The sequence below is a fragment of the Campylobacter hominis ATCC BAA-381 genome (assembly GCF_000017585.1).
In the GTDB taxonomy this organism is placed as follows: Bacteria; Campylobacterota; Campylobacteria; order Campylobacterales; family Campylobacteraceae; genus Campylobacter_B; species Campylobacter_B hominis.
This window is the reverse complement of the sequence record NC_009714.1, coordinates 1-115,343: the sequence shown is the minus strand read 5'-3', so window position 1 is coordinate 115,343 and position 115,343 is coordinate 1. Positions and strand designations below refer to the sequence as shown.

118 protein-coding genes, 2 tRNA genes, 3 rRNA genes, 1 other RNA gene and 2 pseudogenes (1 of these 126 running past the window's edge) are annotated in these 115,343 nt (G+C 32.8%); 31 read left to right on the top strand and 95 right to left on the bottom strand.

Annotation, left to right across the window (positions count from 1 at the left end; genetic code table 11):
* The 5 genes from recJ to CHAB381_RS00645 all read left to right on the top strand — a co-directional run.
* A protein-coding gene (gene recJ, locus CHAB381_RS00665) for a single-stranded-DNA-specific exonuclease RecJ (protein ID WP_011991593.1) crosses the window boundary here: on the top strand, positions 1 to 1,369 show its 3' portion. It extends 206 nt beyond the left edge of the window; only the last 1,369 of its 1,575 coding nucleotides appear in the window; the start codon falls outside the window, past its left edge; its stop codon occupies positions 1,367 to 1,369.
* Between the two features lie 49 nt (positions 1,370 to 1,418).
* Positions 1,419 to 1,985, top strand: coding sequence for an elongation factor P (gene efp / locus CHAB381_RS00660; RefSeq protein ID WP_011991592.1), 567 nt, complete (start codon positions 1,419 to 1,421; stop codon positions 1,983 to 1,985).
* 83 nt (positions 1,986 to 2,068) lie between these two features.
* Positions 2,069 to 3,157, top strand: a complete 1,089-nt coding sequence (ribD, locus tag CHAB381_RS00655; RefSeq protein WP_011991591.1) for a bifunctional diaminohydroxyphosphoribosylaminopyrimidine deaminase/5-amino-6-(5-phosphoribosylamino)uracil reductase RibD — start codon at positions 2,069 to 2,071, stop codon at positions 3,155 to 3,157.
* A 129-nt stretch (positions 3,158 to 3,286) separates the two neighbouring features.
* Positions 3,287 to 3,829: a cytochrome c nitrite reductase small subunit gene (gene nrfH, locus CHAB381_RS00650; protein WP_011991590.1), complete on the top strand. Its 543-nt coding sequence runs from the start codon at positions 3,287 to 3,289 to the stop codon at positions 3,827 to 3,829.
* 17 nt (positions 3,830 to 3,846) lie between these two features.
* Positions 3,847 to 5,520 (top strand): ammonia-forming cytochrome c nitrite reductase subunit c552, encoded by a 1,674-nt coding sequence (locus CHAB381_RS00645; RefSeq protein WP_011991589.1) that lies wholly within the window; start codon positions 3,847 to 3,849, stop codon positions 5,518 to 5,520.
* A 919-nt stretch (positions 5,521 to 6,439) separates the two neighbouring features.
* On the opposite strand, the gene CHAB381_RS00635 is transcribed toward CHAB381_RS00645, so the two are convergent.
* Genes CHAB381_RS00635 through leuC form a run of 3 tightly spaced genes read right to left on the bottom strand, consistent with a single transcriptional unit; the run spans position 6,440 to position 9,221 of the window.
* Positions 6,440 to 7,408, bottom strand: a complete 969-nt coding sequence (locus CHAB381_RS00635; protein WP_011991586.1) for a phospholipase A — start codon at positions 7,406 to 7,408, stop codon at positions 6,440 to 6,442.
* Positions 7,405 to 7,959 (bottom strand): molybdenum cofactor guanylyltransferase, encoded by a 555-nt coding sequence (locus CHAB381_RS00630; protein ID WP_011991585.1) that lies wholly within the window; start codon positions 7,957 to 7,959, stop codon positions 7,405 to 7,407. The genes CHAB381_RS00635 and CHAB381_RS00630 overlap by 4 nt, the downstream gene beginning before the upstream one ends.
* Before the next feature lie 2 nt (positions 7,960 to 7,961).
* A complete protein-coding gene (gene leuC, locus CHAB381_RS00625; RefSeq protein ID WP_011991584.1) occupies positions 7,962 to 9,221 on the bottom strand; it encodes a 3-isopropylmalate dehydratase large subunit in 1,260 nt (419 codons plus the stop codon).
* Positions 9,222 to 9,278: 57 nt separating this feature from the next.
* Here leuC and CHAB381_RS00620 point away from each other — a divergent pair, with 57 nt between their 5' ends.
* The 4 genes from CHAB381_RS00620 to tsaD are packed head-to-tail and all read left to right on the top strand — an operon-like array spanning position 9,279 to position 13,463.
* The gene (locus CHAB381_RS00620; protein ID WP_011991583.1) at positions 9,279 to 10,592 is read left to right on the top strand and encodes an NFACT RNA binding domain-containing protein; all 1,314 of its coding nucleotides are present in this window, start codon (positions 9,279 to 9,281) and stop codon (positions 10,590 to 10,592) included.
* 41 nt (positions 10,593 to 10,633) lie between these two features.
* The gene (locus tag CHAB381_RS00615; protein WP_011991582.1) at positions 10,634 to 11,395 is read left to right on the top strand and encodes a phosphatidate cytidylyltransferase; all 762 of its coding nucleotides are present in this window, start codon (positions 10,634 to 10,636) and stop codon (positions 11,393 to 11,395) included.
* The gene (dxr, locus tag CHAB381_RS00610) at positions 11,389 to 12,468 is read left to right on the top strand and encodes a 1-deoxy-D-xylulose-5-phosphate reductoisomerase (protein WP_011991581.1); all 1,080 of its coding nucleotides are present in this window, start codon (positions 11,389 to 11,391) and stop codon (positions 12,466 to 12,468) included. Before CHAB381_RS00615 ends, dxr begins: the two co-directional genes overlap by 7 nt.
* Complete coding sequence (gene tsaD / locus CHAB381_RS00605) at positions 12,465 to 13,463, top strand: tRNA (adenosine(37)-N6)-threonylcarbamoyltransferase complex transferase subunit TsaD (RefSeq protein WP_011991580.1); 999 nt, start codon at positions 12,465 to 12,467, stop codon at positions 13,461 to 13,463. The genes dxr and tsaD overlap by 4 nt, the downstream gene beginning before the upstream one ends.
* 564 nt (positions 13,464 to 14,027) lie before the next feature.
* On the opposite strand, the gene nspC is transcribed toward tsaD, so the two are convergent.
* Positions 14,028 to 15,254, bottom strand: a complete 1,227-nt coding sequence (nspC, locus tag CHAB381_RS00595; protein WP_011991578.1) for a carboxynorspermidine decarboxylase — start codon at positions 15,252 to 15,254, stop codon at positions 14,028 to 14,030.
* A gap of 72 nt (positions 15,255 to 15,326) precedes the next feature.
* On the opposite strand from nspC, the gene CHAB381_RS00590 reads away from it, so the two are divergent.
* The gene (locus CHAB381_RS00590; protein WP_011991577.1) at positions 15,327 to 15,548 is read left to right on the top strand and encodes a MoaD/ThiS family protein; all 222 of its coding nucleotides are present in this window, start codon (positions 15,327 to 15,329) and stop codon (positions 15,546 to 15,548) included.
* A 1-nt stretch (position 15,549) separates the two neighbouring features.
* Positions 15,550 to 15,984, top strand: a complete 435-nt coding sequence (locus CHAB381_RS00585) for a molybdopterin synthase catalytic subunit (RefSeq protein ID WP_011991576.1) — start codon at positions 15,550 to 15,552, stop codon at positions 15,982 to 15,984.
* A gap of 34 nt (positions 15,985 to 16,018) precedes the next feature.
* On the opposite strand, the gene CHAB381_RS08935 is transcribed toward CHAB381_RS00585, so the two are convergent.
* The 5 genes from CHAB381_RS08935 to gltX form a co-directional block, all read right to left on the bottom strand.
* Positions 16,019 to 16,426, bottom strand: coding sequence for a type II secretion system protein (locus tag CHAB381_RS08935; protein WP_011991575.1), 408 nt, complete (start codon positions 16,424 to 16,426; stop codon positions 16,019 to 16,021).
* Positions 16,427 to 16,490: 64 nt separating this feature from the next.
* On the bottom strand, positions 16,491 to 17,591 hold the full coding sequence (gene aroC / locus CHAB381_RS00575; protein WP_011991574.1) for a chorismate synthase: 1,101 nt from the start codon (positions 17,589 to 17,591) through the stop codon (positions 16,491 to 16,493).
* A 287-nt stretch (positions 17,592 to 17,878) separates the two neighbouring features.
* Positions 17,879 to 19,309, bottom strand: coding sequence for a nicotinate phosphoribosyltransferase (locus tag CHAB381_RS00570; protein ID WP_011991573.1), 1,431 nt, complete (start codon positions 19,307 to 19,309; stop codon positions 17,879 to 17,881).
* Complete coding sequence (locus CHAB381_RS00565) at positions 19,306 to 20,553, bottom strand: malic enzyme-like NAD(P)-binding protein (protein ID WP_011991572.1); 1,248 nt, start codon at positions 20,551 to 20,553, stop codon at positions 19,306 to 19,308. Before CHAB381_RS00565 ends, CHAB381_RS00570 begins: the two co-directional genes overlap by 4 nt.
* The gene (gltX, locus tag CHAB381_RS00560) at positions 20,550 to 21,938 is read right to left on the bottom strand and encodes a glutamate--tRNA ligase (protein ID WP_011991571.1); all 1,389 of its coding nucleotides are present in this window, start codon (positions 21,936 to 21,938) and stop codon (positions 20,550 to 20,552) included. The genes CHAB381_RS00565 and gltX overlap by 4 nt, the downstream gene beginning before the upstream one ends.
* Before the next feature lie 84 nt (positions 21,939 to 22,022).
* Here gltX and CHAB381_RS00555 point away from each other — a divergent pair, with 84 nt between their 5' ends.
* A complete protein-coding gene (locus CHAB381_RS00555; RefSeq protein WP_011991570.1) occupies positions 22,023 to 22,850 on the top strand; it encodes a peptidyl-prolyl cis-trans isomerase in 828 nt (275 codons plus the stop codon).
* A 56-nt stretch (positions 22,851 to 22,906) separates the two neighbouring features.
* On the opposite strand, the gene purM is transcribed toward CHAB381_RS00555, so the two are convergent.
* Positions 22,907 to 23,890, bottom strand: coding sequence for a phosphoribosylformylglycinamidine cyclo-ligase (purM, locus tag CHAB381_RS00550; RefSeq protein ID WP_011991569.1), 984 nt, complete (start codon positions 23,888 to 23,890; stop codon positions 22,907 to 22,909).
* A 73-nt stretch (positions 23,891 to 23,963) separates the two neighbouring features.
* On the opposite strand from purM, the gene coaE reads away from it, so the two are divergent.
* Together coaE and dapF are read left to right on the top strand one after the other, a co-directional pair.
* Positions 23,964 to 24,569 carry a dephospho-CoA kinase gene (gene coaE, locus CHAB381_RS00545; protein ID WP_011991568.1) on the top strand — a complete coding sequence of 202 codons (606 nt, stop codon included), beginning with the start codon at positions 23,964 to 23,966 and terminating at the stop codon, positions 24,567 to 24,569.
* Positions 24,550 to 25,362 carry a diaminopimelate epimerase gene (dapF, locus tag CHAB381_RS00540; RefSeq protein WP_041570554.1) on the top strand — a complete coding sequence of 271 codons (813 nt, stop codon included), beginning with the start codon at positions 24,550 to 24,552 and terminating at the stop codon, positions 25,360 to 25,362. Before coaE ends, dapF begins: the two co-directional genes overlap by 20 nt.
* Before the next feature lie 460 nt (positions 25,363 to 25,822).
* Here dapF and CHAB381_RS00535 read toward each other — a convergent pair whose 3' ends face one another.
* The 25 genes and pseudogenes from CHAB381_RS00535 to CHAB381_RS00415 form a co-directional block, all read right to left on the bottom strand.
* Entirely contained in the window at positions 25,823 to 26,440 is a 618-nt protein-coding gene (locus tag CHAB381_RS00535) for a class I SAM-dependent methyltransferase (protein ID WP_011991566.1), read from the bottom strand.
* 26 nt (positions 26,441 to 26,466) lie between these two features.
* Complete coding sequence (gene ybaK / locus CHAB381_RS00530; RefSeq protein WP_011991565.1) at positions 26,467 to 26,940, bottom strand: Cys-tRNA(Pro) deacylase; 474 nt, start codon at positions 26,938 to 26,940, stop codon at positions 26,467 to 26,469.
* On the bottom strand, positions 26,937 to 27,695 hold the full coding sequence (gene map / locus CHAB381_RS00525) for a type I methionyl aminopeptidase (protein WP_011991564.1): 759 nt from the start codon (positions 27,693 to 27,695) through the stop codon (positions 26,937 to 26,939). The genes ybaK and map overlap by 4 nt, the downstream gene beginning before the upstream one ends.
* Positions 27,695 to 28,960, bottom strand: coding sequence for a preprotein translocase subunit SecY (gene secY / locus CHAB381_RS00520; RefSeq protein WP_011991563.1), 1,266 nt, complete (start codon positions 28,958 to 28,960; stop codon positions 27,695 to 27,697). Before secY ends, map begins: the two co-directional genes overlap by 1 nt.
* Positions 28,960 to 29,361, bottom strand: a complete 402-nt coding sequence (gene rplO, locus CHAB381_RS00515) for a 50S ribosomal protein L15 (protein WP_011991562.1) — start codon at positions 29,359 to 29,361, stop codon at positions 28,960 to 28,962. The genes secY and rplO overlap by 1 nt, the downstream gene beginning before the upstream one ends.
* 10 nt (positions 29,362 to 29,371) lie before the next feature.
* On the bottom strand, positions 29,372 to 29,812 hold the full coding sequence (gene rpsE, locus CHAB381_RS00510) for a 30S ribosomal protein S5 (protein WP_011991561.1): 441 nt from the start codon (positions 29,810 to 29,812) through the stop codon (positions 29,372 to 29,374).
* 9 nt (positions 29,813 to 29,821) lie between these two features.
* Entirely contained in the window at positions 29,822 to 30,178 is a 357-nt protein-coding gene (rplR, locus tag CHAB381_RS00505) for a 50S ribosomal protein L18 (RefSeq protein ID WP_011991560.1), read from the bottom strand.
* Positions 30,179 to 30,187: 9 nt separating this feature from the next.
* Positions 30,188 to 30,724 (bottom strand): 50S ribosomal protein L6, encoded by a 537-nt coding sequence (gene rplF, locus CHAB381_RS00500; RefSeq protein WP_011991559.1) that lies wholly within the window; start codon positions 30,722 to 30,724, stop codon positions 30,188 to 30,190.
* A 75-nt stretch (positions 30,725 to 30,799) separates the two neighbouring features.
* Positions 30,800 to 31,195, bottom strand: a complete 396-nt coding sequence (gene rpsH, locus CHAB381_RS00495) for a 30S ribosomal protein S8 (protein WP_011991558.1) — start codon at positions 31,193 to 31,195, stop codon at positions 30,800 to 30,802.
* Positions 31,196 to 31,204: 9 nt separating this feature from the next.
* Positions 31,205 to 31,390: a type Z 30S ribosomal protein S14 gene (locus CHAB381_RS00490; RefSeq protein WP_011991557.1), complete on the bottom strand. Its 186-nt coding sequence runs from the start codon at positions 31,388 to 31,390 to the stop codon at positions 31,205 to 31,207.
* Between the two features lies 1 nt (position 31,391).
* Complete coding sequence (gene rplE, locus CHAB381_RS00485) at positions 31,392 to 31,937, bottom strand: 50S ribosomal protein L5 (RefSeq protein WP_011991556.1); 546 nt, start codon at positions 31,935 to 31,937, stop codon at positions 31,392 to 31,394.
* Positions 31,938 to 31,940: 3 nt separating this feature from the next.
* Complete coding sequence (gene rplX / locus CHAB381_RS00480; RefSeq protein ID WP_172462807.1) at positions 31,941 to 32,174, bottom strand: 50S ribosomal protein L24; 234 nt, start codon at positions 32,172 to 32,174, stop codon at positions 31,941 to 31,943.
* Positions 32,171 to 32,539, bottom strand: a complete 369-nt coding sequence (gene rplN / locus CHAB381_RS00475) for a 50S ribosomal protein L14 (RefSeq protein ID WP_011991554.1) — start codon at positions 32,537 to 32,539, stop codon at positions 32,171 to 32,173. Before rplN ends, rplX begins: the two co-directional genes overlap by 4 nt.
* Positions 32,539 to 32,790, bottom strand: a complete 252-nt coding sequence (gene rpsQ / locus CHAB381_RS00470) for a 30S ribosomal protein S17 (RefSeq protein WP_011991553.1) — start codon at positions 32,788 to 32,790, stop codon at positions 32,539 to 32,541. The genes rplN and rpsQ overlap by 1 nt, the downstream gene beginning before the upstream one ends.
* A gap of 10 nt (positions 32,791 to 32,800) precedes the next feature.
* Entirely contained in the window at positions 32,801 to 32,986 is a 186-nt protein-coding gene (gene rpmC / locus CHAB381_RS00465; protein WP_011991552.1) for a 50S ribosomal protein L29, read from the bottom strand.
* Positions 32,973 to 33,398, bottom strand: coding sequence for a 50S ribosomal protein L16 (gene rplP / locus CHAB381_RS00460; RefSeq protein WP_011991551.1), 426 nt, complete (start codon positions 33,396 to 33,398; stop codon positions 32,973 to 32,975). Before rplP ends, rpmC begins: the two co-directional genes overlap by 14 nt.
* 2 nt (positions 33,399 to 33,400) lie before the next feature.
* Positions 33,401 to 34,096 (bottom strand): 30S ribosomal protein S3, encoded by a 696-nt coding sequence (rpsC, locus tag CHAB381_RS00455; protein WP_011991550.1) that lies wholly within the window; start codon positions 34,094 to 34,096, stop codon positions 33,401 to 33,403.
* 20 nt (positions 34,097 to 34,116) lie between these two features.
* Positions 34,117 to 34,428 (bottom strand): annotated as a pseudogene (gene rplV, locus CHAB381_RS00450) (50S ribosomal protein L22); the annotation flags it as partial.
* 9 nt (positions 34,429 to 34,437) lie between these two features.
* On the bottom strand, positions 34,438 to 34,719 hold the full coding sequence (rpsS, locus tag CHAB381_RS00445; RefSeq protein WP_011991548.1) for a 30S ribosomal protein S19: 282 nt from the start codon (positions 34,717 to 34,719) through the stop codon (positions 34,438 to 34,440).
* Positions 34,719 to 35,549: a 50S ribosomal protein L2 gene (rplB, locus tag CHAB381_RS00440; protein ID WP_011991547.1), complete on the bottom strand. Its 831-nt coding sequence runs from the start codon at positions 35,547 to 35,549 to the stop codon at positions 34,719 to 34,721. The genes rpsS and rplB overlap by 1 nt, the downstream gene beginning before the upstream one ends.
* A 1-nt stretch (position 35,550) precedes the next feature.
* Positions 35,551 to 35,832, bottom strand: coding sequence for a 50S ribosomal protein L23 (locus tag CHAB381_RS00435; RefSeq protein ID WP_011991546.1), 282 nt, complete (start codon positions 35,830 to 35,832; stop codon positions 35,551 to 35,553).
* Between the two features lies 1 nt (position 35,833).
* Positions 35,834 to 36,448: a 50S ribosomal protein L4 gene (gene rplD / locus CHAB381_RS00430; RefSeq protein ID WP_011991545.1), complete on the bottom strand. Its 615-nt coding sequence runs from the start codon at positions 36,446 to 36,448 to the stop codon at positions 35,834 to 35,836.
* The gene (gene rplC / locus CHAB381_RS00425; RefSeq protein WP_011991544.1) at positions 36,445 to 37,020 is read right to left on the bottom strand and encodes a 50S ribosomal protein L3; all 576 of its coding nucleotides are present in this window, start codon (positions 37,018 to 37,020) and stop codon (positions 36,445 to 36,447) included. The genes rplD and rplC overlap by 4 nt, the downstream gene beginning before the upstream one ends.
* 10 nt (positions 37,021 to 37,030) lie before the next feature.
* Positions 37,031 to 37,342 (bottom strand): 30S ribosomal protein S10, encoded by a 312-nt coding sequence (gene rpsJ / locus CHAB381_RS00420; RefSeq protein WP_011991543.1) that lies wholly within the window; start codon positions 37,340 to 37,342, stop codon positions 37,031 to 37,033.
* Between the two features lie 319 nt (positions 37,343 to 37,661).
* Positions 37,662 to 38,585, bottom strand: a complete 924-nt coding sequence (locus CHAB381_RS00415; protein ID WP_011991541.1) for a DUF234 domain-containing protein — start codon at positions 38,583 to 38,585, stop codon at positions 37,662 to 37,664.
* A gap of 11 nt (positions 38,586 to 38,596) precedes the next feature.
* Between CHAB381_RS00415 and CHAB381_RS00410 the strand changes: the two genes are divergently transcribed.
* Positions 38,597 to 39,898 (top strand): aminotransferase class V-fold PLP-dependent enzyme, encoded by a 1,302-nt coding sequence (locus CHAB381_RS00410; protein WP_011991540.1) that lies wholly within the window; start codon positions 38,597 to 38,599, stop codon positions 39,896 to 39,898.
* Positions 39,899 to 41,032: 1,134 nt separating this feature from the next.
* Here CHAB381_RS00410 and CHAB381_RS00400 read toward each other — a convergent pair.
* From CHAB381_RS00400 to CHAB381_RS00375, 6 genes are all read right to left on the bottom strand, one after another.
* A tRNA-Ile gene (locus CHAB381_RS00400) sits at positions 41,033 to 41,109 on the bottom strand.
* Positions 41,110 to 41,194: 85 nt separating this feature from the next.
* Positions 41,195 to 41,270 (bottom strand) — tRNA-Ala (locus tag CHAB381_RS00395).
* A 302-nt stretch (positions 41,271 to 41,572) separates the two neighbouring features.
* Positions 41,573 to 43,083: ribosomal RNA gene (locus tag CHAB381_RS00390) — 16S ribosomal RNA — on the bottom strand.
* 923 nt (positions 43,084 to 44,006) lie between these two features.
* Positions 44,007 to 44,645: an SDR family oxidoreductase gene (locus CHAB381_RS00385; protein WP_011991537.1), complete on the bottom strand. Its 639-nt coding sequence runs from the start codon at positions 44,643 to 44,645 to the stop codon at positions 44,007 to 44,009.
* Between the two features lies 1 nt (position 44,646).
* Positions 44,647 to 45,807, bottom strand: coding sequence for an SPL family radical SAM protein (locus CHAB381_RS00380; protein WP_011991536.1), 1,161 nt, complete (start codon positions 45,805 to 45,807; stop codon positions 44,647 to 44,649).
* The gene (locus CHAB381_RS00375; RefSeq protein ID WP_011991535.1) at positions 45,795 to 46,295 is read right to left on the bottom strand and encodes a nucleoside phosphorylase-I family protein; all 501 of its coding nucleotides are present in this window, start codon (positions 46,293 to 46,295) and stop codon (positions 45,795 to 45,797) included. Before CHAB381_RS00375 ends, CHAB381_RS00380 begins: the two co-directional genes overlap by 13 nt.
* 184 nt (positions 46,296 to 46,479) lie before the next feature.
* On the opposite strand from CHAB381_RS00375, the gene uvrA reads away from it, so the two are divergent.
* Both uvrA and CHAB381_RS00365 read left to right on the top strand, forming a co-directional pair.
* Complete coding sequence (gene uvrA / locus CHAB381_RS00370) at positions 46,480 to 49,290, top strand: excinuclease ABC subunit UvrA (protein ID WP_041570552.1); 2,811 nt, start codon at positions 46,480 to 46,482, stop codon at positions 49,288 to 49,290.
* A 160-nt stretch (positions 49,291 to 49,450) separates the two neighbouring features.
* Positions 49,451 to 49,672 (top strand): hypothetical protein, encoded by a 222-nt coding sequence (locus tag CHAB381_RS00365; RefSeq protein ID WP_370445521.1) that lies wholly within the window; start codon positions 49,451 to 49,453, stop codon positions 49,670 to 49,672.
* A 217-nt stretch (positions 49,673 to 49,889) separates the two neighbouring features.
* Here CHAB381_RS00365 and CHAB381_RS00360 read toward each other — a convergent pair whose 3' ends face one another.
* From CHAB381_RS00360 to CHAB381_RS00345, 5 genes are all read right to left on the bottom strand, one after another.
* Positions 49,890 to 50,141, bottom strand: coding sequence for a ComEA family DNA-binding protein (locus tag CHAB381_RS00360; RefSeq protein ID WP_041570433.1), 252 nt, complete (start codon positions 50,139 to 50,141; stop codon positions 49,890 to 49,892).
* A gap of 324 nt (positions 50,142 to 50,465) precedes the next feature.
* The gene (locus tag CHAB381_RS00355; RefSeq protein WP_041570432.1) at positions 50,466 to 50,726 is read right to left on the bottom strand and encodes a hypothetical protein; all 261 of its coding nucleotides are present in this window, start codon (positions 50,724 to 50,726) and stop codon (positions 50,466 to 50,468) included.
* Positions 50,723 to 51,394 (bottom strand): hypothetical protein, encoded by a 672-nt coding sequence (locus CHAB381_RS00350; RefSeq protein WP_011991530.1) that lies wholly within the window; start codon positions 51,392 to 51,394, stop codon positions 50,723 to 50,725. The genes CHAB381_RS00355 and CHAB381_RS00350 overlap by 4 nt, the downstream gene beginning before the upstream one ends.
* Positions 51,378 to 51,500, bottom strand: a complete 123-nt coding sequence (locus CHAB381_RS09175) for an LPD23 domain-containing protein (RefSeq protein ID WP_172462805.1) — start codon at positions 51,498 to 51,500, stop codon at positions 51,378 to 51,380. The genes CHAB381_RS00350 and CHAB381_RS09175 overlap by 17 nt, the downstream gene beginning before the upstream one ends.
* Positions 51,501 to 51,502: 2 nt before the next feature.
* On the bottom strand, positions 51,503 to 52,138 hold the full coding sequence (locus tag CHAB381_RS00345) for a hypothetical protein (protein WP_011991529.1): 636 nt from the start codon (positions 52,136 to 52,138) through the stop codon (positions 51,503 to 51,505).
* A gap of 516 nt (positions 52,139 to 52,654) precedes the next feature.
* Between CHAB381_RS00345 and CHAB381_RS00335 the strand changes: the two genes are divergently transcribed.
* Genes CHAB381_RS00335 through CHAB381_RS00325 form a run of 3 tightly spaced genes read left to right on the top strand, consistent with a single transcriptional unit; the run spans position 52,655 to position 55,909 of the window.
* Positions 52,655 to 53,749, top strand: coding sequence for an adenine-specific methyltransferase EcoRI family protein (locus CHAB381_RS00335; RefSeq protein WP_011991528.1), 1,095 nt, complete (start codon positions 52,655 to 52,657; stop codon positions 53,747 to 53,749).
* Between the two features lie 10 nt (positions 53,750 to 53,759).
* Entirely contained in the window at positions 53,760 to 54,815 is a 1,056-nt protein-coding gene (locus tag CHAB381_RS00330) for an adenine-specific methyltransferase EcoRI family protein (protein ID WP_011991527.1), read from the top strand.
* Between the two features lie 2 nt (positions 54,816 to 54,817).
* Positions 54,818 to 55,909 carry an HNH endonuclease family protein gene (locus CHAB381_RS00325; RefSeq protein ID WP_011991526.1) on the top strand — a complete coding sequence of 364 codons (1,092 nt, stop codon included), beginning with the start codon at positions 54,818 to 54,820 and terminating at the stop codon, positions 55,907 to 55,909.
* A 681-nt stretch (positions 55,910 to 56,590) separates the two neighbouring features.
* Here the strand turns inward: CHAB381_RS00325 and rrf are convergent.
* Together rrf and CHAB381_RS00315 are read right to left on the bottom strand one after the other, a co-directional pair.
* A 5S ribosomal RNA gene (gene rrf / locus CHAB381_RS00320) occupies positions 56,591 to 56,707 on the bottom strand.
* 190 nt (positions 56,708 to 56,897) lie between these two features.
* A 23S ribosomal RNA gene (locus CHAB381_RS00315) occupies positions 56,898 to 59,807 on the bottom strand.
* Between the two features lie 510 nt (positions 59,808 to 60,317).
* Here CHAB381_RS00315 and CHAB381_RS00310 point away from each other — a divergent pair.
* On the top strand, positions 60,318 to 61,529 hold the full coding sequence (locus CHAB381_RS00310; RefSeq protein WP_011991525.1) for a saccharopine dehydrogenase family protein: 1,212 nt from the start codon (positions 60,318 to 60,320) through the stop codon (positions 61,527 to 61,529).
* Between the two features lie 474 nt (positions 61,530 to 62,003).
* Here the strand turns inward: CHAB381_RS00310 and CHAB381_RS08820 are convergent, their stop codons facing one another.
* The 7 genes from CHAB381_RS08820 to CHAB381_RS00280 form a co-directional block, all read right to left on the bottom strand.
* Positions 62,004 to 62,273, bottom strand: a complete 270-nt coding sequence (locus tag CHAB381_RS08820; protein ID WP_198002592.1) for a very short patch repair endonuclease — start codon at positions 62,271 to 62,273, stop codon at positions 62,004 to 62,006.
* Positions 62,270 to 62,734 (bottom strand): HpaII family restriction endonuclease, encoded by a 465-nt coding sequence (locus CHAB381_RS09075; RefSeq protein ID WP_198002591.1) that lies wholly within the window; start codon positions 62,732 to 62,734, stop codon positions 62,270 to 62,272. Before CHAB381_RS09075 ends, CHAB381_RS08820 begins: the two co-directional genes overlap by 4 nt.
* A 16-nt stretch (positions 62,735 to 62,750) precedes the next feature.
* On the bottom strand, positions 62,751 to 63,197 hold the full coding sequence (locus CHAB381_RS09070; protein WP_408610326.1) for an HpaII family restriction endonuclease: 447 nt from the start codon (positions 63,195 to 63,197) through the stop codon (positions 62,751 to 62,753).
* A 102-nt stretch (positions 63,198 to 63,299) separates the two neighbouring features.
* Positions 63,300 to 64,061, bottom strand: coding sequence for an HNH endonuclease (locus CHAB381_RS00295; RefSeq protein ID WP_041570431.1), 762 nt, complete (start codon positions 64,059 to 64,061; stop codon positions 63,300 to 63,302).
* Between the two features lie 24 nt (positions 64,062 to 64,085).
* Complete coding sequence (locus CHAB381_RS00290; RefSeq protein WP_011991524.1) at positions 64,086 to 64,352, bottom strand: DNA cytosine methyltransferase; 267 nt, start codon at positions 64,350 to 64,352, stop codon at positions 64,086 to 64,088.
* Positions 64,353 to 64,486: 134 nt separating this feature from the next.
* On the bottom strand, positions 64,487 to 65,302 hold the full coding sequence (gene kdsA / locus CHAB381_RS00285) for a 3-deoxy-8-phosphooctulonate synthase (protein ID WP_011991523.1): 816 nt from the start codon (positions 65,300 to 65,302) through the stop codon (positions 64,487 to 64,489).
* A gap of 9 nt (positions 65,303 to 65,311) precedes the next feature.
* Complete coding sequence (locus CHAB381_RS00280; protein ID WP_011991522.1) at positions 65,312 to 66,205, bottom strand: DMT family transporter; 894 nt, start codon at positions 66,203 to 66,205, stop codon at positions 65,312 to 65,314.
* Positions 66,206 to 66,304: 99 nt separating this feature from the next.
* Between CHAB381_RS00280 and der the strand changes: the two genes are divergently transcribed.
* Genes der through trpS form a run of 4 tightly spaced genes read left to right on the top strand, consistent with a single transcriptional unit; the run spans position 66,305 to position 69,685 of the window.
* Complete coding sequence (der, locus tag CHAB381_RS00275) at positions 66,305 to 67,687, top strand: ribosome biogenesis GTPase Der (protein WP_011991521.1); 1,383 nt, start codon at positions 66,305 to 66,307, stop codon at positions 67,685 to 67,687.
* Positions 67,677 to 68,189: a shikimate kinase gene (locus tag CHAB381_RS00270; RefSeq protein ID WP_011991520.1), complete on the top strand. Its 513-nt coding sequence runs from the start codon at positions 67,677 to 67,679 to the stop codon at positions 68,187 to 68,189. The genes der and CHAB381_RS00270 overlap by 11 nt, the downstream gene beginning before the upstream one ends.
* Positions 68,190 to 68,192: 3 nt before the next feature.
* Positions 68,193 to 68,696 (top strand): hypothetical protein, encoded by a 504-nt coding sequence (locus CHAB381_RS00265; RefSeq protein WP_011991519.1) that lies wholly within the window; start codon positions 68,193 to 68,195, stop codon positions 68,694 to 68,696.
* A gap of 11 nt (positions 68,697 to 68,707) precedes the next feature.
* Positions 68,708 to 69,685, top strand: coding sequence for a tryptophan--tRNA ligase (gene trpS / locus CHAB381_RS00260; RefSeq protein WP_011991518.1), 978 nt, complete (start codon positions 68,708 to 68,710; stop codon positions 69,683 to 69,685).
* A gap of 1,077 nt (positions 69,686 to 70,762) precedes the next feature.
* On the opposite strand, the gene CHAB381_RS00250 is transcribed toward trpS, so the two are convergent.
* From CHAB381_RS00250 to moaC, 11 genes and pseudogenes are all read right to left on the bottom strand, one after another.
* Positions 70,763 to 72,037, bottom strand: a complete 1,275-nt coding sequence (locus CHAB381_RS00250) for a coproporphyrinogen III oxidase family protein (protein WP_011991515.1) — start codon at positions 72,035 to 72,037, stop codon at positions 70,763 to 70,765.
* A 5-nt stretch (positions 72,038 to 72,042) separates the two neighbouring features.
* Positions 72,043 to 72,541, bottom strand: a pseudogene (locus CHAB381_RS00245) (YajQ family cyclic di-GMP-binding protein).
* Positions 72,531 to 73,463, bottom strand: a complete 933-nt coding sequence (locus CHAB381_RS00240) for a D-2-hydroxyacid dehydrogenase (protein ID WP_011991514.1) — start codon at positions 73,461 to 73,463, stop codon at positions 72,531 to 72,533. Before CHAB381_RS00240 ends, CHAB381_RS00245 begins: the two are co-directional and overlap by 11 nt.
* Positions 73,464 to 74,704: 1,241 nt before the next feature.
* On the bottom strand, positions 74,705 to 75,697 hold the full coding sequence (locus CHAB381_RS00235) for an iron-sulfur cluster assembly scaffold protein NifU (protein WP_011991512.1): 993 nt from the start codon (positions 75,695 to 75,697) through the stop codon (positions 74,705 to 74,707).
* A gap of 13 nt (positions 75,698 to 75,710) precedes the next feature.
* Positions 75,711 to 76,901, bottom strand: a complete 1,191-nt coding sequence (locus CHAB381_RS00230) for a NifS family cysteine desulfurase (RefSeq protein ID WP_011991511.1) — start codon at positions 76,899 to 76,901, stop codon at positions 75,711 to 75,713.
* A gap of 71 nt (positions 76,902 to 76,972) precedes the next feature.
* Complete coding sequence (gene folE / locus CHAB381_RS00225; RefSeq protein ID WP_408610325.1) at positions 76,973 to 77,521, bottom strand: GTP cyclohydrolase I FolE; 549 nt, start codon at positions 77,519 to 77,521, stop codon at positions 76,973 to 76,975.
* A 352-nt stretch (positions 77,522 to 77,873) separates the two neighbouring features.
* Positions 77,874 to 78,497, bottom strand: coding sequence for a helix-turn-helix domain-containing protein (locus tag CHAB381_RS00220; RefSeq protein ID WP_011991509.1), 624 nt, complete (start codon positions 78,495 to 78,497; stop codon positions 77,874 to 77,876).
* A gap of 94 nt (positions 78,498 to 78,591) precedes the next feature.
* The gene (gene rpsU / locus CHAB381_RS00215; RefSeq protein ID WP_011991508.1) at positions 78,592 to 78,804 is read right to left on the bottom strand and encodes a 30S ribosomal protein S21; all 213 of its coding nucleotides are present in this window, start codon (positions 78,802 to 78,804) and stop codon (positions 78,592 to 78,594) included.
* 64 nt (positions 78,805 to 78,868) lie between these two features.
* Positions 78,869 to 80,080 (bottom strand): hypothetical protein, encoded by a 1,212-nt coding sequence (locus tag CHAB381_RS00210; RefSeq protein WP_011991507.1) that lies wholly within the window; start codon positions 80,078 to 80,080, stop codon positions 78,869 to 78,871.
* 9 nt (positions 80,081 to 80,089) lie between these two features.
* A complete protein-coding gene (locus CHAB381_RS00205; protein ID WP_011991506.1) occupies positions 80,090 to 80,356 on the bottom strand; it encodes an HP0495 family protein in 267 nt (88 codons plus the stop codon).
* Positions 80,334 to 80,804, bottom strand: a complete 471-nt coding sequence (gene moaC / locus CHAB381_RS00200) for a cyclic pyranopterin monophosphate synthase MoaC (RefSeq protein WP_011991505.1) — start codon at positions 80,802 to 80,804, stop codon at positions 80,334 to 80,336. Before moaC ends, CHAB381_RS00205 begins: the two co-directional genes overlap by 23 nt.
* A gap of 320 nt (positions 80,805 to 81,124) precedes the next feature.
* Between moaC and CHAB381_RS00195 the strand changes: the two genes are divergently transcribed.
* From CHAB381_RS00195 to CHAB381_RS00180, 4 genes are all read left to right on the top strand, one after another.
* Complete coding sequence (locus CHAB381_RS00195) at positions 81,125 to 81,538, top strand: hypothetical protein (RefSeq protein ID WP_011991504.1); 414 nt, start codon at positions 81,125 to 81,127, stop codon at positions 81,536 to 81,538.
* Positions 81,531 to 82,505 (top strand): putative transporter, encoded by a 975-nt coding sequence (locus CHAB381_RS00190; RefSeq protein WP_011991503.1) that lies wholly within the window; start codon positions 81,531 to 81,533, stop codon positions 82,503 to 82,505. The genes CHAB381_RS00195 and CHAB381_RS00190 overlap by 8 nt, the downstream gene beginning before the upstream one ends.
* Positions 82,506 to 82,771: 266 nt before the next feature.
* Positions 82,772 to 83,692 carry an AEC family transporter gene (locus CHAB381_RS00185; protein WP_011991502.1) on the top strand — a complete coding sequence of 307 codons (921 nt, stop codon included), beginning with the start codon at positions 82,772 to 82,774 and terminating at the stop codon, positions 83,690 to 83,692.
* A 315-nt stretch (positions 83,693 to 84,007) separates the two neighbouring features.
* Complete coding sequence (locus CHAB381_RS00180; RefSeq protein WP_011991501.1) at positions 84,008 to 84,820, top strand: M48 family metallopeptidase; 813 nt, start codon at positions 84,008 to 84,010, stop codon at positions 84,818 to 84,820.
* 142 nt (positions 84,821 to 84,962) lie between these two features.
* Here CHAB381_RS00180 and pyrF read toward each other — a convergent pair whose 3' ends face one another.
* The 21 genes from pyrF to CHAB381_RS00075 all read right to left on the bottom strand — a co-directional run bounded on the left by pyrF (position 84,963) and on the right by CHAB381_RS00075 (position 106,035).
* On the bottom strand, positions 84,963 to 85,646 hold the full coding sequence (gene pyrF, locus CHAB381_RS00175) for an orotidine-5'-phosphate decarboxylase (RefSeq protein ID WP_011991500.1): 684 nt from the start codon (positions 85,644 to 85,646) through the stop codon (positions 84,963 to 84,965).
* Complete coding sequence (gene nusB / locus CHAB381_RS00170; RefSeq protein WP_011991499.1) at positions 85,643 to 86,038, bottom strand: transcription antitermination factor NusB; 396 nt, start codon at positions 86,036 to 86,038, stop codon at positions 85,643 to 85,645. Before nusB ends, pyrF begins: the two co-directional genes overlap by 4 nt.
* A 1-nt stretch (position 86,039) precedes the next feature.
* Positions 86,040 to 86,510 (bottom strand): 6,7-dimethyl-8-ribityllumazine synthase, encoded by a 471-nt coding sequence (ribH, locus tag CHAB381_RS00165; RefSeq protein WP_011991498.1) that lies wholly within the window; start codon positions 86,508 to 86,510, stop codon positions 86,040 to 86,042.
* Positions 86,497 to 87,687 carry a Na+/H+ antiporter NhaA gene (nhaA, locus tag CHAB381_RS00160; RefSeq protein WP_011991497.1) on the bottom strand — a complete coding sequence of 397 codons (1,191 nt, stop codon included), beginning with the start codon at positions 87,685 to 87,687 and terminating at the stop codon, positions 86,497 to 86,499. Before nhaA ends, ribH begins: the two co-directional genes overlap by 14 nt.
* Positions 87,688 to 87,770: 83 nt before the next feature.
* Positions 87,771 to 88,214, bottom strand: a complete 444-nt coding sequence (hemJ, locus tag CHAB381_RS00155) for a protoporphyrinogen oxidase HemJ (protein ID WP_011991496.1) — start codon at positions 88,212 to 88,214, stop codon at positions 87,771 to 87,773.
* 32 nt (positions 88,215 to 88,246) lie between these two features.
* Positions 88,247 to 88,963, bottom strand: a complete 717-nt coding sequence (locus CHAB381_RS00150) for a TerC family protein (protein ID WP_011991495.1) — start codon at positions 88,961 to 88,963, stop codon at positions 88,247 to 88,249.
* 618 nt (positions 88,964 to 89,581) lie between these two features.
* The gene (locus CHAB381_RS00145) at positions 89,582 to 90,142 is read right to left on the bottom strand and encodes a Fe-S-containing hydro-lyase (protein ID WP_011991493.1); all 561 of its coding nucleotides are present in this window, start codon (positions 90,140 to 90,142) and stop codon (positions 89,582 to 89,584) included.
* 10 nt (positions 90,143 to 90,152) lie between these two features.
* Positions 90,153 to 90,998, bottom strand: a complete 846-nt coding sequence (locus CHAB381_RS00140; RefSeq protein WP_011991492.1) for a fumarate hydratase — start codon at positions 90,996 to 90,998, stop codon at positions 90,153 to 90,155.
* A 27-nt stretch (positions 90,999 to 91,025) separates the two neighbouring features.
* Positions 91,026 to 92,330: a hemolysin family protein gene (locus tag CHAB381_RS00135; protein WP_041570430.1), complete on the bottom strand. Its 1,305-nt coding sequence runs from the start codon at positions 92,328 to 92,330 to the stop codon at positions 91,026 to 91,028.
* A gap of 282 nt (positions 92,331 to 92,612) precedes the next feature.
* Positions 92,613 to 93,191 (bottom strand): phosphoribosylglycinamide formyltransferase, encoded by a 579-nt coding sequence (purN, locus tag CHAB381_RS00130; RefSeq protein ID WP_011991490.1) that lies wholly within the window; start codon positions 93,189 to 93,191, stop codon positions 92,613 to 92,615.
* On the bottom strand, positions 93,173 to 94,645 hold the full coding sequence (locus tag CHAB381_RS00125) for a bifunctional ADP-dependent NAD(P)H-hydrate dehydratase/NAD(P)H-hydrate epimerase (protein WP_011991489.1): 1,473 nt from the start codon (positions 94,643 to 94,645) through the stop codon (positions 93,173 to 93,175). The genes purN and CHAB381_RS00125 overlap by 19 nt, the downstream gene beginning before the upstream one ends.
* Positions 94,642 to 96,159, bottom strand: coding sequence for a YifB family Mg chelatase-like AAA ATPase (locus tag CHAB381_RS00120; RefSeq protein WP_011991488.1), 1,518 nt, complete (start codon positions 96,157 to 96,159; stop codon positions 94,642 to 94,644). Before CHAB381_RS00120 ends, CHAB381_RS00125 begins: the two co-directional genes overlap by 4 nt.
* On the bottom strand, positions 96,156 to 96,671 hold the full coding sequence (def, locus tag CHAB381_RS00115) for a peptide deformylase (protein WP_011991487.1): 516 nt from the start codon (positions 96,669 to 96,671) through the stop codon (positions 96,156 to 96,158). Before def ends, CHAB381_RS00120 begins: the two co-directional genes overlap by 4 nt.
* The gene (gene clpP, locus CHAB381_RS00110; RefSeq protein ID WP_011991486.1) at positions 96,668 to 97,255 is read right to left on the bottom strand and encodes an ATP-dependent Clp endopeptidase proteolytic subunit ClpP; all 588 of its coding nucleotides are present in this window, start codon (positions 97,253 to 97,255) and stop codon (positions 96,668 to 96,670) included. Before clpP ends, def begins: the two co-directional genes overlap by 4 nt.
* On the bottom strand, positions 97,255 to 98,568 hold the full coding sequence (gene tig / locus CHAB381_RS00105) for a trigger factor (protein ID WP_011991485.1): 1,314 nt from the start codon (positions 98,566 to 98,568) through the stop codon (positions 97,255 to 97,257). Before tig ends, clpP begins: the two co-directional genes overlap by 1 nt.
* A gap of 93 nt (positions 98,569 to 98,661) precedes the next feature.
* Positions 98,662 to 100,455 carry a 5-methylcytosine-specific restriction endonuclease subunit McrB gene (locus tag CHAB381_RS00100; protein WP_011991484.1) on the bottom strand — a complete coding sequence of 598 codons (1,794 nt, stop codon included), beginning with the start codon at positions 100,453 to 100,455 and terminating at the stop codon, positions 98,662 to 98,664.
* A gap of 214 nt (positions 100,456 to 100,669) precedes the next feature.
* Positions 100,670 to 100,861: a hypothetical protein gene (locus CHAB381_RS00095; RefSeq protein WP_011991483.1), complete on the bottom strand. Its 192-nt coding sequence runs from the start codon at positions 100,859 to 100,861 to the stop codon at positions 100,670 to 100,672.
* Positions 100,848 to 102,896, bottom strand: coding sequence for a mechanosensitive ion channel family protein (locus CHAB381_RS00090; RefSeq protein WP_011991482.1), 2,049 nt, complete (start codon positions 102,894 to 102,896; stop codon positions 100,848 to 100,850). Before CHAB381_RS00090 ends, CHAB381_RS00095 begins: the two co-directional genes overlap by 14 nt.
* Positions 102,893 to 103,525, bottom strand: coding sequence for a carbonic anhydrase (locus CHAB381_RS00085; RefSeq protein ID WP_011991481.1), 633 nt, complete (start codon positions 103,523 to 103,525; stop codon positions 102,893 to 102,895). Before CHAB381_RS00085 ends, CHAB381_RS00090 begins: the two co-directional genes overlap by 4 nt.
* Before the next feature lie 9 nt (positions 103,526 to 103,534).
* Positions 103,535 to 104,746 (bottom strand): molybdopterin molybdotransferase MoeA, encoded by a 1,212-nt coding sequence (locus CHAB381_RS00080; protein ID WP_011991480.1) that lies wholly within the window; start codon positions 104,744 to 104,746, stop codon positions 103,535 to 103,537.
* A complete protein-coding gene (locus CHAB381_RS00075) occupies positions 104,743 to 106,035 on the bottom strand; it encodes an MFS transporter (protein WP_011991479.1) in 1,293 nt (430 codons plus the stop codon). Before CHAB381_RS00075 ends, CHAB381_RS00080 begins: the two co-directional genes overlap by 4 nt.
* 78 nt (positions 106,036 to 106,113) lie before the next feature.
* Between CHAB381_RS00075 and rdgB the strand changes: the two genes are divergently transcribed.
* Complete coding sequence (gene rdgB, locus CHAB381_RS00070) at positions 106,114 to 106,734, top strand: RdgB/HAM1 family non-canonical purine NTP pyrophosphatase (protein ID WP_011991478.1); 621 nt, start codon at positions 106,114 to 106,116, stop codon at positions 106,732 to 106,734.
* A gap of 43 nt (positions 106,735 to 106,777) precedes the next feature.
* Here rdgB and CHAB381_RS00065 read toward each other — a convergent pair whose 3' ends face one another.
* Entirely contained in the window at positions 106,778 to 107,197 is a 420-nt protein-coding gene (locus CHAB381_RS00065) for a hypothetical protein (protein WP_011991477.1), read from the bottom strand.
* 50 nt (positions 107,198 to 107,247) lie between these two features.
* Here CHAB381_RS00065 and ffs point away from each other — a divergent pair.
* An RNA gene (gene ffs, locus CHAB381_RS08555) (signal recognition particle sRNA small type) lies at positions 107,248 to 107,345 on the top strand.
* Positions 107,346 to 107,348: 3 nt separating this feature from the next.
* On the opposite strand, the gene CHAB381_RS00060 is transcribed toward ffs, so the two are convergent.
* The 7 genes from CHAB381_RS00060 to dnaA are packed head-to-tail and all read right to left on the bottom strand — an operon-like array spanning position 107,349 to position 115,343.
* Positions 107,349 to 108,566, bottom strand: coding sequence for an HD domain-containing protein (locus CHAB381_RS00060; protein WP_011991476.1), 1,218 nt, complete (start codon positions 108,564 to 108,566; stop codon positions 107,349 to 107,351).
* Positions 108,563 to 109,117, bottom strand: coding sequence for a preQ(1) synthase (gene queF / locus CHAB381_RS00055; RefSeq protein WP_011991475.1), 555 nt, complete (start codon positions 109,115 to 109,117; stop codon positions 108,563 to 108,565). Before queF ends, CHAB381_RS00060 begins: the two co-directional genes overlap by 4 nt.
* A 1-nt stretch (position 109,118) precedes the next feature.
* Positions 109,119 to 110,510 carry an EAL domain-containing protein gene (locus CHAB381_RS00050; RefSeq protein ID WP_011991474.1) on the bottom strand — a complete coding sequence of 464 codons (1,392 nt, stop codon included), beginning with the start codon at positions 110,508 to 110,510 and terminating at the stop codon, positions 109,119 to 109,121.
* Complete coding sequence (gene gyrB, locus CHAB381_RS00045; RefSeq protein WP_011991473.1) at positions 110,510 to 112,816, bottom strand: DNA topoisomerase (ATP-hydrolyzing) subunit B; 2,307 nt, start codon at positions 112,814 to 112,816, stop codon at positions 110,510 to 110,512. The genes CHAB381_RS00050 and gyrB overlap by 1 nt, the downstream gene beginning before the upstream one ends.
* A gap of 10 nt (positions 112,817 to 112,826) precedes the next feature.
* On the bottom strand, positions 112,827 to 113,897 hold the full coding sequence (gene dnaN, locus CHAB381_RS00040; RefSeq protein WP_011991472.1) for a DNA polymerase III subunit beta: 1,071 nt from the start codon (positions 113,895 to 113,897) through the stop codon (positions 112,827 to 112,829).
* A 13-nt stretch (positions 113,898 to 113,910) separates the two neighbouring features.
* A complete protein-coding gene (locus CHAB381_RS09065; protein WP_011991471.1) occupies positions 113,911 to 114,033 on the bottom strand; it encodes a hypothetical protein in 123 nt (40 codons plus the stop codon).
* Positions 114,030 to 115,343: a chromosomal replication initiator protein DnaA gene (gene dnaA, locus CHAB381_RS00035; protein ID WP_011991470.1), complete on the bottom strand. Its 1,314-nt coding sequence runs from the start codon at positions 115,341 to 115,343 to the stop codon at positions 114,030 to 114,032. The genes CHAB381_RS09065 and dnaA overlap by 4 nt, the downstream gene beginning before the upstream one ends.

Here is a 115,343-nt window from a genome sequence, read left to right as displayed (position 1 = left end):
GAATGATTTTTTAAGCGAGCTCGGTGCAAATTTCATAGTTAAAATTCCGAATCGCTTTACTGATGGATACGGTCTTAATCCGCAAATGCTTAATGAGCTTGACGGAATAAATCTTATTATCACGGTGGATAATGGAATTTCGGCAAACGATGCAGCTGAAATCTGCTACAAAAAAAGAATAGATCTTATAATCACGGATCACCATATGCCGCCGCCGACTCTTCCAAAAGCTTATGCGATAATAAATCCCAAACAAAATGACTGCACATTTCCGAATGTAGAAATTTGCGGGGCACAGGTAGCGTGGTATTTAATCGGTGCTTTAAAAGAAATTTGCAATGTAAATTATGATATGTCAGAGCTCCTGGATCTTTTAATAATTGCTATAATTGCTGATATGATGGAACTTCGAGATTTAAATCGCGCACTTTTAAAATTCGGCATAAAAAAGCTTAACAACTCGAAGCGCGCCTGCTTTAAAGCCATAAGAGAGCATTATTTTAAGAAAAAATTTGAGTTTGACGACATAAGTTACACAATAGCTCCACTTATAAACTCTACAGGCAGAATGGACGATGCAAGTTTGTCTTATAAATTTTTGTGCTCGAAAAATATAAAAGAAGCGAATTACTATCTTGATCAAATTACAAAAATAAACAGATCGCGCAAAGAAGAAGAACACATCCTTTATAAACAAAGCTTGCAAAATGTGGATGAAAACGACCATATATTAGTAACTTGGGGCGAAAATTGGCATGAAGGCGTAATAGGAATAGTTGCCAGCAGACTTACAAAAAATTATAAAAAACCGGCAATTGTGTTTAGTATCGATAAGGACGCAAATCGTGCAAAAGGAAGCGCCAGAAGCATAGGAAAGTTCGATATTTTAGAACTTATAGCTTCACAAAAAGAACTTTTGGAAGGTTTTGGCGGGCATAAAGGCGCGGCAGGACTTGTGATAAATCCACAAAATTTAAGTGAGTTTAAAAGGAAAATAAACAATGCCTGCTTCAATGTAAATCATGGAAATTTTACATTTTCCGATGAAATTTTGGGCGAGCTCAATTTAAGCGAACTTGATAACGAAATGCTTAAAATTTTGGAATTTTACGAACCATACGGACAAAAAAATCCGCGTCCGCTTTTTAAATTGGAAAATGCAATTGTAAAAAACATAAAAATCATCGGAAAAGAGAAAAATCACGCTAAAATCGCAATCGAAAAAAATAACGCAATAAGAGAAGGACTGTTTTTTAATTTCAACTTTTTACCACAAGTTGGAGATAGTTTTTCATTTATCGCATCAATCGGCAAAAATTCGTTTCGCGGAGAAATTTCACCCGAACTGATTATAAAAGAAATTTTGTGATTAAAGTTTTTTTTGATATAATCAGCTCTTTATTTTTTAAGGAGAAACAATGTCTTACTCAATGGGAGATCTTAAAAAAGGTCTAAAAATCGAAATAGATGGCATTCCATATAAAATCGTTGAATACCAACACGTAAAACCGGGTAAAGGTCCCGCTTTTGTGCGCGTAAAAATAAAATCTTTTATAGACGGTAAAGTCTTGGAAAAAACTTTCCACGCAGGCGATAAATGCGAAACGCCTAATTTAGAAGAAAAAGAGATGCAATATCTTTATGATGACGGCGAATTCTGTCAATTTATGGATACCGAAACTTATGAACAAATCGCAATCAGTGATGAAGAAGTAGGCGATAATAAAAAATGGATGCTTGATGGAACGATGGTTAATGTGCTTTTCCACAACGGAAGAGCGATTGGAATTGAAATTCCGCAAGTAGTAGAACTCAAAATCATAGAAACTGCTCCTGATTTTCGCGGCGATACACAAGGAAGCAACAAAAAACCGGCTACTCTTGAAACAGGCGCCGTTGTGCAAATTCCATTTCATATACTTGAAGGTGAAGTTATACGCGTAGATACAGTTCGTGGTGAATACATAGAAAAAGCAAATAAATAAACTCGGCGAAGTAATCTGAAAATTTAATTTTAATTGATTGCTTCGCAATAATTTAATTTCTCGCAATTACCGAATTTACTGAAATGCAAGATGAATTTTATATGAATCTAGCTTTACAAAAAGCGTGGAAAAATCAACTTTTAACATATCCTAATCCGGCAGTAGGCGCAGTTGTACTTGATAATGCCGGAAAAATTTTAAGCATTGAAGCGCATGAAAAAGCCGGTTTTGCTCATGCTGAAGTTTTAGCTGTTTTTAGAGCGCTTGAAAATTCGGACCGAAATTTCACTTTAAAATTTTTAAACTCTTATAATAAAAATTTTAACTCAAATTTTAAAGATACAAAAAATTTAGCCACAGAATTTAACGCAAATTTCATATATGATTTCATCATTAAAAATCACGCCGACAAATTAAAAGGCGGTAAAATTTTTGTTACATTGGAGCCTTGTTCTCATTTAGGAAAAACTCCGCCTTGCGCAAATCTGATAAGCGCTTTAAAATTTAAAGATTGTGTAATAGGCGCAAAAGACGAAAACAAAATCGCATCCGGCGGGGCTTATATTTTGAATAAAAATGGCGTAAATGTAAAATTAGGTGTTTGCAAAAATGAAGCCGAAATTTTAATTTCACCTTTTAAAAAGTGGCAAAAAAACGGTAAATTCGTATTTTTTAAACTGGCACTTTCTGCAAACGGCGTAGCCTGCGGCGGAATTATTTCAAATGAAAAAAGCCGTATTTTCTCTCACAAACTTAGGGCAATAAGTGATTTACTGATAATAGGTGGAAACACTGTCAGGACGGATCGCCCGAAACTTGATACCCGTCTAATAAGCAGCACAAAAAATCCGAATATTTTTATTTTTTCTCACTTGCAAAATTTTGATAAAACAATACCGCTTTTCAGCGTGCCGAATAGAAACGTTGAAATCGGTGAAAACATATACGAAAAGCTTAAAAATGGACTTATAATGATTGAAGGTGGTGAAAATTTTCTGCGCGAAATAAAACAGAACGGCAAAATTTGCAGACAGATTGATTATTTTTTATTTTTTCACTCAAATAAGTTTAAAAACGCACAAAATTTAAAAATCGATATGAAATTTAACCAAATTTTCAGCTCGCAAAATAATGATGAAAATTACGGCTGGTATGAAATTTCCAAATTTTAATAAAAATTAAATCAATTTTGACCTAAATCAACAAAAAATTATCTGTGTTTTGATAAAATGTGACATTTTTTTGAGATAAATCCAAAATTTTATCAGAAAATTAAAAATTTTAAAATTTAGGAGGTTTTTTTGGAAAATAAAAACGGCTCGCAAACAGAGCAAAAGACCAAAAAACGCTCTTTTTCCATAGCTTTATTTATTATAATCATCAGTTTTGGCGTGATTATAGGTCATGGACTTTATACTTTTGTCTATGCCGAAGGTTTTTCATATTTCAGCGACGATCCCGCTGCTTGCAAAAACTGTCACGTGATGAATCAGGTATATGAAAGCTGGCAAAGAGGCGGACACCAAAATGCGGCTACCTGTAATCAATGTCACGTTCCGCATGAGTTTTTTTCAAAATGGATAATGAAAGCAAAAAGCGGACTTCATCACGGATATGCTTTTACTTTCAAAGATAATCCTGTTGCATTTTCAGCGACACAAGAGAGCAAACAGATTGTACAACAAAACTGTATCTCTTGCCACAAAGACGTATCGGCAAATTCAATTTGCGGTGCAAATGTCGCTACAGTAGGAAATGACGGCAGATTAAAATTACCTGCCAAAAATGAAGAATTAAGTTGCGTTAGCTGCCATAAGCAAGCAGGCCACGCACATAATTATTAAAATCAAGGAGTTAATAGATGAAAAAATTTATATATCTAGTCAGCTTTTTAATAGCTGTAGTTTTAGGTGCAGGTATATTTGCGCTTTTTGCGGATATCAGCAACAAAAAAATTGAAGAAAAATCTTATCCGCTGATGTTAAATAAAGTTAGCGATACAAATCCTGATATACAGGAATGGGGTAAAAATTTCCCTTCGCAATACAACGGACTTGCTGCGATGAAAGATATCACTTTCCAAACAAATTTTGCAGGAAGTTTGCCATACAGCAAATTGATTCGTTGGCCTGCAGCTACGAAATTGTGGAACGGCTACGCATTTGCGGTTGATTATTCAAGACCTAGACTTCATTTTTATTCACAAATAGATCAAATCGAAACAATGAGAAACAATAAAGAGTATTTAAACGCACATGGGCTTCCTAAATTTAAAGGACAACCGGGAGCCTGTGTAAATTGTCATACCGGACACTTGACCGCTTTAATGGTTGATAAAGACTACAAACTTAGCGAAAATCCTGTGGAAGCGGCAAATAAACCGATGGGATTTTTTGACGTAGATAAAGAAAACGGCGCAGCAAAAAAAGCGGCATGGACAAAAATGAATTCAATACCTTATTTTGATGTAATGAAACTAATAAAAGAAAAACACGGCGATGATGCGTATAAAGGCTCACATTTAGGAAGTAGCTGCGCAGATTGCCATAATCCTGATGATATGAGCTTACGAGTAACAAGACCGGCTTTTGTAAATGCGATGGTGGAGCGCGGATACGAAGCTGACGCAAAAAGCGGCATAAAAGGCACAAGAGCGGAAATGAGAAATTACGTCTGTATGCAATGCCACGTAGAATACTATTTCCAAGGCAAAGACAACACATTGACATTTCCTTGGGCAAAATGGGGCAAAGATAAACCTTTCAAAATTGAAATGTTTGATGAGTATTATGATGAAAAATTAGCCGACGGAAGCTTTAAATTCGACTTTATTCACAAAGATACCGGTGCACAAATCATAAAAATGCAACACTCGGAAGCTGAGCTAAGTAGTGCCGGAATTCACGCTAGAAGCGGCGTAAGTTGTGTTGATTGCCATATGCCTTATAAAAGAGAAGGAAGTATAAAAATCACAAATCACACAATTCAAACTCCACTGGCGGATATAACTGCAAGCTGCAAAACTTGCCATATGCAAAATGAAAACGAATTGAAAAACCGCGTAAGTTTTATACAAAACCGCCACGCTTATGAACTTAGAGGTTGCGAAAACGCTCTGCTTTCTTTGATAAAAGACATATCTTATGCAAGAGGCGAACTTGCAAAATTAGATGAGTTTGCAGCACTTTCTGCAGACGAACAAAAAGCAAAAATCAGTGAAGTTTTGGCTGAACCATTAAAATTCCATAGAAAAGCGCATTTACGATGGGATTTTGCATTTAGTGAAAACAGCTACGGATTTCACGCGCCGCAAGAAGCTATGAGAATTACAGGTCAATGCAAAGAAAACTCACGCCTTGGTCAAATAGCGCTCGTAAATGTAATGTCAAAATACGGAATAAAAATGCAAATCAGCGAAACTGCCGAAATTCCTGAAGCTCCTGAAGTTATTACAGAACACAAATATCCGGTAGCAAGCAAGCCGAGCGATGAACTTTTAAAACTTGATGAAGATATTAAAAATCTGAAATTTTAAAAAACCTCATCTTTTTAAAAACGAAATTCCCGTCATTTGACGGGAATTTCAACTCAATCATGCTCTTTTTAAAAAACAACTAAAAATTAAAAATAAAATTCTATTATTCAAAAATTTCTTTTATATCAGCACCGAGACTTTTGTAAATTTTATAAATATATTCCAAATTAAAACGTTATTTAATGCAAATATTACCATTTAACAATATCACAATTCTTAAAAAATCCGTCACTAATCCATCCGACATTAAATTATCACATGATAACCTTTTCATTTTATAACACAAACAAAAGTGAAGTTATATAAATATAAAAATCACAAAAAGCTTGAATTTTCTAAATTGTTTTGCGCGCGTTTTTAATGTTGAGTGCAATTGAAAGAGAAGATGACAATATTAACAGGCAGTTTCAAAAAAACGCTCTTTTATTTATTCGTTTGGAAATATCAGGAAAAATCAATTTGTGTGGATAAAAAAATTATGTTAAAAAACTTTAAAAAACTTGCCGGACATTTTAATCACATTCGTTGCACTATAATAAAAATTCGAAATAATAGGCTAAAAAACGTATCAATTTTTTTAAAATCAGTCAAATATAAAAATTCTCGTTAAAATTAGAAAATCTTTTTTTTAAATATTTTCCCATTTTATACAAAATTTTATAGTTGAATAAAGAGCAACGGATTTTATTCAATTTAAAAGAATAGTTCAAGTTGATAAATTTCATGTTTTTAATACAATAAACTTTGATATTTTTTATTTTAGCATCACTAAAATTTATAAGTTTTTACAAACAAATAGAATCACAAATTGATAATTTTCGAAAAATTAAATTTAAGACAGTTTATAAAAATTCATTAAATCGCGGATAAAATAAATTTATAAGTTTAAATTTACATATTTGACAATAGATGAAATTTACTATTTATATGCAAAACCAAAACTTATTTTATCTACACTTTTTGAATAATCGACTAAGCTTTCGCCATATCCTGAAAAGTACTGCACGTATCCTTTGAAATTTCCATAAAGCGGAAAAAACCATCCAAGCTCGATTGCGCCGCGATTTTCATCAAATTTTAAATTATTTCGCCATTTTGCATGAAGTTCGTGTTCACCAATTTCATAGTTGAAATTAAACTCGCCATAGCCCATATAATCGCTTATATCGTTGTTGTCATCCGTTAAAAATGCCCGCCAAACTCTCGGCGTAAATGTAAAATTTGACATTTTAAATGCGGCTTGAGCATATAATTTATTCCAACTACGGCTAAGTTCTCCATCTTTTCCGTTTGATTCGTGCAAAGCGCCTAATTGCACGTATTTTATACTATTTTCAAAAGGAATTTGTATAAAAATTTCAGGTTGATAATTTGTCTCACGAAACGGCGCACTATCAAGATCGACTTGCCACCACGCCCTTTGCGTGTAAGCAAATGCGATTTTTTCATTAAGCCCGAATAAATCATAAACAATCGGCATTTCCAAACCGAAACCGAACTTAACTTCGCCGTTTTTACGCCCATCTTTATCGCTGAAATCATAGCTTCCCAAAAAATAAAAAGGTTCGTAAACGCTTATATCAAATAATTTATCATCTTGTGCATATTTTGATTCGCTTTTGTGCTCCACATCGTCTTTGCTTAGAATTTTGTATGAATTTTGAGGCAAAGCTTTATCGACTGAAATTTTACTATCATTGGAAATTTGCGTAGAAATTTCGACATTTTTCGGTTTTTGAAATCTATTTTGTGCGATTTGCTTATACAATTTCATCGCATTTTCATAATCACCTTTATTTTCATAATCTTGCGCTTTTTGATAAATTTCAGTTTCATCGAAAGCAAAAATTCCGGCGCAAAAAATAGCCAAGATAAAAATTTTTCTCATATTTTGACCTTCAACAAATCGGATTGATAATTTATGTTTAAAAATTGCCCGCTATTTTGAAATTCCACGCTTTTAAATCCTGCTTTTTTGCATAAATTTTCAATTTTATGCTCATTTTTTTTAGCAAGCGAATATGCTAAATCGGCAATTTCACTACTGAAAAATCCGCATAAAAAATGTGTTCGCTTGCTTTCTTTTGCAACGCAAATTTTTTCATTTGCGCTATTTTCATAAAGCGAGTAGATTGTAGAAAATTCCACAAGCGGCATATCGGCAGGCACTATAAAAACTTTTTCGTTTTTAAAATTTTCTAAAATACTGAAAAGTGCATTCATCGGTGAAAATTCCGAACTTTTATCAAGTAAAAGCCTAAATTTTCCACCGAATTTATCATTTTTTGCGCTTACAAATATTTTTTCAAAAATTTCGCCGTATCGCTTCACGCAAAACTCCGTTAAAGTATCACATTCATTAAATTTTACAAGAGTTTTATCGTAACCGAAACGAGAACTTTTCCCGCCACTTAAAATCACGCAAACCGGAAGTTTCAAAACTATCTTCTAGGATCTGTTATTTTGCCTGTAATTGCCGAAGCTGCGACTACAGCCGAGTTTGCAAGATAAACTTCGCTGGTTCTATCTCCCATTCTACCTACAAAATTTCTATTTGTAGTGCTGACACAACGTTCATTTGCTCCTAGAATTCCCATATATCCGCCAAGACAAGCCCCACAAGTAGGATTTGATACGACAGCTCCCGCATCTATAAAAATATCGATTAATCCCTCGTGTTCGGCAGCTTTATATATTTTTTGCGTCGCAGGAGTTATTATCAGACGGGTTTTTTTCGCAACTTTTTTGCCTTTTAAAATTTCAGCAGCAATTCTTAAATCACTCAAACGCCCATTTGTACAGCTTCCGATAAATGCCTGGTCTATTTTTAATTCATCGGCAACAGCCTGAGTTATTGTTTTTCCATTACTTGGTAAAAACGGATACGCAACCATAGGCTCAAGCGCGCTCATATCAATTTCAACCGTGCGCTCATAAAAAGCGTCCTCATCGCTATAAAAATATTTCGGTTCGGCTCTTAAATTTTTATCTTTAAAAAATTGTTTTGTTATCTCATCGGCTGCGATTATTCCACTTTTCGCGCCGGCTTCAATCGCCATATTGCACATTGAAAAACGGCTGTCCATATCGATATTCTGAATATCTCCGCAAAATTCAAGCGCCTTATAAAGCGCACCATCAACACCAATCATTGAAATTAGTTTTAAAATAAGATCTTTTCCGTAAATATGTTCGCCTAATCGTCCTTTTAACACGACTTTTATTGATTTCGGTACTTTAAACCAATTTTTACCGGTTATCATCGCATATGCTATATCGGTGCTTCCCATACCTGTGCTGAATGCCCCTAAAGCGCCGTGCGTGCAAGTATGAGAATCTGCTCCTATTATTACATCGCCTGATACCACAAGCCCTTTTTCAGGTATAAGAGCGTGCTCAATTCCAATATCCTTTTCATCGAAAAAATTTTTCAAATTATGCTTATATGCAAATTCGCGTGAAATTTTAGCCTGATTTGCACTTGCAATATCTTTAGTCGGAATATAATGGTCCATTACGATTGCAAAGCCGTCAGGATTAGCCAAATGCGCTGCGCCGGATTTTTCAAATTGGCGAATTGAAATCGGCGTAGTGATATCGTTTCCTATCACCATATCGATTTTACTTTCTACAATCTCTCCTGCGTAAACCTGCGCGCCAACATGGTCGCTAAAAATTTTTTCCGTAATCGTCTGTTTCATTTTTATTCCTTATTAAAATTTTGTATGATTTTAGCAAAATTTCGCTAAAATCTCATTATGAAATATCAAAATTTATTGCAAATAGCGGAATTTTTACAAAAATTCCATAAAATTTCAAACATAAAACGAGTCGGAGATAATCTTTTTTACATAGTTTTTGATGATTATGAGCTGTTTTTCGATCTTGGAAAAACTCACTCAAATATACATAAAAACGAGAATTTCACGCCGAATAAAATTTACAAAGCCCCGTTTGATCTGATTTTGGAAAAACGTTTTGTTTCGGCTAAAATTTCAGCCGTTGAAGTTCCAAAAAACAATCGCATACTTCATATTTGCGCCACTTTAAACGGAAGCTATAAAAAAATTATTTCACATATTTATTTTGAATTTACGGGGCGATTTACAAATGTAATAATAACAGATGAAAATAACATTATTTTGGAAGCTTTAAGGCATTTTGAAAATGAGTTCAGAAATATAAAAGTCGGTGTGAAACTGAAATTTTTACCAGGTATAGAAATTCGAGAAAAAACGGTAGAAAAAATAGAAAATTTTGATATTTTTTTTAAAAATGAGTTTAATAATATAAAAAATTTGCAATTTGAAAATTTACGCACCGCCAAAATTTTATCGGTAGATAAAAAAATAGAAAATTTTTCGCAAAATTTATGCGAACTTCCAAAGGAGGAGGAGCTTTTAAAAAATGCCGCGGATTTTAAACTTAAAGGTGAAATTTTAATTGAAAATCTTTACAAATTAAAAGATTTTGATAGAAAAATTTCAATTTATAAGAATGACAAAAAAATTGAGTTTTCTTTTGAAAAACCGCCGAAAATTTCGGCAAACGATTTTTTCACGACTTCTAAAAAACTTCGCCAAAAAGCAGCGAATTTATATATCCAAAGGCAAAATTTAGACGAACAGCTAAAATTTTGGCAAAACTTAAAAACATTGATTTTAAACGCAAAAAACGGACAGGAGCTTGAAATTTTACTTCCAAAACACGAAATAACCGCACAAAAAAAAGAAAAAAACAACCAAAACGTGCAAAACTTTTATATAGGAGAATTTAAAATAAGTGTCGGTAAAAACAAAATCGGCAACGAATGGCTACTTAAAAACTCGGCTAAAAACGATTTCTGGTTCCATATAAAAGATATACCGGGGGCCCACGTCATTGTAAAAACTGCAAAACAAAACTTAACGCCGGAAATCATAGAAATGGCAGCAAAAATTTGCGTAAATTTCAGCGTAAATACACCTGGAAATTTCAATGTGGATTACACAAAAAGAGGCTTTGTACGTGTAGTTGAAAGTGCGTTTGTAAATTACAATAACTTTAAAACAATAAAAATTTTAAAGCCATAATAAGCGAAAATTTTATATAATTATCGGCTTAGGAGTTTTTTATGAGAGAGAAAATTTTAACAGGCTTAGTACTATTTGTAGCCTTTACGGTTCTTGCGTGGCTTGACATTTATGCCCTGAACTTCGTACTTTTTGTCGTAATACTTGCGGTCGCTTATTCTGAAAGCGCAAAACTTTTCGGTGTCAGCGATGAAAGTAAATATTTTGTTTTAATTGCAATCGCATTTTTTGTGGCATTGCCGTTTGTTACACTTGAAGCGCCGTTTTCAGCAGCCGTGAAACTCTCATTTTTTATGTTAATTTTTGTAGCTTCAATTCAAGCTTATTTTAAAATTTCAAACTTAAAAATCATTTTGCCTTTTATATATCCGGTTGTACCGATTTTTATTATGTTTTCACTTTATAGCGATCTTGGAATTGCGATGTTTGTATGGATGATTCTAATCGTAATCTGCTCTGATTCCGGAGCTTATTTCGTAGGAAAAGCCATAGGCAAAATTCATTTTAGCCCAAGTTCGCCTAATAAAACACTTGAAGGCGTTATCGGCGGATTTATTTTCGCGGTTATAATCAGCTTTTTATACGCTAAAATTTTTACAAATGCGGATTTTAAAGAAATTGTTTATACAACACTTGTTGTGAGCGTATTCGGGGTTTTCGGTGATCTTTTTGAAAGCTACTTAAAACGTCTTGCAAACGTAAAAGATAGCGGCGAAATTTTACCTGGGCATGGCGGAATTTTAGATAGAATAGACGGTTATCTTTTTGGCGCCATAGCGATGCTTTTGGTCTATGCATGGTAGTTTTAGGATCCACCGGAAGTATAGGCACAAACTCCCTTGAAATAGCACGAAAATTTAACATTGAAGTAGAAGCTTTAGCGTGCGCTGAAAATGTAAAAAAATTAAACGCGCAAATTGCGGAATTTCATCCGAAATTTGTCTACATAAAAGATGAAAAATTAAAATCAAAAGTAGCACACAATAAAATTTTTAGCGGCGAAAACGGCATTTGCGAAATGCTGAATCGCTGCGAAAGTAAAACCGTAATAAATGCATTAGTCGGCTTTGCAGGACTTATCCCGAGTCTGAAAATTCAAAATTCAGGCAAAATTTTATGCCTTTCAAATAAAGAAAGTTTGGTAGTGGGCGGAAAATTTTTGGATACTTCTAAAATTCGTGCAATAGACAGCGAACATTTCGGTCTTAAATTTTTACTTGAAAATAGCGCAAAACCCGCTAAAATGATAATTACAGCAAGCGGAGGCGCGTTTTATAAAACGCCGATTAAAGATTTAAGCTCAAAAAAAGCCGCTGACGCTCTAAAACATCCGAACTGGAATATGGGCGCAAAAATCACAATCGATAGCGCTACAATGGCAAACAAACTTTTTGAAATGCTGGAAGCTTTTTGGCTTTACGGCTGCAAAAATCTGGACGCTTTAATTGAACCAAGCTCAAGCGTACATGCTTTGATAGAATTTATTGACGGCTCGACAGCCGCTCATTTAAGCCGCACGGATATGAAACTGGCAATCGCTCATGCGATTTTGCCTAATTTAAAAAGCGAAATTTTAAAACCTGTCGATTTGTTAAGTTTAAATTTGAAATTTGAAAAGATAGATATTAAAAAATATCCTATTTTCGAACTTAAAGATGAAGTTTTGTCAAATCCTGATTTGGGCGTTATAATAAATGCGGCAAACGAAATTGCAGTTTTTGCGTTTTTGCAAGGAAAGTGCGGATTTTTAGATATTTCATCTACAATTTTTAAAGCCGTAGAAAAATTTAACGATTTGACGCCGGAAAATGCGGAAGATCTTATAAAAATAGATAAAATTGTGCGAAATTTCGCAAGAAGCGAGCTTAGATTATGATTTTAGGAATAGAAAGCAGTTGTGATGACAGCTCAATCGCTTTGATGGACGAAAACAGTTTAAAACTTAACTATTTCAGTAAAATTTCACAAGAGATAAAACATGCTAAATTTGGCGGAGTTGTACCTGAACTTGCCGCAAGACTTCACACCAAAGCACTTCCTGAAATGATAGAAAAAATAAAGCCATATTTTAGCGAAATTTCAGCAATTGCCGTCACAAACGAGCCTGGACTTAGTGTAAGTCTAATAGGCGGCGTAAGCATGGCGAAAGCTCTATCAATATCACTGAATAAACCGCTAATTGCCGTAAATCATCTTGTAGGACATATTTTTTCAGTTTTTTTAGATAAAAAAGAAATTTTTCCGCTTGGTGTTCTGCTAGTCAGCGGAGGGCATACTTTGGTTTTAGATATTAGCGCAAACGGCAAAATATCTGTATTAGCTAAAACCGGCGACGACAGTTTCGGCGAAAGCTTTGATAAAGTCGCAAAAATGCTTGGACTTGATTATCCTGGCGGTGCGCTTATAGAAAATTTAGCGAAAAACTGCGATGGAAATCTAAATTTTACCATTCCGCTTTTACATGACAAACGCCTTGAATACAGCTTTTCCGGATTAAAAAATCAAGTTAGAATGGAAATCGAAAAAGCAGGTGAAATTTCACAAAGCGTTCAGGAAAATATAGCTGCAAGTTTCCAAAAAACGGCTATTGCTCATATAATGGATAAATTAAGCAAAATTTACGAAATGAAAAAATGGCAAAATTTTGCGGTCGTCGGCGGTGCAAGTGCCAATTCGGCTCTTAGAACAAAGCTTGAAAATTTGGCAAACAAATACGGCTCGACCTTGCATCTGGCGCCGCTTAAATTTTGCTCGGATAATGCCGCTATGATAGCACGCGCAGGAGTTTATAAGTATAATAAAAAAGAGTTTATAAACTATAAAAATTTAGATATAGTTCCGCATTTAAATTACGAAAATTTTAAAATTTAAACTTTTTACGCACTTATTTTTTTAACTTCATTTATCTTTTTACTGATTTTTTGATACGAAAATATTTTGCACAATCAGTTTTTATAAAATTTGCGAATTAAATGTCATAAAAAATTTTATACTTCGGCGCAAAAAAATATTTTGCTTTTTTACAGCGTGTTTTAAAAAAATAAAACTTTATATCAAAATTTATCATAAGCGATTTTTATATGATGTCTAATTTCGCAGTTTTTCATATCCGCTTTAAAAAGAGGCAATATAAAAGCCGTTTTTTTCTTGCAAAAGATTTTACCGTTTTTAAAATATGAAATCAAAAATATTAAAATTATAAAATTTGCCGTGTCGACAAAGTAAAAATAACCGAAATGCGCCGTCATACAAGTTATAAATTTAAAATCATAAACTTGCATAAAAAATAAATTTAGTGTCTTAATGCGCGCTAATTGGATATTTAAAAATACGTATAAAATTAGGAGAGTAAAAAAGTCTTGAATTTTAAAATAAAATATTTTAAAAACGCGCATAAATTTACATTTAAGATTAAAAATTTAAGGCCAAACTGCACTAATTTCGCCTTTTGTATTCATCATAACCAAAAATTTTGCTGTCTAAAATTTCGCCGTTTTTATCTATGAGATACAAATCCGGTAATTTTATACCGTTAAATGTCGTATTTTTTACAATTGTATAGTGTATCTGATCTTCAAAAATAATGCGATCACCGATTTTTAAAGGTTTTTCAAAACAATAAAGCGGCTCGCCACTTTCAAGTCCTATTATGTCGCCAGCAAGACAGGTATTTCCACCAAAACGATATGAAAAAATTTCGCCGTTTTTAAGTTTTTTATCACAAGACGAAATTTCGTCGCGCACAGCCGGACGATACGGCATAAGAACGGTATCCGGCATATGCGCTTCGGCTGAAGTGTCCAAAATCGCGATTTTTACGCCATTTTCCACTATATCAAGCACACTTGCAACCAAATATCCGCACTGCCAACCAACTGCTTCTCCAGGTTCTATATAAACTTCCACGCCCCATTTTTGACTGAAATCTTTTAAAATTTTAACCAAAAGCTCTACATTGTAACCTTTTTTTGTGATATGGTGTCCGCCGCCAAAATTTATCCATTTCATACGCGGTATAAACTCGCCGAACTGCATTTCAAACTCACGCACAACAGTTTGCAGATGTTCGCTGCTTTCCTCGCAAAGCGCGTGCAAATGAAGTCCTGAAATACCATCAAGCAAAGAATTCTCAACATTTAAAGCATTTTTAAAATTTTCAATCGTAATTCCAAGACGACTGAATTTTCCGCAAGGATTGTAATTTTCAACAGGCGAAAAAGATGTTTGCGGATTTACACGAAGACCGCATTTTACGCCACTTATAATAGCTTTTTGACGAAATTTCTTCCACTGAGAAAAAGAGTTAAAAACTACATGATTTGAAATTTGCAAAATTTCATCCATATCATCATCTTTAAAAGCCGGGCTGTAAGTGTGGATTTCTATATTTTTATAATTTTTATTGCCCATTTTTTGCATATTTTCAGATAAACCGCCTTTTATCAAATCGTTTGCATATTTCGCTTCAAAAAGCCCGCTGCACGTTGCTCCCCGTAAAAATTCCCCGATATAAGGCATAGCAAGACTGAAAGCGAAACCTTTTAGCGCACATAAAACTTTTGCACCACTTTCTTCGCCAACACTTTTCAAAAGCTCTAAATTTCGTAAAAGCGCATCTTTTTCACAAACATAAGCAGGTGTTTTTATTTCATTTATATTCATTTTTTTCCTTAAAATTTTTTTGGTTATTATATAAAATTTTGTTAAAATACCAAAAAATTTGAGGAAAGAATAATGGTAAAAGTAGAATTTTTAGGTCCTATAAATAAAGAACCGATTGAACTTGAAATATCAAATTTATCACAGTTAAGAGAAATTTTACAAAAAGATGAAAACGTAAAGCCTTGGCTTGAAACCTCAGCCATAGCTGTAAATGACAAAATAGTTTTTTCTAAAAATTTCAAACTTGAAAATGGAGACAAAATAGCTATTTTACCGCCTGTTTGTGGAGGTTGATATGGAAATTTACGAAGGAAAACTAAATGTGAATGAAATTTTAACTCGTTGGTATAATGAGTTAAAAAATCGCAACTGCGGCGCTTTTATAAATTTTGTAGGTATCGTGCGAGCTGAAAATAATATAAGTGCACTTAGTTTTGACATCTATGAACCGCTTCTTAAAAATTGGCTTGATAATTGGCAGGAAAAAGCCGCAAAAATTGACGCTTTTATAAAATTTGCTCATTCAAGAGGCGATGTAAGCGTGCATGAAAGTTCATTTGTATGCGCTATAATAAGTCCGAAACGAAAAACAGCACTTACTCTGATAAATGATTTTGTTGAAGATTTTAAAGCAAACGCGCCGATTTGGAAATACGATGTGATAGACGGTAAAAGAATTTATGCGAAAGATAGATCCAGCGCAATAAATGGTGCAGGAATATTAAAATAATTTTAGGCACAAAAAAAGTGCCTAAAAAACGGATTTACTTGTTATCTATAATGATAATAGCATCAGAAAACGGCGTATCTTTTATAGCAGCCAAAGATCCCGTACTCCAAACGTTTGCACAAAGCCCGTCGGTACTTTTTATAAGTTTTGTTTCGTTGTTGTCGGTAACTTTAAAAGTAGCACAGGCATTTCCGCGAAGCATAACAGGATTTTCGATATTACTCATCGGTGATATATCGGTATCTCCTTTAGGACCTTTTACAAAATTACCTTGTGAAATGTAAAAACTTGCTATCTCACTCATACCGTTAACTATCGTTTGAGATTTTGCTACGATTTCAGCATCATCTCTGGTAGCAGCCAGTCTAGGAATAGCAACAGCAGCCAAAATTCCCAAAATAACAATCACAAAGATCAATTCAATCATTGTAAAAGCTTTCATTATATCTCCTTTCACTATCTTTGCCTTTGCAAAAAATAGTGTTCAGATTATAGCTAAATTTTGGTTAAAGATAAAATTTTTTAAGTGATGTTAAAGTTGAACCGAGATTTAAAAGCATCATATCGGCTACAATAAGTCTCATCATCGCGGTTGCCACCACACTTCCCCTTACAGCGATACAAGGATCGTGCCTGCCTTTTAAACTGAGCGTTTTGACAGCTCCACTTTCATCTATAGTATTTTGCGCTAAAAAAATAGACGGTGTCGGTTTAAAATGGCTTTTTACAATAATTTCATCGCCATTTGTAATGCCGCCCAAAATTCCGCCACTATGATTTGTTTTAAATTTTCCAAACGGCAAAATTTCATCGTTATTTTCACTTCCAATCATCTCGCTTGCTTTTACGCCGGCTCCGATTTCTACGGCTTTTACGCCATTTATTCCCATTAGTGCATAAGCAATTTTCGCATCAATTTTATCATAAAGAACTTCTCCAAGCCCTGCAGGCACATTTTTTACGCGTGTTACTACATTTCCGCCTACGCTGTCGTGGGCATTTTTAGCATTTAAAATTTCATTTTTCATTTCATTTTCAAACTCTTTAAAAAGCGAGAAAATTTCACTGGTTTGCGCATAATCAAAATCCATTTTTAAATTTTTTGCATTTGAAATTTCACCGCCTTTATTTATAGAACCTATGCTGAAAATTCCACTTTGCACACAAATATCAAACTCATTAAGCAAAATCTGTGCAAAAGCGCCCGCTGCCACGCGAACGGCGGTTTCGCGAGCGCTACTTCTTCCACCACCCCTGTAATCTCTAATTACGAATTTCTTAAAATATCCGAAATCAGCATGTCCTGGACGAAAAAGATTTTTTATATTTTCATAATCTTTACTTTTTTGATTTTCATTAAAAATTATAAAGCCGATCGGCGTACCGATGCTTACGCCTTCAAAAATTCCACTAAAAATTTGCACTTTATCATTTTCTTTTCTGGCGGTAGCAAATTTTCCACCCGGTTTTCTTTTATCAAGTTCGGCTTGAATAAATTTTTCATCTATTTTAACGCCTGACGGAAATCCGTCAATCACGCCGCCGATTGCATTGCCGTGGCTTTCTCCAAAAGTAGTAAGCCTAAGCTTTCGACCAAAAGTATTCATACTTCGTCCTTTGAAATTTTTTGTAAAATTTAATTATATTTTTGTAACAAACAATTATATTTAAATTTTCTAACAATCTTTTTTTAAAGTATTATATAATATTTTTCCACATTTTTTAAACCGAAAATCGTATAAACACAATCAATTTTAAATCCGGTTTATTTAAATAAAAAGCCGAATATCTGTTATAAAGTAATTTTTTTGATTATAAAATATGGTACAAAATTAAAAAATTTTATAGGACATTAAAAATTTAACGTCCTATTTTTAGATGGATTAGTGGAATTTTAATTAAAATTTTTATGTGAATTGATTAATTTTTCGCGCAAATTCCAAAGTTTGTTTGACATATCGACCTTATAAACTTGCGGATTGATGTTTCTTAGATATTCATCCCAAATAAGCGCCTTTTGCTCTTTGCTATATTTTGCGATTTCCATTACGCTTCGTTTGTTTCCTACAAATTTGCCGTCTATAAAAAGTGGTTTCAGTAAAGGTTCAGCCGTAAAATTTTCAACTTTCTTTCGGCGATACGTATAAAGCGGATGGAAGATTTCAAGCGATTTGCTTTCATCTATTTTTTCATCGGCAAGCGTAATCAAATCTGCAACCGCTTTGCCATTATCCTTATCATAAAGTCTATAAACTTGTTTGTATCCAGGGTTATTTATCTTGCGCGGATCATTTGAAATTTTAATTTTCGGTTCAAAATTTCCGTTTCGTTCGATGCCTGAAAGTTTATAAACACCACCTAAACTTGGACTGTCATGTGATGTGATAAGTCTGGTGCCGACTCCCCAAGAATCTATCTTAGCACCGAAAAGTTTAAGTTGTTCGATAGAATATTCGTCCAAATCGCTTGAAGCTGTAATTTTTGCATTTTTAAAACCGGCTTCGTCAAGCATTTTACGCGCTATTTTCGTCAAGTATTCCAAATCGCCCGAATCAATACGAATTCCAAGCGGTTCGTGTCCGTTTGCGCGAAGTTCTTTAAAAACTTTAATGGCGTTTGGAATGCCGCTTTTTAGCGTATCATATGTATCGACGAGCAAAAGTGCGGTATTCGGATACATTTTAGCATAAGCTCTAAACGCATCTATTTCATTGTCAAAACTTTGAATCCACGAGTGAGAGTGTGTTCCAAGCGGTTTTATGTCAAACATTTTTGCCGCCAAAACATTTGCCGTTCCGCCGCAACCGCCTATGACAGCCGCTTTAGCGCCATAAATTCCGGCGCTCCTGTCTTGAGCTCTTCTAAGTCCGAATTCCATAACCAAATCGTTGTTTGCGGCTTTGCAAATACGTGAGCTTTTTGTTGCGATTAGCGTCTGAAAATTTAAAATGTTTAAAATTGCGGTCTCAATCAGTTGGGCTTCCATAATATTTGCTTTTACGCGTAATAACGGTTCGTGCGGAAAAACTATATTTCCTTCTTCAACGGCATAAATTTCGCCGTTAAACTTAAAAGTTTTTAAATAATTTAAAAATTCGTCTTTAAAAGTCCCTAAACTTTTTAAATACTTAATATCATCATCGCTAAATCTTAAATTTTTAATATAATCAACTACTTCATTGACACCGCAAAATATCGCATATCCACCATTTGATGGATTTTTACGATAAAACATATCAAAAACCGCAACATCATCTTTTTTTTCAAAAAAATAACCTTGCATCATTGTAAGTTGATAAAAATCGGTAAGCAGCGCTTCGCTCATTTTTCCGCCTCTAATCTCTCTTTGTATTTTTTTAGATCAAAGTCTTTAATCAAAGCAACTCCATCCTCAATCGCTGCTTTTGCTACAGCTAATGCAACCCTTGAAAAAACTCTTTCATCAAAAGGATTTGGTATCACATAATTTATACCGAATTCTAATTTGTCATTACCGACAATCTTTTTAACTTTATCACTGACAGGCTCTCTTGCAAGCTCTGCTAAGGCTTTTGCCGCAGCCATTTTCATATTTTCAGTTATATTTGTAGATTTTACATCAAGCGCGCCCCTGAAAATATAAGGAAATCCTAAAATATTGTTGATTTGGTTTGGATAGTCACTTCTTCCTGTTCCTATAATAGCGTCGTCTCTTGTATCTTTTACATCTTTTGGGCTGATTTCAGGATCCGGATTTGCAAGAGCAAAAACTATAGGATTTTTTGCCATACTTTTTACCATATCTTTGCTTACGATACCTGCTTTGCTAAGTCCTAAAAACATATCGGCATTTTTCATCGCATCGCTTAAGGTTCTTGCGTCCGTTTTTATTGCAAATTCCATTTTTTCAGGGCTTAAATTTTCTCTTCCTTCATAAATTACGCCTTTAGAATCAACCATAATTACATTTTTCGCACCAAGAGTCTTATACATTCTTGCGCAAGCAATTCCTGCAGCCCCGCTTCCGCTTACTACTATCTTGACATCTTCTATTTTTTTGCCGCTTATTTTAACGGCATTTAAAAGTCCGGCTGATGTTATGATAGCCGTTCCATGCTGATCGTCATGCATAACCGGAATTTTGGTCTCAGCTTTCAATCTTTTTTCTATATAAAAACACTCCGGCGCTTTTATATCTTCAAGGTTTATACCGCCGAATGTCGGCGCAATCGCTTTGCAGATTTCTATAAATTTATCAGGATCCGTTTCATCTATTTCTATATCAAAAGCATCTATTTTCCCAAATTTTTTAAATAATACCGCTTTACCTTCCATAACAGGTTTGCCGGCTTGCGCTCCGATATTACCAAGTCCTAAAACGGCGGTTCCATTACTGATAACAGCTACCAAATTTGATTTATTTGTGTATTTATAAGCAAGTTCGCTGTTTTTATGAATCTCTTTGCAAGGTTCGGCAACACCAGGACTGTAAGCCAATGAAAGTTCTTCCACACTTTCGCAAGGCTTTGTGATTTGTATGGCAGTTTTGCCTCCTATGTGATATTCAAGTGCTTTTTCTTTGTTTATCATAAACTTTCCTTGTTTTTTATTAAATTTTCTATTCTTAATTTTATCTCATTTACACCTAAAATTTCAATTACCTCAAAAATAGAAGGGCTTACGCTTGTGCCAGTAATCGCAACCCTTAAAGGTTGGGCTAAATTTTTAAGTTTTTCTCCCTCTTTTTCCAAAAATTGCATGGTTTTTTCTTCAATTTCCTTTGCTTTTAAATTTTGCGCGTCTAAAATTTCGCTGAATTTTTGAAGCAAGTTTTTTGAGTTTTCATTTATAAATTTATTAAAGGCTTTTTGCTCGTAAGTTTTTGGACGTGACAAAAGCGAATCTATCCCTTTCGCCATATCCGCCAACGTTTTGGCGCGCTCTTTAAAAGAATCTATTAAAAGCTCTTTTTTAGGGTGATTTTCAATGTTGATATTAAAATTCTTAAGCTCTTTTATTAGCCTTTTATTTGATGAGTTTTTTATGTAATAAGCATTTAGCCACTCAAGTTTGCTTTGATTGAAAGTGCTTGAGCTTTTGCTGATATGGTTAGGATCAAAGTATTTTTTCATATCATCAAGGCTGAAAATTTCATCATCGCCGTGGCTCCAGCCAAGTCGTACTAAAAAATTCAAAAGCGCTTCCGGCAAATATCCCATACGTTTATATTCCATAACATCCGTTGCGCCGTGTCTTTTTGAGAGTTTCCGCCCGTCGCTTCCGTTTATCATCGCAACATGGTAAAATTTAGGTATTTTAAATCCCAAAGCATTGTATAAAACAATTTGTTTTGGAGTATTTGAAAGGTGATCATCACCGCGAATAACATCTGTAATTCCCATAAGCGCGTCATCGATGACAACGGTAAAATTATAAGTCGGTGTTCCGTCGCTTCTTGCGATTATAAAATCATCCAAAATATCATTAGCGTTAAATTTCATACTGCCTTTTATACCGTCGTCAAACTCAATTGTGCCGGAAAGTGGTGCTTTTATACGAATAACAGGATCAATTCCTTTTGGCGGAATGCCATTAAAATCTCTATATCTACCGTCATATTTAGGACGTTCTTTACGCGCTTCCTGCTCGGCTCTTAGAGTATCCAGTTCGGCTTTACTCATATAACATTTATAAGCTTTATTTTCATCAAGCAGCTTTTGAATATATTTTTTGTATAAATCAAAACGGCTGCTTTGATAAACGATTTCGCCGTCATAATCAAGCCCGCACCACTTAAAAGCCTCCACAATAGCGTTTGCAGCTTCAACCGAATTGCGTTTTAAATCAGTATCTTCAATGCGAAGTACAAATTTTCCGCCGTTAGCGCGTGCATAAAGATAATTAAAAAGTGCCGTCCTAAGTCCTCCGATATGTAAATATCCTGTCGGACTCGGTGCAAATCTGGTACAAATCATATAAAATTCCTTTAAATTTACTAAAAAAAGCTATAATTTCAATTTTGGTATTATATTATCAAAGAGCTTAAATAAAGGTTGGAAATGAAAAAAAAGTTTGTTTTTCTATCATTAATTTTTGGTTTTTGCCTTGCCAATGCCGATGTCATAAACGGCGTTGTAGCGGTAGTGGAAAATGAGCCTATCACACATTACGAATTAAACAAAATGATAAAAACGCGCGGACTAAATCCGAATGATGCCTTAGAAGTACTGATAAAAAATAAACTTCAAGTAGCTGAAATTAAAAGACTTGGAATTATCACAAGCGACTACGAAACAAATGAGCGTATAAAAGCAATAGCCGCACAAAATAAAATTTCAGTAGATACAATGCAGGCTTCAATAAAAAAACAAGGCGGAACATGGAGCGAATTTAAAGAAAACGTAAGAAATTCTTTACAAGAAGAAAAACTTTACGCGGCAATTTTTAAAGAAGTCGCAAAAAGCGTTACTCCTGAAAATGTAGAAAAATTTTACAACGAAAATCCGTCTCTTTTTACAACATATGACAGCGTAAATTTAATACGTTATATATCAAAAAATGCAAATGCCCTATCGGCTATAAAAGCCGGTAAAAATGCAGACGGGGTACAAAAAATTAGCGGTGTGTTAAAAAACAGTCAAATGAATGAAAGTCTTAGATATGTCGTATCAAATGTAGGGCCTGATGGCTTTTCACCGATAATTCCAACAAAACTGGGTTATGAAATGTTTAAGGTGAATTCTAAAAACGGCGTTAATAAAATAAGTTTTGAAGAAGCGCAACAAAAAGCAATAGAAGCTTATACGATAAGCGAGCGTAAAAAGGCAATCGAAAATTTCAATCAAAAACTCCGCTCAAATGCAATAATTAAAATAATTAAACACTAAAATTTAGGATAACGTTTAAGTTATCCTAAATTTACAGACTTAAAAAAATGAAAAAGTTATAAAATCTTTACACCTTCTCCTTTGCAAACTTCACCGATTATATAAGCATCCGAGTTTGAAAGAATAAAATCCGCTTCATCTTTACCTGCAACGATGACAAGTCCTACGCCGTTATTGAAAGTTCTTTGCATTTCATGTGAATCTACCATTTTTGCGATAATTTTAAAAATTTCAGGTGTTCTAATTGCTGATTTTTCTATTTTAGCGCCAAGACCCGCTCTGAAAACACGCGGTAAATTTTCTATCAAGCCGCCGCCTGTAATATGCGCAAGCGCGTGAATATGACTTTTTAATTTTAAGAAATCTTTTACATAAATTCTTGTCGGTTCCAAAAGTGTATCAATTAAACTTTTTTCACCGATTTTTTCATCAAATTTAAGCCCCAAATCATTTACAACTTTTCTTGCCAAAGAAAAACCGTTTGAGTGGAGTCCTGTGCTTGGAAGCGCTAAAAGAACATCATCTTCTTTTACAAATTTTGTGCGATCAATTTCATCAATTTCAGCAATTCCTACGGCAAATCCGGCCAAATCAAAATCTTTCCCTTCATACATAGAAGGCATTTCAGCTGTTTCTCCTCCGATTAAAGCGCAATTTGCCATTTTGCAACCTTTTGCAATTCCTGCTACTACGCGTTTCGCGGTTTCTATTTCAAGCTTTGCGGTAGCATAATAATCCAAAAAGAAAATCGGCTCGGCAAAATTGCAAATTAAATCATTTACACACATTGCAACTAAATCTTGTCCTACAAAATCAACTTTGCCGGCATCAATCGCAAGTCTAAGTTTTGTACCGACACCGTCCGTTGCACCTAAAATTGCAGGATTTTTATATCCGACAGGCAAACGCACAGCTCCGCTGAAAGAACCGATTCCACCAAGAACCAAAGGCGTAAAAGTATCTTTTACAAACGGTTTTATTTCATTAACAAAACTGTTTCCCGCGTCGATATCGACACCGGCTTCTTTGTAGCTTATCATTTTTAATCCTTTAATCAAATAAAAGCCAATTTTAGCTAAAATTGTATAAAATAAAAATGAAATTGGGGTTTTTATGTATCAAAATGCGTTTGTGCTGACAGGAACGATAGGTTCAGGAAAAAGCACGGTGGCAAATTTTTTGAAACTTTACGGTTTTCACGTAATCGATGCCGATAAAATTACGCACGAAATTTTAGAAAAAAATACAGACAAAATAACTGAAATTTTTGGAAAGCAAATTTTGGAAAACGGTAAAATTTCGCGCCAAAAGCTTGGAAATTTAGTTTTTAAAGATAAAAATAAACTTGAAATGTTAGAAAATTTTTTGCATCCGAAAATCAGAGATAAAATTTATAAAAATTGCGAATTACCTGAAATTTCGGGATTTCCTTATTTTGTGGATATTCCACTGTTTTATGAAAAAAACAATTACAAAAATTTTAAAAAAGTCGTAGTGGTTTACGCAAAAAATGAAATTTTAAAAGAGCGTATAAAAAAAAGAAATCATTTAAATGATGAAGAAGCAAAAAATAGAATAAATTTACAAATGAATATAGAAAAAAAACGTGAAATGGCAAATTTTGTCATTGATAACAGCGGCGATTTAAAACATTTGGAAAGCGAAATTTTAAAATTTATAAAAGGTCTTAAAAATGAGTATAAAAATCTCAAAATATAACGCAAGCGGAAATGATTTTGTAATTTTTGAAAGCGACTCCTTTCACAATTATTCAAATTTGGCTCGCAAAATTTGCAACCGTCATAAAGGAATCGGAGCGGATGGTTTAATAGTAATCATTAAAAATAAATCTGAAATTTCAAACAAAATATCAAGTCTGATTTTAGATTTAAATAATGACAAAATAGATTTTGCATGGGATTTTTATAATTCAGATGGAAGCAAAGCTGATATGTGCGGAAACGGTTCAAGAGCAGCTGCGCTTTTTGCTTATGAAAATAAAATAGCAAATAAAAATATGAAATTTTTAACCGGTGCCGGTATTATAAATGCTGAAATTTGCGAAATAAATAAACATCTGGCAATAGTTGAAAGTGAATTGACAAAACCTGTTAAAAAAGCTGAAAATTTCAGTGAAAACGGTTTTTTATGGAGTTTTTACGATACCGGTGTTCCTCACTTGGTTACTTTTGTAAAAGATCTGAATGATTTTAATATAGAAGTTGCAAGAAATTTACGTAAAAAATATAATGCAAATGTAAATTTTGCAAGCTTTAAAGATGAAATTTTAAGAGTTAGAACTTATGAACGCGGAGTGGAAGATGAGACATTGGCTTGCGGAACAGGAATGGCTGCATGCTTTATAACAGGAGTTATAAATTTTAATCTACAAAACGTTGTAAAAGTAATGCCAAAAAGCGGTGAAATTTTATATTTAAGAAAGAACGATGATAAAGTCTTTTTTAAAGGAGCTGTGTCTCATAGTTTTGATGCTTTGTTTTATGATGAATGAGATATAAAACGGTTTGTAAAATTTGAGAAGGGTATTTTTAAATTTTACCTTCGCATAAATTTATAGATTAAAAATGACAAAAAAATTTTATGCGTTTTAGTCTGAAATTTAATGTTGTTTTTGACATTATCATTTTTACTGAATTACAAGTTACTTGCAGAAATTCTACATTTTTTATCTATAAAATCCCATAATAAAGCATATAGCGCCAAAATTCCGAATAATAATATATTTAAAAAATGTCAAAATAAAACCGGGTAACATAATGGCGCTCGCACAAATCACAAAATATCCAGATATCTTTAAAATTTAGCACACAATTGCAAATAAATATATGATTATCAAATATTGTAAATTTTAGATTGGTAAGTGATAAATTTAATATATTTATTATTACGGTTTTTAAAATCTAATTTTATTTATTTAAAAACATTTATAACTATTTCAAAATTTTGATTTTTTACTTTTTATAAGCAAAAAAACATGATTTTTCGCTATTTTCCAATGTGAAAAATTCCACATCTTTAAAGTCGTTTCTTTGTAAAATTTCGACTAATTCGTTGCAAGTAAGCATATTTGCAAGTTCTACGCTTTTATTCCATTCATTTAGCGTTTCTTTTGTGGTGCCTTCTAAAAATATAAAAAACAGGCCGTTTAACTTTAAAATACGTTTTATTTCAGCAAAACACGCATCCAAATTTTTCCAAAAATACAGCGTTTCAAATGCGCTCACAATATCAAACTCTCGCTCTTTAAAATTTGTTTTATGAATATCGCAAAGCTCTAATTTTAGACGATTTTCACCAATTAAATTTTTACAGTTTTTGGCGCAGAATTTAATACTTGTAGGCGAATAATCGATACCGAAAAGCTTAGCGTTCGGAAACTTCTCCGCGAAATTTAACAAATTTTGACCGCCGCCGCAACCAACGTCTAAAATTTTGATATTTTCATTGTTCGTTTTTATCTTATCAATAGCCCATAATGAGCCGATATTGTGCATTTTGTTCATTCTTTGAAGTGTTAAAATTCCACTTTTTCCGCTAGGAAATCTTGCGTTATCATTTGATTTTTTCATAAATTTTACCTTTAAAATAGCGAAATTTATGCTTGAGAAATATCACAGAAAAGTGCGTCTGTAGCTTTTGCTAAATCCTTTGAAGATAAAAAAATTTGAAGACCGCGAATTCCTGCGCTTATATAAATTTTATCATTTAAAAGCGCTTTATTGTCGATAAATGTTCTAAATTTTCGCTTCATGGCAAGCGGAGAGCAGCCGCCTCTGATGTATCCCGTGATTTTTGGCAAATCCTTAATGGCGATTAATTCGCAACGTTTTGCGCCTGCAATTTTAGCAAGTTCTTTCAGATTCAGGCTTAAATCACCTTGTAAACAAGCAACTACAAATTCATTGTCAGCTTTGCAAACTATCGTTTTATAAACTTGCGTAATATCAAGTCCTGCATCTTCTGCGATATGCACGGCATCAATGCGTTCCGGATCAACTTTATAACTTTTCAGTTCATAATTGATTCCAAGTTCATCCAAAAAGCGTGCGGCATTTGTTTTGTGGCTCATGCTTGACTTAAAATTTCTACTTTATTATTAAAAACCGCTATACAATGTTCATAATGGCTGGTTCTAAGTCCATCTCTACTTGTAACTGCCCAATTGTCCGCGGCAACGACAGGATATCCATCTTTTTGGCAAATCATAGGCTCAATACAAAATACCATTCCATTTTTAATCTTCGGACCGACTTTAGCATTTTTGCCTTCCAAATAATTTAAAATTTCAGGCTCTTCATGCGGTCTTTTGCCGATTCCATGCCCACAATATCCCATTAATGGTACAAAACCGCGATCAAGAATAAATTTTTCGATTTTTGCGCTTAACTCTTTAAAATACATTCCGACTTTTATGTTTTTTATAGCAAAATATAATGCATCTTTGCTGCACGCAATTACATCCTCATCTTGTTTTGAAATTTTGCCAATAGGAAATGTGCGCGCGCTATCGCCAAAATATCCACCTATTTTAGTACCTATATCGACACCTAAAATATCACCCTCTTTTAAAATTCTCTCATCCGGAATTCCATGAATTACAACTTCATTTAAAGATAAACAAGATGCATTTGGAAAGCCGTAAAGACCTTTAAAGGCTGGTTCGGCACCATGTTGACGTATAAAATCGTCTATTTTTTTATCAACTTCAAGCAAACTCATACCGTTGCTCAAAAAATCACCTACATAATCTAAGGTTTGAGCGACAATTTTATTTGCCACTCTCAAACCTTCAATATCTTTTTGTGTTTTAAAAAAAATTGCCATTATAAACCAATCGCACTCAAAGTTTTATATTTGTTCATATAAATTTGAGCTTCAATTCGTCTCATCGTATCAAGTGCAACAGAAACAACGATAAGAACAGATGTGCCACCGAAATAAAAAGGCACGCCTAAAAATTTTGTAAGTAGCCAAGGAACAACGGTAACCATACCTAAATAGATTGAGCCCCAAAATGTTAAACGACTTGCAACATCATTTAAAAATGTAGACGTATGTTCGCCTGGACGAACTCCTGGAATAAATCCACCTTGCTTTTTAAGATTTTCACTTATATCTTTGCTGTTGAATGCGATTGAAGCATAAAAATACGCAAAAAATACAACTAATAAAAATTGTATAAAATTGAAAAAATATCCTTGTGGACTTAAAAAATCATTTATTTTTTGAATAAACGGATTTGTGCTGGTTTGTAGGATAGTTCCTGGAAACATCAAAATCGCACTTGCAAAAATAGGCGGAATAACACCGCTAAGATTGATTTTGATAGGAATGTAGTTCATTATTCTTTTGTTTTGATTTTGCATAATAATCTTGCGGGAATATGAAATAGGCACACGACGTTCAGCCATTTCCACATAAATAATAACACCGATTGTCACTAAAATTATAAGTATAACAAAAGCTAAAACTATAAAATTCATTTCGCTGGTATTTAATAAATTTACGGTTCCGCCGATTGCACTTGGAATTCCGCTTACAATACCTGCAAAAATTATTAAACTTATACCTTGCCCTATTCCTCTTTGAGTGATTTGCTCGCCGATCCACATTAAAAGCATTGTTCCTACAAGCATAGAAATACATGAAATGAATATAAACTCATTTGTATTTTCCGTCATAATAGCAGAAGCACCAGTTCTACCTGTTAATCCTTGTAAACCAATGCTTACACCGATTGCTTGAACAACTGTAATTCCAATAGTTGTGTAACGAATTATTTGCATATATTTTTGCATACCGTCACGCTCTTTTTTCAGTTTACCTAAATTTGGAAAAGTTGCCGCCAAAAGTTCCATAATAATCGAAGCGGTAATATAAGGCATAATGCCAAGCGAAATTACACTAAGTCGCTCGGCAGCCTTTCCGCTAAACATATTAAACATTCCAAGTGCATTTCCTGCATTAGAATCAAAAAATTCTTTGATTACATCTACATTGACACCTGGAACAGGAACATAAGCAAGCAATCTATAAGCGAACAAAAATCCCAAAGTAATTAGAATTTTTGTCATCAATGTTTTATTCATTATTTTAATCCGCTTGTTTTTATATTCTCATCTTTGATTTTAGAAGCAAGTTCTTTCGCGCCTGCGCCTATTAGTTTAATTTTTTTTGTGCTGCTTGGAAATTTATGCACTGATAAAATGCTTTCGAATGTGATTTCAGATAAATCTTTAATAGCTGAAATTTTCTCTACATTTATAGCATAAGGTTTTTCAAATTTTGAATTAAATCCAACTTTTGGCAAGCGTCTTTGAAGCGGTTGTTGTCCGCCTTCGAATCCGCGCTTTTCATTATAACCTTTTCTTGCTGTTTGACCTTTGCCACCTTTTGTAGCTGTTTTGCCCCAACCGCTACCTTGACCGCGACCAATTCTTTTGGTTTTACTGGTTGAGCCCGGTGCTTTTTGTAAATTTTCTAATCCCATCATTTGCTCCTTAATTTTTTAACATACTAAGAGCTTTAATTGTAGCTCTTACAACGTTTGATGAGTTATTTGAACCAAGAGATTTTGTTAGAATGTCTTTTATTCCGACAAGCTCTAAAACAGGACGAACAGAACCGCCCGCTATAACGCCCGTTCCTTCGCTGGCAGGTTTTAATAAAATTTTACTTGCATTATATTTTACTTCAATATCATGTGCAATTGTAGAACCATTTAATTTTACATCAATAATATTTTTAAAAGCATCATCTACAGCTTTTTTAATTGCATCAGGAACCTCTTTTGATTTTCCAAAACCATAGCCTACAAGACCTTTTCTGTTTCCTACAACTACCAAAGCGGTAAATCTGAATTTTCTACCACCTTTTACGACTTTAGTAACTCTACCGATATTAACGATTACTTCTTCAAATTCTTCTCTATTATATTTCATATCCGATCCTTATAATTTTATACCGTTTTTTCTTAGCGCGTCAGCAAAAGCTGCAACTACACCATGATATAAATAACCGTTTCTATCAAAAATTGCTTCTGAAATTTTAGCCGCTTTTAGTTTTTCGGCAAAATCTTTTGCTAAAATTGCGGCACCATCTTTATTTGCTTTTATTTTCAAAGCTGTTCCGCTGCTTGCACATAAAGTTTTGCTGTTTGTATCATCAATTGCTTGAGCATAGATTGTTCTATTTGATTTAAAAATAGAAATGCGTGGGCAAACAGCAGAACCTGAGATATTTGCTCTAATTTTTCTTTTTCTTTTAATTCTTAAAGAAATTTTTCTTTTTAATGTATTTGCTGTCATGACCTACCCTTATTTCTTAGCTGTTTTTCCGGCTTTGCGGATAATATGCTCTTCAAGATATTTTACGCCTTTGCCTTTATATGGTTCAGGTGCTCTGAAATCTCTAATAATTGCCGCTACTTGACCTACTTGTTGTTTATCTGTACCTTTAATTGTGATAACATTTTTATCAACTGAAATTTCTATTCCATCAGGAACTTCATAATTTACAAGATGAGAATATCCAAGTGTAAGCTCTAGAATTTTACCTTTCATTGCAGCTTTATAACCGACACCGTTTATTTCAAGTTGTTTGCTAAAACCATCTGTTAAGCCCACCACAATATTATGTGCTAAAGCTCTATAAGTTCCCCAAAAAGCCATGCTTTGTCTATCTTCACCTTTTGGTGAAAATTCAACTTTGCCATCTTCAACTTTTACATCTACATGATTTTTAGTATCAAGCTCTTTTTGTGCGTTACCTTTTTTAAATTTTAGCACATTACCATCAACTTTAACCTCAATGCCGCTTGGAATAGCGACAGGTTTTTTTCCTATTCTTGACATTTTTTTCCTTTTTATTTGTCTAGGGTATGACTACTTTTTGCGAATGAATACCACAATGCCATAAAAAGTAGAAACTTACCAAACGGTGCAAAGCACTTCGCCGCCAACACCGGCTTTGCTTGCTTCTATACCGCTCATAACACCTTTGCTTGTAGAAACAATGACTGTTCCGTAGCCGTTTTTAAATCTTTTTATTTCATCTTTAGTTTGATAAATTCTTCTTCCAGGTTTTGAAATTTTTGTTATTTCATTTATCGCACTTTTGCCGTGTTCATTATATTTTAGAACTACGTTGATGAATTTTTTATTGTCCTCTTCTATAAGATTATAACTTTCTATATAACCTTTTTCAGCTAAAATTTTAAGAACTGACTCAACTACATTTGAATGAAGTAGTTTAGTAGTGTCAAGTCTTCTCATAGAAGCGTTTCTTATACGAGTTAGTCCATCCGAAATTAAATCATTTAACATTTAAACTCCTTACCAACTTGCTTTTTTTAGCCCTGGAATAAGTCCTTCGTTAGCCAATTTTCGAAGACATACACGACAAATTCCAAAATCTCTATAAACAGAGTGCGGACGACCGCAAATTTTACATCTTGTATATGCGCGTGAGCTAAATTTTGCAGGGCGATTAGCTTTAGCTATCATTGATTTTTTTGCCATTTTACTTTCCTTTTGCAAAAGGCACGCCAAAAAGTTCCAACAATTTGAATGCCTCTTTATCACTATTTGCAGTTGTTACAATAGTAATATTCATACCATGAGTTTTTAAAATTTTATCATACTCAACTTCAGGAAACATCAATTGTTCATCAAGACCAAAATTATAGTTTCCTCTTCCATCAAATCCGTCTCTACTTAAACCGCGAAAATCTTTCACTCTTGGAAGCGCTATAGAAACAAGTTTGTCTAAAAATACAAACATATTATCTTTTCTCAGCGTTACTTTTATACCTACAGGAAAACCTTCACGCACTTTAAAACCGGCGATTGATTTTTTAGCATTAGTAATAACTGCTTTTTGTCCTGCTATCAACGAAATGGTGTCAGCCATATTTTGTAATATTTTTTCATCTTTACTTGATTCACCGACACCAACACTGATAACAATCTTATCAAGTTTTGGTATAAGCATAGAATTTTTTATATCAAATTCCTTTACAATAGCAGGTTTAATGCTGTTTTCATACAATTGTTTTAATCTATTCATCTATTAACCCTCAACTAATGCGACATTTGATATATCCATAGGCATCTCTTTATTTATAAAACCGCCCTTTGGATTTTTTTCACTAGGCTTTATAGCTTTTTTAGCTATTTTACAACCCTCGACTATAACTTGTGATTTTTTAGGTAAAACAGACAAAACTTTTCCTATCTTGCCTTTATCATCTCCTGTGATAATTTTTACATCATCACCTTTTTTTATCTTAAATTTTGCCATTATAAAACCTCCGGTGCCAAAGATACAATCTTCATAAATCCGTTGTATCTTACTTCACGACCAACTGGACCAAAAATACGAGTACCAATAAGTTCTTTTTTGCTATCCAAAACAACAGCCGCGTTTTCATCAAATCTAATAAGCGAACCGTTGCCTCTATGAAGCTCTTTTTTAGTGCGGACAACTACCGCTTTTACTACTTGACCTCTTTTTATTTTACCGTTTGGAAGTGCCTTTTTGACGGAACAAACGATAATATCGCCTACCGTTGCATATCTTCTTTTGCTGCCACCAAGAATTTTGATGCACATAAGCTCTTTTGCGCCACTATTATCAGCGACTGCAAGTCTTGTAAAACTTTGTATCATTATTCAACTCCCGCTTTTAAAACTGCTTTTAGGCGAAATGATTTTTTAGCACTTAGCGGTCTACACTCGACAGCTGAAATTGTATCGCCTATTTTTACTGCATTTTTTTCATCATGAACAAGATATTTTTTAAATTTTTTAACAAATTTGCGATATCTTGGGTGCATAACGCGTCTTTCTACTAAAATCGTTGCGGTTTTATCACCTGCTTTTTTTACAACTAATCCGTGAATTTCTCTTTTAAATGCCATATCTTACCCCTTATTTAGTTGCATTTATAGCGGTATTGATTTTCGCAATATCTTTTTTTACTATGCTGATCTCTTTTGGATTTGTCAATTGCATAGTTTTCAACTTTTGTTTAAGATTAAACAAAAGCAACTTTTTTTCTTTCAATAAACTATTAAGCTCTTCTACGCTTTTGCCATTTAACTCAGTATATTTCATTTTCGCTTTCCCTTGTTACGATTTTTGTTTTAAATGGTAATTTATGCATAGAGAGTTCAAGCGCTCTGCGAGCTACATCTTCGTTGACGCCTGTCAATTCAAAAATGATTCTGCCCGGTTTTATATTCATTACCCACTCTTCTACGCCTGTTTTACCTTTACCCATACGAGTTTGAAGAGGCTTTTTAGTAAGCGGTTTATCAGGAAATACATTTATCCAAACCTTTGCTTCCCTATTTACATAACGAGTCATTGCAATACGAGCAGCTTCAATTTGGTTTGAATTTATACGTCCGGCTTCAACGGCTTTAATACCGTAATCACCGAAATTTAATTTTATTCCTCTTACTGCATAGCCGCGATTGCGACCTTTCATCATTTTACTATATTTTGTTTTCTTTGGCATTAACATAGTTATCTACCCCTTCTTGATCTGCGTGATTTTTTAGGCGCTTCGTCTGTTTTTTCGGCTTGAATACCTTTTTGTAAAACTTCGCCTTTGAAAATCCATACTTTTACACCGATATTACCGTAAGTAGTATGAGCTTCCGCAAATCCGTAATCAATTTTTGCTCTTAAAGTATGAAGTGGAACACGACCTTCCAAATACCATTCTGTTCTTGCCATTTCAGCTCCGCCGAGTCTGCCTGCAACTGAAATTTTAATACCTTTTGCACCTGCTTTTTGCGCACTTTGAATTACTTTTTTCATAGCGCGTCTGAAAGCTACACGTTTTTCAAGTTGCATAGCAACATTTTCGGCTGCAAGTTGAGCTGAACTTCCAGGTCTTCTTTCTTCTTTTATATTTATAGTTACATCTTTTTTTAATAGAGCAACAACTTCATTTTTTAGGTTTTCTATTTCGCTACCTTTTTTACCGATAATTACACCAGGTCTTGCAGCAACTATTGTTACACGAAGTTTTTTTGCAGTTCTTTCAATCAAAATTTGATTGATTCCGGCATAATAAAGTTTTGCTTTTAAAAATTTGCGAATTTTATAATCTTCGCTTATATTTTCAGGAATAGCTGATTTTACAGGAAACCATCTTGATTCCCAGTTTCTATTTATACCTAATCTTAGGCCGATTGGATTAACTTTTTGTCCCATAATTACGCTTCCTTACTTGGTTTTGAAACTTCAACCATAATATGTGAGGTTGGTTTTCTTATTCTGCTTGCAGTACCTCTTGCACGCGGTCTAAATCTTTTTAATACAGGACCCGCGTCAACTCGGCAACTTTTTACAATAACTTCATTTGGTTCAAAACCGCCATTTGCAACTGCACTTAAAATTGCATTTGCTATATATTTTGCACCGCGATTCGGTGTAAATTCCAAAGTAGCAAGTGCAAATTCAGCATTCATTCCTTGAATTTCTTTTGCAATAAGCCTTGTTTTTGTCGGTGAAAGACGGACAAATTTTATAGTTGATTTACTCATATTTTATCCTTATTTACCGATTTTCTTTTGAACAGAGCCACGGTGGCCTTTAAAAGTTCTTGTTGGAGCAAACTCACCTAATTTATAACCTATATGATGTTCTGTCACATAGACAGGAATAAAACTTTTTCCATTATGAACATTAAATGTCAAACCTATCATTTCAGGAGTTATGGTACTTCTTCTTGACCAAGTCTTAATAGGCTTATTGTCTTTTGCTTTTTTAGCGGCAATGACTTTTTTTATTATATATTCATCTACAAATGGACCTTTTTTAAGAGACCTTGCCATTATTTACCTTTCTTTCTTGAAATTATAAGCTTATCACTTGCCTTTTTATGACGAGTTTTTAAGCCTTTTGTCGGTTGACCCCATGGAGTTACAGGTTGTCTTCCAGGACCAGTTTTACCTTCACCACCACCGTGTGGGTGATCTACAGGGTTCATAGCACTTCCTCTGGTTTGCGGACGAACACCTAAATATCTATTGCGTCCTGCTTTGCCAAGCGAGATATTAGCCCACTCTTCATTTCCGACAACGCCTATTGTAGCCATACATTCACCAAGCACTTTTCTCATCTCTCCGCTTGGTAAACGCAAAATGACATATTTTTCTTCTCTACCCATAAGTTGAGCATAACCACCTGCTGATCTTGCTAATTGTGCACCTTTTCCTGGTTTTAGCTCAATTGCGTGAATAATTGTTCCAACAGGAATGTTTTTAATTTTCATTGCATTGCCCGGTTTTATATCAAGTCCGCTTTCGGCAGAACTGATTACATCGCCTACATTTAACTCATTTGGTTGTATGATATATCTTTTCTCGCCGTCAGCATAATTTAAAAGTGCAATTCTGCAATTTCTATTCGGATCATATTCTATTGCTTCTACTTTTGCGGGAATTCCAAATTTTGTGCGTTTAAAATCTATAATTCTGTATAGTTTTTTTGCACCGGCTTCTTTATGTCTACTTGTGATTCTACCATTATTATTTCTACCCAAACTAGCAGGAATTTTAACAAGAAGCGATTTTACACTTGCTTTTGCAGTAATATCATCACTGCTTAATCCTGTCATATATCTTCTGCTTTTAGTGTAAGGTTTATATGATTTTATTGCCATCTTATGCCCCCACGTTTTCTAGGCTGACGCCTTCAGGAAGCTTAACATAAAATTTCTTGAAATTATCTCTAACGCCAAGTCTTCCTCTAAATCTTTTTACTTTACCGTCAATTCTTAACGAATTTATTTTTAACGGAGTAAAACCGAAATACTCTTTTAAAACAGCTTTTAGGCTTGTCTTTGTCATTTTTGGGCTAGTTTGGATGACGACCATACCGCCTTCTTGTAAATTAAGAGTTTTTTCCGTATAAAGAATTGTTTTGATATCAGTTATATCTGCCATTTTAGCCCTCTTTCACTATTGATTGTAGTGCCGATGTTTCGATGATAACAGCACTATAAACTGCAACCAAATATGCATTTAGCTCATTTATATCTATAACATAGCAGTTGTTTAGATTTCTATAAGCAAGAAGTGTTGCACTATCCAGCTCGTTTTTAACTATCAAAGCATCTCTAACACCCAAATTTTTTATAAATTTTGCAGCATCTTTTGTTTTTCCGCTTGAAATTTCAAGACTGTCAACTGCAAAAATTTTATCGTTTTGCGCTTTTTCATTTAACGCAAATTCCAATGCTAGACGTTTTTGTTTTTTATTTACTTTTTGAAAATAATTTCTATTATTTGTAGGTCCAAAAGCAACAGCACCGCCAACCCAAACGTTTGTTCTGGTTGAACCTGCTCTAGCTCCGCCTCTACCTTTTTGACGCCATGGTTTTTTGCCGCCACCGCTTACCTCAGATCTTCCTTTTGTATTTGCAGTATTTGCACGAAGCGAAGCAAGATAAGATTTGACATACAAATATAAATTATGCGGATTTACATCGGCAAAATTTGCAGGAAGTTCAAGCTCGCTTGCTTTTTCTAATTTTTCATTAAGCACTTTTACTTTACTCATTTTACTATCCTTATTCTTCCCATTGCTCCATTAAATCCGGCAACTGCGCCTTTTAAAACCAAAATTCTATTTTCGGCATCAAATTTCACAATTTCATTTTTTACGGTAACTTTTACATTTCCCATATGTCCTGCCATTCTCATACCAGGTTGCACGCGTCCAGGCCATTCGCAATTACCGATTGAACCATGTCTTCTGTGAAATCTTGAACCGTGAGATTTTGGACCGCCTGCAAAACCGTGTCGTTTCATAACGCCTTGATAGCCTCTACCTTTTGAAGTAAAACTGCTCTTTACAAATTTTGCGTTATTAAAAATTTCTATACTTTGATCACCGACTTCTGCGTTTTCTACGCATAAAGTTGCGAATTTATTAAATTCTTTGCTTAGGTTATATTTTTTTTGAATTCCGGCAATAGCTTTATTGAAAGCTTTTCCGTTTGCATAAGCTACAACCGCTTTTCCATCATTTACCTCACAAATTTTTGCATTTACAACGCGCAAAAGTGTAACAGGAATGCTTGGATTATCAATGGTTCTGCTCATGCCGATTTTTTCTACGATATATTCCATAACTCACCCCTTATTTGCCCATCGCACGAACTTCGACATTAACCTCTGGTGCTAAGTCAAGTTTTGTTAGCGAATCAACTGTTTCAGGTGTTGCCGCTACGATATCAAGCATTCTGCCATGGATTTTCATCTCAAATTGTTCTCTTGAGTCTTTATTTATGTGTGGAGATTTTAAGACTGTGTAGCGCTTAACCTTCGTAGGCATCGGAACCGGACCTCTCACATCGGCACCCGTTCTTTTGACAGCTTCTACAATTGCTGCAACTGTGCGATCTAAAACTCTGTGGTCATAAGCTTTCAGCTTCAACCTAATTTTTTGCATCTTTTTTCCTTTAAAAAAGAACTTGTCGCAAACGTGCGACCTTTTATCAAAATAAAAGACTGCAATTATATAAAAACGGTGTTTCTTTGTCAAGAAATTTGCGAAAATTTTACACTTTATTTCCTTTTTATAAGGAAATATTTAAATTTTTGAAATTATATTTTAATCAAAAAAAATATTTTAAATAACATAAAAATTTTGCAAAATATATAACGCATAAAAAATATTTTTTTAAATATCAAATTAAAAAATACGTTTAAAATTCTTCAAAATTTGATTATTTTTTTATAAAATTTAAAATATACAACTAAAAATTTAACTAATCAAGTAAAACTTTAAAATCTTTTGCATCAAAAAGCAGCAGTTTGGGATCTTTTATATTTAAAAGCTCTTCACTAAATCCGCTGTAACTAAAAAGCACGCGAAAATTCGGTGAAATTCCTGCTCTTTGGCATTTAAAATCAAGCAAATTCAAAACATTTTTACAAATTTTGCGGTTTTTATATTTACACTCGCCCACCACACAAAAATTTTCAACTCTAGCATAAATATCAATTTCGATTTCTTTATTCCAAAAGCTTGAAACAACGTTATTAGAGAGATTAAAATATTTTGCAATCAATTCGCGCGACAGTATTTCAAAACCGAAACTCGCATAATTTTCAAAGTCATTTTTTATCTTTTCAAGCACAACCGAAAATTTGCCGTTTTTCAAAAGCGTAATATCTGGTTCAATGAATCTAAACCAAAAACGCGCAAAATTACTCTTAAATTTCACTTTATCACTTATTTTATATCTACGAAGTTCACGCGGAAGTTTTTCGTTTTTTCGTGTTTTTTTTAGCGGTTTTTCGTGGCTTGGCTCGATTTTAAGAAACTGCGCTTTTATAAGCTCGTCCAAAACTATTTTGGCTTTAAATCTTGGTAAAATTTTAGTAATTCCTATTTTTTTACGATCACTTTTTGCAAATTTCATAAGTGCTTTTTTTATTTCAATTTGATACAAACTATTAAAATTAAACATTCTTTCAAAATGTTCGAATTTTAATAAAATTTCAAATTTTATAGCTTCAAAAATATCATCATAATGGGAATTTATTGGAATTTCATCAAATACAAAATGAAATTTTAAAAGTTCGGAAATATCCAAATACTCAAAACTTTTCGCTGTATCCTTTAAAACAAAAATTTCACGCCTCCAAAAATTTAATCTAATTTTACCAAAACGGGCTATAATTTGCAAAGGAGCGCGATATGGAAATAGAAAAAATCAGACAGAATATAATTTTAAAAGAGGGTATAAAATATTTTGATTGGACAGCTAGCGGACTTGGTTTTTATGAGATTGAAGATGAAATTTTAAGAATAATGAAAACCTATTCGAACACGCATTCGTTGGTTAGCTCAAATTCCATAAAAACAACAGATTACTATGAGAATGCCGTAAAAAAAATGAAAGAAATTTTAGGCGTAAATAAGGATTTTTCACTTATTGCATGCGGCTTTGGCGCTACATGGGCAATAAAAAGATTTGAAGAAATTTTAGGACTTTATATACCGCCTGCGACTCGAGCAAGGCTTGATTTGCGAAATTTTAAAAACTTGCCGCTTGTAATAATTTCGCCTTTTGAGCACCATTCTGTAGAAGTCAGCTTGAGACTTGGACTTTGTGAAGTCGTGCGAATTCCGCTAAACAAAAATGGGCTTTTTGATTTTGATTTTTTTGAAAAAGTCCTTGAAAATGCGCGCGGACGCGAAATTATCGGTATTTTTAACGTGGCTTCAAATATCAGCGGAATCATAAACGACTATCAAAAAATATATTTGATGATAAAAATGTACGGTGGAATCGTGGCATTGGACGGCTCAACTTACATCACTCACGGAAAAATTGATGCAAATTTTTATGACGCACTTTTTATCTCCACACATAAATTTCTTGGCGGAATTGGAGCTCCAGGAATTTTAATAATTAAGAATTCACTCTTCAAAAGCAATCTGCCTACATTTGCAGGCGGTGGAAATGTAAATTATGTAAGTAGAACGTCGCAAGATTTCAAGGTGCAGAAAGAAGAGCTTGAAACACCTGGAACCCCTGCAATTTTAGGCGTTATGAAAGCTTATTTAGCACTTAAACTTTGGCACGATGTCGGAGAGAATTTTATCCAAGAAACAGAAAACGAATTGGCGGAACATTTTTTAAACGAAGTAAGTAAGATAAAAGAGCTTAAAATTTACGGAAATTTAAATGTTAAACGCGCGCCGATTTTTTCATTTAACGTAAACGGTTTTAATCCTTATGATTTCGCTTCAATTTTAAGTCATAATTTTGAAATACAAACGCGTGCCGGATGTATGTGTGCAGGACCTTATGCACGCGATTTACTTGGTTTAACCGACGATGAAAAAATTTCAAGACCCGGCTTTGTTCGGGTTAGCTTTAATTTTACTCAGGAGCTAGCCGATATAGATTTTTTAATCGCCGCAATCAAAGAAATCATAAAAAATAAAGAAAAATTCAACCCGAATTATTTAGTAAAAAGCTGCTGCGGATAAAAATTTTAATTTCTGTTATTTTTATCTATTAAATTATTCTTTGTATTTTCCGTTTTACATTATTTTCAAGTGTGTATTTTTTTCCAGGATTTTCTTTAATATTTGAAATTTCATCAAAGAAACTAAAAAACTTTTTTAATCGTTTAATAAAAAATAGTTCATCATGAATTTCCTTTGATATTTTTTTATTATATTCACTATTAAAATTTATATTATATTCTACAGTCTCTTGAAAAATGTCAATAATAAAAGCAATTTTATACAACGCATTATTCGAGCTAAAATTATCATCTATAAAAATATCTATTCAATACAACTTAAGCAGATTTTCTCTTATTGATTTTAATAAAATATGATATAAGTCTTTATCATATTTTTTATACCATATCCAAAATCACACTATTTTTTACTTCGCTACGCTATTTAGAAAAATGAAGTATAAAATAATCTCTGTTTTTAGCCATTTAATTTAATTTACTTAATCTTAATTTACAATAATCTTAAAAGTTTTTAATTTTATTCATACAATTTTTATCATTTGTGAACTAATTCTTGAAGTGTTTTACTCAAAAATACTCTAGAAATTAAAAAATAGCTTTCATCTATTTCTTTATATTTCACCACTAAATTTACTTATTTTTACATTCACTTATCATAAAATTCTTATCTGTTTTATGATTTTTACTGTATTTTATAAAAATATTACAAATTTCAGCTGTTTTTTACCGCCTCTATATCTAACAAATATCTTAAAATTTCTCTAAATTCAGCCTATAAAATTCTCTAACAATAAATATACTTATTTTTTCTTAAAATAATAGTTTAAAGCTATTTTATTAGAGATTAGGCTGTATTGAGAGTAAATTTTTTGTTTATTCTAAAAGTTGAATATTTTTAAAATCAATTCTAATTTTATATTTTTAATTGTTATACACGCCAATTATTTAATTTGTTTTGATTTATTAAGGAGAAAATAAAGCCATTTTTATACATATATTTTAGATTTTTTCTTCATAAGTGAAAAAATCATTTAATTAATATTTTTGTCTTAAAAAATATATAAACAGGAGAAATTTAATGAAATATTGTGAAAATTATGAAATTAGTGTAATTTATCTTTTCAATATAATCAACTGGTGGGCCTGATAAGACTTGAACTTATGACCTCACCCTTATCAGGGGTGCACTCTAACCGGCTGAGCTACAGGCCCTCTTTATATATCTTTTTGTTATAGATTTTCTATTTTTATTAAAGCATAAAGCTTAATTTTTAGAAAATCAGAATAAAATAATAAATGGTGGAGAATAGCGGGATCGAACCGCTGACCTCCTGCGTGCAAAGCAGGCGCTCTCCCAGCTGAGCTAATTCCCCGATGTTTACATAATATCTGATTATTTTATTGTATTTTAATTATCGGTTATTTTAAGAAGATTATTATTCTTATAAGTTTCATTGTTTTTATTATATTTTCGGTTTTTGTCTGTTTGTTTATTGATTTGTGTTTTTTTATTTATCTGTCTGTTTCGTTGTTGATAAAAACAATCGGGATTATATATGTTTTTATTTTTAATTTTAATTTGCTCTTTTTAAATTATTCAATCTCTGAAAACTAAACAAGGATGATTGAGATTTATGATGAATATCTTGTGAGAGAATATTCATTTGTACTCTAGAAAGGAGGTGATCCAACCGCAGGTTCTCCTACGGTTACCTTGTTACGACTTCACCCCAGTCGCTGATTCCACTGTGGAGGGTAGCAAATTTTGCATCCCCGCTTCGAGTGAAATCAACTCCCATGGTGTGACGGGCGGTGAGTACAAGACCCGGGAACGTATTCACCGTAGCATGGCTGATCTACGATTACTAGCGATTCCGGCTTCATGGAGTCGAGTTGCAGACTCCAATCCGAACTGGGACATATTTTATAGATTTGCTCCATCTTGCGATATTGCATCTCATTGTATATGTCATTGTAGCACGTGTGTCGCCCCGGACATAAGGGCCATGATGACTTGACGTCGTCCACACCTTCCTCCTCCTTACGAAGGCAGTCTATTTAGAGAACTCAGCCTAACTGTTAGCAACTAAATACGTGGGTTGCGCTCGTTGCGGGACTTAACCCAACATCTCACGACACGAGCTGACGACAGCCGTGCAGCACCTGTCTTAACATTTCTGCAAGCAGACACTCTTCCATCTCTGGATGATTTGTTAGATATCAAGTCCGGGTAAGGTTCTTCGCGTATCTTCGAATTAAACCACATGCTCCACCGCTTGTGCGGGTCCCCGTCTATTCCTTTGAGTTTTAATCTTGCGACCGTACTCCCCAGGCGGTATACTTAATGCGTTAGCTGGATTACTGCCTTGACTAGCAAAGCAACAACCGGTATACATCGTTTAGGGCGTGGACTACCAGGGTATCTAATCCTGTTTGCTCCCCACGCTTTCGTGCATCAGTGTCAGTTAGGTTCTAGCAGATCGCTTTCGCAATAGGTATTCTTCTTGATATCTACGGATTTTACTCCTACACCAAGAGTTCCATCTGCCTCTCCCCTACTCTAGACTATCAGTTTCCCAAGCAATTTAATAGTTAAGCTATTAGATTTCACAAGAGACTTGATAATCCACCTACGCACCCTTTACGCCCAGTGATTCCGAGTAACGCTTGCACCCTCCGTATTACCGCGGCTGCTGGCACGGAGTTAGCCGGTGCTTATTCATCGGGTACCGTCATTATTCTTTCCCGATAAAAGGAGTTTACGCTCCGAAAAGTGTCATCCTCCACGCGGCGTTGCTGCGTCAGGGTTTCCCCCATTGCGCAATATTCCCTACTGCTGCCTCCCGTAGGAGTTTGGACCGTGTCTCAGTTCCAATGTGACTGATCATCCTCTCAGACCAGTTATGCGTCATAGCCTTGGTAAGCCGTTACCTTACCAACTAGCTGATACAGTATAGCCTCATCTCTTAGCGAAAAACTTTCTCTACTTTACTTATGTAAAGCAGAAGTATAGAGTATTAGCAATCGTTTCCGACTGTTATCCTCTACTAAGAGGCAGATTAGCTATATATTACTCACCCGTGCGCCACTAACTTATAAGAGCAAGCTCTTATTCGTTCGTTCGACTTGCATGTATTAGGCACGCCGCCAGCGTTCACTCTGAGCCAGGATCAAACTCTCCATATAAAACATTTTTTATCTCTCTTTATAAAATATTTGCTTAATTAAATCAAGCTGTTTTTTATTAAAAGAGTTTTTTATTTATTATAATTTATATATGAAGTTTTTAATCTAAAAACTTTTTGAATATTAAATATATTTTTAGTTCATTTCAGCTTTTACTTTCCTAAGAAAGCCTAAAACCTGATAAACCGGCTCAATCGATCACTTGTTTAGATTTCAAAGATTGACTTTGATTATATTGACAATGATAATTTAAAAAACTTACTTTTTCTAAAAAGCTTTTTAGTTTGCTTTTCAAAAAAGCGAAATTGAATTGTATAAAAAACTTGCTTAAAAGTAGATAAAAGTTTGAGAAAAATTGAGAGAAAATAAAATTATAAAAAATTAAAAATATGTAGAATGAGAAAATTTGGTGTAGGGGTTAAATTGGCAATTCTATAATAAAAATTATTCTATAAAATTATATTTTTCATACTTGTCTATTTGTTTTTATATTAATATTTCATATCCATCAAACATTACTTAAAGTGCGGCAGGCAAAATTTTAAATAAACTAAAATTTAAGTGCCGGCAATATTAAAAATATCAAAATTTAAAATTTTATGCCGAATTTTTCTGTAAAAAGCTGTTTTTAATGGAATTTAGCCGTTTTAATATAGTATTAAAATTTTATAAAAATTACAATTAAAGAGTTGTATATAATATTTATTAGATAGATCCGCTTAAGCCGTATAAAGAAAATTTATAAAATTAAAAAATCTGCAAACGGATTAAAATATTTCAAAAAAAATTTGTATAAATGAAACAGGACTTGATATTTAAAACTGTTCTTATCACCAAAATTATTAAAAGCCGCAGCCACGCAATAAAGCGAAAAATGAGCTCTTATCAATAAAATTTTTCGTAACATATCAGAAGTCAAAACGCTATTTATGCTTGATTTTGTTGATTTGAACGATTCTAGGACGGATTACTAACTCGCTTACATTTGATTTAGTTTGCAAAATTTCAAGCACGAAATTTGCGATTTCATCCGCATCTATATAACTGTTTTCATCATCGCTTACGCCGAAATTAAGATTGTCGAAAAATGCAGTTTTAGTAATATCAGGACTGATACAAGTTACTTTTATCTCTTTTCTCACATCTTCGAACAAAGAGAGCAAAAATGCGCGCAATCCTGCTTTGCTTGCACTATAAACACTTGAAAAACGACTGAATCTCAAAGCTTCAATTGAAGCGATACCGATTATATGCGCGCGATTTCTTTTCAAATTTTTTAAAAGCTCACGGCAAATTAAAATATTTGCACTTAAATTTACATTTATAAGGCGCAGAATTTCATCCGTATTCATAGCTTCAAGCGGCGCAAAAATGCCGAAACCGGCACTTAAAATCACCACTGAAATTTCGTGTTTCTGCTCTAAATTTCTCACCTCTTTTAACAAGTCGTCTAAATTTTCAAAACGGCTTTTTAAAGTTAAAATTTTATGACCTTTTGCACTTAAAAGTTCGCTGCACGCCTTTCCGATTCCCGAACTTGCTCCTGTAATTAAAATTTTCATCTTAACTCCAAATTTTAGCCATATAAGCTGATTTCATCGCTCGCTCAAACTCATCGTTGCTGGCATATTCGTATCCGAAACATTCACGCCAAAGCGATTTGTCCTCCATACAAAGATAAAAAAATACTTCATCATGCCAAGGTGTAAAACTTTTATAAGCAAAATGAAACATCTCTTTTTTTATTTTAAGCGGGTATGAAAATTTATTGTTTATCATTTCAAAAGGCATCTGCAAAATTTTACTTTTTATTTCTCTTGATCTTATTTTTTTAATCACCGGCTTTGTAAAAGTAAGTGTGCCGAAAGAGATCAAAGCGACATTTTTAGGATCAAACTCATTTAAAATTCGCTCAAAAATTTCGCCGTAATCAATAAAAAAATTGTCATACCAAACAAGCGGATGAAAGTGAAAACCGATTAAAATTCCTTTTTCGGCAAGCTTCTTAGCCGCCGATATTCTTTCATCAAAACGGGCTGTCAAATGCTCTTCGTTTTGTATTATTTCAGGTGTATTTAAAGAAAACGTCGCGATTACATTGCGCGGAATTTCATTTTCCAAAAGATAACTTATATTTTTTGATTTGCTTTTAAGTTCCAAAATCAAATTTTTATATTTTTTCGCAAATTTCATCAAAGCGCTCAGCTCGCCGAATTTATTATTCCAAAGCAGTGAATCCGAACTTTGTCCCGTGCCGATATGATAAATTTTATTTTTATCAAGTTCTAATTTTTCCAAATTTTGAGCAAAATTTTTATCGTATTCTACGTTATTTCCTTTATAAAATGACTGCACAGCGCAATATAAACAATCAAAACCGCACGAATTTACCGCATCAAGCGTTAAAAGATTGCAGCATCTTGTATTTTTGCTAGCTACAGGACAGTTTCCAAGAGCAATCCTGTCCGCTTCAAAAGATGAAATTTTAAAATCTCTTTTTTGATAAATATTTGTAAAATTTTTATATCCGTGAATTTTTTCTTGCAATTTTTTGTGATAATCTTTTAAAAAATTAAATATATCTTTGCCATTTTTACCACTCAAAAATTCGCTATCTTCAAGCTCTTGCGGAATTTTTTCATCCCACATTTTTATATCTTTTAAAAATTCGTCAATCTGTTTTTTTTGCTGAAATGTAAAATGAAAATTTTCTAAATTTGCCAAAATATCGCCTTTTTTATTTCAGAAATTTTTGCTTTTATGAGATTATACACAAAATTTTTACTGAGTTTGCTTGCGTTTAGATAATCGCTTACAATTTTTAAGCTGAAATTTTCAACTTTAGAATCGCTGCAAATTTGAAAAAACATAGCACTCTCCATGTCGCATAAAGTAGTGGTAATTTCGCTTTTGGGCTTATCTACGCATTCCAAATCGGCGTTTTTTAAAAAATCAAATTTCTTGCCGATTGCAAAAATTTCACCTATTTTTATATTTTCATCGCTACAGCCGCAAATGCCGATATTAACAGCGCGCGAAAAATTTCCGCTTTTTAAAATTTCCGCCAAAATTTTCGTTTTTTGTGTGCCTACGCCTAAAATGCAAAGTAAAATTTCGCCGTTAGAGTAAAAATTCAAACCCGTTTTTTTAAGCCTTAAATTTTCAATTAAAGGCATAGCTTCGCATTTCAAAGCCGTATGAATTAAAATCATAAATCAAAACCTTAAAAAATATCAGTAAAAATTTTATACAAAATTATTTAATAAACAAACTTTATTTTAATAGCTTTTTTAATTTTAAAATTTAAAAATCGTTGCAAATAAGAGCTGTTATTCATCGTAATTTATTTGTTTTTGTGTGATATAATCAAAGATTATTTTGAAAAAAGAAGCGAAAATGAACGATACAATAAAAATCACAAATGCAAGAGAGCATAATCTAAAAAACATCAATTTGGAAATTCCTAAAAATAAGCTTGTCGTTTTTACAGGACTTAGCGGAAGCGGTAAGAGCACGCTTGCTTTCGATACACTTTATGCTGAAGGTCAAAGACGTTACGTAGAGAGTTTAAGCAGCTATGCAAGACAGTTTTTGGACCGTATAGGAAAACCGGATGTCGATAAAATCGAAGGTTTGACACCGGCGATTGCGATAGATCAAAAAACAACCGGCAAAAATCCGCGTTCAACTGTCGGAACGATTACTGAAATTTACGATTATTTGCGTTTGCTTTATGCGAGAATCGGCACTCAATACTGCCACAAATGCGGCAAACCGATCTCAAAAATGAGTGCAAGCGACATAATAGAACAGATTATGAAACTTCCACAAAATGCTAAAATCATCATTCTTGCGCCACTTGTGCGCGAAAAAAAAGGTACTTTTGCAGATATTTTGCAAAATATGAGAGAGCAAGGCTTCGTGCGCGCTATCATAGATGGCGTAATGGTTCGCCTTGATGAAGATATAGAACTTAGCAAAACAAAAAAACACACGATAAAACTCGTGATAGATCGTACTGCAATAAACGATGAAAATAACACAAGAATCGCAGGAGATATCGAAAAAGCGCTAAAAATCAGCTTTGGCGAAGTGGAAATTGAAATAGTAAACGCTGATGAAGTCGGCGCCGCTAAAAATCTAATCCATTACAGCGAACATATGGCGTGTTTTGATTGCAAAATTTCATTTTTACCGCTTGAGCCGCTTAGCTTCAGTTTCAACTCGCCAAAAGGCGCTTGCGAAAGTTGCGACGGACTTGGAATCCGCTTTACGCTTGATACAAATAAAATTATAAACGAAGATGCGAGCCTTGAAAACGGTGCAATTAAAATTTTATACGGCTTCAACAAAAGCTACTATTACAAATTTTTAATGGGTTTTTGTGAAGCGAATGACATAAACGTAAAAGTGCCGTATTCACAGCTGAAAGAAGAACAAAAAAAGCTCATACTTTACGGCAGTGCCAAAGAAATTCAGTTTTTTTGGAAACGCCATAAATTAACAAGAAAATTTGAAGGCGCGGTAAAATATGCTTATGATTTGCTCAAAAATGAAAAGGATTTGGACGATTATATGAGTGAAAAAATTTGTTCGGATTGCAGCGGACATCGTTTAAAACCTGAAAGTTTGGCTGTAAAAGTCGCAGGAAAAGGATTGGCAGAAGTAATAGATATGAGCATAGATGACTGCGTGGCATTTTTCTCAAATTCCGAAAATTTTGAAAATTTAAGTGAAAAAGACGCACAAATCGCGGCTCAGATTTTAAAAGAGATAAACGAAAGACTTTTTTTCCTAAAAGATGTAGGACTTGGGTATCTGACTCTTGGTCGCGACGCAAGGACAATTAGTGGCGGCGAAGCGCAAAGAATCCGTATAGCAAGCCAAATAGGAAGCGGTCTAAGCGGTGTAATGTATGTTTTAGATGAGCCTAGTATCGGGCTTCATGAAAGAGACACGTTAAAACTTATAAATACACTTAGAAATTTACAAAAAAAAGGAAATTCAGTTATCGTGGTAGAACACGATAAAAAGACAATCGAACATGCCGATTTTATTGTAGATATAGGTCCTGGAGCAGGAGATCTTGGCGGAGAAGTCGTATTTAGCGGAGATGTGAAACATCTGCTTAAAAGCAACACTCAAACTGCACTTTATTTAAATGGTATAAAAAAAATAAATTATACTAAAAACAGAACGCAAGAACTTTGGCTTGAGATAAAAAATGTAAATATAAATAACATTCACGGCTTAAATGCTAAATTTCCGCTTAGAAATTTAGTAGGAATCACAGGCGTCAGCGGTAGCGGAAAAAGTTCACTTATACTTCAAACACTACTTCCAACCGCACTTTGCGAGCTGAATCATGCAAGAAAAGTAAAAACAGACAAAAATGCGAAAATTAAAGGACTTGAAAATTTAGACAAAGTAATTTACCTTGATCAAAGTCCGATAGGTCGCACACCGCGCTCAAATCCGGCAACTTACACCGGCATAATGGATGAAATAAGAAATTTATTCGCTCAAACCAAAGAGGCAAAACTTCGCGGATACAAAGTTGGAAGATTCAGTTTTAATGTAAAAGGCGGACGCTGCGAAAAATGCTCCGGAGATGGCGTCATTACGATTGAAATGCACTTTTTGCCCGACATCAACGTAGTTTGCGACGCTTGCGGTGGAGCAAGATACAATGCGCAAACGCTTGAAATAAAATATCGCGGCAAAAGCATAGCTGATGTTTTAAATATGAGTGTTGATGAGGCGTTTGAGTTTTTCAAATCTGTGCCGAAAATCTATCAAAAATTAAAAACTTTACAAGATGTAGGACTTTCATATGTCAAACTCGGACAACCTGCAACAACGCTAAGCGGCGGCGAAGCGCAACGCATAAAACTGGCGAAAGAGTTAAGTAGAAGCGATACAGGAAACACGCTTTACATATTGGACGAACCGACAACAGGACTTCATTTTGCAGATGTCGATAAACTGGTGTGTGTGCTTCAAAATTTGGTGGATTTGGGAAATTCCGTGTTTGTTATAGAACACAATATGGATGTAATCAAAAACTGCGATTATCTCGTCGATCTTGGACCTGAAGGCGGCGAAGGCGGTGGAAAAATAATCGCTTGCGGTTCTCCAAAACAGCTTGCAAAAAATTTCAAAAAAACAGGCTCATACACCGGAGAATTTTTAAACTTTGAAATTTGATTTTTAGCAAAAAAATAAAATCAGTAAAATCAAATTTTAACAAATCATACCACTTTTGATATATTTTGCTTTGTAATGGCAGATGAGGTTAAAAAATTAAGAGCTCTTGATAGATTTGTAAAATCAGCCATTAATATTTTAAAAAGAGAAGATTTTGATGATGAAATTTTTAAAAAAAGAGTTGAAAAAAAATACACAAATATTAGAAAAAGTAGAGCCCGTTTTATTAAATGATCCATATACAAAAGCTTTGGAAAATTTTGCTAACTCAGTGATACAAAATAAAAATAAAGATGAACTTTTAATGGAGGCAAATTTACTCGATAAGCTTAAAAATTCAAAAAATTATAAAAAAAAGCATAAAAAATTTTATGAGCGTTAAGTAGCAATCACTTAAACGATGCTGTCCATCAAAATGTGCAAACGAACTCTTACCTTATAGGTTGATTCATGAATTTTTATATATTTAAAACTCAAACTATATTATAGATCGATTTCCAAAAAACCACAGACACCTTAACACTACAATTTAAAGTGTCTATACATTTTAAAGCCTATAGGAAGTTATATTATCTAATAAAATAATAATATTTATAAAGTTATTTCTTGCTATCTTTAATCTCAATATCTTCTTTTATTGATTCAAATTTCTTATCACCTATGCCTTTTACATTTTTAATATCTTCTATTTTTGTAAATTTATTTTCTTTTCTGTATTCTATTATGGCTTCTGCTGTAGTCTCTCCAATACCTTTAAGAGTCATAAGTTCTTCCTTGGAAGCAGTGTTTATATTTATAGCACCAAACAACAAACTAAAACTAAAAACAAATAATAACAATAATCTTTTCATAATGCATCCTTTAAATAATAATATTTATTTAGTATATAAAATAGTTATTAATATATTCTAAACTAGTATATATTATTTAACATATTTATTAATACCATAAAGCAAAAAGAATATGATTAAATCAAAATTAATTAAATTGAGACTAAAGATGACTTACATGATACACCCAAATGATAAATTTTTTAGACATAGAAAGACAACTTAAGCAAATATTCTCTTATTAATTTTAATAAAATACAATATATGTTCAGCACAAGCCTAAATACCTTTTTAAAATTACCATTGCAGCCAAGCAATAAAATACAATATATGCTCAGCACAAGCCTAGAAGTAATCAATTCCACTTATATAGTTTTTACAGATTTCAAACTCATTCTTGTAAAATTTTACTCTAAAATATTCTTTAATTCTATAATCAACCAAACCATTATAAGCTTTCCAGTTATTAGAATATAAACTGAACAAGCAAATAATTCTTTGATAGAGTAGTTTTAATGATTTAAGTAGATATATCCATCGTTTTAACGCTCCAGGCAGATTGTTTTTATTGCCTACTTCCACCTCTTTTACCATGAACTCTTTCAACTCTTTCTCCTTGCATTATACTTTGCTGTTTCAAATGGGTGTAAGCTTTTACTTTGTATGTATTGACCTTGTAAGCTATCTATCCAAGCAACTTCATTTATATTTACGCTTTTTTCATATACTTTACCATTTCCAGCATAAGCCATAGCTTCCATTTTTGATGGAGTTACAAAATTGCCACTTGTTATTGGCTTTGAGCTATAAACTTTAACTTCGCCATTATTTACTGCTTTTTTATAATCTTTTAAAGTCCAATCTGGTGTTTCTATAAAGTCATCTTCTTTTATTTTTTTAAAGTCTATTATGTCATCTTCACTTCTTACCCAAGTGTGATAATCATCATTTACTGGATTTTGTCTATTTATGATTTTAGATTGTTGTTTTGGTGTTAGGTTTAATCTACTAACTACATTATCTCTTTCAAATTTTCCAAAATCATCATATAATTTTGCTCCATTTTTAAAACCTGCATACTCTTTATGTTGTATTGCGTTTTGAATTTCTTGCATTAGTGCATTTTTAATGTCACTTTTGCTTAAATTTGGATTTATTGTAATTTCGCCATTTTTTGGATTAAATAAGCTATTTGTTTTTATATTGCTATCAAAAAAGACATAGTTATTTTTTAGCTCAGGATAAGCCTTAAATAGCTCATCGTGTTTTAACACATTGCCGTCTTCCTTGTTTAAGAGTTTTTATCTTTGCATCGCTATCATTTAGTTCAAATTTCCAAATATTATCTTTATCTTTAAACCAGCCTGTTTCTCTCCATATTTTTAGCTCATCATCTCCATTTTTTGCATTTGTTTTGCTGTGTTTAGGTTTTTAATAGTGTCTTTTTTAATATTTGTAGCACTATTTTCATAAGCAAATAAGTTCTGTTTTGCTCCTGCTTTTTGTGCGAAGTCATCAACTTTTTGATAAGCATTTGTTGGTAAAATACTGCTTTTTATATTTTCTTTTACAATTTTATTAAAAAGTTGTGGATTGCCTTTAGCAATATTTTGATATTTCTTTGCTTGAGATGATATAAAAGCATCAAAGCCTTTATTTACTCCGTGCCTAAAGCCAAACCCAGTAAGTCCTCCAAGCATTGCTCCACGAAGTCTATTTTCATCATCTAAATTAGCCCCTATACCTGCACCAACTCCACTGCCAACCATATCTTTTGCTAAATTTGGAGTTATAAAACCACCTTTCATATTTGAAGTTTTGCCTTGTTTATTAAAAAGCGTGTCATAGTTGTTTTTCATAAACCATTCATTTGTTTCCATTGCTTCATCGCTAAAACGATGTGGATTTTCTAAGGCGCTATTTCTTAGTTTTTCTACATATTCAGGCTTTAATCCTCTTTGTTCTAACTCATCAATGTATTTATTTGCTCTATTTAGATAAAACTCATCTTGTGGCAAAGGCTCTTTTTTTTTGGAGCTTTTAACACCAAATTTGGATTATTTTTTATAAACTCCTCTGTTACTTTTATCCTTTGAGGAGTAAATAATTCAGGTTCATTAACTAATTTTTGTCTTAAAGAACTAATTAATTCAGGCTTGATGCCTCTTTTTTCTAATGATTTGGAGCAGTTACAAGTGAGACACATAAAAAAACAAGGACTATCTCAATAAATACTAACGCAAGCACAAGTATAAAATAGGCTAAAGTGACTTATCAGCCTATTTATGATACAATATATCTTAACAATTAAACGGATAAGGGGTAATAATATGGCAATTTCTTATAAACCATTATGGCAAACAAAGAATACTTAAAAATAGCTGCGAACATAACAAGTAACATAGTTTCAAGAATGAGTAAAAACTCTTATGTGAATTTAGAGTCATTAAAAAAAGATTTGCTTGGCATTGGATTGCAGAATTGAAGATGTTATAGAGATTAGCAAATCAAAACAAATACTAGAGGATTAAAGAGTGAGCAGGCAAGCAAACAATAAAAATTTAAAAAAAGCAAGTAAAAATAAAAATGACGAATTTTATACTCAACTTGTTGATATAGAAAGAGAGTTGAAATATTATAAGGCTCATTTTAGAGATAAAGTAGTCTATTGTAATTGCGATGATCCAAGGGTAAGTAATTTTTTTAAATATTTCTACTTAAATTTCGATTATTTGGAATTAAAAAAATTGATGGCTACTTGTTATAAAAATCAAGATATAGATTTATTTTCAATGAATGATAAGGAAGAGGCAATATGGCTAGAATATAATGGAAATGGCAACATTAATGATTTTGATAATGTTGAAATCAATAATCTAAAAGGAGATGGAGATTTTAGGTCTGAAGAGTGTATTGAGTTACTTAAACAGGCTGATGTAGTAGTTACTAATCCACCGTTTTCGTTATTTAGAGAGTATATCGGTCAATTAGTCGAGTACGACAAAAAGTTTCTAGTAATAGGAAATATAAATTGCTTAACATATAAAGAAATATTTGCATTAATCAAAGAAAATAAAGCTTGGTTAGGCAATGGAATGGGTCGTTGGATATCTGGTTTTATAGTACCTAAGCATTATGAATTATATGGAACTGAAACAAAAATTAATGAAGATGGGGAAAGAATTGTATCAACAAACAATTGTTTATGGCTTACTAATTTAGATATAGAAAAAAGGTATGATAATCTTCTTTTATATGAAAACTATACTGAGGATAAATATCCTATGTATGTAAACTATGATGCTATAAATGTTGATAAAACAAATGAAATTCCAATGGACTACGATGGCATTATGGGCGTTCCAATAACATTTTTAGATAAATATAATCCAAATCAGTTTGAAATTGTAGAATTAGGAATTGTAGGAAGCTGCAATTTCAAAAACAATAAAAAAATGGAAATATTAAAAAATGGAAAATCAACAGGAAAAATAACATACAATGCTAAAGGAACTTTGTATAGAAAGTATAATAAGTTTAAAGATAAAAAAACTCCAGCTTTTAGAGATTGTGAAACTGGAGAACTATATACAAGTATTTATGCCAGAATACTTATTAAAAGAAAGTAGGTGACTTACAATGAGTGGAAATAGTGCTTTGCGAAGGGCGAATAAGGCAAAAGAAGATGAATTTTATACACAGTTAAGTGATATTGAAAGAGAACTGAGACATTATAAAAATCACTTTAAGGATAAGGTAGTATTTTGTAATTGTGATGATCCTTATGAAAGCAATTTTTTTAAATACTTTGCTAATAATTTTAATCATCTTGGTTTAAAAAGATTAATAGCTACTTGCTATGGTACTTCGTCTATTAAGTTCGAACAATTAAGTGTATTTGATATTAATTATATTGAAGATAAAAACGAAAGTAGTCCCTATAAAGTAATTATTGATAATGTAGAGGATGTTAATAATGATGGTGCAATTGGTATTGAAGATATTCGACAAATAATGCAACAAAACAAAAATACTGTAACACTTCTAGAAGGAGATGGGGATTTTAGGTCTGAAGAATGTATCGAGTTGCTGAAACAAGCTGATATAGTAGTCACTAATCCTCCATTCTCACTCTTTAGAGAGTATGTTGATTTGTTAATATCTTATAAAAAAAGTTTTTTAATAATTGGTAATCAAAATGCAATTACGTATAAAGAAATATTTTCTTTATTAAAAAAAGATAAAATTTGGTTAGGATATTATGCAGGTGATATGGAGTTCCAAGTGCCAGATTATTATGAGCCAAGAAAAACAAGGTTTAGAATTGATGAAAATGGAATTAAGTGGAGAAGTATGGGTAATATATGTTGGTTTACCAATTTAGATATAGAAAAAAGACATGAAGACCTTCTGCTATATGAAGTATACAATGAAAAAAAGTATCCTAAATATGATAACTATAATGCTATAAATATAGATAAAGTAGCTCAAATACCGATTGACTATAATGGATATATGGGTGTTCCAATAACATTTATGCATAAATATAATCCTGATCAGTTTGAATTAATTGGAATAATGAATACGGGAGAAGAAAATAAAGGTATTAGGCATGAGAACACTTCTCATGGAAGACCAATAATAAATGGAGTAGAAAAATATTTAAGAGTCTTAATAAGAAGAAAGAGTAGGTAAATATGGATATTAAACTAATGGAAATTCCAATAAGAGATGTTGTAAAAGGCTATTCTTATAGAGCGGAAGAGGGTGTATATGGGTTTGATGGAAAATTAAATATAAGACCAAAGTATCAAAGAGAATTTGTTTATAAGGATAAACAAAGAGATTCAGTTATTGATACTGTAACTAAGAATTTTCCGCTAAATGTTATGTATTGGGTTAAAAATGACGATGATTGTTATGAGGTTCTTGATGGTCAACAAAGGACGATAAGTATCTGCCAATATGTTAATGGAGATTTTTCATATAACAAAAAATATTTTCACAATTTAACTAAAGATAAGCAAGATGAAATTCTTAATTATAAATTAATGATCTACATTTGCGAGGGGACTGATAGTGAAAAACTAGACTGGTTTAGGACGATAAATATAGCTGGCGAGAAACTTACGGACCAAGAATTAAGAAATGCAGTATATGCTGGACCTTGGACAACCGAAGCGAAAAAATATTTTTCTAAAACATCATGTCCTGCATACCAAATAGCTAGTGATTATTTAAAAGGCACTTCAATAAGACAAGAGTATTTAGAAACTGCATTACGCTGGATAACTGATAGAGATTCTATAGAAATCGAAGTATATATGGCTAGAAAACAGAATGAAACTAATGCAACTGAATTATGGCTATATTTTCAATCAGTTATCAATTGGGTAAAAACATTATTCACTAACTATAGAAGTGAACAAAAAGGAATTGAGTGGGGAATACTATATAATAAATATAAGCAAAATTCTTATGATCCAGTAAAATTGGAAGAAAAAATAAAAGAATTAATGCAAGATGATGATATAACAAAAAAATCTGGAATTTATGCTTATTTAATTACAGGAGAAGAGAAACACTTAAATATTAGAGCCTTTACTCCATCTATGAAAAGAGAAGCTTATGAAAGACAAAAAGGAATTTGTCCTATGTGCAATAAGCATTTTGAGATAAATGAAATGGAGGGAGACCATATAACTCCTTGGGTTGAGGGAGGGAAAACAAACGCAATAAACTGCCAGATGTTATGTAAAGAATGTAATAGAAGAAAATCTTCAAAATAGAAAAGGGACGATTAGAAAAAAATCTAGTCGTCTTTTTTTTATTGCAAGAAATGGATGGGTATGAAAAAATTAGAGCAAATGAGCCAAGAGTCAAAAGATGTAAAAGAGAAAATTGATGATACGGAAGAAAAATATTAAGACAACTAAAAATAAAGTTTTATTATTTCTATAAGAACATTATATAACTAATAAAAACTACTCTACACAATAAATCTTTCTTGCAATAAAATTTCAATCATAATTAACACTATAAAAATATAAAAATGAAGCTTTTTTTGAATTTTGACAGTGCTTAAGCTCAGATATTACTTCCTGTACCAGACATCCTATTTTTACTAAATTTTAGTAAAATTTAACTATTCTAAAAATACTGAATTTGAATAAATTTTACATCTATTATAATATTTATTAAAGGCCAGATATCAATAAAAAGGTCCTTGTTTTATTTTGATAAAAATTGTTTTTATTTAAAATTTAATTAAGACTATAGTTTTAAAAAATAACTTAGATTTATCATCTTTAAAACCCAAACCACCATTATATAAATAAACACATAAACAAGAGCAAAAATTCATTAAGGCCATAAGGGATTTAAATATCTTTAAAATTTTAATTATTTTCAATGAAATAAATGTATCGGAAGAAGCTATTTACTAATATTCGGATTTTTAGTATTAACACACTCCGCAACGACCTACTTTCCAACTGCGAGTAACACAGAGTATCATCAGCCACGATATGCTTAGCTTCTTGGTTCGAAATGGAGCAAGGCGTTTCCATATCTGTATAGTCACGGAGCAATGTTAAATAAAAGAATTCTGTTTTTATATTGCTTTTTACTGTTTATTAATTATTTTAATCTTTTTAAATTCTCTTATTAAACACTGCTTTTTATATTGTTAAAAGTCCATTCGCTGTTTTAATAATTAAACAATTGTTTTGATTTATTGTTATTGTTTTTTATCCTTAACAAGGAAGTGATGCTTAATAAGATAAGCAAACGAGCTATTAGTACCGGTCAGCTAAATGACTTACATCAATTACACACCCGGCCTATCAAACTTATAGTCTATAAGAGCTCTTAAAAGAAGATTAATCTTGGAGTCGGCTTCGAGCTTAGATGCTTTCAGCTCTTATCACATCCCGGCTTAGCTACTGGGCTATGCTCTTGGCAGAACAACCCATACACCAGTGGTCAGTTCGACCCGGTCCTCTCGTACTAGGGTCAACTCTCCTCAATCTTCTTACGCCCACGGCAGATAGGGACCGAACTGTCTCACGACGTTCTGAACCCAGCTCGCGTACCGCTTTAAATGGCGAACAGCCATACCCTTGGGACCTGCTCCAGCCCCAGGATGCGATGAGCCGACATCGAGGTGCCAAACCTCCCCGTCGATGTGAGCTCTTGGGGGAGATCAGCCTGTTATCCCCGGGGTACCTTTTATCCTTTGAGCGATGGCCCTTCCACACAGAACCACCGGATCACTAAGACCGACTTTCGTCTCTGCTCGACCTGTATGTCTCGCAGTTAAGCTGGTTTATACCTTTATACTCTACTAGCGATTTCCAACCGCTATGAACCAACCTTTGTAAGCCTCCGTTATTATTTGGGAGGCGACCGCCCCAGTCAAACTACCCACCAGACATTGTCCTACATAAGGATAACTTATGCTAGTTAGCTAATCGAATAAAGAAGAGTGGTATCTCACCAATGGCTCACTATAAACCGGAGTCTATAGATCAAAGCCTACCACCTATCCTGCGCATCTTTATCCAAGTAGCAGTGTCAAGCTGTAGTAAAGGTCCACGGGGTCTTTCCGTCTTGCCGCGGGTAGGAGGAATTTTCACCTCCACTACAATTTCACTGGATCCCTCTTTGAGACAGCTCCCATCTCGTTACGCCATTCATGCAGGTCGGTATTTAACCGACAAGGAATTTCGCTACCTTAGGACCGTTATAGTTACGGCCGCCGTTTACTCGGGCTTCGATCAAATGCTTTGGATTACTCCTGACATCATCAATTAACCTTCGAGCACCGGGCAGGCGTCACACCCTATACATCCACTTACGTGTTAGCAGAGTGCTGTGTTTATGGTAAACAGTCGGGAGGGACTCTTTGTTGTAACCTTCTTTGCTTATAGAGTAAATCTTTCACAAAGTTAGGCACACCTTATACCGAAGATACGGTGCTATTTTGCAGAGTTCCTTAAAGAGAGTTCTTCCACGCGCCTTAGAATACTCATCCCACCCACCTGTGTCGGTTTACGGTACGGGCAACATTATCTAAACTTAGAAACTTTTCTCGGCTCGATAGTATCATGGGTTCTTACGCTACTCCGAAGAGTTTTGTAAGCCTTTTAGATCTCGGATAAAAAGTTGCGGATTTGCCTACAACTTAACCTACATCCTTAGACTAAGTATTCCATCACTTAGCCCCATTAACTTTAAGCGTCCTTCCATCGCACAATAATGTTGGTATCGGAATATTAACCGATTTTCCATCGCATACCCCTTTCGGACTTTGCTTAGGACCCGACTAACCCTACGATGACGAGCATCGCGTAGGAAACCTTGGGTTTTCGGCGTTAATGATTCTTACATTAATTATCGCTACTCATGCCTGCATGCTCACTTGTATATGCTCCAGCGCTCCTTACCGGTACGCCTTCAATGCTAAATACAACGCTCTTCTACCACTTACACTATTGTGTAAATCTACGACTTCGGTACTTATTTTAGCCCCGTTATATTTTCCGCGCAAAATCACTAGACCAGTGAGCTATTACGCTATCTTTAAAGGATGGCTGCTTCTAAGCCAACCTCCTGGTTGTTTAAGTAACTTCACATCGTTTTCCACTTAAATAAGATTTAGGGACCTTAGTCGGTAGTCTGGGTTGTTCCCCTTTCGACGACGGATTTTATCACTCGCCGCCTGACTGCTGTGATTACATTATAAGTATTCGGAGTTTGATAGGGGTTGGTACATTGGTGTATGCCCTAGCCCATTCAGTGCTCTACCCCTTATAATTACGACACAACGCTATACCTCGATATATTTCGAAGAGAACCAGCTATCACGATGTTTGATTGGCCTTTCACCCCTATCCACAAGTCATCAGGAGCCGTTTCAATGGCCGTCTGTTCGATCCTCCGCCGGTTCTTACACCGGTTTCAATCTGCTCATGGATAGATCACATCGTTTCGGGTCTGCAGCATCCGACTAAACGCCCTATTAAGACTCGCTTTCGCTACGGCTCCGTGTTTACTTAACCTTGCCGGACACCACAACTCGCAGGCTCATTATGCAAAAGGCAGTCCATCACCCTGATAAATCATAGGGCTCTGAATGATTGTAAGCAAATGGTTTCAGATTCTATTTCACTCTGATCACCTCAGTTCTTTTCACCTTTCCCTCACGGTACTTGTTCGCTATCGGTTTGGTAGTAGTATTTAGGGTTGGATCGTGGTCGACCCGAATTCAGACAAGATTTCACGTGACTCGTCTTACTCAGGATACCGCTAAGTAAAAAAGGGATTTCATATACGGGAGTATCACCCTCTATGCTCAACTTTTCCAAATTGTTCTATTATCCGTTTTTATTCTTTTATGCAGTCCTATAACCCCACTAGTAAACTAGTGGTTTGCCCTCTTACGCGTTCGCTCGCCGCTACTTGCATAATCTCAATTGATTTCTTTTCCTTTGGGTACTAAGATGTTTCAGTTCCCCAAGTTCGCTCCATATCAGGTGGTATATATCACTATATACCGGGTTGCCCCATTCGGAAATCTATGAATCAAAGCTTCTTGACAGCTCCTCATAGCTTATCGCAGTCTAGTACGTCCTTCATCGCCTCTACCAACCAAGGCATCCACCATTTGCTCTTAGTAGCTTACCTTTTTAGTTTATAAAGATTTAAATCTTTTAAACTATATATTGTTTTAGAATTTTAATATTTTATATTCTAATTTGCATCACTTCCTTGTTAAAGATAAATAATTTATAATATTTAAGCATTTGATTAAGACGGAAAGAGATTAAAAACATATAAATAAGTTTAAAACTTTATATGTCCGTTTTTTAATCTTTATCATAAAATTCGGATAACAAATGAATTTTATAACTTGCTTTAAAATCAACCGCTTAAAGCTTTAACAAGTTCCTGTAAAATTGTTTTATTTATTAAAACTTGATTGTGACTTTTAACAATGATAAATTAAATAACTTGCTTTTTTTGCAAAAGCGAAATGTAATTATACAAAAAAGAGCTTAAAGGGAAATTAAAAATTGTATGGAGGGAGAAGAAAATTAAAAGAAATTCTAACAAAAAAAATGGAAAGTAATGCTGTTTAAAATTGTAACCAAAATTTGATACAATAAAAACTAAATTTTTAAATGGAGAAAAAATATGGCAAACATTTTAATAATCGGAGCCGGCGGCGTAAGTCGCGTAGCGACGGTAAAATGCGCAAAAAACAGTGAAATTTTTACAAAAATCACGCTTGCTAGCAGAACAAAAAGCAAATGCGATGAAATAGCAAAATTTATAAAAGAACGTGTTGGAGTTTGCATTGACACGGCGCAAATTGATGCGGACGATACAGAAGCTGTTGTAAAACTGATAAAAACAACTGGGGCTGAAATTTTACTAAATTTGGCTCTGCCTTATCAAGATTTGACACTTATGGATGCTTGCGTAAAAGCAGGAATAAACTATATCGACACGGCAAATTATGAGCATCCTGATTTAGCAAAATTTGAGTATAAACTGCAATGGGCGAAAGATGAAAATTTTAAAAATGCCGGCGTAATGGCGCTTCTTGGCTCAGGTTTTGATCCGGGCGTTACGAATGTATACTGTGCTTATGCTATGCAAAATCTTTTTGACGAAATAAATTATATTGATATTCTGGATTGCAATGCAGGTGATCACGGATACGCTTTCGCTACAAATTTTAATCCTGAAATAAATTTGCGCGAAGTTTCCGCAAACGGTAGATACTGGAAAGACGGCGAATGGATTGAAACAAAACCTATGGAAATAATGTTTAAATGGAAATATCCGAAAATCGGCGTCAAGGACAGTTATTTACTTTATCACGAAGAGATGGAAAGTTTGGTAAAAAATATAAAAGGTTTAAAACAAATTCGCTTTTTTATGACGTTTGGAGAAAGCTATCTCACACATATGAGATGTCTAAAAAATGTAGGAATGTTAAGAATCGATGAAGTTGATTTTAACGGCACGAAAATAGTTCCGATTCAATTTTTAAAAGCACTTTTACCGGATCCAGCTTCTCTTGGTCCTCGCACAAAAGGCAAAACAAATATAGGCTGTGTCATAAGAGGTTTTAAAAACGGCAAAGAAAGGCAGGTCTATATTTATAATGTCTGCGATCACGAAGAAAGTTTCGCTGAAACCGGTGCACAAGCAGTTAGTTACACGACAGGAGTTCCTGCTTGTATAGGCGCGATGATGGTCGCCACAAAAAAATGGCAGGGAAAAGGCGTGTTTAATATGGAAAATTTCGATGCAAAACCTTTTATGGACGAATTGAATCGTCAAGGACTTCCATGGGAAATTATAGAAATGAAACCTGGTGAAAGATACGAAGTATAAGTTAATAATAAATTTTATGTATAATGACGATATTTAAGCATTTATAGTTTTATTTTATAAAATTATGAATGCTTATTTCAGCTATATCAATTAACGAAATTTAAGAATATCATACTGTATTATAAGGACCGAACCATAAAATTTTCATTTTCAATATGAAATTTCATATGACATTTATTTAAAATTTAAAGTATAATTTTTTTAAATTCGGGTATATTTTGCTGAAAAATTAGTTTTACTATAATAAATAAAAACAATGTAAAATAAAATTTTTATCAAAAAATAACGACAATCAACAGCTATTTATGATAAATTATTTATAATTTTATATAAAATGTCATCAATAATTTTTTTGGAATATACTTCATCTTTTATCATTCGTTTAATTTCACATTCCCAAATTACTATCGCTTTAATACCGATATATTCGAGTTTCTGTAGTTTGTATTATCCCTTTTGACATTTCTTTCAAGTTTATTTTTCCAAAAAATCGTAATTGCTTTTAGGAATAGATGAATGTTTGCAATTTTTATGCATATGCCAAAAGCATCCGTTTATAAATATGACAACTCTGTATTTAGGAATGTAAATATCAGGGCTTCCGGACAATTTCTTATAATTAACCCTATATCTGAAGCCCATATGCCATAAAAGTTTTCTCAGATAAATTTCAGGTTTTGTGTTTTTGCATTTAACTCTTGCCATATTCTCGCTTCTGGTCATAGGTTTATTTTTCTTCATCATCTGAATCTCACCTGCAAATTAAGCTTTATATAATATTCCCCTTTTTCAGTGTATATTTCTCCAAAACCATGTCTTGAAGTAGACGCTGTTTCATATTTGGTGTTCTTCAGCAAATATTCTTCAAAATAATTTCTGTTATATATGTGATAAGCAAGAACATTGCCTTCTTTTGTAACAACAATATATCCTCCTGCAGCTTCGTCAACACCATTCCAAACTGCAGCAGGTACCATTCCGAGCGCTACGGCTGTCAGAAATTTTTTGAACTTGTATTTATATGTATTTACATTACCGTAATTCATAGGATTTTCCCGTTCAAGTTTTTCAACCATCTCATCACAGTTACAGATTCCGTCTTTATAAAAATACAGAATGGTTTCAGCGATAATTTTATCCATGCTGCTGTCAATCAATACTAAATTATCAGCGAAAACCCGATTATTAATTTTCCAATATTCCAATTGTCCGTTTTTTCAATTATTTTTTTACACGTCCTCTGACATCCGTATGTTTTTTACCACCGGCTGCTTTATATATCGCATTTACTTCTTTAACCAAATCCGGATAACTGTGATTTATTTTATAAATAAAGTTTGTAGTTTTACCTGCATTTAATAAAGTAGGAGAAGAACCAAGCTCGGATTTTATTGAAAACCCGACAGTAGGACTGTAACCTGTGTTTATATCAATAATTTTCACCGTAATATCACTTTTATCCGTTGCAGGTGCAGACAGTTTATAACACAAAATTTTATTCATAAAATTTTGTGTGCCTTCTACTGAAAAAGCTCCTTTTGAAGTTTTGCTGTTAATTGCATTCAGTAAATTTTCAGACTCCTCTTCAAATTCGCTTACAGATAATTCTTTTACAATTAATCCGTTAATACATATAGATATCATTTCTCCTGTAGCATATTCTTTGATTTCATCCTTGTTTTCTTCTCTGATTATTTTAATAATAAGGAAATATACAATTGCATCACTTTCTAAAAATTTTCAGTTTTATAAATATGTGGATAATGCATCTTACGCTCCCTTAAATACTACATCATTATGATATTCTAAAAATTCTGGTGAAAGCTCAAATTTGGAAGATATTACAATTTCTTTCCCATCATATTTTTTGAATACATCATCAATAAATTCATTTGTATAAAAATCCTTTAGTATACTTGAAATAATTATTTTATAATCTCTACCTATTGTTATCAATCCTCTATCAAAAGCTCTATCATAAATTGAATTGAGATATATTCCATTATGTGGATTTAGCCTGTTGTTTTCGTCTTTAACCCATGGTTTTATATGACTTGCCACTAAAAATTCATTGATTTTTATTCTTGTTATTGCACAGGCGTTATTATATGCAGATAACACGGATGAACGAAAAAAGTTTTGATTTATTCTTGTTTTAACCAGCTTTGCTTTGTCTTGACTTGAATAATTTAGTTCCTCTGGCTGAAGATAGATATTTTCAACTGATTTATTTGTTAACTTTTCAATAATTTTTTCAGTCTCATAAACAAGCTTTTCTCTATCACTATTAAATTCATTCCACACAAGTTCTTCCATCTTTGCACCATGTGTTAAACCTGTAATATCCTTCTTTTTTAACTCAGGATCAAGCCTTCCAATATTCCCAATTTTCATGTTAAGTGCAGATGGACTTCTACCAATCATATTCGCATAATCAATAACAATTGGATTTGTTTTACTACTACTAGCAAATGGAATAATACAATAAACATAAAAAGCAAAACACTGTTTCTTCTCTACTCCAAATATCATTAGTTTTTCACTTAATTCACCATCCTAAAATCCTTTCTTATGCCCCGCAAGAGAAAACGCCTGACAAGGAAAACCTGCAAGCAATATATCATGTTCAGGAATTTTCTTTTCATCGACTTTTGTAATATCTCCGACCACATCAATACTGTCATTAAAATTGGCCTTATAAGTTTCTACAGCTTTCTCATCCAATTCACTTATAAAAACTGTTTTAATGTCATCACCGAATGCCTGATCGAAACCGAGCCTTATCCCGCCAATACCTGCAAATAAATCAATCGATTTATACATTTTATATCTCTTTCACATTAAAATTTAAAGCAATACGCCGATTTTTATATATTATCTTCACATAAGAATATCAATAATTTTTTATATACACCTTTAATATTTTAATTTTACAAATTATTTCGCCAAGCACTTTTCTATAGCCATTTTTCATATTTTAGCACGTCTTTGATTTTTATTGTTTCATTTATTGTTTTATAAAGTTCATCCAAATTTAACATATTCGGTCCGTCGCAAAGCGCTTCGCAAGGATTTATATGTGTCTCGTAAAAAAATCCGTCAGTGCAGCCTGTAGCTGCCGCCGCGCGCGCCAAAATCGGCACGAAGCGAGAATCGCCGCCGCTTTTGCCATTTAAGCCTCCAGGCATTTGCACGCTGTGAGTTGCGTCAAAAATCACAGGTGCAAACTCACGCATAATCATCAGACTTCTCATATCAACGACCAAATTTCCATACCCGAAAGTGCTTCCTCGTTCAGTCAGCCAAACCCCGTTTTCTTTTGCAGCCTCATATCCGCTTGATGTTACACCGCGAGTTTCAAGGATTTTTTTAACACTGAATTTCATTTGATCGGGTGCTAGAAACTGCCCTTTTTTAATATTTACAACTGCATTTGTTTTTGCGGCGGCTATAAGCAAATCCGTTTGGCGGCATAAAAACGCAGGGATTTGCAATACATCGGCCACTTCGCTAACAGGTGCCGCTTGATGGCTTTCGTGAATATCGGTTAAAATTTTATAACCGAATTTTTCTTTTACTTCATTTAGAATTTCGCAACCTTTTTTTAGCCCCGGTCCTCTAAAACTTGAAATACTCGTTCTATTCGCCTTATCAAAACTGCTTTTGAAATAAAATTCAATTTCCTTATTATTTGCTATTTCACGTAGTTTTTCAGCGACTGCAAATACAAGCTCTTTACTTTCTATGACGCAAGGTCCTGCTATTATTATCATAATTTCTCCTTATTTTTTAATTGTGACCAAAATTCCACTTGAAATGACCAAAATTATACCTAAAAAAGCTACAAAATTCGGTAAATTATCGCCCATAAAAATTCCTATTATCAAACTGAAAAGTACATCTGTATAGCTTACAACTGCGACATTTGAAGCTTTTCTGGCAGCCGAATATGCTTTTGTAAGATAGTTTTGATACAAAAGCCCCGCAATACCTAAAAGAAATATAAAAAGCCAATTTAACACATTCGGCATAATAAATTTCGGAAATAAAAATGCAAATTTTAAAGGAATTTCGCAAAACTCACCGACCGATAACATCGCAAACGGAAGTGCACTTGCAATTATCAAAAACCAAAGCACAATTAAACGCGTATCATAATATTTATGAAGTTCTCTCATGCTCGTGTAAGAAACAGCCGCAAAAAAGCCGTTTACCAAACCCATAGCATCTGTTGTTTTAAAACCTAGCTGAGGCTGAATAATGCAAATTATGCCTAAAAATCCGACAAAAACGGCAATCCAACCATTAATTTTAACCTTTTCGCCAAAAATTACAGCCACAAGCAAAACAAGGAAAATCGGCGCCGTTTTTGAAAATGTAAAAGCTTCAGCTAAGCCCATATTTGCGATATTATAAAAGAATGCAACCATAGAAATCGAGCCTGCAAATCCGCGCACCAAAAGCAGCCAAAATTTACCGCCGCACTTTGTTGGCGGCTTTTTTATCAAAAAATATGCGATAAAGATAAGCCCTAAAAAATTACGAAAAAATACAACCTCGACGCTAGGTAAATCTTGACTTAAAATTTTTGCAAAAGCGCCCATCAACGCACCAAAAAAAGATGCCGTAAGCATAAAATAAATTGCCAAATGTCTAATTAAAAATTTACGAAGCAAAATTTTCCTTTTTTTGTGAATTTTATCGAAATTGACTTAAAATTTTAAAATTCAGCATTTTTTTTGTATAATGAAAAATTTTAGAAAAGGATAAAAATTTTGAAAAAAGTCATTTTGATAGGCAGACCGAATGTCGGCAAAAGCTCACTTTTTAACCGGTTTGTCGGCAAAAGAATTGCAATTACCAGCGACATAAGCGGGACTACAAGAGACACGAATAAAACTGTAATTGAAATTTTTGATAAGAAGTGTATTTTGATAGATTCGGGCGGACTTGATGACAGCTCCGAAATGTTTGCAAAGGTACAAGCCAAAACGCTGAAAGAAGTGCGAAATTGCGATATTATTTTATTTATTGTAGATGGAAAATTTATGCCAAGCGATGATGAGAAAAAACTTTTTCACTCATTTTCAGGACTTAACAAACCGCTTGCACTTGTTATAAACAAAATCGACAGCAAAAAAGACGAGGAAAGAAGTTTTGAGTTTATTGAATTCGGCGCAAAAGATAAATTTAATATCTCAGTTAGTCACAATGATGGTATAGATGAAGTTAAAAGCTGGATATATAAGCTTTTGGACGATGAAATTTCAGCTGATGAAAGCGAAAATTTCGATGATTTTATCTCTAATCTGGATGAAAACGGTGAAATTTTAGAAGAAAAAGATGAAAGCTTTTACGAAAATAAACCTATAAAAGTCGGCATAATCGGGCGCGTAAATGTCGGCAAAAGCTCACTTTTAAACGCGCTTGTAAAAGAAAATCGAGCAGTTGTAAGTGAAGTCGCAGGAACTACGATTGATCCGGTAAACGAAAATTACACTTTTAACGATAAAGTTATAGAGTTTGTCGATACGGCCGGCATTAGAAAACGCGGCAAAATTGAAGGAATAGAAAAATTCGCGCTGAACCGTACCGAAAAAATTTTAGAACAATGCGATATAGCGCTTATGGTTTTGGACGCAAGTGAACCTTTCAGTGAGCTTGACGAACGAATTGCCGGACTTGCAGCCAAATTTGAACTCGGTGTGATAATTGTGCTTAACAAATGGGACAAAAGCGAAGAAGATTTTGACAAAGTTCAAAAAAAAATAAAAGATAAATTCAGATTTCTTTCATACGCGCCGATTATCAGCGTCAGCGCGCTTGGCGGAAAAAGAATTCATAAAATTTATGATATGATTTTAGAAATTTATGCAAATTTCACTCAAAAAATCGCCACTTCAAAATTAAACGATTTTATAGCAGAAGCGACAGCCCAACATCCAATTCCTCAAGATAAAGGCAAAAATGTAAAAATTTACTATGCCGCTCAAATCGGCTTTGCACCGCCTAAAATAGCGCTTGTGATGAATAGAACGGTTTTACATTTTAGTTATAAAAGATATTTAATCAATCAAATGAGAGAAAATTTTACGTTAAATGGCACGCCCGTGATACTTTTACCTAGAAAAAGAGGAAACAGTAAAGATGAAAAATAACATCGTTTTAATAGGTTTTATGGGTGTCGGCAAAGGAACCGTAGCAAGAGCGTTGGCACGTGAACTTGATATTTTTTCGATTGATTGCGATGATTTAATAGAAAGTTTTGCCAACAGAAAAATTTCAAAAATTTTCGCGGATGACGGAGAAACAAAATTTCGTGAAATTGAGAAAAAATTGGCTAATTTTTTACAAAATAGTGTTAGTGGCGCCATAATTTCAACCGGTGGTGGATTTTATAAAGTTCCGAATTTAAAAGACATCGGAGTGATAATCTATTTGAAATCGGACTTTGACAGCATAATAAAAAGAATTAAAAAGTCTCCAAACGCAAAAAAAAAGCTGGCTAAACGTCCTCTTCTTAAAAACTTAAAAAAAGCGAAAATACTTCATAACCAAAGAGATGCGGAGTATGAAAAAGTAGCCGATTTCACAGTAGACGTAAGAAAAAAATCTTTGCAAGAAATTGTAGAAGAGATACAAAATTTAATTAAAGAATAGAAAATGACTATAGCTTTAACAGGACATGTAAAAATAAAAAAAGCTCTTCAATTAAGCACGTATCCGAATATAACAACGGATAAAGAGGCTTTTGAAATTGTAGAAAAACTCATTATAGATACAATAAATAAAAATTTTCCAAACAATGAAAATTTGGTTTTTGTATCCGATATGGCAAAAGGAGCCGACGAAATTTTTGCTTTGATAGCAATGAAAATGAAAAAAAAACTTATTTGCTGCATTCCAAACAGCATATCTTGGCACAGATCAAAAGGAGCCGAGAAATACGATGAAATTTTAAATTATGAAAACATCCAAACAAAAGAGATAAAAAAAGATTATAACAAACAAAAATTTCCAAACGGATACTTTGCAAGAAACCAAGCTATGATTGATTTGATAGATGAAGACGGTGTTTTGCTTGCATTTCACAGATACGATTCAAGCGGAGTAATGGATACGCTAAGAAGAGCAAAAAAGCGAATAAAAAAAATTATAGAGTTTTAAAAGGATAGAATTTGATAACATTAACAGGACTTCAACCAAGCGGAAAACTTCATTTAGGTAATTATTTTGCAAGTATAAAGCAAATGGTTAATATGCAAAACGGCTTAAAAGAGAACGATAAAATTTTTATGTTTATAGCAAATTATCATGCTTTAACATCTGTAAATGACGGGAAAAAACTGCGTGAAAGCACTTACGAAGCTGCGGCCGCGTTTCTTTCTCTTGGAATTGATCCGAAAAAAACCGTTTTTTGGGTGCAAAGCGATGAAAAACTTACACTTGAACTTTACTGGATACTTAGCGGATATACACCCATGGGGCTTTTGGAGCGCGCTCACGCTTATAAAGACAAACTGGCAAAGGGTTTTGAAGCAAAGCACGATCTGTTTTCTTATCCTGTTCTTATGGCAGCCGATATTTTGTTATACGGTGCAAATATCGTACCTGTAGGTAAAGACCAAACCCAACACGTAGAAATTGCGCGCGATATCGCTTTGAAATTCAATAACGCTCACGGTGAAATTTTAACGTTACCGGAAGCCAAAATCGATGAAAATGTAGCAACTGTTCCGGGAACAGACGGCGCAAAAATGAGTAAAAGCTATAAAAATACGATTGATATTTTTGCAGATGTAAAAACATTAAAAAAGCAAATAAGTTCTATAAAAACAAGCTCTGAGCCGTTAGAAGCCCCTAAAGAGTGGGAAACCTGCAATGTTTATAATATCGCGAAACTTTTTTTGGACGATAACGGACAAAAAGCGCTGCAAGCTCGTTATGAGCGTGGTGGCGAAGGACATGGACACTTTAAAATGTATCTGAATGAGCTTGTCGGCGAATATTTTAAAGATGCGCGCGAACAATTCGCTTATTTTATGACACACCGTGAAATTTTGGACGAAATTTTAAGTGAAGGTGCAGCAAAAGCTCATAAATACGCAAGTGCAACAATGCAAAAAGTCCGCGAAGCTGTCGGAATTTATAGATAATTTAAAGTATCATTTAAATAAAAATTATCAAAAATAAAAAATCAACAGCATTAGCAGTTGTACTTTTTTGCACTTAATCCGCAAGTAACGGAATTTGTCGCCGACAAAGCGCAGTTCTATGAATTTCGAAATTAGAGACAAAGCTTACAGGCAATATAATAAAAATATTCGATGATTTTAGCGGAGATTTTGTGTTTTATAAAAAGAGTAAAACTTTCTCAAAAATGATTGATATCGTAAAAATTGCGTCTATAAATATCGCTCCGTGCTACAATTACTTGTGAAATGAAGATTTTTTTGAAACCAAAAAAACTTTCCGAAATGAAATTTGAAATAAGCGAATTTTGACGCTAAAAACAAAAAAATGCAAGAAAATTTAACGATACAAAATATCGTTTTTGGTTATGATTTTATAAATATTACCGAAATGCAAACAAAAAAACACTTTTTTGTTTTTCACTGAAAAGTGAGCTGAATAAACTTTATTTCAGCGTTGGCGTTAAAAAAACCTGTAGCTAACATAGGAGATAAACTAAAAATAAACATTTAAATCCAAACTCACAAAAAAATAAATTTTTATTTTCAAAAAGTTGTAAAGCGTGAAATTTGCGCTTTTTAATAAATTTAATCCGTTCGTTTTGAAATGATAATCTTTTACAAAACATTTTACGTCGTTTTGATTAAAATTTAAAATCAAATTTTCAACCTCAGCGAAAAATTTTAAACTTGGCAAAATTTATATGTTTTAAATTTATACAGCGCGCTGAATTTTACTATTTCTAAAACATTACACTGATACAAAAAAGCGTTTTTAACATATTGCAGCAATATGCGGCAAATTAATATTTTTTTCTAAATGTATGATAGTCCGTTAAATAATTTTATAAACTCAAAAATTTCTATTTTTATTGTGTTTTACACGACATAAATTTTTAAGAAATTTTAATTGTTTTTTGCTTTTTAGTAAATGCTGTTGTCTTAGAATTTTAAAATTCGCGCATTTAATTATTTTAATTTTTAAAGCTGAAATTTACGCTAAAAAATAATTAAAAATGCAAAATTTTACATTTAAAATATCTAAAATTTTATCATCATCTCTTTTTTATTTTTGCTGCTGAAATCACGGAAAAATGCGCGTATCGCGTCCATTCCTGTATAAAATTCCTTCATCAGAATTACACACAGATAATCTCCGAAATCGCTCGTAATTATTTTTCCGTCTGAAATTTTAACGGCACCTGAAAGTTTTAAAAGCAAAATTTCATTCCTTAAAACTTTTAAAATTTCGCAGCTGTTTTTCGCGTCAAACTTAGCTATATTGATTTCTCCGTTAAATAATTCGTTTAAAAAAAGATATTTTATCTTTTGCATTTTATCAAACTCACATTGCGCTATTACTGCACTTTTTTCGCATTTTACCAAACCCGAATAATCATTCAAATCGAAAGCATTTACAAAAAGCGTGCCGTCCAAAAAGCTGAATGCGCCACTTCCGATGCCGATAAATTCGTTATTTTCGCCGATATATTCGTCCTTTAAATTTTGCTCTTTTTTGCTAAATGACCACGCATTATTTTTAGCAAAATCTCTAAAACTCTCTCTTATAATTTTATAAAATTTTTCTTCATTATCTTTGCTGCTTACGCCTAGACTTTTTGCAATTTTATCACGCATTAAAGGAGATTTCATAAGCGGATAAAATGTGTATTGATCTGCTCCGATACTTTTTGCTTTTTTGATATCTTCGCGAAAATCAAGTTCGCTTTGAAACGGAAAATTAAAAATCAAATCAAGGCTGAATGTCGGCAAAATCCCAATGGCTTTGCTTAATTTTTCAAGTAAAACTTCGCTTCCACCGAATTTATCAAACCTGCCGACTTTTTTTAAAATTTCATCATTAAAGCTTTGAACGCCTACACTTAAACGATTTATCAGTCCTTTGAAACGCGCCAAATTTTGAGCGTCAATGTGATTCGGGTCACTTTCACAAGAAATTTCATCTATATTAAAAAGTTTTTTTGCAAGTTCAAGCGTTTTGATCAATTCGTCTTCATCAATCAAAGTCGTTCCGCCACCAACGTAAAGAGAATCAAATTTAAAACCTAAACGCGCTATTTGCGTCATTTCCAAACGCAAATTTTTAAAATACTCTTTACAAAGTTCGCTTTGATAATAAAATTTATGAAACGAACAGTATGGGCAAAAAGTATGACAAAAAGGCACGTGCGCGTAAAGCATATATTTTTTATTTTTTGGCTCGCGCTTAAAGTTCGAGGGCGCCAATCTCAGCGAATTTCTCATAGAATTTCGCACAATTTTATGCGCGTAAAATTTTGCAAGATATGAGATCATTTTTCTTATTTCAAATTTACAAAATTTAGAGCAAGCGCAAGTTTAAGCTCTTTTACGATGCGAATGCAACTTTGCAAATCATCGATTGATTTTCCTGCCACGCGCACCTCGTTTCCTCTAATTTGAGTGCTGACTTTGAGTTTGCTCTCTTTTATCGCCTTTGTAATCTTTTTGGCGTCTTCTATCTCAAGCGTATCGTTTATCTTTAAAATCGCGCGAATACTTGCACCGCTTGCGCTTTCTCTTTTTTGCTCACTAATCGCAGCGGACGGAATTTCACGCTTTATAAGTTTTGAAACAACAATCTCTTTTAGAGCGTCAATTTTGCTGTCACTTGAGCTTAAAAGCGTAATTGTTTTTTTCTTTTTCATTTAACGAAATTTCGGTTTTAAGACCTTTAAAATCGTATCTTGCAGTAACCTCTTTTTTCGCACTCTCAAGCGCATTTTTAATCTCCATAAAATCAACGCTTGCATTTATATCGAAACTATGCTCATTTGCCATTTATAAAATCCTTTATATTTTTTACCAACAATTCAACCAATTTTTTGCGCGCTTCAACGCTTGCCCATGCAATATGCGGCGTAATCAAAACATTTTGTCCGTTTTTCACATTTAAAAGCGGGTGATTTTCTTTCATCGGTTCAATTTCCAAAACGTCCAGAATAACGTGTAAATTTTTCTCATCCACAGCTTTTGCAAGAGCATTTTCATCTACAATGCCACCACGTCCGAAATTCATCAAAATCGCACCGTCTTTCATTTTTGCGATTTCATTTTCGCCGATTAAATTTTTTGTGCGCTCATTAAGTGGCGCGTGTATACTTAAAATATCACTTGTTTTAAGTAACGAATCCAAACTTACGCTTATAAAATTATCATCTTCGTGCATACCGCTTGTTGAATAATATCTGACATTTGCACCAAAAGCGGAAGCAATTTCGGCTACGTTTTTGCCTATTGCACCAAGTCCTACTACGCCGAATTCTTTACCGAAAATTTCAGTTATCGGGCTGCTTAAATGAGTAAAAATTTCACTTTTAGCCCATTCGCCGTTTTTGCAGTAAGAAGAATAATAGCTGACTTTATTTAACATCTCGAACAAACTTGCGAAAGTTTGTTGTACGACACTGTTTGTCGAATATCCTGCTACGTTTTTAACCGTGATGTTTTTAGCTGCGGCGGCTTTTAAATCCACATTATTCATGCCGGTTGCGCTGATAGCTATCATTTTTAAATTCGTATTTTCAATAACTTCTTTTGTAATTAAAACCTTGTTTGTGATGACGATATCGGCATTTTTTAAGCGCTCTATAGTTTCGCTATTTTTTGTATTTTTGTAACTTATAAATTCGCCAAGCGCCTCTAAAGCGCTAAAATCAGCATCAACGCCCAAAGTATCGGCGTCCAGGCAAACTATTTTCATTTTTGGCTCCTTAAAAATTTAGAAAATCTGTCTATTATAACTTATTTTTTCTTGCAAAATCTTTTTATGATAAAAAATATCGTAATTTAACTACTGAAATGATTTTTAAATATGGCATACCGTGTAAGTTAAGTTCGAATTTTTCTCAAATTTCAAACTGTGATGAATAATCTGTTTATTTTTTAATAACTTTTTTGACGCTTTTTCGTATTTTTTGACTTAATGCTTTGATTTATATGTTATGTAAAAAAGAAACAATAAATCAAAATTTATACCACTTTTACAAATAATCAAGCTCTTTAAAAACTGAATAAAACACAAAAATTTCATTTAGCAGCATTTTAAAATTTTAATTCTCAGACGCATTCATTTTTGGTAGTATCTTAAAATTTATATCTTATAGCTTTTTTGAAAAAATATAACGGACTTTGATTTTTGAAATATGATTGTTAAGATTTTTTGCAGAAAATTGCTTTATTGGCGAGCAAGCACCGCTAATAAATTTTAAAATTTTGGTAAAATTTTACCTGTCTTTTCCAACCTCTATCTCATCAATATAATTATCAACAAATCTTTTAAAATTCATAAACAAAGCAATGTATGATCGGCACTATATTTCCGACACCACCTGCCAAAATTGAGTCATAGCCTGAATTATGCCAATAATTCCTTAGTCAAGAGTGATACTTTCTGCACGACTTTATATCTAAATTTTATATAAATTTATAAATTTTGCCGTTGTTATTTATTTATGGCTTAAATTTACCAGCAAAAAGGCAAATTTATGAAATATACACAAAGATACAAAGCGGGAATTTTACAAATAACAACTAAAAACTTTACAAAGGTGAAAAACCATTAAACTTGACTTTATGTTATTGTAGAGGCTTCTTTTATTTTAAGACAAAGTATAAAAGATGAAAAATAGAGTATTAAACCTGTCAAAAAAATAATAAAAGAAGCTTTGTCGTCACAATAAATTTAAAAAACGGTTTTTATCGATTCGTTTTATAGCATTCAAAATTTTAAAATGAATAATCAGTCTAGTTTAATTATGATTTTAATATTTTGAAATTTTATAAAAATGAAATTTAAAAATTTCGCTGAAATTTAATTTCGCGTAAAGCGCTTTGAAACTAAAAACGAAATTTTAACCTGTGAAAAATGCTTTAAAATTCAGCTGAATTTTTAAAATTTTATTTCATAAAAAACGCTATATTTTAAAGCATATATTTGAAAAATCAGATTGGCAAAACGCGAATATTGTTGCTTAAATTCTCTTGCAATACATTTTCTATCGCATAAAGCGTGCCTGTCGCTCCGCTTGAACAACCGCTGCAAGCTCCAAGATATCGAATATAAATGTCTGTTTTACCGTCGTCTGCATTTTTTATATCGACAATGTCCAAATTTCCGCCGTCAAACGCAAGCATAGGTCGAATTTCTTTATCAATAACATCTTCAACGGCCTTAAATTTTCCGATTATATTCAGTTCATCAAAGCTAAGATCTACCGATTTTTGTGCAGTTTTTGCATCAGCTACGGCTTTTAATTTTTCCTGCTCCATTTCAGCCCTTGTTTGTGCTAAAATATCAACCAGATAATAGTTTCTCTTTTCATGCCCGCCCGGTTTTATACAGCTTCCGCAAAATGCTCCGGCTTTTGTGTATTCAGTAATCTCTTCCACGGTTTTAAGATCATTTAAACGGATTACTTCTTTTATAGTACCAAGGCTTACTCTGGCACATTCGCATACTATAATTTCATCTTCAAAATGTGCAGGATCAATACCTCTATAATTAGCCGCGGCTTGCTTTATGACATCATAAGCCATGACAGAACAGTGCATTTTTTGAGGCGGAACTGCCGGGGTTTCCGGATTGTCACGCATAGCGCGTTCAACGTCCAAATTTGTGATTTTTACAGCCTCGTCAACCGTTTTTCCTATGCATAATTCGGCCATTGTATCACTACTTGCTATTGCAGTGCCACAGCCGAAGCTTTTAAATTTTGCATCGATTATCTTATCCGTTTTTTCATCTATCAGCCAATAAAGACGAACGGCATCTCCGCAACTTTCAGCGCCAAAATCAGCAACTATAAGTTTCGCACCTTTTGCTTTTGCCTCTTCTTCAGTGATTTCGCCCATATATCTCGGGTGATTCATTCTGTCTTGAACTTTTTGAGAGTATTCATCCCAAATTGAACCGTTTATTAAATTGTTTTTTGCCATTTTTTATCCTTTTTTATAATCCGCTTTTATAACCATCCGGTGCGTAAGCAAATGTACTTGAAATAGAACGAAGTCTGTTGATTGCCGATTTGATATGAGAAATTGCATAATCAATCTCAGCTTCCGTGTTAAAACGCGAAAGTGACAAACGAAGCGCCGTATGCGCCAACTCTTTATCCGCGCCGATTGCTTCCAGGATAGGATTGCTTTTAAGTGTAACACTGGCACAGGCCGAACCGGTGCTGGCTGCAATGCCTGCTTTATTCAAATCCCAAAGCATGGCTTCACCTTCAACACCTTTAATGGAAGCTAAAATTGTATTTGGAACGCGAAATTTTCTATCGCCGACAACGCCAACATCCGGAATTTCAAGCAGAGCATTTTCAAGTTTATCACGCAAACGTCTAATATGCGAGTTTTCAAAGTCTATAAATTTATCCGCAATTTCAATAGCTTTTCCCATAGCCACGATTCCTGCCACATTTAATGTGCCGCTTCTACGTCCTCCCATATGTTCGCCGCCGTGAAGCAAACTGGTAAGCGGAATACTGTCTTTTATAAAAAGCGCACCTACGCCCTTTGGCGCATGAAATTTATGCCCTGAAAAACTCATAAAATCCATATCTTCTTTTTGAACATTTACTTTTATTTTGCCAACCGCTTGCGTAGCGTCCGTGTGAAAAAGCGCTCCGTGAGCGTGAGCAATTTCGGCAGCTTCCCTGATAGGAAAAATCGTGCCCGTTTCATTATTTGCCCACATTATACTCACAAGTGCGGTTTTATCGTTAATTTTTTCTTTCAATTCGTCTAAATTTATATTTCCGTCCGTATTTACGCCAAGACGAATAATTTTTACACCAAGAGTTTCCAAAAAACTGCATGTTTCGCCAATCGCAGGGTGTTCAACCGATGTAGTAATGATATTATCTTTTTCACCGGTGATAATTTTATCAAAATAGATGCCTTTTAAAACCCAGTTATTACTCTCAGTCGCACAGCTTGTAACTATGATATCATCGCTATCTTTGGCATTTAGTGCAGTATATAGCTGATCCATAGCCTTACGGAGTGCCGGGTGAGTTTCGCTGCCAAAATCATGAAGTGAGTTCGGATTACCGAATTTCTCGTTCAAAAAAGGCAGCATAAGCTCTCTTGCTTCAGGGTCTATCATCGTTGTAGCGTTATTATCTAAATAAACTCTCATAACCATTCCTTAATTAGGATAATTTTTATCTCAAATATTAAAACTTTTGAATAAATAAAAGTTAAATTTTTTTAAAAAGCAAAATTCTTAGGTGAATTGATTAAGTCAAAAAACTCTTTTCTGGTATCGGCTCTTGTTATAAAACTTCCTCTTAAAGCCGAAGTTGTGGTAATGGAATTGATCTTTTCGACACCCCTCATTTCAACGCACATATGACGCGCTTCTACAACCACTCCGACACCCAAAGGATGCACAACTTCTTGAATCGCATTTGCGATTTGTTCCGTCATTTGCTCTTGGATTTGAAGTCTGCGCGCGAAAATATTTACCATACGCGGAATTTTACTAAGCCCGACAACTTTTTTATTCGGTATGTAAGCCACGTGAACGCGCCCTATAATCGGTAATAAATGGTGCTCGCAAAGACTATAAAACTCAATATTTTTCATAAGTACCATTTCGTTGTTTGTGCTGGAAAAAAGTGCGTCATTTAAGACATTTTTCGGTTCCATTCTATAGCCGCTTGTTAAAAATTCCAAAGATTTCGCAACGCGCTCAGGCGTTTTTACAAGTCCGTCGCGCTCAGGATTTTCACCGATTAATCTTAAAATTTCTTGCATATGTTTTTCAATTTCTATTTTTGATTGTTCGTCCATAATCTGCCCTTAAAAATTTAAAGGTTAGATTTTACAATATTTTAAGTAAAAGAAGCATAAAGGCTAAATTTAAAATTTCAGTAATATTTAAAAAAATTGCAGTTTTTGGTTGTTATTTATCGTGCCGTTATTTTGCAAGCTGTGATAATAAAAGAATTTCAGTTATATTTTGTCTAACTTAAAAATTTAAATTTTTACACAATTTTATTACATATTTTTATTTAAAAAATACCATTTTTTATATGCGAATAAAATGCGATTATTGCAGGTAAAATTTAAAGCGGCATTTGTAGAATCTTTAATAAAAACCGAAATTTTATTTTTTCTTTATTTGCTTTAAAATTGCTATATCCAACTCTTTATGTACAAGTAAAATATCGTTTTTTATTTTTATAAGCGGAGTTTTGCCGATATTTTTTATGATAATTTTTCTGGCTTTTATAATTTTTTTGTGAGATAATTTTTGCGCGCGCAAATATTCACCGATTGAAACCCAATCATCATCAGGGAAAATTTCAAGTGCTTCGTCTTTTGTTTTATCATTATCTGGCGTATGTTTTATGCCTAAAAGCGGCTTTTCAAAAAATGAAAGAAAATAGCTGAGTTTTTCATCTCGCTCTTTATACATTTGTTTGATTTCGTTTTTATTTGCAATTAAAATTTCCTCTTTTTGATGAAAAAGTTCGTCTTTTTGCTCATTTAAATCCGAAATTTGAGCCTTTAATTCGGCAATTTCCTGTAAAAGATAATCTATAAATCCATCACTGTTTGAAATTTTTTTGGTTTGTTTTGTTAGTATCGGCTCGTCGTCATCAAAAATGACAAATCTTACGCCGTCTTCATCTGTTGTTTTAAGCTTATTTCTACGAATTCGGTTATAAATCGCTTCTTTTGAGACACCGAGTTTTTTGGCAGCTTCAGCGACACTTAATTTTTGCATAACAAACCTTTAAAATTTTGTTATGTATTATACATAAAATGAAATAAAATATGAATAAAACTAACTAACAAAAGCTTGTTAGTTAGTTATTGGCTTAGAGTTTTGACTCGTAACGTCTTAACATATAAAGTCTTTTAAGCATTTTTTTACGTGCTGAAATTTTTTGTTTTTTGCGAATTTCAGTCATCGGTTCGAAAAATCTGCGCGCGCTAACTTCAGTAACAACGAGATTTCTATCAGTTTGCTTTTTAAAACGTCTATACGCTTCGTCAAATGACTCATTTGGATAAACCTTTATACCAGGCATCCAAATCACCACCTTTCAATAAAAATAAGCTTCAATTTTATCCAAAAAATAATTTTTAGTCAAATTACTTTTTTTTGATGGAATTTTTTGCGGCGTTAAATGCGCGAGTGCCAAGTTCTTTGGCTTTTTCGCTTATATTTTTTACTTTGCCGCTAAGATTTTGGCTTGCGATTTTTTCCAATTCGCTGATTTCTTTTTTTATATTTGAAATTTTTTCGTCAATTTCTAAATTTTGAGCGATTTGTGAACTTTTTTGGCTGATTTCTTGCCTGATTTCATCAAATTTCGCGCTTATATTTTTGCTCAAATCTTCCAAATTAAGTTCATCGATTTTTTGTGATATTGCTGCGCTGAAATCGCTGCTTACACGTTTAAATTTTGCTAAAAAGCTGTCATAGTCATTTTGTAAAATTTCATTTATTACACTTTTTGCAGGATCGTTTACGTGAGCACCGAACGATCTTAGAAGCGATATAAAATCACTTTCAAGAGTATCAAGTTCAGCTTTATTTTTATTAAAATTTTCTATTATCTCATCGGGAGCAAATTTCAAATCGTTTTGAAATTTTTCAATACATTTGGCAATGGCATCATTAGCGCCTTTTATAGCGCCATTTACAAGTTCATCAGCAAAAATTTTACTTTCATTTGCAATTGAAATTGCAGATTTCATAATCACTTTGCAAATTCCTAATATTCTAACTTTATTAAACTCACCTTCCAAAATCGCATGATATACAAGATTTTTTGAAATTTCATAGCTTGTTTCAAGCACATCTTCGGCATTTTCAATAGCCGAAACAAAGGCGCTTTCGCTTACTTCTTTTAAAATTCCTTTCATTTCAAGTTCATCAATAAAAATATCATTTATGAAGTTCAGAATTTCATCTTTTTTTGATAAATCGGTATTTTTTATACTGTTTTCAATACTTTTAAAACTTTTTGCGCTTATCTCTTTTATCTCATCTTTTTGTGCGCCGATTTGTTTTTTAAGTTTTTCAAATTCATATAAAAGCTTAAAAAGATAATGTTCTTCGTCGGAAATTAACGCATTTTTTATACTTTTCAATGTAATTTCAAGCGTTTGCTTATCCAAAATTTCCAGTTTATCCAAATCTTTTAAAAACTCATTTGCAAGTTCTGCGCTTTTTTGTGTTTTATCGTCCGTATTTTTAAATTCGTCTACACAAATTTCAAAAACCGAATCTTTTATTTTTTTGTTTAATTTTTCTTTATCAAAAACAAGTTCGCAAATTTCATTATAAAATCTTTGCATACAATCTCCTTATAATACAATTTTACTGATTTTAGCCAAAAGTTCGAAAATGGCGTTTTTATGCTTTTCATCACGAACAAAAACACGAATTTTAAAGCTTATAAACTTTCCGCCTTTGCTGAATTTTGAAAATTCTATCTTAAAATTTTCATTTTTCAACAAATTTTCAATTTTTTCTTTGGCGCTAACTTCGTTTTGTAAAACAGCTTTGTATTCCCATAATAACGGATATTCAATTGTTGCTTTCTCACAACTAGCACCTGAAATATTCGCCACTTTTACCTCCGCTTTTACTTTCAAGTTGGATTTCACTTATTTGCATACCTTTATCCACAGCTTTTATCATATCATAAATCGTAAGAAGTCCGATGCTAACTCCTGTTAGCGCTTCCATTTCAACACCTGTTTTATCTTTTATTTTTACACTTACAAATAATTTAAAAGCAGGAATTTCAGGAAGTTCTTCAATTTCGGTTTTTACGCTTGTTATACTTAAAGGATGTGTCAAAGGAATAAGTTCGCTTGTTTTTTTTGCGCCCATAATTGCAGCAATTATTGCAGTTTGTAAAACCGGGCCTTTCTTCGCGGTGCCTGATTTGATAATGTCATACGCTTCACGGCTCATCTTTATAATTCCGCTTGCAACGGCTTTTCGTTCGGTTTCATTTTTTGCGCTTACGTCAACCATTTTAGGATTATTATTTTCATCGATATGTGTCAGCATTTTTTTTCCTTGAAATTTAAAGCATAAAAAAAAGCTTGGACGTTTTCACGCCCAAGCTTTACAAAAAGGAGGTTTTTATCTTGTCGGACAACAAAATGATACACCTCAACTTTTAACAAATTTTAAATTAAATTTAAACTTTAAAATTAAAATTTAAACATAATAAATTTTACAAGATTGCTACTTTGAAAAAATAGCAAACTTCTATTTTTTATGATATAAAAAAGATAAAATTCACTCATTTTTGAAAAACCGATTTAATTTTAGCAAAAATTTCAAAAATTTAGCCTAAAAATGTATAATTTGTCAAAGGATTTTTTATGAAATATCTGTTTTTTATATTGTTATTTTTTTTAAGCGGTTGCGATGAAAAAATAGCTTCAAATAATAATTTACCGCCTTTGCCTTGCGATTTAAACTCACAAATTTGTGAAAATTCGGGGCTTAGTTTTGAAATTTTGCCACGCCCTGCCGTAGCTATGCAAAAACATAAAATTTTGATTAAAAATTTAAAAGATTTGAAAGATCCGAAAATAATTTTTACAGGCATAAATATGTATATGGGCGAAATTTCAGCACCGCTTAAAAAAGATGCGAACGGAACTTACAGCGCAACATTTATGCTCAGTTCGTGTATTTTAAGCATCATGAGATACCACGCCGAAATTTATGACGGCGAAAAGCCCACAGGTAAATTTATAGAATTTGATGTAAAAAAGCAATCAGATGTTTAAATCCTTTTTCGCTTCCAAGAAGTGGGCTTTATGGGCTTATGGCGGAGCTTTGTTTATAATTTTACTGCTTGTTTATCAAACGCATTTAAATGTTCGAATAAATGAATGGTATCAGGAATTTTACGATATTATGCAAAATGTAAAAGATCACAATGTAAGTGAATTTTGGCATTATATAATGCTTTTTTTGCAAATCGCAATGCCTTATGTTGTTACTTATATGGTTGTTGCATTTTTTGCAAGTCACTGGGTTTTTCGTTGGAGAAAAGCCATTACATTCAGTTATCTCGGTTTTTGGCGTAATTGCAAAAACGATATAGAAGGAAGTTCTCAACGTATTCAGGAAGATATTTACAGATTCGGTAAGATTATGGAAGATCTTGGCGTAAAAGTTCTAAGAGCCGTTATGACATTAATCGCGTTTGTGCCTGTTTTGTGGATTTTAAGCGAAAAAATGACACTTCCGTATTTAAAAGACATTCCTGGTTCTCTTGTTTGGACGGCACTTGGAATTAGCCTTGGAGGTCTTGTTATTTCGTGGTTTGTAGGAATTAAACTTCCACACCTTGAATACAATAATCAAAAAGTCGAAGCCGCATTTAGAAAAGAGCTTGTATTAGCGGAAAACAATAAAGCGAATTTCGGTCGCCCTGAAACTGTAATGGAGCTTTTCACGGGACTTAAATTTAACTATTACAGATTGTTTTTGCATTACGGATATTTTAATATTTGGCTTATATCATTTTCACAATTTCTCGTAATAGTTCCGTATATGCTTATGGGAAACGGACTGTTTACAGACGTTATCACACTTGGAGTTTTGGTTCAGGTTTCAAATGCCTTTTCGCAAGTAAGAGAAAGTTTCAGTGTATTTATAGAAAACTGGACTACTATTACAGAACTGCGCTCAATCTTTAAAAGACTTGATGAATTTGAAATAAATATAGGCTATAAAAATAAAACTTAAAATTTTACAAAGAAACTTTAAAAAATATTTTGTAAACAATTATAAACGAAATTTCAAAAAAAACGCCGATTTTTATAAAAAATATTTGTAAAATTTTATTAAAATCCGCCTGCGTTTAATAAACAAACATTATGATTTTTATAAAATTTTAAATTTATGAAATAAATTTTTCCTTTCGTAAACGCAAAATTTCGAAAACATTTATAATTTATAAAAAATTCGGTTGTATTTTTATCAGCTTAAATTTAAAATTTCAAAGGTTAAATATGATTTATCAATCTTTATTTACGATTTTTATTCTGCTTGCAGGTGGCTATATTTCCAAATTGATAAAAGTTTTAAAACAAAAACAAAGCCGCTCTTTATTTGATTTCGTTGTAGTTTTCGCATTGCCTTGTCTGATTTTTGATAAAATTTATCATTTGAATTTTAATTTTTCGCTTATCTTGCTTATTTTTGCAGGTTTTATTTCTACATCTTTGGCTGGAATTATAAGCGTAATTATCGGCAGAGTTTTTAAATTTTCAAAACCTACAATTCTTTCAATGTTTGTTTTAAGTGCTTTTGGAAATACATTATTCGTAGGAATGCCTGTAGTTTCAAATGTTTTCGGAGAGGAGTTTGTAGGCGAAGTTATTATGTATGATTCTCTTGCCGGCGCCATTCCTATTTCGATATTGGTTCCGCTTATTTTAGCTATGAATAACGGTGAAAAAGTTACGATTGTAAAAAATATCAAAACGATAATTTATTTCCCTCCTTTTATCGGACTTGTGCTTGGTCTGGCATTAAAAGGTTTTGAAATACCTGAGTTTGTTTTTGCGCCTATTAGAATGTTTGGCGGTTCCGCTACGCCCGTTGCACTTTTTGCGATTGGACTTAGCCTTGGCTTTAACGCAATTAAAAGTTCTTACAAAAGCACTGTTATTGTATTATTTATGAAGATGATTTTAGCTCCTGCAATCTTTATACTGATACTGCAATGCTTCGGCGCTGCATTTGATAAATCAACGCTAATAGCCGTTTTAGAATCATCTATGCCGACTGCAACAATTGTTTGCGTTATGGTTATGAAAGCGAAACTTGATTCAAATTTGGCCGCAAGCTCCGTAGCGTTCGGTTTGGTTTTAAGCGTAATAACATTGCCTATTTTATTGAATATCTTGACCGGACTTAGCACATTTTAAGCTTAATTGAATTTTTATTTTTAAAATTTCTGTTTATGAAGTTTTAATTATAAAATTTGTTTAAAATTTCAGCTTTTATAAAAAATATTTAAAAGCGTCTTTGTACATAAACGCATGATAAAAATAAAAATTTTAATTCTGATTTCACGCTCTCATTGAAATTTTTATATTTAAACAATAATGCTCTGTTTGACATTATATTATGCTATTTTTTAAGCCCTAAACTATGATATTTGGATTAAATACTTTTAAAATTTATTCAAAAATTAAAATTTTAAGCTACAATTTGATTTAAAAAATTGATAAAGGCATAAAATGAGAAAAATTTCTTTTTTAATTGCGGCTCTTGCAGTATTTTTATTTAGCGGTTGCGCCAGCACAACAAAAGGTGGTGCTATAGGTGCTGATAGATCTCAGTTTATGATAGTCAGCGAACAAACTATGGATGAAAATGCGAAACTGGCTTATCAGCAAACAATAAATAAAGCAAAATCCGTACATGCATTAAATACAAATCCGTCTCAAACAAAACAGGTTCGTGAAATTTCAAAAAATCTCATAAAACAAGTAGGATTTTTCCGTGAAGATGCGATAAATTGGGATTGGCAAATAAATGTCATAAAAAGTGACGAAGTAAATGCATGGTGTATGCCGGGAGGCAAAATTGCAGTTTTTACAGGGCTTTTAAATACTATAAAACCTACAAATGCCGAACTTGCAGCAGTTATAGGACATGAAATAGCTCACGCTCTACGCGAACATAGTCGCGAAAGAGCTTCAACCGAAAGTACAAAAAATCTTGGAATTTCAGTTTTGGCCGCTGCGGTAGGACTTAATGATACGGCGACAGGACTTGTAAATATGGCTTCTCAATACACTTTTTCTTTACCGTTTTCAAGAAAACATGAATCGGAAGCTGACATCATCGGTCTTGAGCTTATGGCGCACGCAGGATATAATCCGAATGCAGCTTTAAATCTTTGGAAAAAAATGTCGAAGCTGAATGTCGGTAAAAAACCGGCGGAATTTTTTTCTACTCACCCAAGCGATGAAAATCGTATAGAAAGTTTGCAAAAAATGCTTCCAAAAGTTATGCCGATTTATGAAGCATCTAAAAAGCAAAAATAAATTTTAAACAGGAATTTTAAAATTCCTGTTTATTAAAAAACTAAAATATAACAAAAATTTACAAAGAATTTAATTGTTCAATGCTATTTTCAAGTAAAATATACTTTATTTATCATGAATAAAAATATATGACGCAAGAAATTTATAAAATTTCTTGCAATATTTTTTCTACCGTTTCGCGAGGATTAAAAGATTTATAAATAGGGCGACCGACAACGATAAAATCACTTAAATTTTGTTTCGCCATAACGATATTTGCGACTCTTTTCTGATCATCAGAGTTCCCTTTAAAAGGTCTAATTCCAGGAGTTAAAGTTATAAAATCAGTTCCGCACTCTTTTTTTATTGCCAAGCTTTCAAAAACGGAACAAACCATTCCGTCAAGTCCTGCATTTTTAGCGTTTTGGCTCATTTTAAGTACCGCTTCATCTATGTTTTGATTGTAAACTTCGTAGAATTCGTCATCGCTAAAACTTGTAAGAGCGGAAACCGCAAGTACCAATGGTTTTTCACGCAAATTTGCCAACCTGTTCATAACTTCGCTCATGGCTCGTAAACCGCTGCTAGCATGCAAATTTATCATATCTGCACCTATATTCGATATCACTTCGGCTGCATCTGCCATTGTATTTGGAATATCGTAAATTTTAAGATCAACAAAAATTTTAAAATCATCTATTTTTTTAAGTTCGTTTAAAAAATTCGCTCCATCTCTAAGATATGAGCGAAGCCCTACTTTTAGCCAAATATCAAGCCCTTTTAACGCGCGAGCAATAGCTAAATTTTCATCCCTACTAGCTAAATCCAATGCTACACAAAGCTTCATTTTACTTTTCCGATTCTATCCAATACACCGTTTATAAATTTTGGCGAACTTTCACCGGCCAACTCTTTTGCAAGCTCAATCGCTTCATTTATGATAATTGCCTTATCAATTGCTTCATACATAATTTCATATGCGCCAAGACGCAAAATAGCACGCTCAACTGTGCCTATTTGTGAAATTTTATACTCATTGAGATATTTATCAAGCTCATTGTCTATTTGATTTACATTTTTGCAAACGCCGTTAAAAAGTTTATCTGCAAATTTTCTTTGATCGTTTCGTATTCTTTTTTCTTCCAGATATTCGCTTACGAAATCATTCATCTCGCTGCCCATTTCTTTTGCATAAAGCAGTGAAACTACAGCATTTCTAACTTGATGACGGGTCGCCATTTTAAGCCTTTAAATTTTTATATAAATTAAGCATCTCGATAACGCTTGACATTGCTTCAAAACCTTTATTTCCGGCTTTACTTCCGGCTCTTTCAATTGCCTGCTCGATATTTTCAGTCGTAAGAACGCCAAAACTTACAGGAATACCGTATTTTAGTGTAGTTTGGGCTATGCCTTTTGCAGTTTCCGCTGCTACATAATCAAAATGAGGAGTACTTCCGCGAATTATAGCCCCAACACAGCAAATTGCGTCAAATTTTGAACTTTTTATCGCCAAATCAAGTGCAAAAGGAATTTCATAAGCTCCCGGAACCAAAATCAAACTCAGATTTTTTTCATCTCCGCCATGTCTCATAAATGCATCTTTTGCACCTTCAACAAGACGATCTGTTATTATATGATTAAATCTTGCATTTATTATTGCAATTTTTTCTTTTCCGGTTAAAGTAAGTTTTCCTTCAATTGTATTCATTTTTTATCCCTTTTTTTGGTTTATTTCCTACTGCTTTTGCTACGAAATATCCGACAACTCCTGAAATTATAGAGCCAAGCAAAATAGCAAGCTTATCTGTATGATGATAAAGATCACTTCCGCCATAACTTAAATTATCCACAAATAATGCCATAGTAAAGCCGATTCCGCAAATTATGGCGACAGCATACAACTGTTTAAAATTTGCGCGATCCGGCATACCTACAATATTCATTTTTATAAGAAACCAACTGAATGTAAAAATACCGAGTTGTTTACCTAAAAATAGCCCAAGCATAACTCCTAACGGAACAGGACCGAAAAGGTAAGAAATTTGCATACCGCGCATATCCACACCTGCATTCGCAAATGCAAACAGCGGCAAAACCACATAATTTACAAAATATCCTAGCGAGCTTTCCATCTCTTTAAGCATTGAATTGCCGCGACTTGTATTTATAGGTATACAAAATCCTGCTGCAACACCGGCAATTGTCGCGTGTATACCTGAGTGTAAAACAAAAATCCACAGCAAAATACTCATAATTACAAATGGAATTTTTTGCGGAATTTTTAATTTACACATTACTAAAAGTACTAAAAAGCAGACAAATGCAAGCCCTAAATATGTAAAATTTAACGCAGTCGAATAAAATAAAGCGATAATAACGATGGCACATAAATCATCCATTATCGCAAGTGTAAGTACAAAAATTTTAAGACTGGTAGGAATTCTACGTCCTAAAAGCGCCATAACACCGACCGCAAAAGCGATATCAGTAGCCGTTGGAATCGCCCAGCCGCGAAGCGCATGAGAATCTGAAAAATTTATAACGGCAAAAATAACAGCAGGAAATATAACTCCGCCAATAGCAGCAAAACTCGGTAAAAAAACTTGTGAAAAATGGCGAAGTTGACCTTCTATACGCTCTCTTTTAAGTTCCAGGCCGATAGAAAAGAAAAATATCGCCATTAAAGCGTCATTTACCCAAAATTCAAGCGGTTTGTCAAGCTTATAATCACTAACTCCTATTACAATTGGAAGTTCTAAAAAATGTCTGTAAATATCGTGCAAAAAACCTACATTTGAAAAAATCAGTGCAAATACAGCAGCTGCAAGCAAAAAAATACCTGCCGTACTTTCGTTATCTAAAATTTTTTTAATTGAAATACGCAAAATTTTGTCCTTTTAAAGTTAATTCGGTATTTTATGATAAAAAATATAAATTTTCAATTGAAATTTAAAAAATATTCAAAATTTTACATTTTAAAAGGCATAATAAGCATCGCGTAAAGTATTACAAACATCAAAACGGTAGGAATTTCATTTAAAGCGCGAAAATATTTACCGCTTTTTTTACATTCATCTTTTTCAAATTTTTTAAGATAATAAAAAAGCCAAAAATGATAAGCTATCATAAGTGCACCGGCTGTCATTTTAAGATGAAAATATCCTTCTTTTAAAAGCCCCGGTTTTGCTATTATAAGCATAATCGCGCTAAAAATGGTTAATCCCATGGCAATCCAGCCGATTGCGTGAAAAAGCATTTTTTCCATATATTTTACGCGAATTACGAAATCTTTATTGTCAATATTTTCGGCGTGATAAACATAAAGGCGAGGAAGGTAAAAAAGCACCGCCATCCACGAAATAAAAGCCGCAAAATGCAAAAATTTAAACCATAAATATGCATCAACACTCATAAATTTTTCTCCTTAATAAATTTAATAAAATTTTAACTTGCTTTGCGTGTTTTGCTACGCAATTTGATGTTTATAAGCTCCACACCAAGCGAAAATGCCATTGAAAAATATATATAACCTTTCGGTATGTGAAACTTAAATCCGTCGCCTATTAGCGAAACACCGACCAATATCAAAAATGAAAGCGCCAGAATTTTTATAGTCGGATTTTCATCTACAAATTTAGCTATCACACCGCTTGCAAACATCATTATAATTACAGCTACAACAACCGCTAAAATCATTACCGGCAAATGCTCGGCCATACCGACAGCTGTAATTACACTATCAAGCGAAAAAACGATATCTAAAATGGCAATTTGAATAAGTGTGACAAAAAAACTATGAGTTTTTGCATTTATTTTGTTTTCTTCGCCTACAATATCTCCGTGAATTTCACTTGTAGATTTAGCCAACAAAAAAAGCCCGCCTGTTATAAGCACTAAATCACGTCCGCTGAATGTTTGTGAAAATACGGAAAACAAAGGTTTTGTAAGACTCATAATCCAAACTATACTTAAAAGCAATAAAATTCTGGTAATCATAGCAAGACCAAGACCGAGCACGCGCGCTTTGGCTCTTTGTTGCACAGGTAATTTTCCGCATAAAATCGCAATAAATATGATATTATCAATTCCTAAAACGATTTCCAAACCGGTAAGCGTAGCCAGACTAATCCACGCTTCAGGCGAATACATCCACTCAAACATTTTTAACCTTTTTAAAATTCCGCATTTATTGTAGCATAAAATTTTTTATTTTTTTGAATACAAAACTAAAAATTTAACACGCGCGATTTTAAAATTTTATATATCGCTTTTGTTTGAATGACAGGTGATAAACGATTAAAGCAAAGCGATTTTTTGAAATTTTTATAAATTTGTAAATGTAAATTTTTGCTTTCGTTTGCCAAAAGATACATTTTTAAGAAGGTATTTAATAAAAAACATAGAAGATTGAAGAGTTGTAAAAACAAGTAATAAAAAACTTTTTTGGCAAGTTTGACAAGAAAATTTAAAAATATAAAAAGTCTTATTCAAGTAATCAAAAATAAAAAATTTTAAAATCATATACATTGAAATAAATTGAATATAAAATTGATAACAAAAACAAAATCTAAAATTTTACACACCGATAGTGCATTTTTAAAAATTTATTTAAAAAAGTTGCGATTAAGAATTAAAGTATGAAGTACAAAAACTGTTTATTCCGTTTAGCTGAATTTTAACATAACTGAAATTTAACGGATTTAAAAAAGCCATATTTTTGTGATAATAAAATTAAAGGTATAAAGAATTTATATTACATTCTTTGCAAACGTTTATAAATCAAATCTTTTTATAAAGCGCCTGCCCTACTTTGTAAAAATTATTCCCCTGCGAATCTATAGCGATAATTGCAGGAAAATTTTCTACCGTTATGCGCGCGAGTGCCTCAGGACCAAGCTCAGGATAAGCCAAAATCTCATATTTTTTAATACTTTGACTGATTAAAGCGCCGGCTCCACCGATTGCAACCATATAAACAACGCAATTTTTAATCATAGAATCGATAACTTCTTTGCTTCGATAACCTTTTCCAATCATTCCGCTTATTTTACCGACTTCAATCATTGTTTTAGTGTATTTATCCATTCTGCCGCTTGTAGTAGGTCCGGCGGATCCTACTGCCTGCCCAGGTTTGGCAGGAGTAGGACCCATATAATAAATAGTTTCGTTTGTAAAATCAACGGGCAATTTTACACCTCTTGCAAGTGCTTCCGTAATAGCTTTGTGGGCGGCATCGCGAGCTACTATAAGCGTGCCAGTGATTAAAACATTATCTCCTGCTTTTAGAGTTTTTACTACTTCTTTGTCAAACGGTGCTTTTATATGTTTTACTTCTGACATTTTTACTCCTTTAAAGCTCTATTGAGGCATGTCTTGCTGCGTGGCAATTGATATTTATAGCTACAGGAAGTCCTGCTATGTGAGTAGGGTACCATTCTACATTTACTTTAAGCGCGGTTGTAATTCCGCCAAGTCCTTGAGGCCCAACACCGGTTTTGTTTGCAAGTTCAAGAAGTTCGTCTTCAAGTTTTGCATATCTAGGATCCGGATTTTTACTATCTACTTCACGCACTGCGGCAATTTTAGCTAAAAGCGCCGCTTTATCCATAGTTCCTCCGATTCCCACACCGATTACTAAAGGCGGACAAGAATTTGGTCCTGCATATTTTACGGCTTCCAAAAACAGTTTTTTTACACCTTCCAGGCCATCTGCAGGAACAAGCATTTTTAGCATAGATTTATTTTCACTGCCAAAACCTTTTGGTGCAACCTTAATTCTAATTTTATCGCCTTTTATAATTCTTGTATTTATTACAGCAGGAGTATTGTCTCCTGTATTTTTACGCTCATAAATAGGTTCGTTTACGACAGATTTTCTCAAATAACCTTCCGTGTAACCTTTTGCTATACCGTCATTTATTGCATCTTCTATGTATCCGCCAATCACATGAACATCTTGGCCCACTTCCAAAAATACGACACTCATTCCGGTGTCTTGACAAATCGGCATATGTTTTTCTTCGGCTATTTTACCGTTTTGTATTATTTTGGATATTATGTCTTTTCCAAGCGGTGAAATTTCTTTTACAGCAGCACTTCTGAATGCCTCTTTCATATCAGGCGTTACAATACAGCACGCCTGTTTACAAAGATTTGCCACAGCTTCAACGATATCATCATATTTGATTTCTCTCATATCAGACCTTCCATAATTTTGAAAATTTTATTCATCTATTTTATCTTTATTCGTAGCATGAACTTCTTTTTTTATTACTTTTAAACTATAAATAGATCTGCCATCCATTTTTAAAACTTCATATATACAGTTTTCGTCTTCGATTTTGTCTCCTACTATCGGCAAGCAACCCAAAAGATTAAAAACATATCCGCCTATTGTCATTTGCTCCGTCTCATCATCGAAGCTGATATTCATTATGTCTTCAACTACTTCTATTTCACTTCTGCCACGAAATTCAAATATATTTTCACCAAGTTTTTTGTAAATTGGTTGGTTTTCGTCGTGTTCATCATTTATATCACCGAAAATTTCTTCCACAATATCTTCCATAGTGATAAATCCCGCCGTTCCGCCGTATTCATCAATTACTACTGCAGCAAAAAGTCTTTCTTTATTCATCATCGGTAAAATTTTAGCAATAGAACTGTTTTCCGGAACAATCAAAATTTTTCGCATTATCTGATCAAAATTTTTAATGTCTTTTTGTCCTAAAATATCTCTTATGTGAATCATTCCAAGGACATTATCTTTATTTCCATCTATATAAGGAAATCTTGTAAATTTTGATTCCAATATGATTTTATAATTTTCATCAAAACTTTTTTGTTTATTCAAACATATAAGTTCTTTTCTTGGTGTCATTATTTCTTTTGCTACGGTATCGCTGAAATCAACCGCATTTTTTATAATTTCGGTTTCCAGCGAATCAAGCACTCCGCCTTTTAAACTCTCACTTGCAATTATTTTGATTTCTTCTTCCGAATGCTTTAAATCGCTATCTTTGGCACGTTTTATGCCTATAAGTTTTAAAATTCCGATAGATAAAAGATCAAAAATTTTAATAACGGGTGAAAAAATTATCCAAAAAATATGAAGCGGTTTTGATACAAAAAGTGCAGCTTTTTCAGCCTTTGCAATTGCGATTGATTTTGGAACCAATTCACCGATTACGACATGTAAAAGGGTAATAAGCGTAAAAGCTACAATAAAAGCTATCGAATGAATAGCCACTTCATTCATATGAAATATCGCAACCATCGGCTTTTCAATAAACCAAGCCACCGCCGGTTCTCCAATCCATCCAAGAGCAAGAGAACTAAGCGTTATGCCAAGTTGCGTGGCGCTTAAATAAGTATCAAGTTTATTTGACATATCAAGAGCCAGTTTCGCATTGGGAATTTTGTCTTTGACAAGTTCTTCGAGGCGAGTTTTTCTGACTTTTACAATTGAAAATTCAGATAAAACAAAAAATGCGTTTAAAAGTATAAAAACGAAAGCTAGAATCAACATAATAAACGAGTGATCCGTGTCCAAAATTTTAATCCTTTAAAATTTAAAATAGCCGATTATAGCAAAATTTTATAAATTTAAAATACTTTTATGATATTTAAAATTTCGCTTAATTTAGAATTTCTATCAACTGAAATTATATAAAAAATTATGTATGATTTAATTTTAACCTAAAATTTAAGTTGTATTTTTGGGATATCGTCAAAATACAACGTTTAATTTATAAATAAATTTTTTCAACTTAAAACTATTAAATTTCCAGTTATAAAATTCTTGCCGCGTTTATTGATCTTTTTTCAGAATTTCAACAATAGTTTTTGGTAACAATTTGTGCTCAAGTTTATGAATTTTGGCTTCCCATTCTTCAAACGTGCGATTTTTACGTGAAAAAGTTTTTTGGGCGATTATTTTTCCGCCGTCAAGTTCGGCTGAAACCCAATGCACTGTAATTCCACCAACTTGCATATCGCTTTTATAACTTTCTTCGATTGCGTGTGCGCCCTTAAAAAGTGGCAAAATCGCAGGATGTAAATTTATAGCGCGCAAATTTTCAGTAAAAATAGGCGTAAGAATTCTCATAAATCCTGCCAAAACGACTAAATCAACATCATATTTTTTTATTTCATCAACCAAAGCGGCATCAAACTCTTCTCTGCTTGCAAATTTTTTATTGTCCATAACAACACTTGTTAGTCCATATTTTGCGGCTTTTACTATACCGCCGGCATCCGGTTTGTTAGTTAGTGTCATTACAACTTCAATTTTTATATCTCCAAAAATTTTACCGTGAAGCTTTTGTAAAATCGCTTCCAAATTTGTTCCGCTACCGCTAAAAAGCACTGCTATTTTTTTCGTAACCATTTTAAACCATCCACAATATCAAATGCGTTTATTGAATAATCGTTTTTTTTACAATTTTCAACACTTAATGCATGAGCCAAAACACCGTTAATAGCGGCATTTAATATCTCATAACCTTGCGCTATAAATCCTGCTATTATGCCTGCTAACGCGTCTCCGCTTCCACCTTTTGCAAGTTTTGAACTTCCAAGAGGCATTATATAAAGTTTTCCGTTATACGCTATTATTGTATTTGCACCTTTTAAAACTAAAATTTGAGGAAATTTAAGACTGAAATTTCTGGCAAACTCAAAACGGGCATTTTGAATTTCGCTCACACTGAGTTCGCCGATTCCGCAAATTTTAAGAAGCGATCCGAATTCTTTTGGATGTGGCGTTAATACCATATTTTTGTTTGTTTGTAAAAGTTCCAAAAGTTCATCTTTATAAAACATATCTGCATCAATAACACAAATTTTATCCGTCAACTCATTAAAATTTATGTCAACTTTTCCTAACCCGCAACCGATAACTACGATTTTAGCACCATTTAAAGATTTTTTTTGCATAAGAAGCGGTGAAATTTTAAGCCCTCTATCGCTAACAATACTAACAAGTCCTGCGCCTATTGCATGTGCCGAAAGTCCTGCAATTTCAGCCGCTCCGCTCATATCGCCGCAGCTAACAAAAACATGTCCGAAATCTCCTTTGTTAGTATTTTGTTTGTTTCTGCATGGTAATACCAGATCTTTTTTTGTCAGTAAAAAATCCTGCGTTAAATTTTTTGTAAAATTTTGCTCGCAAATGCCTAAATTAGCGCATTTTATATGACCTACAAAATCTTTTGCCATATCACTGTAAAGGCAAAGTTTGAGCGCTCCCATTGTAACTGTAATATCAGCTTTAAAAATTTCATTCGCCGTGCTTCCATTTTTACGCAAACCGCTTGGAACATCAACTGCGATTTTCAAAACCTTTGTTTTATTCGCTTCGTATAAAATATAAGATATTTGTGGTGACAAATCACCGTGAAATCCGCTTCCAAAAACGGCATCAACTATACAATCGCTACTATTTAATAATTTTACCAATTTTTCATGTGAAATTTCATTGCATTCTAAAGAAGCGGACCTGTCATTATATTTTTCATCTGAAATTTCAAATAAATGTATAAATTCCACTCCGACTTTTTTAGCGATTTGCATTTGAAATTCCAACATTTCGTTTGATTTTTTACCTAGAAAAAGTGCATAGCACTTAAAATCTCCGGATAATCTTCTTAAAGCGCAAATTCCGTCGGCTGCATTATTTCCGTTTCCTATCAATGCTAAAATTTTACGATGTTTTTTTAGTTTTTTGCGAATTTCAATTTCAATTTTAGAAGCCGCATTTTCCATTAAAATTTTTTCGCTAAGCCCAAAATTTTCAGATGCATTTTTATCAAATTCATCGCTGCTAAAATATAAATTTTTCAAATTTCATTCCTTATTCTAAAGCTCAAAGCTTCTAAAATACTGCTTTTATCGATAATTTCGCGGTTTGCAAGATCAGCAATGGTTCTTGCTACTTTATACGTTTTTATAATTCCTCGTTGAGATAAATTATAGCGAGAAACCGCCATATCAAATACATTTTTAGCATCTTTTTCTAGCCTACAGAACTTAATGACATCTTTATCGCTCATTTTACCATTCAGTTCGCTTTGACCGCGTTTTTTGACAATATTAAAAACCGCCGAAACCCGCTCACTCATTTCACTGCTTGTAATGCCGCTTCGATCGAAAGGCGAAATTTCATCCATCGCGACATAAATGTCAATTCTATCTAAAATAGGTGCTGAAATTACGCTTTTATATCGTTTTATATCGTTAAAAGAGCAGGTGCAGGTAAGATTTTTTGAAAACAAATTTCCGCACGGACATGGATTTTGAGCGGCTGCGAAAAGAAATTTAGTTTGATATTCGACCTTCGAATTTACGCGTGATATTAAAATTTTATTGTCTTCCAGCGGCTCACGCAAACTTTCAAGTATTTGTTTTGAAAAGTGCGGAAACTCATCAAAAAATAGTTCTCCACCATTTGCAAGTGCTATTTCACCGACTTTTGCAGCATTTGATCCGCCACCGAAAATAGAGCTTCTAGTAGATGTATGATGAGGACTTCTAAACGGTCTAAGAGCGCTAAAATCGACATCTTTGCTATTTAACGATTCGTAAGCGCTTGCAAGCATAACTTCTTTTAGACTTTGCGGCGGCAAAATGTATCTGATACGCTTAGCACACATACTTTTACCGCTTCCGGGGCTTCCTTCAAAAATGATATTATGCATTCCTGCTGCCGCTATTAAACTGGCTCTTTTTGCCCTGTCCTGCCCTTTTACATCAGCAAAATCAAGCGAAAAATCGCTATTTGCAACATATTTTTCGCCGCAAATTTCAAGAACATTTTTAAAAAGCGGATGAATTTCACGAACAAGGCAGGTTTTTGCAAAATCATCGTCCATAAAAAATCTAACCGCATCACTTAAATTTTCTACCGCATAAACTTCATAATTTGGAATAGCTGCAGCTTTTAAAGCAATCTGTTTAGGAACCAAAATTTTAGCGTGTTTTATCTTCGCGCTCAAAAAAAGTAAAATTGAAAAAAGAGAAGCTGTGCTTTTTAATGCACCGTCAAGCCCCAATTCACCGAAAACAAATATATCACTTTCAAAATTTTCACGCCCTAAAGCTATCAAAAGCGCTATAGCAAGATCAAAATGTGAGCCGTTTTTTGGAGTGTCGGAAGGGCTTAAATTTATTATGATTTTTTGTGCCGGAAATTTGAAATTTAAAGCATTTAAAGAAGATTTTACGCGTTCTTCACTTTCTTTAATGGTAATTCCTGCCAAACCTACAACTTTAAAGCCTGGAAGTCCCCTTAAAAGTGTGGATTCTACATCTACTTCGGTCAGCGTATCGGTAAAAGTCGCACACTTTAAAAATTTCATTTTTTTTCTTTTAAATGTTTTTTAAATTCTTTATCAAATTTTTTTCGTTTGTTATAGCCGATTTTTTCTATAAACAGATGCCCGTCAAGATGATCGATTTCGTGCTGGATACAAACAGCTAAAAGCTCTTGAACTTCCATTTCTTTAGTTTCACCGAAACGGTTTTGAAATCCCAGTTTTACAAATTCGGCTCTTTTTACATCTTCATAGTATCCTGGAACCGATAGACAGCCTTCCTGATATATTATCTCACCTTCTTGAGTTAAAATTTCAGGATTTATAATTTCAAGTAAATTTTCTTTTTTTTGTTCATCGTTTTCATCGACTAAATTTATTACAATTGCGCGAATAGGACGACCGACCTGAATTGCAGCAAGTCCTATTCCTTTTTTTGAAATCATAGTTTCGTACATATCATCTAAAAATTTACCAAGTTCGTCATCAAATTTTTCTACTTTTTTTGATTTTTGATAGAGTTTTTTATTCGGATATGTCAAAATTTCCAAAATCATTCCGTTAGGCTTTTTTCAAGAACTTTATCTATAAGACCGTATTTTACAGCCTCTTGCGCGCTCATATAAAAATCTCTATCAGTATCTTTTTCTATTTTAGAAAGTTTTTGTCCGGAATTTTCAGCTAAAATTTTATTTAAAGTAGCTTTTATTCTTAAAATTTCTTTTGTGGTAATTTCTATATCGGTAGCTTGTCCTTGTGCGCCGCCAAGCGGTTGATGTATCATTATCCTGGCATTTGGAAGTGCATATCTTTTGCCTTTTTCACCGCAACTTAATAAAAAAGCCCCCATAGAAGCGGCTTGACCTATACAAATCGTGCTGACTGCCGGCTTAATGTAATTCATCGTGTCATATATGCTAAATCCGCTCGTAACCACTCCACCTGGACTATTGATATATAAATAAATATCTTTATCCGGATCTTCGGCTTCCAAAAACAGTAGTTGAGCTACGACCGAACTTGCCACTTCATCATTTATTTCACCGCTTAACATAACAATTCGATCTTTTAATAAACGCGAATAAATGTCATAACTGCGCTCTCCACGGCTGGTTCGCTCGATTACATAAGGCACAAACATTATTTTTCCTCAGTTTTTTCGCTTTTTTTATCTTTACTAAAAATATCGTTAAACAATTTTTCTTCAAGCAATGCCATTTTTACAACAGGCAAATATCCGTTTGTGCGATATTCTTCAAGATGTTTTTTAGGATCCATACCATATCTGTAGGCTTCCATATATACAGCACTTACAAGTTCCTGATCGCTTACTTGAATTTTTCTATCTTTTGCGATTTCATCAATTAAAAATGTCATTTTTACGCTTTTTACAGCTTCATCTCTAAATTCATCACGTTTTTTAGTCAAAGCGTCTTTGTCTTTTCGGAAATTTTCAATCTCTTCTTTACTGAAAGTTCCCCATGCATTGCGGAATTGCAAATCAATTTCTTGCTCTAAGATGATTTCAGGCATATCAAAAATAAAATTTTCCACTATAATATCTGCAAATTTCGGTTTTAACTCTTCATTTATGAGTTTTGCCATCTTATCGGCTCTTATTTGTTCTTTAATTTGCGCTTCAAATTTTTCTTTGCTCGGCTCTTTTTCACCCGGCATTAGTCTTTTTAAAGTTTCGTCATCAAGTTCGCCTATTTTTTTACATTGAATTTCATGTAATTTTACTTTAAAAATCGCATCTTTTCCAGCTAAATTTTCAGCTTGATAATTCTCGGGAAATTTTACTTTTATATCTCTTTCTTCATCTATTTTCATACCGAGCATACCATCTTCAAATCCCGGAATAAATCTACCTGAGCCAATTTCAAGAACATAATCTTGAGCTTTTCCACCATCAAAAGGTTTGTCATCCACAAAACCCTCAAAGTCAAATTTTGCAAAATCGCCTTTCTCAAGGACTTCTTTATCTGATTTTTCAAGTGGCGCTATCATTAGTAAAAATTCATTTATTTTTTCATCAATCTCTTTTTTGGTAACTCTTGGAGTGGCAAATTCCGGAATAAATTTTTCATATCCATCAATTTTTACTTCAGGGCGAAACGACATTTTCATTTCAACATCTATAATCCCGTCTTTTTCTTCATATTTTGAGAAAATCGGCTCGCCTAAAATTTCATTTTTTTCTTTGCCTAAAATTTTCAAACTTTCATCAACAAAATTTCTAAAAATGTCGTTTTTAGCATCATCTTCAAGCTCTTTTTTATATCTTTTTAAAACGGCTGCTACAGGTGCTTTACCTGGTCTAAAACCATCAATTCTAACTTTTTTGGCTGTTTGTTTTGCCAACTCATTTACTTTCTCATTGATACTTGCAGTAGGTATTTTTGTGCTTGCAAGAGCATTTGCTGAGTTTGTAAGTTTTGCACTTATTTCCATAAAATTCCTTTAAAAATTTAAAAATGTCTGTAAATATATCAAAATTTTGCTTAATTTATAATATGCATAAAATAATTTTAGCACACTTTAATACTAAACTTTAAAAATCTCTGCGATAGCCGAAATTTGAGTTTTGCAGCCGACGCTTTCATTTTTTTCCAAATAAGAACATTCAAGAATCGGGCAAAGCACAGAAGCAAAAAAACGGTTTAAACTATCTTGCGTGATTTGTGAATTGAGCGCAAATCCTACTATTTGCATAAAAATTCCATGCCCTATCTCAAAACCAAGTCTTGAATCTTTTGAAATAAAATCATTTAATTTTTTGCAAAGAATTGCGTAGCTTGCGCCGTTTTTTATGCCTTTTTCAATCATAAAATTTTCTATCAACGAATAATCACAGCTCATTTTTACCCAACTGAAAATTTTGGCGCTGCTTGGCGAAATTCCGCGATTATAGCCGTTTGTAGCGCATATCACATAAAGATTTTTCGGTATTGCGAAATAGCTGAGTTCATCTTTTACAACAACGCTAAACTCATTTTTTTTAGCTTCGTCAAGTTCATCGATAAAATGTGAATTTTTTGTGCGAATTAAAGTAAGATCGTCATTCGGATCGTATCGTCGCTCCAAAAGTTCCATACTTTCTCCAAAAATTTCATCGAAATTTCCGCTATTTGCATTGTCAATTATACAAAAATATTCATTTTGCGGATCATTTAAAGCTTTTTTACAAAGCTTTTTAAACTCGCCGTTTTTAAATTTACCATCCGTAAAGCCGTCGATAAAGTCCGAATAGCCGAAATCTTTATGGAATGAAATAAATCTGAAAAAGTTGGATTTGACATTTTTTTCTTTTAAAATTTGACGAATTTTGCGCGTTTTTCCGGCCCCGATTGCGCCGTAATAAATAGTGTTTTTATTTATTTTTTCGCTTTCAAAAGTGCTCGCAAACTCCAAAAACATCTGCATAGACACAAACTTTTCCAATTTTTCGCCATCTCCGAAAAAATTGAAATTTTGTAAAAATGCTTCGCTCAAAGTGCTGAAATCTCCAAAATTTTCGATTTTTTTACCGAAAAGTTTTTCAAAAATTTCGGCTGTTTTTTTATCAAAAATAACGCTTCCTCGTTCTCCTGCCATGCAAAAGGCGCTTGCGATTTTATAAAGTTCGTTATGTGGAAAAATGCTGAAATTTTCACTGTCTGCAAGCTCAAAATTTAACATCGTATCATCACTTGCAAATATTTCAATGTTTGCAAGATTTCCTTTGAAACAATCTCTTATAAACTCTATTAAAATAAGCGGATAATTATGAAGCACAAAATCAAAATAATATGATACCAAAGTAGGATCAAGCGCTGCAAAAAGACGGTAAATAAGCTCGTAAAATTTTATTATTTTGTTCTTAAAATTATTGCGTTTTTGGCGATCTTCACAAGTGGAATTAAAATTTTTGGCGATGTTTTCCGCAAAAACATAAAGTGAAATTATATTTTTATCATTTCCTTTTAAAATATCACTTACGCGTAAATTCGAACCGGTAAATACATCTTTTTTGCTTTTAATGCGATCTTTAAAAATAAAATCAAAATAAAAAAGATCGATATTGCTGTCGAAAAACCTTTCCATAAAAAAATATTCAGCATGATTATAATTTTCTCCAAGTTCCAGTATTTTAGTGCTTCTGGCATTGCCGTCACTTGAATTGATATAAAGATTTTGTAAAAAATCGCTTTCATTTTCATCAAATGCAACGACTAAATTTTTGAGTTCTTTTAAGTAAAAAATAATTTCTCTTTTTTTCTTTATCACATTTGTATTTTTACTCTTAGATGACCATCTAGTCGCTATTTTACACACATCTGCACTATTTGAAAGAACCATAATTTTTCCTTTTTATTTAAAATTTGTCTTTATTTTATCAAATTTTATTTTAAAAGTTATTTTATTATAAAAAATATCCGCAAATACAAAAAATTCCAATATAAAATTTATAAACGCTAAATTTACAAATCAGTGTTATAAGGCTAAATTTTATACATATTAACAATACCGATTTGAGAGAAAATTTTAAAATTTTTCTCTCGATTGAAAATTTTTAATTTTCGTAAAAATCGTCGCTGTCTCCGTCATCATAACTATAATCTCCGTCATCATAACTATAACCGTCATCGTCAAATATCGAATCATCAAAGTCATCTTGATCCAAATCGTCTTCCTCTGTGTCAAAGTCGAAATTTTCGTCCATTTCGTCTTCAAACTCGCTCTCGAAATCGTCATACATTTTCATGTTCTGTTCCTTTTGGGTTTTTAATTTCAATTTTTGGAAATTTTTCGATATAAAGACTTTGAGATGGAAAAGCGAACTCAGTGTCATATTTCTCTACAATTTCCATAATTTTTATCATTATATCTTGTTTTACTCTATAATATTCATCACGTTTTATCGTCTTTGTAAAGCATTCAATATAAATATCTATAGACGAATCGGAAAATTCGTTCAATGAGACATACAAAGTATTTTTATAACCGGCTAAATCGTCAACCGAAACCATATTTTGTTTATAAAACATTTTAAGATTATTTTGATTTAGTGCGTTATCTTTCGGTTGAGCAATATCAGGATGATTTAACAGCATAGCTTCGATATCATTTACGCAGTTTTTAATCTGCTCGGCAGTAGAACTGTAACTGAGACCGACCGTAATTTTTATTATTCTTCCGACTTTTCTGCGATTCCAGTTTTTGATGTTGTTTTCCATTATTTTTGAGTTCGGAACAGATACAAGAGCATTGTCAAATGTTCTTATCAAAGTTTTTCTAAGTCCTGTTTCTACTACAGTTCCTTCTACATCGCCAATTACTACCCAGTCTCCTTGAGAGAATGAATTATCAAAAAGCAGTAAAATTGAAGCAAAGAAATTCGCAATTATATCTTTTGTCGCAAGTGCGATAGCAAGTCCGCCGATACCTAGTGAAGCGATAAGTGCTGAAATATTAAATCCGAGTCTGCTTAACACAAATAAAAGCGCTATAATGACGACTATAATATATAAAATTTTTATGATTAAATTTATCACCTCTTTTCTACCGCTTTTTCTAGCGATTGAGCCAAGAAGCATTATTCCATATCCATCTAAAATTTTTATGATGAGCCACGCATAAAGAATTATGTAAATAATTGAAAAAAAGTTTCCGAATTTTATAGGAACAGGCGCAGGATAATAAAAAATAGCGGAGCAGATATCTATCGCATAAGCGATTAAAAGCACGCCCAAAGGCTTTTTGATAATATCAATAATTTGTATTTTTATAGCCTCGCTGTCACCGGATTTATTAAAAATTTTAAATATAAAATAAATTATTTTTGCCAGAAATTTACGCAAAGAGTAGAAAAATAGTGTAATGATTATAATCAAGATCCATTTTCCGGCATTGATTTTGTTTGTATTAAACGGCATTTTATCATTAATATAATTAAGTATTTGCTTTAAATTTAAGCCTGTAAATAAAATATTGCTCGCGAGTAAATCGCTGTTTTGAAGCAGATAATTCAAAACCTCGTCGGAAGTTATTTTATATACTTTAAATTTTTCAAGAGTTTCGTTTATCTCATCTTTTTGTTTGCTGTTGAGCAAATTTTTTTTATTTAAAATTTCATCCGTATAATCATACAATGTCGCATATTCGGTTTCCAAATCAAGTAAAGCTTTTCTGAATTCATTTTGAAGCTCACTTTTTTTTGCACCGTTTATAAAAAGATTTTCAGTTTTTATAAAAGTAGTAAAAAATATCTCGTTTATTCGCATTGAATTAGCCAAAATTTTCGTTTTTATATATTCGTAAGAATATTGATTTTTATTTCTGGCTAAAATTCGCTCGACTCTTTCTTTCTTTTTTGTATATTCTATGACATTTTCGCGGCTGATAGTTTGATTCGTGATTGCCATCGGAATTTGTTCCAATAACTTTCTTTTATTTTCATTCAATGTTGCAAGTTCGCTAATAGTGGCATTTGAATCATTATGACCACTAAGCAGTAAAATTTGCTTGTTAATTTCAGCCAACTCTTTTAAAACGGAAATTAAAGCGGGTGAATCGGAAAAATTATTTTCATTTGCTTGCGAGTTTGCTATTTTTTCCGCGATGATATCCACAACTTCATCGGTTTCATTATTTTCGCCGTGATTTAGCATCTGAACGACTTCCTGCTTTATCTCGGTTTTATTTACATCACTTATATTGTTATCGCCGGTAGTGTTATTTTCAGCATTTGCAAAAACTGCTAAAATAAATATTGAAATAAATTTTATTATAAACTTCATTCTGCTTCTTTTTTAATTAAATGGAATTTTTTATCATCAAAACTGTAATTAAAAATTTCTCCGGTTTTTATCATGTAATGCCAACCGTAAATTTTAATTTCACCTGCATTAAATTTTTCTTTTATAAAAGGAAAAGTAAGCAAATTTTCAACGGAATTTACCACATTTAAGCGCTCTGTTAAAAGCGCTCTTTCCGAAATATCCGTATTTGATTCATGTAACACTTTTTCTTTTATAGAAAAAATCGGATCCAACCAATGCAATAAATTAGGCATATTTTTTAAAGTTTCCTTTTTTTTGTAAACTGCCGCGCAACCGCCGCAATTATTGTGCCCGCATATAATTATATTTTTAACTTTTAATGATAAAACCGCAAACTCGATATCCGATGCGATATCTAAAAATTTATCGCTTTGTTCATAAGTAGGAACGATATTTGCGATATTTCGCAAGACAAAAATTTCGCCCGGTTCGGTATGCGTTATAAGATTTGGAACTACTCTTGAATCGGAACAGCAAATAAACAACGTATGCGGTTTTTGGGAACTTGCCAAATTTTCAAAAAGTTTTTTATATTTTTTAAAATCATCTTGCATAAATTTCAGTGCACCGGTAATTATTTGATCCATTTATTTTCCTTAAAATTTTGATTTTAAAAGCAAAACTTCCACAATTTCGCCCTTTTTCAGCTCGGTTTTTTCCAGCGGCGCTAAAAACAAATCCGAATTTATCAAGTTTGAAATTATAGCTGAACTTCCGCTTTTTTTACCATAAATACTTGCAAAAATTTTTGTATTTTCTATTTTTAATGAGCAAGGCACAAATTCTAAAAATTTTGATTTTTTCATATAATTTTCCGCTAAAACAGCCGAAATTTTAAAATTTTCGTGAATATTTAAAATCTCATTTAATGTTTCTCGTACAAATAAAAAGCTCATCACAGCGGCTGAAACGCTAAATCCAGGAAGTGCAAAAATAAGTTTTTCACCAAATTTTGCGATTTTTATATGACGGCCCGGTTTTACTGCGACTTTATCGATTAAAATTTCAAAGTCAGGTGAGTGCATAATATCTCTCATAAAATCATAATCTCCGACGCTGACGCCACCTGTCGTGATTAAAAAATCGCAATTTTCAAGCGCTTTTTCTACGGCATTTTTAAGCGCATTTTTATCATCTTTTATAATCGGCAAAACTTCGCTATCGCCACCCCAGGAATGAATCAGCGCATTTAAAATTATATGATTGCTGCTGTAAATTTGAGAATCGTTTTGCGCTTTTTGACCTATTTCCAAAAGTTCACTTCCTGTTACTAAAATCGCAATTTTCGGGCGAGAAAAAACATTTATTTTGCTAAATCCAAGCTCAGCTAAAAGTCCAAGACTTGCAAAATCCAAACGAGTGCCCTTTTTAAGCAAAATTTCATTTTTTTTGTAACTTTCGCCTATTTTTCTTACCGCAAAATTTTCGCTCACACTTTCTTTAATTAAAATTTCATCATCGCCTGAAATTTCAACATTTTCAATCGGAACGATAGTATCGGCGTTTTCGCATAAAATCGCGCCCGTAAAAGTTTTCACGCATTCAGCGCTTTTTATTTTAAAATCCGGAAATTTTCCGGCAGGTGTTTCACCTAAAATTTTAAATTTTAAAATTCCGTTTTTCAAATCATCAAAACTGACGGCATATCCATCCATACTTGCAGTTTTAAAGCGCGGAAAATCATTTTTTGCTTTTAAATCTATGGCTAAAATTCTTCCCGAAGCGTCATTTATGCAAACATTTTCCACACGCTCATAAACAGGTAAATTTGCCTTTAAAATTTTCAAACTTTCATTATAATCAATCATAAAATTTCTAAAATTTGCCTTTCACTGATTACTTTTCGGTTGTATTTTATCACAAAATTTTCATTTGTTTCATAAAATTCTACAACTCCGTTTATACTACCTAAAACACTAAAATTTCGCACTTTGAATTTATCAAGATATAAATTTTTAAAATCATTCGGATTTGTAAGTTTTAGCAAAAGCCAAAACCAGATAATGCCTAAAATCGCTACAAAAATCGCCAAAATGCTAATATGAAAACCTACAATAATTCCGCCCGAAACGGCACCGATAAAGCTGCCGAAATATCCTGCGGAATTAAAAATTCCAAGAACTTCACCGCGTTGTGAAATTTTGGCAAATTTTGACGCGACAGATTGCATTATAGGTTCGTGCATATTAAATCCGATAAAAAAAATCACAACTCCGACTGAAAAGCTAAGAACCGAATGAGAAACGGCGAAAATTATAAAACTGACGATAAAAAATAAAATTCCTGCAAGTAAAATTCCTTTAGCAAGCCCACGTCTTTCGCCCATAGCACCAGAAAAACCCATAGCAAAAAATCCAAAAAAAGTAGCTATACCGTAAATTTTATAAAGTTCGTTCTTATCAAAATTAAAATCTTTTACAAGCACTATCGGAATTATTACAAAAGCCATTGTCATAAACATTTTTTGCAAAAAACTAGTAAGATTCATTAGAGTTAAATCTTTATCTTTTAAAATTTCTAAAAAAGGTGTTTTCTGCTTTAAAGATTTTATTTTAGGCTCTTTTGGAACAATTATATAAAGCAAAATAAGGCAAAATATCGTAAGATAAGCACTCAATTCAAATAAACTTGAAATCCCGAATTTTGCACTCAAAATTGGACTTAATATCATTGAAACGGCAAAACTGAGTGCAATCATCCCGCCCATTATCGCCATTGCTTTGCTGCGTTTTTCTTCAACTATAAAATCGCTTATCAAAGCGGTCGCCACAGCTCCTACAGCGCCGCTTCCCTGAAGAGCTCTACCTATAATCATCGTAAAAATATCATTACTGAAAGCGCAGATAAAAGAACCGATTATAAAAACAATAAGTCCTAAGCAAAGAGCATTTTTACGCCCTATTCTATCACTCAGCGCACCGAAAGGCACTTGAAAAATCATTTGCATAACTGCGTAAATACCGATAACCAGACCTGTTAAATTTTCGCTCGCACCTTTTAAATTTAAAGCATATAAACTAAGAACCGGTAAAACTATAAAAAGTCCAAAAAATCTTGTTGCGATAATAAAAGATAGTGGTAACACACTTCTAAACATAAAATTTCCTTTCGCCGGATTTTATCAAATTAAATTAAAATTTTTGGTAAAATAAAATAAAAATTTAAAGGAAAGTCTGTGAAAATCATTCTTGCTACAAGTAATAAAGATAAAGTAAAAGAGATAAAAGCATTTTATAAAAATTATGAAATTTATGCACTTAACGAAATTATGCAACCTTTTGAAATAAAAGAAACGGGCTCGAGTTTTAAAGAAAACGCGCTTATAAAAGTAAATGCGGTTTATAAAAAACTAGAAGAAATGAAACTTGAAAATGAATTTATGGCTCTTAGCGATGATAGCGGCATTTGCGTGGATATTTTAGGCGGCGCTCCTGGAATTTATTCGGCTCGTTACAGTAATGATATGGTTATTCATCCGACAGATGAAAGCAACCGCGCAAAACTGATTTCCAAACTTCATAAAAAAAATGTAAAAACTTCGCCTGCACATTATACGGCCTGTATTGCGCTATCTTGCAAATCAGGAAATTTTACGACACACGGATTTATGCACGGAAGAGTGATTGATGAAGAACGTGGAAATAACGGCTTCGGATATGATTTTATGTTTATAGCGAACGGTTTTTCAAAAACAATCGGCGAACTTGATGAAAATACAAAACTTAAAATATCTCACCGATCAAAAGGGCTTTTTCTGATGAGCAAAATTCTAAAAATTTTAAATAGAAGTTTTTGATAAATATAAAATTTCACTTTAAAAATAAAAAGCACTATTGCTTTTAGCTGTAAATTTTAACTTCGTTGACCAAAAATTCATAAACTCTCTGTTGCAAAATAGCCTCATTTTCATCATCACTCATAAGTCTTCTGAGATGTGAGAAATCTATTTTTTTTACAAATCTATGATGTAATTTCAGTTCGTCATCAATCTCTTTTAAAAGCATATCGATATCAAAATTTTTATACTCGTATACTTTTTTGATATACTCTTTTACTGTTAAAATCAATACTTCTTTACGTTTTTCATCATTTGCATAAATTTCACTTGCTATTTCATTAAGTTCGTCAAAATCATTATCGCAAATTTTGCTTTTTACAAGTAAAATTGCTGCAAAAATTTTTGCGCGAAATTCAAGTGATCTGTGATGATAAATAAAAAATTCTCTAAAAAACGAAAGAAAATGTAATTTAACGCCCATCTTTTATAACCTTATTTTAAGTAATTTTTACTATAATTTCAATTCGCCTCTTCTTAGACCTGTGCAACGATATTTTTAAGCACCGTTTCAGGGTAGGAATACAGCAGAACACTTGATCTTAGCGTGTGCCGCAGCAATCTGGGAAGGGGTCTTAAAGATTCAAATACTCCTTAAAATCCTTACAAATTTCATTAAAATTTACGTTTTCTATGCTTTTATTGTTTTCAAAAAAGTCATTCATTCCTTCATAAGCTTTAACCAATTCATTGCTTTTTATACCGTAACTTATGGAAATTCCGGCTTCAAAAAGTGCGGCGATTTTATCGCAAAATTTTATTGCTTTACCGTCAATCGCATTTAATTCATTTGTATTTGCACTATTCATACTGCCATCTTTAAATTTTGCTTCACCGTCCGTAAAAATGCGGTTTTCAAACTCATTTTTTACAAATTTATTTTCGATTTTTCTAATTCCGAGAATATAAGCAAAATCATCTTTTATATTTTCCGGCACAAAAGGTAAAATTTTTTCATCAATAAGACGCATTTCATATTCGTTGATAATTTCATCAATGCCGTTTATTCCGTATTTTACGGGGCTTATAATATCTCTTGTAAGACTTTCCGGCAAATCATGAAAAAGTGCACAGAAAAAGTTATGAATTAAACGTGAATCGCAGGCTTTAACTTCAAGAGAGTAAAAATAACTCAAAATCGCAACGATTAGCATGTGTCCAAGTACGGATGTTTCAGGCACACGCGGCGTTTGTGTCCAACGCTTTTGAAATCTTAATCTTCCGCCGAGATCAATAATTTTGGCAAGTTTTTTATTCATCACAATTTTTCTAACGCCGATAAGTTCGTAATAATCTTCGAGTTCGGCTTCGACATTTGTTTTAAGTTCTTCAATATCGCTTAAAAATTTACTTGCATTATAAACAAGATTAAATTCCCAACGAGTCGCCAAATATCCTGCCGCTTTTAATATAAGGCACTCTTTTTTATGATCTTTACTTTGCAAAAAATCGGCGAATCTACATAAAAACTTGCCATCTTCGATATCATCGATATCTTTTTCCAGTTGAGCTAAAATAAGTCCATTTAATTCGTTTTTTTTTGTTTTTTGAATTTGATGAAATACATCCGGACGAATATCGGTAATCACAATGCGAGATAAAAATTCAAAAATTTCGCCTTCAATTATATAACGTAAATCGGCATCTTTTTCAAAACTTGCCAAAAAATAAGCGATAATAAACTTATGAGCCTGTTTATCAAGTTCAACTAAATTTAAAGTGCGTGGATAATCATTCCAACGACTTATAAAAGCACTTTTGAAAATTTTTTCAATTAAACTTGCTTTTATCATTTTTTCACTACTTTAGGCGAACTTTTATCGATTTTTGCAAACGGTTCACGTGAAGCATTTTTACGCGGTTTGGATTTGAAATTTTTATCCGTTTTTTCAAATTTTTTCTCACTGAAATTTCTTTTTTCAACCGGTTTTTTATCTTTTTTTTCAGAGAAATTTTTAGAAATAATATCGCTTGAAATTTCAATTGTAGTATGAACATTTCCGCGCGGATTAAAATCAGCCGCGATTTTCATATATTTCGGTTTCAGTTTTTTTTCAAGAACCGAATAAATTTCATTTATACTGTCTTCGTGACTTATATGACGATTCATAAAAGAGTTTATATAAAGTTTAAGCGCTTTTAATTCAGCCACAAACTCATTTGGAATATATTCCAAATAAATAGTGGCAAAATCAGGATATCCCGATCTCGGACACAAGCAGCAAAACTCAGGTAAAGTTATTTTTATAACAAAATTTCGTTCATTTTTATTCGGCCAAATTTCAAAGTCTTTTTCAACATCGAAATTTAAAATTTGTGATTCGCCGTATTTTAAATCTTCCATATTATTTCCTTAAATCGGTTGGTTTATCTATATAAAATCCTTGCGCATAATCGACGCCAAGTGCAGTGACATCGTCAAATAGCGGTTTTTTATCGACAAAACGCATAATTGTTTTTATGCCTAAAATTTTGCAGGTTTTATTTAAATTTTCAAAAATCTGACGAATTTTGTTATCATTTATAAATTTATTAAATTCCATATCATAAATAACATAATCGATATTTAAATATTTAAAATATTCAAAACTTGCATTTTCACCACCGAATTGTGATAATGCAAAACTGAATCCCAAGGATTTGAATTGTTCGATAATTTCCGCAAAACGTGAAATTTCAGGGTAAATTTTACTTTCATAAAATTCAAAAACGACCTTTTTAGGATCAATTAAATTATTGTCAATCAATCTTAAAATTTCACGACGAAAAATAGAATTTCGCAGCGTAGAGGCAAAAATTTCTATAAAAACCTTATTTTTTATCTCTTTAAAATATACATTTTTGCAAATGAATTTTAAAAAGTTCACATCATAATTCAATTCGTATTTATTTTTTAATATCACATCTAAAAGTCTGGATTTACTTATTTCACCGATTCCATTTATATTTGTGGAAATTTTTGAAATGAGATATAAAAATTTTTCGTCATTTGAAGTAGATTGTATGCTTTGCGTTCTTACATGAAAATTTTCTTCGTCTATCATCTTAAATATCGAATTTTCAAGTTCATCTACAATATTTATTTTTTCATTGTCATTTTGATTTATTTCATAAAATAATTCATCTATGATATTTGAAATATTATTGTCAAAATCGCTTCCTACAATTGCAAAATTGCTTTTTACTTCAATATTTTTTATATTTTGATTTAAAATTTCATATTTGAAAATATTTAATAAATGTCTTAATGTATTTTCTTTTTTATCCACATAAAATATAAAATTTCCGCTTGTAATCATACCTATTTTAAGATGATAAATTTTATTTTTTTTCATAAAATCATCTAATTTTTCAGCAAAAATTCTTAAAATTTCATCGCCGTTTTTATATCCGTAACGATCGTTTATATCAACGATATTTTCCACTTTCATAAGTACAAAATTTACCGGATTGCCGTTTTTTAATCTCTTACTTAAAATTTTAATAATTTCAGGACGTGAAAAAACTTTACTTACAGGATCAATTAAACTTTTGTTGAAACCAAGATATATCAGATAAACTGTATAATAAACATTACACAAAAATAAAATAACGAATAGAATAATATCTTCCCATGCAACTTTATCTTTTATATTGAAAAAAAAGAAAAAAAATGCAAACATGAGAATAAATGGAATTGCGATTTTAAGCGAAAGAATAAAACGATTCTCCCGCTCCAAATTTTCACTGTAAAGCATTATATATCCAAATGTTTGACATCTTTTGCATGAGTTTGGATGTAATCGCGTCTCGGTTCCACCTCATCGCCCATAAAAAGATTAAATGTATCGCTTGCGCTTTCGGCATCACTTATACTGATTTTTACCAGTCTGCGGTTTTCAGGATTCATAGTAGTTTCCCAAAGCTGTTCGGGATTCATTTCACCTAAACCTTTATAACGTTGTATATAAGCGCCTTTTTTCGCATTTTTTTCTATATCGTCTAAAATTTCTATAAAATCCTTTTTAAAATCCAAATTTCTGTCTTTTATTTTTCCGTAAAGATAAACCGCCTCTTCAAAAAGATTGTTTGTAAATAAACTGTCATCTATTTTAAGGCGTTCCAAACCGTTTGGAGTTTGAACGTAAATTAAAATTCCGTTTTCATTTACACGTGAATTTAAAATATTAAAATTCAAATCTTCAATTTTAGTTTTTAAAACTTCAAAAAGTTCATTATAACTCATACTTCTTGCTTCTTCGTTTTCTACAAGATATCTAACCGCACTTATTAAACTGAAACGTTTTTTAAGTTCATTTAAAATAGAACGATATGAAGATACGATTTTTAGGAAATCAATCAAATCATTTTCACCGATACCCTCGAATTCACCGACTTCTATACCTGTTTGAATTAAAAATTCACTCAAAGCTTTTTCATCTTTTAAATAAATCTCTTTTTTACCTTTTTTATATCTGAAAAGCGGCGGTTGAGCCAAATATACATAACCTTTTTCGACAATCGGTTTTAAAAATCTAAAAAAGAATGTTAAAAGCAAAGTTTGTATATGACTACCATCGACATCGGCATCGGTCATAATTATAATTTTATGATATCTTAGTTTTTCTTCGTCAAATTCGCTTCCAACACCACAGCCGAAAGCAGTTATCATATTTTTAATCTCTTCCGAACGTAAAATTTTTTCCAAATATGCTTTTTCCACATTTAAAATTTTACCTCTTAAAGGTAGAATTGCTTGGAAAACTCTATCTCTTCCCTGTTTTGCAGAGCCTCCAGCACTATCTCCCTCGACTAGATAAATTTCACTGATACTTGCATCTTTACTTTGACAATCCGCTAATTTTCCAGGAAGCGTTCCGACACCGAAACTCTCTTTTTTTCTTGTTAAATCTCTTGCTTTTTTAGCGGCTTCTCTACCACGTGCTGCAAGTAAAGCTTTATTCATTACGGCTTTTGCTTCAATAGGATTTTCTTCAAAATATTTACTAAGAACGTCAAAAGTCATTTTTTGAACGATAGGTTTTACATAAGAGCTTCCAAGTTTTCCTTTTGTTTGTCCTTCAAATTGAGGCTCAGGAACTTTTACGCTTATTATTGCGATAAGTCCTTCTCTTACATCATCGCCTGTGATTTTTGTATCTTTTTCCTTTGCACTTGCATTTGCATTTATATAAGTTGTAATTGCTCTAGTAAGCCCTGCTCTAAAACCGGCTTCATGCGTTCCACCTTCGGGCGTATGAATATTATTTACAAAGCTAAGTAAATTTTCACTGTAAGTTTCATTATATAAAAGAGCGAAATCAACGGCTACATCATCGATTGTATCACTAAAACTGACGGATTTACTGACAATTTGTCTGTTATGGTTAAGATCTGTTACAAAGCTTTCCAAACCACCTTCAAAATGAAAACATTCATCTCTGCCGGTGCGTTCATCTTTAAAATTTATTGTAATTTTTGGATTTAAATATGCAAGTTCTTTAAATCTTTTACTTAAAATTTCATCATCAAATTCCAAAATTTCAAAAATTTCACTATCCGGCCAAAACTCAATTTGTGTTCCCGTTTCTTCCGTATCACCGATTATTTCAAGGTTATTAACAGGAATTCCTTTTGAAAATTCTTGGCGATAAATTTTACCGTTTCTTTTAATTGTTGCAATAAGTCTTACTGAAAGAGCATTTACAACGCTAACTCCAACACCGTGAAGTCCACCTGAAACTTTGTAAGTATCTTTATCAAACTTTCCTCCTGCGTGTAAAACAGTTAAAACAACAGTTGCAGCAGGAATTTTTTCAGTCGGATGAATATCCGTTGGAATTCCACGACCGTTATCCGTTATAACGGCACTTCCTTCTTTTGTAAGTCTGATATTTACAGTATCACAATATCCTGCCATAGCTTCATCTATTGAGTTATCGATGACTTCATAAATCATATGATGAAGACCGCCTATATTTGTGTCTCCGATATACATTCCGGGACGTTTTCTGACAGCCTCCAAACCTTTTAAAACTTTAATGTTTCCTGCACCGTATTCCATTTTTTTCCTTTTATGCTATTATTGGCATTATAATTGTTTTTAAATCTCCACTGCTTACACAAAATGCAGTTTTTTCATTGTTAAAATCAAATTTAAAACTGTTTTCTTCAATATTTGATAGAAAATCCATTAAAAATTTATTTCTAATTGAAAATTCTATTTGATTTTCTATTTGTATTGAAGTTTCGATTTCAGTTTTAGCTTCACTGTTATCTTCACTTATACTTTCAAAAAGTATTGAATTATTTTTAATTGTTATTTTCATAGAATCACACATAGAATTTATGGCTTTTATACCTTCTACCATTTTATCCCTTGGAAGCATTACACTTTGAGAATAAACAGTATCTACAAGTTTATCATACATCGGAAATTTTCCGTTTATAAGTTTACTGAAAAATTCAAAACTTTCACTAACAGCTAAAAATACGTTCGCATCATAAAAAATTTCCACTTTATCACTAAAAAGTTTTTGAATTTCATTTATCGCTTTTTTAGGAATTATAATTTTTTCATTTGCTGTTGATGTTTGGTTCGGTATCGTATAAAGTGAAAGTCTTTTTGTATCTGTGCTTACCAAATTTATCTGTTTTTCTTTTATATCAATCAAGGCTCCGTTTAATTCATATTTTGGATTGTTTGTATCTATAGAAGGAAATATTTTTTTAAGACTTCTTCCAAGAATGATTGAGTTTATTTCAAAACGATTTTTATTTTCTATCGTAGGAAATTCCGGAAAATCAGTGTAATTATACATCGGAAGTTTATATTTAGATCTTTTTTGTTTTACAAATAGGGAATTTCCTGCAGTTTCCAATGTAATTTCGTCATCTTCAAGACCTTTTATCGCATTCATAAGTTTACTTCCGTTTGCAGTTGCATATCCTTCGTCTATAACAGTTACATTTCTGTTTTTATAGCTTAGACCTATTTCATGATCTGTAGCTTTTATACTTAAAACTCCGTCCATAGCACTTATTAGTATGTGAGAAGTAATTGAACTGAGATCTTTTTTTTCTAAATAAGGGTTTGTGTAGCTTACTATACTTTCCAACACACCTTTTTTGACTATGACTTTCATATTTTTTCCTTTTTTAAATTTTTAAAATTTTGTTTGTTGCAGTTGTATTTGAATTTATGTGAAAAACTTTTTTAAAGTTCGGTTTTATAATATTTTTAACCGCTTTAAAATTTAAAAATCTTTCACATATATTCACTTTTTTGCCTTTATTTTATTTTCAAGTTCTTCAACTTTTAATTTTAAATAATTATCATCAGTCATCAATTCTTTTAATTTTCTGATATTATGACTTACTGCGCTGTGATCTTTCAAACCGAAAAATGAAGCGATTTTAGGCATTGTATTCTGCGTCAAATTTTTGCAAATATAAATTGCAACTCTTCTTGCTTTTGCTACATTTTTTGTTCTGTTTTTTCCTCTGATTTCACTTGGTTTTACATTAAATTCCGAACATATCATTTGCAGAATTTCTTCAAATCCAACATTTTCGGAATTATTTTTATAAAAAGAATCTTTTAAATTCGCTTTTACGAAATCAAGTGAGATTTCAGTGTTTATTAAACTTTGATAAGCTCTGATTTGAGTTAAAATTCCTTCCATTTCACGAACATTATCCCCAAGATTTGCAGCTATATATTCTATTACATCTTTATTTAATGTAAGTCCGTTTAAACCGGCTTTTTTAGTTAAAATTCCTATTTTTGTATTTAAATCGGGCGGATTTATATTTGCTACCAAACCACTTTCAAAACGGCTGACCAGTCTGCTTTCAAAATCTTTTAAAAGTTGAGGTGGTTTGTCATTTGTAATTACAATTTGACAATTTTTATTTTTTAATTCGTTAAATGTATGAAAAAGTTCATCAATTGCGGCTTTTCTTGTACTAAGAAGTTGTATATCATCTATCAAAAGTAAATCGCAGGTTCTATATTTTTCTTTAAATTTATCGGTTGAGTTTGTTTCGATGTGAAATTTTAATTCATTTGCAAATTGTTCACTAGTAACACAAATCACGAATTTTCCATCTTTTATGCAATAATTTCCGATACTTTGAAGTAAATGTGTTTTTCCAAGACCGCTGTTTCCGTATATAAAAAGCGGATTATATCTTTCACCGGGATTTTCCGCCACAGCTTTTGCACAAGTATAAGCGAAGCGATTACTATCTCCGACTATAAAATTTTCAAAACTGAAACTTCCGCTTAAAATTGTGCTTTTAAATTTATTTATACTTTTATTTTGATCTTTTTTTAAATTTTTTTCTTTTCCGTCGCTTATAATTACTACAGGTTTTACACCCGTTTCAACTTCATATATATCAGCGATTTTTTTAGAATATTTTGTATTTATAAATTTAGCTATATAAGGATTTGAAGCTATATATATGATATAATCCGGTTTAGAAGCTTTGTCGTTAAATTTCAACTTTTTGATATAATTTTCCCATTCTTCTGTTGAAATTTGATTTTTTAGGCTTTGTAAAATTTTATCCTGTATAGAAATCAA

Coding starts and splice junctions, on each gene's coding strand:
- rplR (WP_011991560.1), bottom strand. CDS start 30,178: ATGACAGCAAATACATTAAAAAGAAAAATTTCTTTAAGAATTAAAAGA.
- efp (WP_011991592.1), top strand. CDS start 1,419: ATGTCTTACTCAATGGGAGATCTTAAAAAAGGTCTAAAAATCGAAATA.
- ribH (WP_011991498.1), bottom strand. CDS start 86,510: ATGAATACAATTGAAGGAAAACTTACTTTAACCGGAAAAGAAAAAATT.
- CHAB381_RS00100 (WP_011991484.1), bottom strand. CDS start 100,455: ATGGTTCTTTCAAATAGTGCAGATGTGTGTAAAATAGCGACTAGATGG.
- CHAB381_RS00375 (WP_011991535.1), bottom strand. CDS start 46,295: ATGATTTTAATTCATACGGCTTTGAAATGCGAAGCTATGCCTTTAATT.
- rpsE (WP_011991561.1), bottom strand. CDS start 29,812: ATGAAATATAATAGAGAAGAATTTGAAGAAGTAATCGTTAATATCGGT.
- kdsA (WP_011991523.1), bottom strand. CDS start 65,302: ATGATAATAATAGCAGGACCTTGCGTCATAGAAAGTAAAGAGCTTGTA.
- gltX (WP_011991571.1), bottom strand. CDS start 21,938: ATGATTTGTACCAGATTTGCACCGAGTCCGACAGGATATTTACATATC.
- rplF (WP_011991559.1), bottom strand. CDS start 30,724: ATGTCAAGAATAGGAAAAAAACCTGTCGCTATTCCAAGCGGCATTGAG.
- rplE (WP_011991556.1), bottom strand. CDS start 31,937: ATGAATAGATTAAAACAATTGTATGAAAACAGCATTAAACCTGCTATT.
- tig (WP_011991485.1), bottom strand. CDS start 98,568: ATGGAAATAAGTGCAAAACTTACAAACTCAGCAAATGCTCTTGCAAGC.
- ybaK (WP_011991565.1), bottom strand. CDS start 26,940: ATGAGCCACAAAACAAATGCCGCACGCTTTTTGGATGAACTTGGAATC.
- CHAB381_RS00590 (WP_011991577.1), top strand. CDS start 15,327: ATGGTAAAAGTAGAATTTTTAGGTCCTATAAATAAAGAACCGATTGAA.
- CHAB381_RS00270 (WP_011991520.1), top strand. CDS start 67,677: ATGAAAAATAACATCGTTTTAATAGGTTTTATGGGTGTCGGCAAAGGA.
- rplP (WP_011991551.1), bottom strand. CDS start 33,398: ATGTTAATGCCAAAGAAAACAAAATATAGTAAAATGATGAAAGGTCGC.
- rplD (WP_011991545.1), bottom strand. CDS start 36,448: ATGAGTAAAGTAAAAGTGCTTAATGAAAAATTAGAAAAAGCAAGCGAG.
- coaE (WP_011991568.1), top strand. CDS start 23,964: ATGTATCAAAATGCGTTTGTGCTGACAGGAACGATAGGTTCAGGAAAA.
- rplB (WP_011991547.1), bottom strand. CDS start 35,549: ATGGCAATAAAATCATATAAACCTTACACTAAAAGCAGAAGATATATG.
- CHAB381_RS00190 (WP_011991503.1), top strand. CDS start 81,531: ATGTTTAAATCCTTTTTCGCTTCCAAGAAGTGGGCTTTATGGGCTTAT.
- CHAB381_RS00295 (WP_041570431.1), bottom strand. CDS start 64,061: ATGATATTTGGAGTAGAGAAGAAACAGTGTTTTGCTTTTTATGTTTAT.
- CHAB381_RS00050 (WP_011991474.1), bottom strand. CDS start 110,510: ATGCTTTACAGTGAAAATTTGGAGCGGGAGAATCGTTTTATTCTTTCG.
- secY (WP_011991563.1), bottom strand. CDS start 28,960: ATGAATAAAACATTGATGACAAAAATTCTAATTACTTTGGGATTTTTG.
- CHAB381_RS00570 (WP_011991573.1), bottom strand. CDS start 19,309: ATGAGCGAAGCGCTGCTTACCGATTTTTATCAACTTACAATGATGCAA.
- rpsQ (WP_011991553.1), bottom strand. CDS start 32,790: ATGGCATTTAAAAGAGAAATTCACGGATTAGTTGTAAAAAAAGCAGGT.
- CHAB381_RS00565 (WP_011991572.1), bottom strand. CDS start 20,553: ATGATAAACAAAGAAAAAGCACTTGAATATCACATAGGAGGCAAAACT.
- uvrA (WP_041570552.1), top strand. CDS start 46,480: ATGAACGATACAATAAAAATCACAAATGCAAGAGAGCATAATCTAAAA.
- CHAB381_RS00250 (WP_011991515.1), bottom strand. CDS start 72,037: ATGATCTCATATCTTGCAAAATTTTACGCGCATAAAATTGTGCGAAAT.
- purN (WP_011991490.1), bottom strand. CDS start 93,191: ATGGTTACGAAAAAAATAGCAGTGCTTTTTAGCGGTAGCGGAACAAAT.
- CHAB381_RS00135 (WP_041570430.1), bottom strand. CDS start 92,330: ATGTTGATTCTAGCTTTCGTTTTTATACTTTTAAACGCATTTTTTGTT.
- CHAB381_RS00185 (WP_011991502.1), top strand. CDS start 82,772: ATGATTTATCAATCTTTATTTACGATTTTTATTCTGCTTGCAGGTGGC.
- CHAB381_RS00085 (WP_011991481.1), bottom strand. CDS start 103,525: ATGGATCAAATAATTACCGGTGCACTGAAATTTATGCAAGATGATTTT.
- CHAB381_RS00535 (WP_011991566.1), bottom strand. CDS start 26,440: ATGAAAAAATCAAATGATAACGCAAGATTTCCTAGCGGAAAAAGTGGA.
- CHAB381_RS00065 (WP_011991477.1), bottom strand. CDS start 107,197: ATGGGCGTTAAATTACATTTTCTTTCGTTTTTTAGAGAATTTTTTATT.
- CHAB381_RS00645 (WP_011991589.1), top strand. CDS start 3,847: ATGAAAAAATTTATATATCTAGTCAGCTTTTTAATAGCTGTAGTTTTA.
- CHAB381_RS00615 (WP_011991582.1), top strand. CDS start 10,634: ATGAGAGAGAAAATTTTAACAGGCTTAGTACTATTTGTAGCCTTTACG.
- CHAB381_RS00120 (WP_011991488.1), bottom strand. CDS start 96,159: ATGAAATTTTTAAAGTGTGCGACTTTTACCGATACGCTGACCGAAGTA.
- nspC (WP_011991578.1), bottom strand. CDS start 15,254: ATGAATATAAATGAAATAAAAACACCTGCTTATGTTTGTGAAAAAGAT.
- rplN (WP_011991554.1), bottom strand. CDS start 32,539: ATGATACAAAGTTTTACAAGACTTGCAGTCGCTGATAATAGTGGCGCA.
- rpsU (WP_011991508.1), bottom strand. CDS start 78,804: ATGCCTGGTATAAAGGTTTATCCAAATGAGTCATTTGACGAAGCGTAT.
- CHAB381_RS00620 (WP_011991583.1), top strand. CDS start 9,279: ATGAAATATCAAAATTTATTGCAAATAGCGGAATTTTTACAAAAATTC.
- rpmC (WP_011991552.1), bottom strand. CDS start 32,986: ATGAAATATACTGAGTTAAATGGCAAAAGCGTAGAAGAGCTTAATAGT.
- CHAB381_RS00230 (WP_011991511.1), bottom strand. CDS start 76,901: ATGAGAGTTTATTTAGATAATAACGCTACAACGATGATAGACCCTGAA.
- CHAB381_RS00140 (WP_011991492.1), bottom strand. CDS start 90,998: ATGAGAGAAATCAAATATGATGATATCGTTGAAGCTGTGGCAAATCTT.
- CHAB381_RS00095 (WP_011991483.1), bottom strand. CDS start 100,861: ATGAAAATGTATGACGATTTCGAGAGCGAGTTTGAAGACGAAATGGAC.
- CHAB381_RS08820 (WP_198002592.1), bottom strand. CDS start 62,273: ATGATGAAGAAAAATAAACCTATGACCAGAAGCGAGAATATGGCAAGA.
- CHAB381_RS00365 (WP_370445521.1), top strand. CDS start 49,451: ATGAAATTTTTAAAAAAAGAGTTGAAAAAAAATACACAAATATTAGAA.
- CHAB381_RS00360 (WP_041570433.1), bottom strand. CDS start 50,141: ATGAAAAGATTATTGTTATTATTTGTTTTTAGTTTTAGTTTGTTGTTT.
- CHAB381_RS00180 (WP_011991501.1), top strand. CDS start 84,008: ATGAGAAAAATTTCTTTTTTAATTGCGGCTCTTGCAGTATTTTTATTT.
- purM (WP_011991569.1), bottom strand. CDS start 23,890: ATGATAAGCTACAAAGAAGCCGGTGTCGATATCGACGCGGGAAACAGT.
- CHAB381_RS00330 (WP_011991527.1), top strand. CDS start 53,760: ATGAGTGGAAATAGTGCTTTGCGAAGGGCGAATAAGGCAAAAGAAGAT.
- CHAB381_RS08935 (WP_011991575.1), bottom strand. CDS start 16,426: ATGAAAGCTTTTACAATGATTGAATTGATCTTTGTGATTGTTATTTTG.
- CHAB381_RS00265 (WP_011991519.1), top strand. CDS start 68,193: ATGACTATAGCTTTAACAGGACATGTAAAAATAAAAAAAGCTCTTCAA.
- CHAB381_RS00150 (WP_011991495.1), bottom strand. CDS start 88,963: ATGTTTGAGTGGATGTATTCGCCTGAAGCGTGGATTAGTCTGGCTACG.
- rpsH (WP_011991558.1), bottom strand. CDS start 31,195: ATGTTAAATGATTTAATTTCGGATGGACTAACTCGTATAAGAAACGCT.
- CHAB381_RS00235 (WP_011991512.1), bottom strand. CDS start 75,697: ATGGCAAAAAACAATTTAATAAACGGTTCAATTTGGGATGAATACTCT.
- CHAB381_RS00240 (WP_011991514.1), bottom strand. CDS start 73,463: ATGAAAATAGTTTGCCTGGACGCCGATACTTTGGGCGTTGATGCTGAT.
- CHAB381_RS00585 (WP_011991576.1), top strand. CDS start 15,550: ATGGAAATTTACGAAGGAAAACTAAATGTGAATGAAATTTTAACTCGT.
- dnaN (WP_011991472.1), bottom strand. CDS start 113,897: ATGAAAGTCATAGTCAAAAAAGGTGTGTTGGAAAGTATAGTAAGCTAC.
- leuC (WP_011991584.1), bottom strand. CDS start 9,221: ATGAAACAGACGATTACGGAAAAAATTTTTAGCGACCATGTTGGCGCG.
- CHAB381_RS00310 (WP_011991525.1), top strand. CDS start 60,318: ATGGCAAACATTTTAATAATCGGAGCCGGCGGCGTAAGTCGCGTAGCG.
- pyrF (WP_011991500.1), bottom strand. CDS start 85,646: ATGAAGCTTTGTGTAGCATTGGATTTAGCTAGTAGGGATGAAAATTTA.
- aroC (WP_011991574.1), bottom strand. CDS start 17,591: ATGAATACTTTTGGTCGAAAGCTTAGGCTTACTACTTTTGGAGAAAGC.
- moaC (WP_011991505.1), bottom strand. CDS start 80,804: ATGCTGACACATATCGATGAAAATAATAATCCTAAAATGGTTGACGTA.
- gyrB (WP_011991473.1), bottom strand. CDS start 112,816: ATGGAATACGGTGCAGGAAACATTAAAGTTTTAAAAGGTTTGGAGGCT.
- def (WP_011991487.1), bottom strand. CDS start 96,671: ATGATTTTGGAAATTTTGACATATCCGAATAAAAAACTCTATCAAAAA.
- rplC (WP_011991544.1), bottom strand. CDS start 37,020: ATGGAATATATCGTAGAAAAAATCGGCATGAGCAGAACCATTGATAAT.
- hemJ (WP_011991496.1), bottom strand. CDS start 88,214: ATGAGTGTTGATGCATATTTATGGTTTAAATTTTTGCATTTTGCGGCT.
- folE (WP_408610325.1), bottom strand. CDS start 77,521: ATGCAAGAAATTTTAAGATTAATCGGTGAAAATCCTGAGCGCGACGGA.
- CHAB381_RS00090 (WP_011991482.1), bottom strand. CDS start 102,896: ATGAAGTTTATAATAAAATTTATTTCAATATTTATTTTAGCAGTTTTT.
- CHAB381_RS00220 (WP_011991509.1), bottom strand. CDS start 78,497: ATGCAAAAATTAAGTGTCGCTGAAGCTGCCAAAAAACTCGGTGTCTCA.
- CHAB381_RS00145 (WP_011991493.1), bottom strand. CDS start 90,142: ATGTCAGAAGTAAAACATATAAAAGCACCGTTTGACAAAGAAGTAGTA.
- map (WP_011991564.1), bottom strand. CDS start 27,695: ATGGCAATTTTTTTTAAAACACAAAAAGATATTGAAGGTTTGAGAGTG.
- CHAB381_RS00080 (WP_011991480.1), bottom strand. CDS start 104,746: ATGATTGATTATAATGAAAGTTTGAAAATTTTAAAGGCAAATTTACCT.
- CHAB381_RS00325 (WP_011991526.1), top strand. CDS start 54,818: ATGGATATTAAACTAATGGAAATTCCAATAAGAGATGTTGTAAAAGGC.
- CHAB381_RS00290 (WP_011991524.1), bottom strand. CDS start 64,352: ATGTATAAATCGATTGATTTATTTGCAGGTATTGGCGGGATAAGGCTC.
- CHAB381_RS00490 (WP_011991557.1), bottom strand. CDS start 31,390: ATGGCAAAAAAATCAATGATAGCTAAAGCTAATCGCCCTGCAAAATTT.
- clpP (WP_011991486.1), bottom strand. CDS start 97,255: ATGTTTGTGCCTTATGTAATCGAGCGAACCAGCCGTGGAGAGCGCAGT.
- rpsC (WP_011991550.1), bottom strand. CDS start 34,096: ATGGGACAAAAAGTTAATCCAATCGGCCTAAGATTAGGTATAAATAGA.
- tsaD (WP_011991580.1), top strand. CDS start 12,465: ATGATTTTAGGAATAGAAAGCAGTTGTGATGACAGCTCAATCGCTTTG.
- CHAB381_RS00410 (WP_011991540.1), top strand. CDS start 38,597: ATGGAAATAGAAAAAATCAGACAGAATATAATTTTAAAAGAGGGTATA.
- rpsJ (WP_011991543.1), bottom strand. CDS start 37,342: ATGCAAAAAATTAGGTTGAAGCTGAAAGCTTATGACCACAGAGTTTTA.
- CHAB381_RS00555 (WP_011991570.1), top strand. CDS start 22,023: ATGAAAAAAAAGTTTGTTTTTCTATCATTAATTTTTGGTTTTTGCCTT.
- CHAB381_RS00210 (WP_011991507.1), bottom strand. CDS start 80,080: ATGCAAAGATTTTATAATGAAATTTGCGAACTTGTTTTTGATAAAGAA.
- rplO (WP_011991562.1), bottom strand. CDS start 29,361: ATGGGATTAGAAAATTTACAAAAAGCACCGGGCTCAACCAGTAAAACC.
- nusB (WP_011991499.1), bottom strand. CDS start 86,038: ATGGCGACCCGTCATCAAGTTAGAAATGCTGTAGTTTCACTGCTTTAT.
- CHAB381_RS00195 (WP_011991504.1), top strand. CDS start 81,125: ATGAAATATCTGTTTTTTATATTGTTATTTTTTTTAAGCGGTTGCGAT.
- CHAB381_RS00385 (WP_011991537.1), bottom strand. CDS start 44,645: ATGAAAATTTTAATTACAGGAGCAAGTTCGGGAATCGGAAAGGCGTGC.
- rpsS (WP_011991548.1), bottom strand. CDS start 34,719: ATGGCAAGGTCTCTTAAAAAAGGTCCATTTGTAGATGAATATATAATA.
- CHAB381_RS00435 (WP_011991546.1), bottom strand. CDS start 35,832: ATGGCAGATATAACTGATATCAAAACAATTCTTTATACGGAAAAAACT.
- CHAB381_RS00060 (WP_011991476.1), bottom strand. CDS start 108,566: ATGATAAAAGCAAGTTTAATTGAAAAAATTTTCAAAAGTGCTTTTATA.
- CHAB381_RS00635 (WP_011991586.1), bottom strand. CDS start 7,408: ATGAGAAAAATTTTTATCTTGGCTATTTTTTGCGCCGGAATTTTTGCT.
- CHAB381_RS00075 (WP_011991479.1), bottom strand. CDS start 106,035: ATGTTTAGAAGTGTGTTACCACTATCTTTTATTATCGCAACAAGATTT.
- dxr (WP_011991581.1), top strand. CDS start 11,389: ATGGTAGTTTTAGGATCCACCGGAAGTATAGGCACAAACTCCCTTGAA.
- queF (WP_011991475.1), bottom strand. CDS start 109,117: ATGGAAGATTTAAAATACGGCGAATCACAAATTTTAAATTTCGATGTT.
- ribD (WP_011991591.1), top strand. CDS start 2,069: ATGCAAGATGAATTTTATATGAATCTAGCTTTACAAAAAGCGTGGAAA.